Raw genomic sequence first — 110,547 nt, 5'->3', positions numbered from 1 at the left:
TTGCAGGGCTTTCTTTACGGAACGGAGGAAGTGCACAAGCTGCACTCCTTCGTCAGCGGGCTGCCGTGGTACTGGGTGCTTCTCATTCCGATCGGCGGCGGTCTGGTCGTCGGCCTGATCCTCGACCGGTTCACCCCGGACGGGCGGGTCCGCTCCGTCGCGGACGTGATCGAGGGTGCGGCGCTGCGCGAGGGCCGGGTCGAGGGCAAGGCGGGCATCGCCTCGGCGCTGGCCTCGCTCATCACGCTCAGCTCGGGCGGGTCGTCGGGGCGGGAAGGGCCGGTGGTCCACCTCGCCGCCGTGATGTCGACATGGGTGCTGAAGCGGATCCGCGCGGATGGCGTCACGGGCCGCGACCTGCTGGGCTGCGCTGTCGCCGCCGCCGTCTCGGCCAGCTTCAACGCGCCGATCGCAGGGGCGCTCTTCGCGCTCGAGGTGGTCCTGCGCCACTTCGCCATCCATGCCTTCGCCCCCATCGTCATCGCCTCGGTCTCGGGCGCGCTGATCAGCCGGCTGAGTTTCGGCGACGTGACCGAGTTCGACCTGCCGGTGACGACCATGCTGCAGTTCTACCAGGAGCTTCCGGCCTTCCTGCTGCTCGGCGCGGTCTGCGGGGTGGTCGCGGGGCTGGTAATGCTGGCGATCTTCGCGGCAGAGGATTTCGCGGCCGCCGTTCAGGCCCGCACCGGGCTGCCGCGCTGGCTGCGGCCGACCGTGTCGGGCGCGATCCTCGGTCTGATGGCGATTCCGTTCCCGCATATCATCGGTGTCGGCTACGAGACGACGGCGCTGGCGCTCAGCGGTCAGCTGCTGCTGTGGCAGGCGATCGTATTCGCGATGCTCAAGACCATCGCGGTCGCCGTCACGGTCGGGGGCCGGATGGGGGGCGGGGTCTTTTCGCCCTCGCTGATGATCGGTGCGCTGACGGGACTGGCGTTCGGCCAGATCGCGACGGGCTTCTTTCCGACGGTCTCGGGCACGCCGGGGCTCTATGCGCTGGCGGGCATGGGCGGCGTCGCGGCGGCGGTGCTGGGCGCGCCGATCTCGACCACGCTGATCGTGTTCGAACTGACCGGCGACTGGGCGACCGGTCTGGCGGTGATGGTCACGGTGTCCATTTCGACCGCCATCGGGACGCGGCTGGTGGACCGGTCGTTCTTCCTGACCCAGCTGGAACGGCGCAACATCCACCTCGCCGCGGGCCCGCAGGCCTATCTGCTGGCGACGTTCCGGGTGACGAACGTGATGCGTGGCACCAGCAGCGAACGCGCCGCGCCGCCGGACCGGTGCTGGGACCTTGTGGAAAAGGGCCTCTACCTCGACGGCGGCGCGACGCTGGAAACGGCGATGCCGCTGTTCGACCGGACCGGAGAGCCCTTCCTGCCCGTGGTCGCCCTGCAGGGCGCGGACAAGCCGCCGGAACTGCTGGGCGCGCTCTATCATGTCGACGCGCTCAAGGTGTTTTCCGGGGCGCTGGCGGCGACGGCGGCCGAAGAACACAGCTGATCCGCCCCGGACCGATGCGCGGAAGGCACGATTGCCCCCGCCCGGCGGTCGGCGGAGTCCCGCACGATTGGCGGGATTCGAAGAAATCATTTACCTTTGACCGCAAAACATAATGCCCTTGGGCAATAAAGATGAGGTGGTCAGTGAAAGCTTCGGCAGTCCGAGCGGAAGATGAGGCGCGTCCGGCGATTGCGGCGTCCTGCATGGGCGTTGACGTGCCCGAAAGCCCCTTCGTTCACGGCGACCGGGTGCAGCGGATCAATGCGGGCCGCTACGAGGAACAGGAAATCATCGGTGCCCTGCGCGTCGTCCGGGCCGGTGACACGGTTCTGGAAATGGGCGCGGGCCTTGGCATCGTCGGCGGCATCATCGCCAAGAACCTGCGCCCCGCGCGGGTCCTGTCGTTCGAGGCGAACCCCGCGCTGATCCCGCATATCCGCGCGCTTTACCGCATGAACCACATCGACAGCCGCATCAGCGTCCGCAACGAGGTCCTGATGGCCGAGCCGGGACATCCTGAAACGGTCAGCTTCCATATCGCGAAGTCCTATCTCGGATCCTCGCTGACCCCGCGGCGCAATCGTCAGACGGTCGAGGTCGAGGTGCCCGCGACGGACTTCAACCGGCTGGTCGCGAAGGAAAGCCCGGATGTCCTGGTGATGGATATCGAGGGCGGAGAGCTGGACATCCTGCGCCACGGCGACCTTTTCACGTTCCGCGCCATCGTTTTGGAATTCCATCCCGGCGTTTACGGGGTCGAGGCGATGCGCGAGGCCAAGACGATCATCCGCGACGCCGGATTCGAACGGATCGCGCCCTGTTCAAACCGGGTCGTCTGGGCCTGCGAGCGACCGCGCGGGGCATGAACATGACCGACACCCCGGAAACCCCCGAGGATCCGCACGACCCGGCGGGCAAGCCGCAGTCCGGCGGGGGCTGGTCCGAAGCGCTGATCGACCTCAAGGGGGCCGTCGTGGTGCCCCCGGTCGAAAGCGCCTTCGTCCAGGCGGCCGGTGTCCTGCATTCCGATGGCCGCTATTGCGGCGAGGGGGCACTGTGGCGCAAGTGGCGGCCCCTGACGACCGAACCGGCGATGCCAAAGGGGAAGGTCGATACGCTTGAGGGCAAGTGGATCTGGGGCGGGGTGCTGTGGCAGCATTTCGGACACTTCCTTGCCGAAAGCACCACGCGGCTCTGGGCGCTGGATCTGGTCAGGGATGCCGATGGCGTCCTGTTCATTCCCAAGCGGCCCAAGGTGGGCGAACAGGTCTCGGGATTCCAGTCGGCGTTCTTCGACCTGATGGGCTCCAACCTGCCGCTGCGGGTCGTGACCGATCCCGTGCGTGTCGATCATCTGGTCGTGCCGGGGCAGGGGTTCGGACTGGGCGAGATCATTCGCGGCACCGACGCCTATCGCGGCGCGATCCACCGCAGCTTCGGCAAGGGCGTGACCGCCGAGGGGCCGGAGAAGCTCTATATCTCGCGATCCGAGCTTGGTGTGGGTCGTGGCGGACTGATCGGCGAGACGCGGCTGGAACAGTATCTTGTCGCCGAGGGCTATGAGATCTTCCATCCGCAGAAGCATTCGATGGAGGTGCAGGTCGCCCGCTACAAGGCCGCGAAATACGTGATCGGCGCCGAAGGGTCTGCGCTGCACATGTTCGCGATGGTGGCCCGACCCGAGCAGCAGACAGCGGTGGTGCTGCGGCGCAGGTCAACGGCTTCGAATTTCATCGAACAGCACATGGCCAGTTTCGGCGGGCGCGAGCCGCTGGCGGTTCAGGCGCTGCGGCGGATCTGGATGCCCGAGGGCACCACGGCCAAGCGCATGGGGCTGGGCGAGCTGGATTTTCCCAAGGTCGAACTCATGCTGGCCGCCGAGGGTTTCGTCAGCGGCAAGGCGGGCTGGTCCGACATGGAAGATGCCGAGGTGATTGCCCTGATGGGCAAGCGTGTCGGGAACATGCAGGCGGTCGACACCCGCCGCAAGCGGCGCCGGCGAGAGGCGCGGGCCTCAGCCGCCGAGTGAGGCGGCGATCCGCGCGGCGATGACCGGGGCCAGAGTGACTCCCGGATGGCCGACGGCGAGGTGCAGGTTCGGCACGCCCGCGACCGGACCGGCGAGCATGTTGGTGTCATTGCGCGGAATCGGGCGGGACGCGATCCCGGCGCTGGCGATGCGCCAGTTGCGCAGGCCGGGAAACAGCCGCTGCGCCGTGGCGCGTTGCTTTTCGGCCAGCGCGTCGCGGTCGGTCTTTTCGGTCTGCGACACGGAGGCGGCGACGAGGAAATGGCCGTCGCGCCGGTCCTTGCGGATCTCCAGGTCCGGGCCGGACATGGCCAGCGCCGGGGCGGGGCCATCCGCCGTCAGGGTGATGAGCGCCGAGGGCGACAGCATGACATCGGGCCGCTCGATCCCCTCGGGCAGCAGGCCGGTGCTGGTGCCGCCCGCCGCGATCACCACGTGATCGGCGGGAATCGTCGTATCGGTCAGCCAGACACCCGCCGCGCGGTCGTCCTTCATCCAGATGCCCAGCACGGAATGCCCGAAGGCCAGCAGAGCGCCATGATCCGAGGCATCCTTGGCCAGTCTCTCGGCCGCCAGCGCCGGGCGCAGGAAGATGTCCGACGCCGAATAGGCTGCGACCGGTGGCGGAGAGGCAAGATGCGGAGCAATGCGCGCAATCGTCTCGGGCCCGGCCAGCACCACATCGGCGCCGAGCGCCTTGCGTTCCGCCACCAGCGCCTCGGTCTCGGCCGGATCGGCGCGCCAGACCATCGCACCGTCCCCTGCGGCGAAGAGCTTGCGATCCATCTGTTCGTTCAGCACGTCATAGGCGCGGCGGCCCTCGGCGCGGACGGCGAAGGCCTCGGGCGAGGGCGGGCGGTAGCCTGCAAGCTGGGTCATCCAGCCGAACGACCGGCCCGACACGCCGCGCCCCGGCGACATCGCGGCGTCGATCAGCGTGACGTCATGTCCGGCCCGCGCCAGCTGGCGCGCGACCATGGCGCCGACGATCCCGGCGCCGACGATGGCGATGCGTTGACCCATGGGTGATGTGTTGCCTCAGACCCGTTCGACCGTGACGGTGTCGCTGGAATAGAAGGCGAGGTGGTCCTTGATCTCGGCCACCTGATCCATCGGATCCTCATAGCTCCAGGCCGCGTTCTTCAGCTCGGTGCTCTTGGTGAAGATCGAGTAATAGGTCGCGTCGCCCTTCTTGGGGCAATGGGTGGTGTGGTCGGTCTTGTCGAGGAAGGCCATCGCGATGTCGCCGCGCGGGAAGTAGATGACGAAGGGGCGGTCCCCCTCGGTCAGTTCCAGCGCGTTGCGGCTTTCGGCAAGGACGGCACCTCCGGCACGGACGGTCCATGTGCCGGGGGCCTTTCGGATCGTGATGTCGGTCATGCGGTCTCTCCCATCGGGTCGTATCGGGGTCGGATGACCCCAACAGGTAACAGTGTCATGTCAGGATGGCCGATCCCGCGCGGAATGTGTCGTCGGGGATGCGGCGTGCCGGGTCAGATCGGCTCGGTCGCGCGATGCAACCATATTGCGGCCGCGCCGTCCAGACGTGGCGCGATCTTGTCCCGACATGCGGAATGGTAGGCGTTGATCCAGTCGACCTCGGGCCGGGTCAGCAGGGTGCGGTCGATCAGCGAGGTGTCGATCGGCACCCATGTGATCGTCTCGAAATGCAGCATGTCCCGCGGGTCCGCGCCCTCCAGCGCCGGGGCGGGCTGCACGACGATCAGGTTCTCGATCCGGATGCCGAACGCGCCCTCGCGATAATAACCCGGTTCGTTCGACAGGATCATGCCGGGCTGAAGCGGCACGTCGGAGATACGGGACAGACGCTGCGGCCCCTCGTGGACGCAGAGGTAGGTGCCGACGCCGTGCCCTGTGCCGTGGTCGTAGTCGAGCCCCGCCTCCCAGAGCGGACGGCGGGCGAAGGCGTCGAGGTGCATCCCCGCCAGCCCGCGCGGAAAGCGCAGGCGGGACACGGCGATCATGCCCTGTAACACGCGGGTGAAGCAGGCTTTTTCCTCAGACCCGGCGGTGCCGACCACCAGCGTGCGGGTGATGTCGGTGGTGCCGTCGAAATACTGCCCGCCGCTGTCGAGGACGATCAGGTCGCCCTCTTCGAAGCCGCGGTTGCTGTCGGTGCTGACCCGGTAATGCGGCAGCGCGCCATGGGGACCGGAGCCGCAGATCGTGTCGAAGGAGATGTCGAGCAGCGAGTTCGTTTCCGCCCGGAAGCCTTCCAGCGCGGTGACGAGGTCAATCTCGGTCATCCCGCCCTTGTCGGCGGCGTCGAACCACGCCAGCAGGCGGCACATGGCGGCGGCGTCGCGCAGGTGCGCCTCGCGCGTGCCCTGGATCTCGGCCTCGGATTTCGCGGCCTTCGGCAGGATGCAGGGATCCTGCCCCTCGGCGATGTCGATATTCGCGGCCTCGAGCTGCATCCGGACCCAGACCGGGCAGGACACCGGGTCGATCCGCACCGGACCGCTCAGCGCGGACAGGCGGGCAGCGAAATGCGCGGGATCGTGCAGGGCGACGCCGCTGCCCAGATGGGCGCGCAGGTCGTCCGTTACCTTGGCGGGGGCGGTGAACAGCTCCACCGCGCCGTCGGCGTGTAGGATCGCGAAGGCATGCGGCACCGGGTTGCGCGGGATGTCGGAGCCGCGCACGTTCAGCAGCCACGCGATGCTGTCGGCCAGCGTGATGACGGCGGCCTTGTGCCCGGCATTCGCAAGCCCCTCGGCCAGCCGTTTGCGTTTGTCGGCATGCGCTTCGCCCGCGAACTGGAGGGGGTAGGGCTTGATCTCGCCCGCAGGCGGGGAGGGCTGATCCTCCCACACCCGGTCGACGAGGTTTTCCAGCGGTTTCAGCCGGATGCCGCTGCCGGTCAGCGCGCGGGTCAGCGTGTCGATCTCGCCCGTCGCGTGCAGCCACGGATCGTAGGCGACCGTGCCACCCTTCAGATGCGCCTTGAGCCAGTCGGCGGGGCGCGTCTCGGGCCAGTGCACCGGGGTGTAGACCTCGGGCGCGACCTGGTCCTTGACCTGCACCCGGTAGCGCCCGTCGATGAACACGCCCGCGACATCCGCCAGCGCGATGCAGAACCCGGCGGAGCCCGTGAAGCCCGTCAGCCACGCCAGCCGCGCATCGTGCTCGGCCACGTATTCACCCTGATGCGCATCGGCGCGGGGGACGATGAATCCGTCGACGCGGGCGTCCTTCATGGCCCCGCGCAGGGCGGCAAGGCGGGCCGGGCCGGTCTCGGGCGAGGTCGGGGTGTCGAAGGTCTGGAACAAGATGGCGTGCTCGCTGAGGGGAGGGCGTTTCCGGCAGAATAGGGATTTTGGTCCGGGTTGCCAGACGTCGCGGTCATTTGGCCGGGAGAGGCGGGGGGCGGTGCCTGAGGCTCTCGCGGCGGCGGCAGCCGGACTGCGCGAGGCGTTCGCCTAACCCGGCCTGCCCAGGAATTCGAGCGTCGCGTCCAGATGCGCCTGCCACAGCGGATGTCCCAGCAGGGGCATGTGGTTCGCGGTGTCGAAGGTGATCAGTTCCGCGTCCGGGATGCCGGCGGCCAGCTTGCGCGCCTCGGACACCGGGTGAATGCGGTCGCGCCGGGCGTGCAGGATCAGCGTGGGGCAGGCGATGCGGGGCAGCAGGTGCAGGACCGAACTGGTGTGCTGCAGGTGTCGCAGGGCCATTTCCGCCTCGGGATCGACGGCTTCGCGCATCACGCGGGCCAGTCCCTCGACGGCCTCGATCGGTCCCTCGGGCAGGTAGGCGAGCAGGAAGGTGCTGCCGAAGGCGCCCTCGGGATTGCGCCAGCCTTCCGTGACAAGCTGCATCATCGCCGCGCTGCCCGCGTCGCCCGTCAGGGCGCGCCGTTCCCAGCCCTCGGCATATCCGCCGACGATCAGCATCCGGCTGACCCGTTCGGGGTAGCGCGCGGCGAAGTGGATCGCTGTCAGCGCCGCGCCGGAGCGGGCGAGCAGCGCGAACCGCTCAAGCCCCGCCGCGTCCGCCGCCGCTTTCAGCTCGTCGGCCTGCAGGTCGTAGTCGAGCTGCGGCATCCCGCGCCCCGACTGACCGGTGCCGGACGGGTCGTATCGCAGCAGGGTGTTCTGCGCGCCGATCGCCTCGAACAGGGCGCGTTCGGTGGGCAGGGTCCAGTCCGCCTCGAGATCCGTGGCGATGTAGCTGGCGATCACCACCGGTGGCCCCGACCCGCTGAGCGACCATGCGACCTCGCGTCCGTTCGGGGTGGTGGTGTAGCGGATGCGGGGTGGCGGCGAAGCGGCGGGGGCGGGCGCGGCGGAGGGGGCTGCGCCCTCGACGGTGACGGTGACGGCGAGTTTCAGTCCGCGCCGGCTGACCGTCTGAATGACCGCCTGACGCTTGCCATCGTCGCCGACCGCCTTTCGGGCCGAGGCGATACGGGCCGAAATCGCGCTTTCCGATACGATGCGTCCCTGCCAGACGCGGCCGACGATCTCGTCACGGGTCAGCAGCCGGTCGGGGGTCTCGACCAGCAGCTGCAGCAGGTCGAAGACCTGCGGCTCCACCGCGACCGGCACGTCGTCGCGGAAGAGAACGTGGCGGTCCGTGTCGAGCACGCAGGAGGCGAAGCGGTATCGCATGCAGCGATTTGGCCCCGAAGCTGGCCGCCGGGCAAGGGTTTAGCGGTGCCCAGCGAAATCTCGGGGAATTCTAAGGAAAGTCTCGGGGGTTCCTGCAAGCGGGCGGCGCGAGCGGCGGGCAGGGTGGTGTCAGCAACGAGGAGACACGATCATGATGCCCCATTTCGATACCCGACTGATGCAGCACCGCGGCCCCTTCGTGGACCTGCCCGATGACAGTGAACGCGCCGCGCACAGGATGCGGCGGGAACTCCGGCGGCAGGAACTTGAGCACATGCTGTTCCGCGTGCAGCAGGTCTGGCGCGCGCTTCGCCGGATCGGGCGCGGGCGCGTCAGCCAGTAGGGCGGCCGGGCCGGTCGTCCGGCCCGGATCACTGCCTCAGCTGGCCTTCCTGATCCCCATGAACCGGGCCCGCGCGCGCGGGTCGCTGTCGAACAGGGCGGCCAGTTGCTCGGTCATCGCACCGGCCAGCTGGTCGACATCGGTGATCGTCACCGCGCGGTCATAGTAGCGGGTCACGTCGTGGCCGATGCCGATGGCCAGCAGTTCCACCAGCCTGCGCTTTTCGACCATCGCGATCACGTCGCGCAGGTGCTTCTCGAGGTAGTTCGCGGGGTTCACCGACAGGGTCGAATCGTCCACGGGCGCGCCGTCCGAGATCACCATGAGGATCTTGCGCTGCTCACGTCGCATCAGCATCCGGCGGTGCGCCCATTCCAGTGCCTCGCCGTCGATGTTTTCCTTGAGCAGGCCCTCTTTCATCATCAGCCCGAGGTTCGGGCGCACCCGGCGCCACGGCGCGTCGGCGCCTTTGTAGATGATGTGGCGCAGGTCGTTCAGGCGGCCGGGCTGCTGCGGGCGGCCATCGGCCAGCCACTTCTCGCGGCTCTGCCCGCCTTTCCACGCGCGGGTGGTGAAGCCGAGGATCTCAACCTTCACGTTGCAGCGTTCCAGCGTCCGGGCCAGCACATCGGCGCAGATCGCGGCGATCGAGATCGGACGCCCGCGCATCGAGCCGGAGTTGTCGAGCAGCAGCGTCACCACGGTGTCGCGGAACTCAGTGTCCTTCTCGACCTTGAAAGACAGCGGCGTCGTCGGGCTGGCCACGACACGGGCCAGCCGCCCGGCGTCGAGGATGCCTTCCTCGCGGTCGAATTCCCACGACCGGTTCTGCTGGGCCTGCAGGCGGCGCTGCAGCTTGTTGGCCAGACGCGACACCGCGCCCTTCAGCGGTTCGAGCTGCTGGTCGAGATAGGCGCGCAGGCGTTCCAGTTCGACCGGATCGGCGAGATCCTCGGCATTCACCTCTTCGTCGTTGTCGGCGGTGTAGACGAGGTAGTTCGGATCGGCCTCGGACGCGGCGGGCGGGGGCGGGGGCTCCAGCGGAGCCTCGCCCTCGGGCATCTCGGCCTCTTCGCCCATCTCCTCGTCGGCCATCTCGTCCATGCTGACGGTGGCCTCGGACGGATCCTGCTGTTCGTCCTGGCTCTGTTCCGGGCTCGCCTCGGCGTCGTCGTCCTGCTGGTCGTCGGAGCCGGTGGAATCGGGCTGTTCCTCTTCCTCCTCGCCTTCGATCGCCTCGTCGGGATCGTCCTCGTCGGTGCCGTCCGGGTCGTCGCCCAGCTGGTCGCCATAGCCGAGGTCGTCGATCACCTGCCGCGCGAAGCGGGCGAATGCGGTCTGGTCGGACAACTTCTCGGACAGGTCTTCGAGCGTCGTGCCCGCCCGGTCCTCGATGAACCCGCGCCACAGTTCCATGACGTTCTGCGCACCCGCAGGCATGTCGCGGCCGGTCGCCAGATGGCGGACCAGATAGCCCGCGGCGACCGAAAGCGGCGCATCGGCGGGCTGGGTGATGCCTTCGTAGCCGAGGCGGCGCGCCTCGGCGCCAATCTTGGCGTCGATGTTCTTGGCGGTGCCGGGCATGTCGCGGGCGCCCATGGCCTCGCAACGCGCCGTCTCCATCGCCTCGTAGAGCTCGCGCGCCAGTGCGCCGGGGGGCGAGTATTTCGCGTGGGTGGCGGCGTCGTGGTAGCGGTGGTGCAGCGCCAGCGCATCGGCGGTGCCACGGGCCAGCAGGACCTCGTCCTTGGTCATCCGGCGGCTGACCTGCGGCAGGCGCACGCTGTCGGCGGTCTTGCCCGAGGGATCGACCGTATAGGTGACGTTCAGCTCGGGATCGTGCGCCATGACCTTGGTGGCCTCGGCGAGCGCCTTCTTGAACGGATCTGCTGGGTTGTCGGACGGTTTGTTCATGGCTTTTGTAGACCACTTCGCCTCGTTCCCGGCAAGAGGCGTTTGACGGCTCCAGGGCTGGCCGAGGCCGCTCATTCCGGGGTGCGGGCGTCGTAACTGCTGCGCGCGGCGGCGATGCGTTCGCGGTTGTCCACGGCCCATGCGGCAAGGTTCGACACCGGGACCAACAGGCAGTGCCCCATCTCGGTCAGCGCGTATTCGACCGAGGGCGGGCGCGTCGGTGTCACGGTGCGCGAGATCAGGCCGTCGCGTTCGAGGTTGCGCAGGGTGGAGGTCAGCATCTTCTGCGAGATGTTGCCGATCCCGCGCTTCAGCTCGTTGAACCGCATCGGGCCGTTGCCGAGGTAGGACACGATCAGCACCGTCCATTTGTCCCCGATCCGGGACAGCATGTCCGACACCGCCTCGCAACTGCCCTCGGGGCCGTGGAACTTGTTCATCTCGTCTTTCATGCGGGCGATGTCTCTGCCGTTTTGCGCAGCCTCTGTGCAGCCGTGCACCGGGTTTTGGGGTGGTTTCATCAAGGTGCCTCCTTGCGACTCTTTCAAGTCTCCATTGTATATAAGGGCACCAAGAGAAACCTACTACCCACCGGAGAGTGAAATGACCTCGAAACCCCGTATCGCCGTGATCCTCGGCACCGCCCGCCCCACCCGCTGGGGCCACAAGCCGGCCGAGTGGATCCGCGACCGCATCGCCGCAGACGGCCGGATGGAGGTCGAGATCCTCGATCTCGCCGACTACGATCTGCCCTTCTTCGCCGAGCCCGCGTCGAACCGCTGGATGCCCTCGAAGGACCCCAAGGCCCTGAAATGGCAGGCCGATCTGGACAAGTTCGACGGCTATGTCTTCGTCGTGGCCGAATACAACCACTCGATTTCCGGCGTGCTGAAGAACGGTCTGGACCAGGCGTTCAATGAATGGGGCCGCAAGCCTGCCGCGATGGTCGGCTATGGCGGCGTCGGCGCGGCCCGTGCGGTCGAGCATCTGCGCGCCATCGCCATCGAACTGCGGATGGCCAACGTGGCCAACGCCGTGCACATCGCCGGCGGCGAGCTGATGAAGGTCCACCCGATGGGCGGCGGCACAGCCGAGCTGACGGACATCGAACCGGCAATCGGTGCATCGGCTGATGCGATGATCGAAGAGCTGTTCTGGTGGTCCAACGTGCTGAAGGGCGCGCGGGCCGAAGAGGCCGCCAAGGCCGCCTGATCTAAAGCAGCAACGCCTCGCAGGCCGCGACTTCGCGGCTGGCGAGGGAACCGGCGATGCGCGCCTCCCTCGGGTGCGCATCGTTGCGTGAGCGGGTCAATAGCTGGGCCTGCGCCATCTTCGCCTCGATCTGGTGGGCCAGCACCTCGCGCCCGCGGTCGGGGTCAAGGACGGCATCCAGAAGGGCGATCATCCGCAACCGTTGCGCCTGCGTGTGTTCCGAGGCGGGCGGGTCGGTGATCCACTGATGCTCCATCATCGCCGAAAGCCGCCCGGTGCAGGCGGCGAAGGTGAGGACCGGATCGTCGGAGGTGGAAGGCATTGCCGCCGCGCCGGTGGACACCAGCGCCAGGGCCGTTGCGGCAAGATGAGTTTTCATTCTGCCCATAAATTATACGTTAGCGCCGAAAATACGTCTGTAAAGCGCGCAGTTTGAAAACTTTTACAATATGTAGCGGAACAGGCTCAGCCCGCCGCAACGCGGCGCGTGGCTGTCGTCAGTCCGAATAAGCTCTCAGTCGCCCGGCAGACCGGCGAGGTCACAGGACAGCCGCGCCAGCAGATCGACGTGGATGTCCAGCGCGTCGATGAACGGGTAGCCGGGATCGTGCTGCCCGTCGAAGGCGAGGTTCAGGTCGGTTCCGGCAAGGATCACCGCCTTTGCACCCTGCACCTCGACCATCTCGCGCCCGGCCTCGAACAGGGTCGCCCGTTGCGCATCGGTGCAGGTGCCCGACACCGCGATGTCCTGATAAAGCCTGCCAAGCGCGTCCAGATCGCCAGCGGGCGCCACCGCCTCGACCCGTCGCAATTGCCCGAAAAGCCGAGTCCGCATCAGGTTCGCGGTGCCGAGCAGCCCGACGCGGCTCAGCCCCTGCGCCGCGAAATGATCGTCCATCGGCGCGATGGCGCTGACGAGGGGCAGGGGAGAGATCGCGGCCAGCTCGTTGAAACAGAAATGCGCGCCGAGCGAGGTCAGTGCTGCACAGTCGCAGCCCGCGTCCTTCAGCCGGGCGACATGGCGCGCGAAACTTTCCGCCTGCGCCTCGGGCCGCCAGTTCAGGTTGTTGGCGATCAGCTCGTCGATATCCGCATGCACCAGCGTCATATGCAACTGGCCGCCCAAGGCTTTCGCCCGGGCGGCCAGTCGCTGGTAATAGACGAGGCTGGCCGCGACACCGATGCCGCCGATCAGCCCCAGATGCATGTCAGCTCGCCATCGAGGCGGCGCTCTCCGGCAGTTCCTCGTCAAAGCAGCGCTGGTAGAACTCGGCCACGGTCTGGCGCTCGAGCTCGTCGCACTTGTTCAGGAACGTCAGGCGGAAGGCGTAGCCGATCGAGCGGAAGATCTCCGCGTTCTGGGCCCAGGTGATCACGGTCCGGGGCGACATGACGGTCGACAGGTCGCCGTTCATGAAGGCGGTCCGGGTCAGGTCCGCGACGGTGACCATCTGCTTGACGGTCTTGCGGCCCTTCTCGTTGTTGTAATGCGGCGCCTTGCTGAGGACGATCGAGGTTTCCGCGTCGATCGACAGGTAGTTCAGCGTCGCGACGAGGGACCAGCGGTCCATCTGCGCCTGGTTGATCTGCTGCACGCCGTGGTAGAGACCGGTCGTGTCGCCAAGGCCCACGGTGTTCGAGGTGGCGAACAGGCGGAAATACTTGTTCGGCGTCAGGACCTGGTTCTGGTCGAGCAGCGTCAGCTTGCCGTCATGTTCCAGCACGCGCTGAATCACGAACATCACGTCCGCGCGGCCGGCGTCGTATTCGTCGAACACGATGGCGACGGGGTTGCGCAGCGCCCAGGGCAGGATGCCTTCGTGGAACTCCGTGACCTGCTTGCCGTCCTTCAGCTTGATCGCGTCTTTGCCGATCAGGTCGATCCGGGAAATGTGGCTGTCGAGGTTGACGCGGACGCAGGGCCAGTTCAGGCGGGCGGCGACCTGTTCGATGTGCGTCGACTTGCCCGTGCCGTGGTAGCCCTGGATCATGACTCGGCGGTTGTGGCTGAAGCCCGCGAGGATCGCCATCGTCGTGTCGGGGTCGAATTTGTAGGTGCTGTCGATCTCGGGAACACGGTCCACGCGGTCCTCGAAACCCTTCACGATCATATCCGTGTCGATGCCGAACACCTCGCGGACCGAGATTTCTTCTGTCGGTTTCGCGTTGATATCGTTCGATCCGTCCGCCATGGTCGGGGTGTCCTCTTATCCGGCCCTATATTGCACGGCCCGTCGTGCCCCATATCGCGGACGGACACAAGAGGAAGGGCGCATTGCCACAGATGGCTGGCGTCTCAGGGGCAGGGAGTGAGTGTCGAAGTGGCGACCCGAGAAGATATCGAGGCGTGGATCGCGCGCGCGGCGCTTGGTGATCGCGATGCGTTCCAGCGTCTTTATGGAGCGACTTCGGCGAAACTATTCGGCATATGCCTGCGTGTCTTGTCCACAAGGTCCGAAGCTGAAGAGGCGCTTCAGGAGGTCTTCCTGAAAGTCTGGAACAATGCGGATCGCTACAAGGCGGGCGGGACGTCTCCGATGACCTGGCTGATCACGATCGCGCGGAACCATGCGATCGACCGGTTGCGTGCGCGCCGGGCACAGGGGGAAAGCCTCGACGCGGCGGAGATTGTCGCGGACGGCGGACCCGGTCCCGAAGCGCAGGCGATTGCCGCCGACGAGCGGGGGAGGATAGTGGCCTGTCTCGGCGAACTTGAGCCGGACAAGTCGGAAGCGGTGCGGCTCGCCTACTTGCAGGGCGAGACCTATGCCGATCTTGCGGAACGCTTCGGCGTGCCGTTGAACACGATGCGGACCTGGCTGCGCCGGTCCCTGCTGAAACTTAGGGAGTGCCTGACGCGATGAGCGCAGATGGCGACATGGACGACGACGACCGCGTGCTGGCGGCCGAATATGTGCTGGGCCTCCTCAGTGCGGCCGAACAGCGCGCGTTCGAGGCGCGTCTCACGTCTGAACCTGCGCTGCGCGACGAGGTCGCCGCAAGGTCCGAGGATTTCGCGGCGATGACCACCGGCATCGAACCGGTGGAACCGCCGCGTCGGGTCTGGGATGGGATCAACGCCCGTCTTTTCTCGGAAGAACCGCGGGTCGGCCTGCTGGAACGGCTGGGCATCGGCCGGATCCTGGCCGGGGCCGCGCTGGCCACCGTGCTGGTCTTCGGGGCGATGCAGCTGGGCGTGCTGATGCCGGAAACCGCGCCCGAGTTCCGGGCCGAGCTGTCGGGCGAGGACGCGCTGCGGTTCCGGGCCGATTACGACGCGGACACCGGCAGCCTCGTGCTGACCCGTCTCGGCGGGACGGCGGCAGCTGGCCGGTCCTATGAATTCTGGCTGATCGCGGGCGGCAACGCGCCGGTGTCGGTCATGGTCTGGCCGCGTGACGCCGAGAGCGAGGAAATCATGCTCCCCGCCCCGATCGCCGCGGCCCTGCCGGGCGGAACGCTGGCGATTTCGGACGAACCCGAAGGCGGTTCGCCGACAGGCGCGCCCACGGGCGCCGTGCTGGCCGCGGCCGAGGTTCAGCCGATCTGATCCGGGTCTCCGGATCCAGCAGGTGAAACTATTGGCCGGGGCTCCCGTATCTTCTGGTGCCGGTAAGCGAAAGCTGGCTCCGACCGGTGGTGCGTCGCTTGAGCGTTTGTCTCCGCGTGCGGCGCGCGATCCTGGCTGGGCGTCGACCCCCCCACGGGCGACCGCTCGCCGGCGCGGTGTCGTCTTCCTTCGGCGGCACCGCGCCTCACACCATTGTGCATCCGTCGGGATTGCCCGGCGTCGCCGACCGGTCCCAGACTTACATGAAAGGAGGCCACGCCATGAACCGCCGCCGTTTCACCACTGCGATTACCCTGGGCAGCATCGCCGCCGGATTGATCCGCCCTCGCGCCGCGCAGGCTTGGGAGGTCGAACGCAGCGCCGCCGAGTGGAAGGCCATGCTCAGCGACCTGCAATACCGTGTCATGCGGCAGGAGGGGACCGAGCGCGCCTATACTTCCCCGCTCAACGACGAAGAACGGCAGGGCACCTTTCTGTGCCGCGGTTGCGACCTGCCGCTCTATTCCAGCGCGCACAAATACGACAGCGGCACCGGCTGGCCGAGTTTCTGGCAGGCGTTGCCGCAGGCCGTCGGAACCAAGCGCGATCTCAAGCTGGTGGTGCCCCGCACCGAATGCCACTGCCGCCGCTGCGGCAGCCATCTGGGCCACATCTTCAACGACGGCCCGCAACCCACGGGCAAACGGCACTGCATCAACGGCGTATCTCTGAAATTCGCCGCCGCCTGAGCGGGCAGGCGCGCGGGCAGGGGCGGCCCGCGCTTGACCCCACGCCATTGCGCCACACCCTCCTGCGGGACACGAAACCAAAGGAGGCGCAAATGTCCAAGCGCAAAGGATCCGCCGTATGGCAGGGTGATCTCAAGACCGGCAAGGGCCGCATCTCGGCTCAGTCCGGCATCCTCGAGGACGCCCAGTACGGCTTCAACACCCGGTTCGAGGACGGCCCCGGCACCAACCCCGAAGAGCTGATCGGCGCGGCCCACGCCGGCTGCTTCTCGATGGCGCTGTCGAATATCATGGGCGAGGACGGCGTCGTCCCCGACGAGATCGCGACCACCGCCACCGTCACGCTGGAACAGAAGGACGGCGGCTTTGCCATCACCAAGGTGCACCTGGACGTCACCGCCAAGGTGCCGGGCATGAGCGACGCGGATTTCCAGACCGCCGCCGGCAAGGCCAAGGAAGGCTGCCCGGTCTCCAAGCTGCTGAACGCCGAGATCACGATGGACGCCAAGCTGGGCTGATCGCTTGGCGGATTGTCGCAGCCTGTCGCCACGGCGGCAGGCTGCGCTAGACTACCCCTCGACACCAATGCGAGGCGGCGATGGACACGTTTCTTGGCCTTGATGCCATAACACTGGCCCGGATCCAGTTCGGGTTCACCGTCGCGTTCCACTTTATCTTCCCGGCCTTTTCCATCGGCCTAGCCTCCTACCTCGCCGTTCTGAACGCCATGTGGCTGATCAAACGCGACGAGATCTGGCTCCGGCTCTTCAACTACTGGATCAAGATCTTCGCCATCACCTTCGCCATGGGGGTCGTCTCGGGGATCGTCATGTCCTACCAGTTCGGCACCAACTGGTCGGTCTTCTCGGATCGCGCCGGGCCGGTGATCGGGCCGCTCATGGCCTACGAGGTGCTGACGGCCTTCTTCCTCGAGGCCGGGTTCCTCGGCATCATGCTCTTCGGCCGGGAAAAGGTCGGTGACGGTCTGCACATGATGGCGACCGCCTTCGTCGCGGTCGGGACCGCGATCTCGGCCACATGGATCATCTCGGTCAACTCGTGGATGCACACGCCGCAGGGCCATGTGATCGGCGAGAACGGCCAGTTCCTGCCCGAGGACTGGCTGGCCATCATCTTCACCCCGTCCTTTCCCTATCGCCTCGCCCATGCCCTGACCGGGGCCTACCTGACGACCGCGCTGGTGGTCGGCGGGGTGGCGGCATGGCACCTGCTGACCGGGCGCAACGACAACCGCGCGGTGCGGCGGATGTTCTCGATGGCGATGTGGATGGCGGCGCTGGTCGCGCCCCTGCAGATCTTCATCGGCGACATGCACGGGCTGAACACGCTGGAACATCAGCCCGCCAAGGTCATGGCGATGGAGGGCCATTTCGAGAGCCACCCCGAAGGCGCGCCGCTGATCCTGTTCGGCCTGCCCGATCAGGCGGCGGGCTTGGTGCGCTATTCGGTCGAGATTCCAAAGCTCTCCTCGCTGATCCTGAAGCATGACCTGAATGCCCCGCTCGACGGGCTCGACACCATCGCGCCCGAGGATCAGCCGCCGGTGGCGGTCGTGTTCTGGTCGTTCCGCGTGATGGTGGCGCTCGGCTTCGCGATGCTGGGTCTCGGCCTGTGGTCGCTCTGGCTCCGCTGGCGCGGGCGGCTCTATACCGCGCCGTGGTTCCTGCGCGCGGCGGTGCTGATGGGGCCGTCGGGTTTCGTCGCCGTCACGGCGGGCTGGATCACGACCGAGGTCGGCCGCCAGCCCTGGACGATCTACGGGCTGATGCGCACGGCGGACAGCGCCTCGCCGCTTGACGCCCCCGCCGTCGGCGCGTCCCTGATCGTTTTCATCTGCGTCTATTTCGCGGTCTTCGGGGCAGGGGTGATGTACCTCCTGCGCCTGATGGGCCACGCGCCCGAACCGGGTGAGCCCGAAGGGCCGGACACCGAGGGTCCGATCCGGACAGCCGGCCGACAGGCCGCCGCGCAGGAGGACAAGGTATGAGCCTCGCCGTTTCCTTCGACCTGACCGTGGCCTGGGCGCTGCTGCTGGCGCTTGCGGTCTGGATTTACGTGGTTCTCGACGGGTTCGACCTCGGGATCGGCATCCTTTACCCGGCGTTCCCGGAGCGGCGCTCGCGCGACCTGATGATGAACGCGGTCGCGCCGGTCTGGGACGGCAACGAGACTTGGCTGGTTCTCGGCGGCGGGGGGCTGATGGCGGCCTTTCCGCTGGCCTATGCGATCATCCTGCCCGCGCTCTATCCGCCGATCGTGGTGATGCTGCTGGCGCTCGTCTTCCGGGGCGTCGCGTTCGAATTCCGCTGGCGGGCGCAGACGCCGGGCGGGCTGCGGCTCTGGGACACCGCGTTCTTCGGCGGCTCGCTCATCGCCGCGCTGGCGCAGGGGATAACGCTCGGCGCGCTCTTGCAGGGGATCGAAGTCGAAGGCCGCGCCTATGCGGGCGGATGGTGGGACTGGCTGACGCCGTTCTCGGTTCTTTGCGGGGCGGCGGTTGCGGTCGGCTACGCCTTCCTTGGCGCCTGCTGGCTGGTGCTGAAGCTGGAGGGCGAGGACCAGACGCCCTTCCGCCGCCTCGCGCGGCTGCTCGGGCTGGTGACGGTGGGCTTCGTCGTGGCCGTCTCGCTGGCGACGCCCTTCCTCGACGGCGACTATTACCTGCGCTGGTTCACGTGGCCCTCGATGGCCCTGGCCGCGCCGGTGCCGGTCGCGGTGGCGGTGATCGTCCTGCTGCTGGCCCGGTCGCTGACCCGGCACGAACAGGACTGGCTGCCCTTCGTCCTCGGCCTCGCGCTGTTCGGCCTGTGCTTCCTTGGCCTCGGCCTGTCGATGTGGCCGCACGTGGTGCCGCCCTCGGTCACGATCTGGGATGCCGCCGCGCCGGAAAAGAGCCAGGTCTTCATGGGAATCGGGGCGCTCGTGCTGTTGCCCGTGATCCTGGGCTACACCGCCTACGCCTACTGGGTGTTCCGCGGCAAGCTCGACCCGGACAAGGGCTACCACTGATGTGGTGGCGCCGGGCGCTGTGGTTCGCCGGGCTGTGGCTGGCCGGGGTCGGGGTCATCGGCGCCGTGGCATGGGGTATCCGCTCGGTCCTGCTCTGACCGTCCCCTGCTTCTTCTGGTTCCAAATACTTTCGGGGGGAGTCGGGCCGCAGGCCCGGCGGGGGGCAGACAGCCCCCCTTCGCCGGGTGGGGCCGGGAGGGCGCTTAGGTGAGGGCGATAAGAGGGGCAGACCTCTGAGGGTGCGGGACTCCGCAGATGCTTTGCATCCGCTCTGTCCGGCCGCGCAGATGCTGCGCATCCGCGCTACTTAAAGTTCCGGCTGTCCTTGATCTGGTCCCACGCCCAGACAACCTGCTGCAACTGCTCCTCCTGGGACCGGTCGCCGCCGTTCATGTCGGGATGCAGCACCTTGATCAGCGCCTTGTAGGCCTTGCGCACCTCGGCCTTGGTCCAGTGGTCCTTTGCGTCGAGGATCTCGATCGCCTGCCGCTCCTTCGGCGGCAGACGGCGCCCGCCACCGTTCGACTTGCCGGGATTGCGCGTCGCGTTCGCGCCCAGCACCTGGTGCGGGTCCTCGATCCCCAGACGGGCCCAGGCCCGCGCCTCGGGATCGCCCATGGGCTTGGTCTGGCGGTCCCAGACCCGGTCCTTGGACATCTGCGCGTTCATCTCGGCCTCGGTGGTGCCGTCGAAGAAGTTCCACTTCAGGTTGTACTCGCGCACATGGTCCCGGCAGAACCAGTAGAAGTCGTCCAGCACGTCCGGCGCCTTGGGCGCGCGGTACTGGCCCGCCTCCTCGCAGCCCTCGTGTTCACACACCCGGGTCGAGGTGTCGGATGCCCCCGTCATCCCCCGGCGGCCACGGGTAGTGCGCTTCTTTGCGGAGGAGACGGACATATCGAATCCGAACGGATCAGCTTTTGGCATCATGCATCCTTTCCGAGTCAGGCCGTGCAGTCTAAGCTGTCCCCCAGAGGTTTGAAGGGGTTGACAGTAAAAAAATGTCAAAGACGGCAGAGATCCGCACGCGCCTGCAGCAGGCATTCGATCCGGCAGAGCTGGAGGTCATCGACGAGAGCGAGAAACATATCGGACACGCGGGATATCAGGAAGGGGGCGAAAGTCACTACCGCGTGCGCATGCGCGCGGGTGCACTGGCTGGAAAGAGCCGGATCGCGCGGCACAGGGCCGTTCACACGGCGCTCGGGCCCGATCTGATCGAACGGATCCACGCACTCGCACTCGATCTGGACGGGTAGGGCGCTCAGCGCTCCGCGGCGGTGCGGCCGTCAGTGGCCGGGGCCGCCTCGGCTGCGGTGCCGCCAGCGATCCGGCCGCCCAGCAGGGTGGCCGCCCGGCGGCGCAGCGCATCGGCCAGGCCCGGGTCGACGGTTGCCCCGTCCTGCGGCGTTTCGTCCTCGGGCGGGGTCGCGGGCGGTTCGGCCTGCGCCGGTTTCCTGGACACGGCGTCTTCGGGTGCGGCCAGAAGGCGGGGCTGGAACGGGGCGGGATCGGCGGCGCGGGCGCGGCGGAAGACCAGCACGTTGCGATAGGTCGTCGTCACGCCGGTCAGGCCCTGCCGTTCTTCCGAGGGCAGGGTTTCCGCGCGCTGGTATTCCCAGCCGTCCAGCGCCATGCGGTTCATCAGGTCCTCGATGGCATGGGCAAAGCGGTCCTCGGTGCCCCTGATACCCTTGCCCTTGAGGCCGCGCGTCGGCGCGGGCACCACCCTGTACTCGTAACTTGCCGGCATACGGCTCGGTCCCTCGCAATTCGGTGCGGCGCTCAGACGGTCGCGCGGCGTTGCGTTGCAGCCTCGGGGATTCCCCCGGCCGAGACAAGCGCGCGCCCGCGATGCCCTTGATTTCTCGCGAATCTGTTACGTCGCTGCATCCGTCGTGAACGGATCCGCGGGATAGCCGACGCCTGCCAGATACAGCCCCTCGGGCGGCGAGACCGGCCCGCAGGCCGCACGGTCCCGCGCCTCCAGCGCCGTCCTGACATCCTCCGGCGACCACGCCCCGGCGCCGACCCGTTCCAGCGTGCCGACGATGGACCGGACCTGATTGTGCAGGAACGATCGGGCGCGCAGACGGAAGCGCAGCTCAGGTCCGGAGACCCCATCCAGAGCCTCGATCGTGATCTCGTCCAGTGTCTTGACCGGGCTGGCGGCCTGACAGATCGAGCTGCGGAAGGTGGTGAAATCGTGGTTCCCGACCAAGTAGGCCGCCGCGGCGCGCATCGGCGCAGGGTCCAGCCGCTGTTTCACCTGCCAGACCAGCCCGGCGTCATGTGTCGCGGGCGCCCTCCGCATCAGCAGGCGGAACAGGTAGCGCCGCTCCACTGCAGAAAACCGCGCGTGCCAGTCGTCATCGACCCGCGCGGCGGCGACAATGGCGACGGGCAGGGGCTTCAGATGATAGTTCAGCGCCTCGGACAGGCGGAACGGATCCCAGTCCCGCGTCATGTCGCACTGCGCCACCTGTCCGGTCGCATGGACCCCCGCATCGGTCCGTCCGGCCGCGGCGATGGTGTGCGGCCCCGGCTCCAGTTTCGCCAGCGCGTCCTCGATGGCGCCCTGCACCGAAGGCTGGTCAGCCTGACGCTGCCAGCCCGCGAAGGGCCTGCCGTGATATTCGACTTTCAGCGCGTAGCGGGGCATGCGCCCGGATAGCCCGGCGTCCCCCGGACTGGCAAGTGGGGCCGCGCGCCGCTATCTAGGGCGAAAGGGATGCAGGCAGGGAAGACCGGGCAAGTGGTGATCGGAACATTGGCCGACGGGGTGACGCGCCGGGTGGAGGCGGTCGGGGACGGGATCTCCGGCATGTTCTTCGAACCGGTGGTGCGTCTCGGGGTCACGGGACTGGCCCGCGCGGGCAAGACGGTGTTCATCACCTCGCTGGTCGCAAACCTGATGGACCGCGCCCGAATGACCCAGCTGGTCGCGCAGTCCGAGGGGCGGATCGTCACCGCCTATTTGCAACCTCAGCCCGACGACACCGTCCCGCGTTTCGACTACGAAACGCACCTCGCCGCGCTGACCTCGCCCGAGCCGCACTGGCCGGACAGCACCCGCACGGTCAGCGAGCTGCGGCTGTCCATGAAGATCCGCCCCGGCGGCCTGCTCGGCGGCTTTTCCGGCCCGCGCACGGTGCATATCGACATCGTGGACTACCCCGGCGAATGGCTGCTGGACCTGTCGCTGCTCGACCGCGCCTATGCCGAATGGTCGGTCGAGGTGCTGGAACAGGCTCGCACCCGGCCGCAAGGCGCGGCGTTCATCGCCGCCGTCGAAGAGGCGCGCGACATCCGCGACTGGTCCGAACCGCAGGCCAAGGCGCTGGCCGAGGCCTATCGCGCCTACCTCGTTGCCGCCCGAGACGCGGGCCACATGGACATCACGCCCGGCCGGTTCCTGCTGCCTGGCGAGATGGAGGGATCGCCCGCGCTGACCTTCGCACCGCTGCCGCCCGAGGACGCACCGCACCGCAAGGGTCTCTGGCGCGAGATGGAGCGGCGGTTCGAGGCCTACAAGGACCGCGTCGTGCAGCCCTTCTTCCGCGACCATTTCAGCCGGATCGACCGGCAGGTGGTGCTGGTCGATGCGCTCGGCGCGATCCACGGCGGCCCGCAAAAGGTCGAGGAACTGCGCTGCGCCATGGCGGGGATCCTCGGCGCCTTCCGTCCGGGGCGGAACGCCTTTCTCAGCCGCCTCCTGATGGGCAAGCGGGTGGAGAAGATCCTCTTCGCCGCCACCAAGGCCGACCACCTGCACCACACCCAGCACGCCCGTCTGACCGCGATCATGGAGGCGCTGCTGCGCGACGCTCGCGACCGCGCGGCCTTTGCCGGGGCCGAGACGGCGGCCATGTCGATCGCCGCCCTGCGTGCCACGGTGGAGGAGACGGTCAGCCACAACGGCCAGAGCCTCGACGCCGTGCGCGGGCGGCTTCTGTCCACGGGCAAGCAGGCCGCGCTCTATCCCGGTGATCTGCCCGCCGATCCGGCCCGACTCCTGACCCCGGCGCGCACCGGCGCGGACAGCTGGCTGGACGCGGATTACAACATCATGGCCTTCGCCCCCGCGCCACTCAGGCTGAAGCCGGGCGAGGGCCCGCCGCATATCCGGCTGGACCGTGCCGCGCAGTTCCTGATCGGGGACCGGTTGTGAACGCCGCCGTCACCCTGCGCCCGGCGCGGGCGCTCGACGCGGGGGCGGTCGGCGGGATCCTGTCGTCCTTCATCGACGACACCGACTGGATGCCGCGCATCCACACGCGTGCCGAGGACATCGGCTTTGCGGGGATCATGATCGACAAGGGCTGGACGACCGTGGCGATCTCGGGCGGACGTGTCGCGGGCTTCATCACCCGGCGCGGCACTGAGGTTCTGGCGCTCTACCTTGCCCCCTGGGCGCAAAGGCAGGGGATCGGCGCGCGGCTGCTCGCCGCCGCCAAGTCTGAGGCGGACCGCCTGACGCTTTGGTGCTTCGAGGCCAACGAGACGGCACGCGCCTTCTACGGCGCGCAGGGCTTTCGCGAGGCCGGTCGCAGCGACGGGACGCGCAATGACGAGGGGCTGCCGGACATCCGGTTCACTTGGCACGGAGATGCAGATGGCTGACGAGGACAGACGCCGCGGCCCGGTCCTGATCGACCTCGAAGGGGCGGAACCGGGGGCCAGCCCCGCCGACGCCCCGCCGGTGCCCGACAGCCCGCATCCGCAGGCCGAGGGGCGCGCGATGCAGATGGCCGCGCAACTGGCGGCGCGCCGCCCGTCGACGCTGGCCCGCTGGTTCTGGCGGCTGGCGGGCGCGCTGGTGACGACGCTGGTTTCGATCGCGGCCTGGAGCTTCGTGACCAACCTGATCGCCTCGACCCCGTTGCTCGGCTATTTCGTGGCGGCGCTGATCGTGGCCTTCCTGTTCGTGGTCCTGCTGATCGCGGTCAAGGAGATCGCCGCCTTCTCGCGCCTCGCCCGGATCGACCGCCTGCACCTGGAGGCCGACGAGGCGCTGGCCGACGAGGACCTCAAGCGCGCCCGCGCCCTGACGCAGCGGCTGGCCGCGCTCTATGCCGGACGGGCCGAGATCGCCTGGGGGCTCGAACGGTTCAGGGAACGCGAGGCCGAGCTCTTCGACGCCTCCGCCGTCATCGGTCTGGCCGAGGCCGAGATGCTGGCCCCGCTCGACGCCATGGCCCTGCGCGAGGTCGAGGCGGCGGCGCGGCAGGTGGCGACGGTGACGGCCATCGTGCCGCTGGCCTTCGCGGACGTGGCGACGGCGCTGACGTCGAACCTGCGGATGATCCGCCGCATCGCCGAGATCTACGGCGGCCGCTCCGGCACGCTCGGATCGTGGCGGCTGACGCGGGCGGTGATGACGCATCTGGTCGCCACCGGCGCGGTCGCCGTCGGCGACGACACGCTGGGCTCCGTCCTCGGCGGCACGATGCTCGCCCGCCTGTCGCGCCGCTTCGGCGAGGGCGTAGTGAACGGCACCCTCACGGCTCGTGTCGGGGTGGCTGCGATGGAAGTCTGCCGCCCGCTGCCCTTCTCCGAGGGTCGCCGCCCCTCGGTCGCGGGCGCCGTCCGCCGCGCGCTGACCGGGCTCTTCTCGACAGGCAGCAAACCCGAGGGGGACGCGTCATGACATGGCTCACCCGCCGCGTGGAACGGATGCTGCTCAAGGCCGGGGCCGAGGGCAAACTGCAGGGCCTCCGCGGCGAGGGCAAGCCGCTGCCCGACCGCCCGGAGGAATCGATGGTCGACGCCGGCACTGCCGCCGGCATGCGCATCATGGCCGAGGCCGGCGCGCTGCCCGAGGAATTCGCGATCAAGAAACAGCTCGACGCCGCCCGCGCCGCCTATGCCGCGCTTCCGGACAATGCCCCCGAGCGCCAGCAGGCCATGTCCCGCATCGCCGCCCTCGAAATGCGCTACAACATCGCCCGCGAATCCCGCCAGCGCTTCATGCGCGACTGACCGCCCCCGCTCGCCCCGCCGCACGGCGTCTCGCGCAGCTTCCTCTGCTTCTTCTGGTCAAAAATACTTTCGGGGGGTCCGGGGGGGCAGACAGCCCCCCGGCCTCTCCACTGGCGCCACCGGTCAAGTCCGGTGACGCGGGGGACAGACAGCCCCCCGGCCTCTCCACTGGCGCCACCGGTCAAGTCCGGTGACGCGGGGGACAACACAGCCCCCCGGCCTCTCCACTGGCACCACCGGTCAAGTCCGGTGACGCGGGGGACAGACCGCACCCGGCCTCTCCACCTGTCTCGGACCAACACCCTCTGGACCCCACCCGGCCACGGGCCTATAAGCCGCCCCATGGTCCGGAACGCGGCATATTCCCAGCGAATTACCCGCCCGGCGCCCTGACGTCCGCCGTCGGGACGCCGGGACAAGGCGCATGGGTCGCCCGCGCCGCTTTCCCCTCGACATTTTCAGACGACAAGGACCCGGACATGTCCGCCGAGACGCCCGACTACAAAGACACGCTCAACCTGCCGAAGACCGATTTCCCGATGCGCGCCGGCCTGCCCAAGCGCGAACCCGAGTGGCTGGCCCGCTGGGAACGGATCGGCGTCTATGACCGCCTGCGCGCACAGGAGGGCCGTCCGCCCTTCGTGCTGCACGACGGTCCGCCCTATGCCAACGGCCATCTGCACATCGGCCACGCGCTGAACAAGATCCTCAAGGACTTCATCGTCCGCTCGCGCCAGATGTCGGGCTACGACAGCCGCTACGTCCCCGGCTGGGACTGCCACGGCCTGCCGATCGAATGGAAGATCGAGGAACAGTACCGCGCCAAGGGGCTCGACAAGGACGCGGTCCCGGTCGTCGATTTCCGCCAGGAATGCCGCAAGTTCGCCGAGGGCTGGATCGACATCCAGCGCGAGGAGTTCAAGCGCCTCGGCGTGACCGGCAACTGGGCCGATCCCTACCTGACGATGGATTTCCACGCCGAGCGGGTGATCGCCGAGGAGTTCATGAAATTCCTCTTGAACGGGACGCTCTATCAGGGCTCCAAGCCGGTGATGTGGTCGCCTGTCGAGGAAACCGCGCTGGCCGAGGCCGAGGTGGAGTATCACGACAAGGAAAGCCCCACCGTCTGGGTCAAGTTCCGCGTCGCCGAATTCGATCGCGCCGATACGGTCGTCGCCGGCGAAGACGGGACCGAGGATGCGCTGGCGGCCATCGGCGCGGCGGATGCCGAGCTGTCCGACGATCTGCGGGACGCGTTCGTGGTCATCTGGACCACCACGCCCTGGACCATGCCGTCGAACAAGGCCGTGGTCTATGGCGACGCGATCTCCTACGGCCTCTACGAGGTCACCGGCACGCCCGACGAATGCTGGGCCAGCGTCGGCGACCGCTTCATCCTTGCCGACAACCTCGCCGCGAACGTGATGTCGCGTGCCCGTCTGGACGAAGGCATGTACCGCCGCGTCCGCGATGTCCGCGCGTCGCACCTCGCGGGCATGAAGCTGGCGCATCCGCTGGCCGGGGCCGAAGGGGCGAACGGCGAATGGGAAGACCTGCGCGACTTCCGCGCCGCCGATTTCGTCACCGATGACGAGGGCACGGGCTTCGTTCACTGCGCCCCCTCGCACGGGATGGAGGAATACGAACTCTATCGCGATCTCGGCATGCTCGACCAGGTCATCACCTACAACGTGATGGACGACGGCAGCTTCCGCGCCGACCTGCCGTTCTTCGGCGGCAAGCGCATCCTGCGGGCCAAGGCCAAGAACGGAAGCTGGGAAGGCGACGCCAACGCCGCCGTGATCGCCAAGCTGATCGAGGTCGGCGGCCTGCTGGCGCGCGGCAAGATCAAGCATTCCTACCCGCATTCCTGGCGCTCCAAGGCGCCGGTGATCTACCGCAACACGCCGCAGTGGTTCGCCTCGGTCGACCGTCCCGTGGGCGACGGGCAGGACACCTATGGCAAGACGATCCGCGAACGCGCCCTGACCTCGATCGACAAGCTGGTCGAATGGACCCCGCGCACCGGCCGCAACCGGCTCTACTCGATGATCGAGGCGCGGCCTGACTGGGTGCTCTCGCGCCAGCGGGCCTGGGGCGTGCCGCTGACCTGCTTCGTGAAAAAGGGCGCGCTGCCGACCGATCCGGACTTCCTGCTGCGCGACCCGGCCGTCAACGCCCGCATCGCCGAGGCGTTCGAGGCCGAGGGCGCCGACTGCTGGTACGAAGACGGCGCCAAGGCGCGCTTCCTCGGCGCCGATCACGATGCGGCGGCCTATGATCAGGTCTTTGACGTGCTCGACGTGTGGTTCGACAGCGGCTCCACCCACGCCTTCGTTCTGCGCGACCGTGCGGACGGGGCGCCGGACGGGATCGCGGATGTCTACCTGGAAGGCACCGACCAGCACCGGGGGTGGTTCCATTCCTCGATGCTGCAGGCCTGCGGCACCAAGGGCCGCGCGCCCTACAAGGCGGTCGTCACGCACGGGTTCACGCTGGACGAGAAGGGCAACAAGATGTCCAAATCGCTCGGCAACACCATCGTGCCCGAGGCCGTCGTCAAGGAATACGGCGCGGATATCCTGCGGCTCTGGGTCGCCCAGACCGACTTTACCGCCGACCAGCGGATCGGTCCGGAAATCCTGAAAGGCGTGGCCGACAGCTACCGCCGCCTGCGCAACACGATGCGCTACATGCTCGGCTCGCTCGGGGACTTCCGCGAGGAGGACCGCGTCGCGCCCGCCGACATGCCGGAACTGGAACGCTGGGTGCTGCACCGGCTGGCCGAACTCGATGCCACGGTCCGCAAGGGCTACGAAAGCTACGACTTCCAGGGCACGTTCCAGGCGATCTTCAACTTTGCCACGATCGACCTGTCGGCGTTCTACTTCGACATCCGCAAGGACGCGCTCTACTGCGACGGCGACACGCCGCGTGCGAAGGCTGCCCGGACGGTGCTGGACCTGCTGTTCCACCGGCTGACGACCTGGCTGGCCCCGATCCTCGTCTTCACGATGGAAGAGGTCTGGCTGGAGCGCTTCCCCGGCGAGGACAGCTCGGTCCACCTGACCGACATCCCCGAAACCCCCGCCGACTGGCGCGACGATGCGCTGGCGGCGAAATGGGCGCGGGTCCGCGCAGCACGGCGCGCAGTCACGGCGGCGCTGGAGATCCAGCGGACGGAAAAGGTCATCGGCGCCTCGCTCGAGGCCGCGCCGGTGGTGCATGTGGAGGATCCCGACTCGCACGCCGCGCTGAAATCGGTGGCGTTCGAGGACATCTGCATCACCTCCGACCTGACGCTGACCGCCGATCCCGCGCCGTCCGAGGCCTTCCGCCTGCCCGAAGTGCCGGGCATCGGCGTGGTCTTCGAAAAGGCCGAGGGCGAGAAGTGCCAGCGCTGCTGGAAGATCCTGCCCGATGTCGGCACCCATGCGCATCCGGGCGTCTGCGGCCGGTGCGACGAGGCGCTCGGTGACACGGCCGCCGGATGACGAGATCGCCGCGGTCCTGACCGCGCTTGCGACCGAGAGGGGCAGGGGGAAAACCTTCTGCCCCTCCGACGCCGCCCGTCGCCTCGCCGCCGACTGGCGCCCCCTGATGCCCGAGGTCCGCCGCGTGGCCGCGACGCTCGACAGCCTTCAGGCCACCCGCTCCGGCATCCTCGTCGACCCCGTCACCGCAAAAGGCCCCATCCGCCTCGGCCTGCTCTGACCCGGCAACCGCTCGCCGCACCCAGCGGAGCGTCTCGCAGGTCCCCTGCTTCTTCTGGTTCCAAATACTTCGGGGGAGTCGCGGCCACAGGCCGCGGCGGGGGCAGAGCCCCCACTTCCGGCACACCCCACCCAACCGGCGATGCAGCCGACACCCGTCACCGGCCGCCCTTCTGCCGGGCTACGTCCTCGGACACCATCGCCTTGTAGAGCCGCCGGATCTCGGCGGTCACCGGCCGCGCGCCGGTCCCGATCGCCTTGCCGTCGATCGAGGCGACGGGCGTCTGCGCGCCGAAGGTCCCGGTCAGGAATGCCTCGTCCGCCGAATAGGCCTCGTAGAGCGAGAAGTTCTTCTCGAAGACCGGAATTCCGTTGTCCCGGCAAAGCCTTATCACGTTCGCCCGGGTCACGCCGTTCATGCAGTAGTCCCCGGTCGAGGTCCAGACCGCGCCCTTCCGCACAATGAAGAAGTTGCAGGCATTGGTGGTGTTCACGAAGCCATTTGGATCCAGCATCAGCCCCTCGTCCGCGCCCGCCGCCTCGGCCTGCAGGCAGGCGATGACGCAGTTCAGCTTGGAATGGCTGTTGAACTTGGCGTCCTGGCTGTGCGGCAACCCGCGGACCTGCGGCACGGCGGCCAGACGGATGCCTTTCGACTGAAGGGTGTCGACGGGTTTCGAATGCTCCATGATAATCACCAGCGTCGGACCCGAGCGGCTGAGCTGTGGATGCTGGAACGGCTTGGCCTTCACGCCCCGCGTCAGCATCAGGCGGCAGTGAACGTCGTCGGTCATCCCGTTCGCCTCGGCTGTCATTCTCAGCGCCTCGCGGATGCCCGCACGGTCCATCCCGACGTCGAGGCTGACGGCATGGCAGCTGTCGAAGAACCGATCCATATGGGCGTCGAAGAAGGCCCATTCCCCGTCATAGAGGCGCATCCCCTCCCACATGCCGTCGCCCAGCAGGAAGCCGCTGTCGTAGACGGAGACCACCGCTTCGTCCCGGTGCTTCAGTTCGCCGTTGACGTAGATGAGGATGTCGCGGTTGCGGGCGTCCTCCTCGGCCTCGTGGGTGGTGGTGTGGTCGGTCATCCGGGTGGTCCTTGCTGTGGTTCCGCTCAGGCTGGCAGGGCCTGCGCGGATGTCAACGTCGGGGGCGCTGCCCCCGTCGCCTGCGGCGACTCCCCCGGAGTTTTTCGGGCCAGATGAACCTGGATCGTCGGCGCTTGCCTGGGCCTCGGGCTAGGGGCACTCTGGCGGGCATGAACGTGGTCATTGTCGAAACGCCGGTCGGACCGCTTGCCCTGCGCGAGGAGGGCGGGGCGATCACGCGCGTGTCGTGGCGGCTGGAGCCGGCGCAGGGCGGGTCGGCGGTGCTGGACGAGGCGGTGGCGCAGATCGGGGCCTATTTCGCCGGGGCACGTCAACGGTTCGATCTGCCGCTGGAGGTGCGGGGTGGTGATCTGCAGAAGGCGGTCTGCGCCGAGATGCTGGCGATTCCCTTCGGTGAGACGACCACTTACGGCGCCATTGCCAAACGGCTCGGCGCGCCCGCACAGGCGATCGGGCAGGCCTGCGGCGGCAATCCGATCCCCGTCATCATCCCCTGTCACCGGGTGTTGGGGGCCAGCGGGCTGGGCGGCTTCTCGGGCGAGGGCGGGGTCGAGACCAAGGTGGCGCTGTTGCGCCACGAGGGGGCGGCGGGGCTGCTGATCTAGAGTCCGGGGAAATGCCGCGCGCGGGCTGCGGCACGGTCGAGCCGGGCTTCGCGCAGCAGGCCTTCTTCCCGCAGGGCGGCGAGAAGGTCGGGTCTGGCGGTGGCGACGGCGTCGAAGAAGGCGCGGAGGCCTGCCTCGCCTTCGGCGGCCTCGATGGTGGCCAGCATGTCGTGGGTCGTCATGCCGCCGTCCGCGCTTGGGCGGGGCGGTTTCAGCTCCGACCGGTAGGAGCCCTTTTCGAGCCGGAAGCGATAGTGCGCCAGCCAGTCCTCGGCATCCGTGGCGTGCATATGTGCCAGCGCGATGTCCGTCAGCTCTGCGTGGCCGGGGTTCTGTTCGCCGTCGCGGATCACGTTGTGAATGCGGAACTCCGCCCCGGCGAGGCTGGTGCGGACGAAAATCTTGCCCGCGACATGGCTGAGGAACCCGCCGTCGAGGCCGCGGGCGTAGTCGGGATAGAGGCTTTCGGTTTGCGCGCGGCGCGTCGGGCGGTCCGTCGACATCGCCTTGAACGCCCAGTCGGGCGGCTGCGCGCCGCCGGGGACGGGGGCCAGCGCCTCGACCGGCCGGACACGGGCGACGTTGACCCAATCGGGGAGGGCGGAGAGGCTGTCGTCAATTGTGCGCTCCGTCGCGGGCAGCAGGAATTCGTCGACGTCGATGTGCAGCAGCCAGTCGACCTCGGCCGGGCGGGCCAGCACGCGGGTTGCGTTAACCGTCTGCCGCACCTGATGACGGACAGGACGACGGCCGCCGGTGCGGTCCCAGTAGCCCGCGCCGGTCTGTGTCACGCGCACCTTGGGATGGACCTTGAGCACCGTCTGCGTGTCCGGGTCAGGCGCATCGAGGTGCACGTAGATCCGCTGCGCGCCCAGGTCGAGGTGCCATGCCACGAAATCGAGCACGGCGTCGCGCGGCGCCTTGACCGTGGTGACGATGCCCCAGCTGTCCGGCACGTCAGAGCCCGTCCGGCGGCGTCGCGCCGAATTCCGCCAGCACCGCCGCGTCGAGGTCGAGATCGGTCGAGATCAGCATATCGTTCCGCCGCAGTGCGTCGAGCAGGCGCGGGGTCGCGGTGCAGACCTCGTCATAGAACTGCCGCAGGCCGTCTTCGCCTTCCTCGGCCTGAAGGTAATCCAGAACGTCGGACAGGACGAACCCGGTGCGGTCGCGTTTGCGGTAGGATCCCTGCCGCATCCGGTAGTCGAGATGGGCGCGGAAGGCCTCGTAGGTCGGGGCATGGGCATGGCCGAGGACCGTGCCTTCGACCTGCGCGCGGTTGGAGGCGGCCTCGGATCCGATGTTCAGGCTGTGGATGCCGAACCGTGCCTCCGGCGCGCCGGGGCGGGCGAAGGATTTGCCTTCCAGATGGCTGACATAGCCGCCGCGCAGGTGTTCGCCGAAAGTCGGGTAGATCTCGGGCAGGACGTGCTTGGACTTGCCGCCCATCCGGGCCGTTGTCTTGAAATAAGCCGGGGCGTCCGCGTCGGTGGGGGCCAGCAGTTCTACCGGCTGCACGGTGATCTGCGCGATGTCGTCGGGGGCGGCGGCCAGCATGTCCGCCACCGGTCGGTCGGGCAGCAGGAACTCGTCCACGTCGATATGCGCCAGCCAATGCAGGTCGCTGGTGCGATAGGCGTGGGTGGCATTGGCCGCCTGCCGGACCTGATGCGCCTTGGGACGGCGGCCGAGCGCCTGCCAGTGGGCCTCGTCGCAGGGGATCGCCCGGATGCGGGGATGGCGCGACAGCCAGTCGGCCTGCGTCTGCTTCGCATCGTCGAGATAGAGCGTGACCTGCGCCGCCCCGAGCTGGAGGTGCCAGGCGGCGAAACGTGCGATCCGGTCGAGCGGTGCGCGGACGGTGGTCACGGTGCCCCAGCGGATCCGGGCGGGATCGCGTTCCAGACGGGTCGGATCTATCGGGGCCGGGTTTGCCCTTGGGCGGTTGTGTCGGGTGAAAAGTTTGCTTGAATCAGTGGGTTCACTGTCGTCCTTCAGCGTGGGGTGCCGGATGTCCTCCGGTTTTTCGGCCTCGCGGGCCTCGCGCATCAGGCGCAGCCTGCGAAAGACGTTGCGGCCGTCGGCGTTCAGGGCGTCGAGCAGGTGATGCGCCAGCGGTGCGACGACGCTATCGCTTTCGGCGTCCTGCCAGATGCGGCCGAGCATGTTCACATCCAGCCCGCCGCCCGCGATGGAGTAGGCGTCCATCTTGAGCGGCAGTGCCCCGCGCGCCTTGCGATCCATGTCCCACGCCTGATCGGGGGCAGTACCGGAATAGACGCGTTCGCTTTCGTAGAGCTTCATCGTGTTGAAAAGTATGGACAAAGCTGTGCCGACCCGGCGCTGCATCTCGGTCGCGCCGTGGTCGCCGAAGGTGGTGATCGAGGAAACGAGCCAGCGGATGTCGAGCCGGTCGATCAGGAACGTCGCATGGTCCCGCCAAAGGGCGATGAACAGCGGCGCGACCTCGGGCGGCTGGTCACGGCGGCGGAGGTTCGCAATCAGCAGCGCATTGAGGTAGCACAGGGCGGGCTCGCCCTTGAATTCCGCATGTAGTTCCCGGCACTTGCGCCCGAAGCTTGAGGTCGACTTGCGGACCGTCCTAGGCATCGGGCCGACCAGTTCCTCGCGCATCGGGGACAGGTCCGTGTCGGGTGAGGGAAAGCGCTCATCATCCTGGAAAACAAAGGGATCGCGCCGGCCTTCCATCTGCCGGATCACGGCATCGAAGCCGCCTGCGTAGGTCAGCCGCTCCATGTGCCTCGCCTCGTCCCTCATGGGCGAAGGATGAAGGCGCGATCCGGTCCGCGCAAGGCCGCTCGGCGGAGGCCGGTCAAGTTGCCCGGTCGGTGGCGCTTTGGTGCAACTTGGGCGCGTAACCGGCTGAGAGAACGGCCAGCGTCGGGGCCGGGGTCAGGACGGTCACCTGCTCCGGCATACGGGTGAGCGGCGCACCGTAACCCTCTGGCGTATAGGGAAACGCCCGGCCGTTGAGCAGGAGATGCGGGGTGTCCTCGATGAGCGCAAAGGCGCCGTCCGGCAGGGTGTCGGACAGGGCCGTGGCGCGGACCTGCCGCCGGTCCCGCGTGACGCGGGCGGTGTGCAGGGCGCGGTCCATTTCGGGGGCCGAGGGGCGGTGCCCGGTCGCGCGGGTCCAGGCGGTCTGAAAGGCGGTGTAGTCAGGGCGGCGGCAGAGGGCGCAGGGGCGGTGCCCGGCGGCGAGGGCCACGGCTTCATCGAGGAAGAACAGCTCGGTCCAGCGGCCGGGCGTCATAGGCACACGGCGCCAGTCCTTGTAGTGTAACGCGCAGATAATCCACGCCTTATGCCGCCAGCGCGCTGTGCCGAGCTGGCGGTTTTCATCATGCAGGACGCCGCGGTTGCCGGTGAAGGTGCCACGGGCCGGGATGGCGACGATCTCTTGCGTGGGCAGGACGCGGTTCTGCAGGGGCACGGCGCGTCCTTTCCGGGATCAGACCATCATTTCCTTGGTGGCCGTCAGCGTCAGCTCGGGGTGATCGCGTTCCACCCGGTCAATGTCCCATTGCAGGCGGGTCAGGTAGACCATGTCGCCGTCGTGGTCGGTCGCCATGTGCTGCTTGTTCCGGTCTGCAAACTTTTCAACGGCTTGCCGCTCGCCCTTGACCCAACGGGCCGAGGTGAACTGCGAGGGTTCGAAACGGACCGGCAGCCCGTATTCCAGCTCGATCCGGCTGCCCAGAACCTCGAACTGGAGCGCACCGACGACGCCGACGATGAAGCCCGAGCCGATCATCGGCTTGAACACCTTCGCCGCGCCTTCCTCGGCGAACTGCATCAGCGCTTTCTCGAGGTGCTTGGCCTTGAGCGGATCCCCCGCCCGGACACCCTGCAGCAGTTCGGGGGCGAAGGAGGGAATCCCTGTAACCTTAAGGGCTTCGCCCTCGGTCAGCGTGTCGCCGATGCGCAGTTGCCCGTGGTTCGGAATCCCGATGATGTCGCCCGCCCAGGCCTCCTCGGCCAGTTCGCGGTCGGAGGCGAGGAAGAGGACGGGGGCCGAGATCGTCATTGGCTTCTTGGAGCGGACATGGGTCAGCTTCATCCCGCGCTCGAAATGCCCCGAGGCGAGGCGGACAAAGGCGACGCGGTCCCGGTGCTTGGGATCCATGTTGGCCTGAACCTTGAAGACAAAGCCCGAGACGGCTGTTTCGTCTGGGGAAATCTGGCGTGGCTCCGCGCTCTGGATCTGCGGTTCGGGGCCATAGGTGCCGATCCCGTCCATCAGTTCCTTGACGCCGAACGAGTTGATCGCCGACCCGAACCAGATCGGGGTCATGTGACCCTCCAGTACCGACTGCGGGTCGAGCGCGGGCAACAGTTCGCGCGCCATCTCGACCTCTTCGCGCAGCTTTTCCAGCAGTTGCGGGGGCACGTGCTTGTCCAGAAGCGGATCGTCGAGCCCATTGATTTCAATGGATTGCCCGACCTTGTTGCGGTCCTTGCGGTCCATCAGCTCCAGCCGGTCGCGCAGCATGTCGTAGCAGCCGATGAAATCCTGCCCGGTCCCGATCGGCCAGGAGGCCGGGGTCACGTCGATGGCGAGGTTTTCCTGGATCTCGTCGATGATATCGAATGTCTCGCGGCTTTCCCGGTCCATCTTGTTGCAGAAGGTCAGGATAGGAAGATCGCGCAAGCGGCAGACTTCGAAGAGTTTTCTGGTCTGGCTCTCGACCCCCTTGGCGCCGTCGATGACCATGACGGCGGCGTCCACGGCGGTCAGCGTGCGATAGGTGTCCTCGGAAAAGTCCGAGTGTCCGGGCGTGTCGACAAGATTGAAGCGGAAGTTCTTGAAATCGAACGACATTGCCGAGGCCGAGACCGAGATCCCTCGGTCCTTTTCCATCTGCATGAAGTCCGAACGCGTGCGCCGCGCCTCGCCCTTTGCGCGGACCTGTCCGGCCATCTGGATCGCGCCCCCGAACAGCAGGAACTTTTCGGTCAGCGTGGTCTTGCCGGCGTCCGGATGCGAGATGATCGCGAACGTGCGGCGGCGCGCGATCTCGGGCGGCAGGGTCGGGCGGTTGGTGGCGGTGTCGAGCATGGGCGCGATATAGCAGTCCCCCGGAAATCGGCAAGGCGGGACGTCGGTTTCACCGGGGCATGGCGTGAGTTCGGAACAGGGGCGGCCCGTGCATGGTTGAGCCCGAGAGGTTTGAGAGGACACACCATGGCCAAGTCACACGGACCGTCAATCAAGGACGACGAGCTGTACGAGGACCTTCGGGACGAAGGCTATTCCAAGGAGAAGGCCGCGCGCATCGCGAATGCGAAGGCCAACCCGGATATGCACCCGTCGAAGAAGGGCGGCAAGGCGCCGCCCTACGAGCAGTGGACGAAGGACGAACTCTACGACCGGGCGAAAGAACTGGAGATCGAGGGGCGGTCCGACATGACCAAGGACGAATTGATCGCGGCGCTGCGCGATTAACGCTCCGACGCCGCCCTCAGCAACCGTGCCGCGTCCGGGCGGTCGAGCAGCGATTTCTGCACCTCGAAGTCGAAATGCGCGCGTTCGCGGTGGCCGGGCAGTGCGGCGGCGAGGCGCGCGTCCAGTTCCGGGGGCAGAGCGGGACGGGTGCGGGTGTCGACCAGCAGCGTCTCGGCGGCGATGCCTTCGGCATAGATGATCTGGTGGCTGTCGAAGAGCAGCTGGAAATACTCGACGAAGCCGCCTTCGTGCTGGGTGATCGTGTCGCCGTTCAGGAGGTGACGGGCGCGGACGAGCACTTCGTGGCGGCCGGCGCCGAGCGTGTCCTCGCGCTGGTAGATGAACAGGCGGTGGTCCGGGCTGACCAGCAGGTCGTGTTCGTTGTTCAGCGTCCCGGCGCTGATCTGGATCGGGGCGAACTCCCCGACGGCGCGGACGGTGGAATGGCCGATCCAGCGGACCTGCTGCACGCCGTCGTCGCGGGTCAGGACACGGTCGCCGACCTCGAGGTCCTCGATCGGGACCTGCATGCCGGAGGCCATCGTGATCCGGGTGCCACGCGTGAACGACACGCAGGCGACCTCGGCGAATCGGCGGAGCTGGTTCTCGGTGTCGATCCCGACCAGGCGGTAGTCGGTCCGGCGCTTGAGCGAGGCGAAGGGCAGGGCGAAGATCTCGGCCACGTGGCCGGTGCTGTCGACTTCGACCATCACAAGAACCTCGGCGGTTTCGCCGTTGTCGCCCATGAAGGTCAGGCAACTGTCGAGGTGGATCACCGCGCCGGTCGTGCCGACCTCGGTTCCCGGTCCGATGCGGATGGTGCCGTCATCCTCGGTTTCCAGTGCGATCCGCACCGGTTCGCGGGCGTTGCACCAGTAGATGTCGTCGTGGACGAGTTCGGCCGCGAAGGACAGTTCGTCCCCCATGTTGACGCCGTGTTCGACGATGATGTCGGACGCCCGGAAAACCGGGACGGACGCGGCGGGTCTGGGGGTGGCGTGGGTCATTCTGGGCCTGCTCAAATTTCCATCTGTCTCACCCTCGGATGGGGCGTTACTGTCCACCCTGGATGTGAATTGCGGCGAGAGGCAGGCGAGTTTTCGATAACTTCCGGCCAATGTCGCGAGGGAAACCGCCAAAAATTCAAGGAAATCCGGGAGGAACGGTAAATGGATCTTGGGATAAAAGGCAAGACGGCGCTGGTGTGCGCCTCGTCCAAGGGGCTGGGCAAGGGCTGCGCCATGGCGCTGGCGGCCGAGGGCGTGAACCTCGTCATCAACGCGCGCGGGGCTGACGCGCTCGAGGCGACGGCGGGCGCGATCCGGCAGGCGCACGGGGTCGAGGTGACGGCGGTGGCCGCCGACATCACCACCGAAGACGGCCGCGCCAAGGTGCTGGAGGCCTGCGGCCAGATCGACATCCTAGTCAACAACGCGGGCGGCCCGCCGCCGGGCTTCTGGCCGGACTGGGAGCGTGAGGATTTCATCAAGGCGCTCGATTCGAACATGCTCACCCCGATCGCGCTGATCAAGGCGCTGGTGCCCGGCATGATCGACCGGGGCTGGGGCCGGGTGGTCAACATCACCTCGGCCTCGGTGAAGTCCCCGATCGGGCAGCTCGGGCTGTCGAACTCGGCCCGCGCCGGTCTCACCGGCTACGTGGCAGGCACCGCGCGGCAGGTCTGCGGCAAGGGCGTCATCATGAACAACCTGCTGCCGGGCAGCCATGACACCGACCGGATCAAGTCGCTGACCCAGGCGACGATGAAGCGCGAGGGCATTTCCGAGGAGGAAGCCATCGCCAAGCGCAATGCCGCGAACCCGACCGGCCATATCGGCACGGCCGAGGATTTCGGCGCGGTCTGTGCCTTCATGTGTTCGGACTACGTGAACTTCATGGTGGGCCAGAACATCCTGCTGGATGGCGGGGCGTTCAACTCCACGATGGGATGAGCGTGGGCTATTCGCTCAAGGACCAGCTCTTCAACCCGGTCAAGGTCGCGGGCCTTGGCCGGGCACTTGCGTCCGCGTGGAGCGGGTTCGACGCGGCGGCGTTCGAGGACCGTGTCTGCGCCCGGTTCCCGGAGCTGGAGCTCAAGGCCCGCATCGCGTGGATCGCCGAGGTGCTGGACGAGATGCTGCCCGGTGATTTCGATCGCGCGGCGGGGATCATCGAAACGGCGCTTCCGCCGCCCTTGGACCCGAGCCTGCGGGATGACGACTTCGGCCAGTTCATCCATGCGCCCTATGGCGATTTCGCGGTCCGGCGCGGGCTGGAGGATCACCGGGACCGCGCGCTCGACCTGATCGTGGCGGTGACGCAGCGGTTCTCAATGGAATACGCGATCCGGCACTTCCTGAACCGCTGGCCGGATGAGACCTATGCGCGGATCGAGGGCTGGGCCGGGCATCCCCATTACCACGTCCGCAGGCTGGCGAGCGAGGGGACGCGGCCCAAGCTTCCATGGGGGATCGGGATCGTCACGCCGGTGGAACGGGCGCTGCCGGTGCTCGACCGGCTGCATGGGGACCCGACGCGGTTTGTCACGCGTTCGGTCGCCAACCATCTGAACGACATCACGAAACTGGCGCCGGACCTGGCTCTCGACCGGCTTCAGGCCTGGCAGGGGGCTGACCAGCAGCACGCGAAGGAGCTGGACTGGATGACCGGCCACGCGCTGCGCGGGATGGTCAAGGCGGGCGACGCGCGGGCGCTCGGGATGCTTGGCTTCGACCCGGAAGCGTCGGTGGAGGTGATGCTCAAGATCGCGACGCCCGAGGTCGCCATCGGCGAAGCGCTGGAATTCAGCGTGACCCTGAGCGCGCCACGGGCGCTGCCGGTGCTGGTGGACTGGGTGCTCGACTTCCCCGAGGGGACGGGGCGGCGCGGCGGCAAGGTATTCAAGCTGAAGCAGGCCAGGCTGTCCGCCGGCCATCCTCTGGTGATGACCAAGCGGCACGTGATGAAGGGCGATGCGACGACCTTCCGCCTGACGCCGGGCGTGCATCGCCTGTCCGTTCAGGTGAACGGCACGATCCGGGCCAGCGGCGAATTCGCCCTGCGCTGACACGCGCGGTTGCCTCCGTTGCGGGGCGCGGGTAAGCCTGCCGCCGAACCCGACCGTTTTCGTCGGGAGCGAGAGGCAACGTGACCGGGCAGATCCCAAGGCTGGAAATCCGCGACCTCGTGCGCCGCTTCGGCGGGCGGGCGGTGGTGGATCACGTCTCGCTCCGGGTGATGCCGGGGCAGGTGACCTGCCTGCTGGGGCCCTCCGGCTGCGGCAAATCCACGACGCTCAGGATGATCGCCGGGGTCGAGATGCAGGACGAGGGCGCGATCTGGGTGGATGGCGAACTGGTCTGCGACACCGTCTTCCGCGTCCCGCCCGAGCGGCGGCAGATCGGGCTGATGTTCCAGGACTTCGCGCTGTTCCCGCACCTGTCGGTGGCCGACAACGTGGCCTTCGGGCTGTCGGGCGACAAGGCGGCCAAACGGGCGCGCGTGGCCGAGATGCTCGAACGGGTGGATCTGGGCCGCTACATCGACGCTTGGCCGCACCAGCTGTCGGGTGGCGAACAGCAGCGCGTTGCGCTGGCCCGCGCGCTGGCGCCGAAGCCGCGGATCATGCTGATGGACGAGCCGTTCTCCGGCCTCGACAACCGCCTGCGCGACGGCATCCGCGACGCGACGCTCGACCTGCTGAAAGAGGAGGGGACCGCCGTCCTGCTGGTCACGCACGAGCCGGAAGAGGCGATGCGCATGGCCGACGACATCGCACTGATGCGCGGCGGGCGGATCGTGCAGCAGGGCGCGCCCTACAACATCTACAATGCCCCGGTCGACCTGCAGGCCGTGGCGTTCTTCAGCGACATCAACGTCATACGCGGCACGGTGCGCGGCGCGCTGACGGACACGCCCTTCGGCCAGTTCCTCGCCCCCGGCGTGCCCGACGGGGCCGAGGTCGATATCGTGATCCGTCCTCAGCATCTCAAGATCGACTTTGACCGCGACGGCCGCGGCCCGCTGCCGACCGCCTCGGACGGCACGCCCGCCCGCGGCATCGTCCAGCGCGCGCGCTTCATGGGCAACGAAAGCCTCGTCGAATTCCGCATGGACCACGACGGCTCGCTGATCCGCGCAACGGTCCCCAATGTCTTCCTGCCGCGCCCCGGCAAACCGCTCTGGCTGACAATGCGCCGCGACCGCTGTTTCGTCTTCCCCGTCCCGCGCTGACCCGCCAGCCGCTCGCCGCACCTTGCGGAGCGTCTCGCAGGTTCCCCTGCTTCATCTTGCCAAAAATATGCCGGGGGTCCGGGGGCAGAGCCCCCGGCCTCTCCGCAATGCTCAGCCGCCGAGCATCTCGTCCACGACCCGCCCCGAGACCGAGTTCTTCAGCCCCGAGAACGTCCCCTCGTCGAGGATCTCCTTCGCCGTGTCGATCAGCGCCCGGTGCGTCACCCTCGCCAGTGCCGAGCCGAGCGATATCCGCGCCACGCCCGCCCGCGCAAAATCCTCGCGGGTGTAGCTGGCCAGCACCCCGGTCGCCAGCGCGTTGACCGGGCAGTCCACGGCGGCGCAGACGGTTTCCAGATCCTCGAAGCTGCCCGGCGCCGGGATATAGACGCAATCCGCCCCCGCCGCCTCGAACGCCCGGATCCGCGCGATCGCCTCGGTCAGGTCGTAACTTCCCTGCAGCACGCCGTCCGCGCGGGCCACCAACACGAAGTCGCGCGGCAGGGTGCGGGCGGCCGCAACGGCGGCGCGGATGCGCTCGACGGCGAGGTCGCGGTCGTAGGCGCCGGAGCCGGGCAGGGCGGTGTCCTCGATCGAGATGCCGGCCAGCCCCGCCTCGGCGGCGAGGCGGACGGTTTCGGCGCAGGTGTCCGGGTCATCGCCCCAGCCGTTCTCGAAGTCGCCCGAAACGGGCAGGGGCGTCGCCGCCACGATCTCGGCGGCATGCGCCAGCGCCTGGTCGCGGGTCACGCCGCCGTCGGGCTTGCCGAAGGTGAAGGCATGGGCGGCCGAAGACGTCGCCAGCGCCTGCGCCCCGAGGGCCGCCAGAACCTTGGCCGAGCCGAGGTCCCAGGCATTGGCCAGAACGAAGGGATTGCCGCGCTGGTGCAGGGCGCGGAAGGCGGGGCCGGGATCGTGCATGGCGGTGCTCCTTGTCTGGGCGTCGGGGGCAGGGTGGCCGCGACGCCGGAACTCGGCAAGCGAAAACCGCTTCCGTCCCGGACCGGCGGGCCGTAGCGTCGCGTCATGGAAAAGTTGCCCGACCGGATCGCCCTGATCGCCGACATTCATGGAAACGCCGACGCCCTGCAGGCGGTTCTGGCCGACATGGCTGGCCGGGGCATCGGTGCGGTGCTGAACCTCGGCGATCACTTCTCGGGCCCGCTGGACGCGGCCGGCACATGGACGCAGCTTTCGGGGGCCGGATTCCACGCGCTGCGCGGCAACCATGACCGCTACCTGATCGAACAGGCGCCCGAGGCGATGTGGCCCTCGGACCGGATCGCCCATCAGGCGCTGCCGGAGGCGGCCCTCGACTGGATCCGCGCGCTGCCCGCAAGCCTTTCATTCGACGGAGTTTATGCCTGTCACGCCACGCCGCAGGACGACAACACCTACTGGTCGCACCGCGCGACCGAGGCGGGCGGCGTCACCCTGCGCGACCGGGCGGAGATCGAGCGCTTTGCCGAGGGCATCGACGCGGGGCTGATCCTCTGCGCGCACACCCATCTGCCGGTAGCGCTGCATCTCGGCGGCGGGCGGATGCTGGTCAACCCCGGCTCGGTCGGCTGTCCCGGTTACGACGACGTCGCACCCTATCCGCATGTGGTGGAGACCGGCACGCCCGACGCGTCCTACGCCGTGCTGGCCCGCGACGGCCCCCGCTGGCGCGTCACCTTCCGGCAGGTGCCCTATGACACCGCGCGGATGGTCGCCGCCGCGCGGGACAATGGCCGCGAGGCATGGGCGCGGGCGGTCGGCACGGGGTGGATCAGCGAACTCTAGCCGTCGCGGTCGTGCAGGACGGCGCGGATCGTCTTCGGCAGCTTCGACCGGATCAGGTCATAGGAGACGAACAGCCGGTCCCGCATGAAGCCTTCGTCCGAACCCCACGGGATCAGCACCCACGACCGGTGAAAGTAGGGCGCCTTCTGCGCGTCCCCGTTCTCGATCAGCATGGCGGCGAACTCCGGATCGGCGGTCTTGACCGCGACGCCCTGGTCCATCGAGCCGATACAGGCGAACATCTTGCCGCCGACCTTCCACGCATCATGCCCTCCGCCCCATGGATCGGAGACCTCGGCCCCCGGCAGGGGTTCACAGACGGAACGGACGAACGCGCGGCTCACGGGAGGATGGTGGGGCGGGACGGTATGCAAATCAAGGCTTGGCAGATGCAGGTAGGGGGAGTATGCCTTCGCCCCATGAAGACCCGCCGCATCATCATTTGCTGCATTATCGCCTGCTGACATCGTCACGCGGGCCGCTTCTTCGTTTCCACAGATGGATCAGAAAAGGCCCGCGGGGGAACCCGTGTGTAAGGACGCCTTGCTATGACCGAGATACGCCTGACGAATTCGATGACGCGGAAGAAGGAGGTCTTTCGCCCGATCGACCCGTCGAACGTGCGGATGTATGTCTGCGGGCCCACCGTCTATGACCGGGCCCATCTGGGCAACGCGCGGCCGGTGGTGGTCTTTGACGTCCTGAACCGGCTGCTGCGCCATGTTTACGGTGAGAAGGCGGTGACTTATGTCCGGAACTTCACCGACGTGGACGACAAGATCAACGCCACCGCGCAGGCCCGCAAGGCCGCGGGCGCGGCGGGATCGCTGGAGGACCTGATCCGCGAGCGGACCGAGGAGACGATCGGCTGGTATCACGCCGACATGGACGCGCTCGGCACCCTGCGCCCGGATGCGGAACCGCGGGCGACCGAGTTCATCCGCCCGATGGTCGAGATGATCGGCGGCCTGATCGAGAGCGGCCATGCCTACGAGGCCGAAGGGCACGTCCTCTTCGCCGTCGAGAGCTACGAGGACTACGGTCGCCTGTCCGGCCGCTCCGTGGACGACATGATCGCCGGTGCCCGCGTCGAGGTCGCGCCCTATAAGCGCAACCCGATGGACTTCGTGCTGTGGAAGCCGTCCTCCGACGACCTGCCGGGCTGGGACAGCCCCTGGGGGCGGGGGCGTCCGGGCTGGCACATCGAATGCTCGGCCATGAGCCACGAGTTGCTGGGCGATCACTTCGACATCCACGGCGGCGGCAACGATCTGATGTTCCCGCACCACGAGAACGAGATCGCGCAGAGCTGCTGCGCCCATCCCGGCGCGGGCTTCGCCAACGTCTGGCTGCACAACGAGATGCTGCAGGTCGAAGGCAAGAAGATGTCCAAGTCGCTGGGCAACTTCTTCACGGTGCGCGACCTGCTGGACCAGGGCGTGCCGGGCGAGGTGATCCGGTTCGTGTTCCTCGGGACGCATTACCGGAAGCCGATGGACTGGACGGCACGCCGCAAAGAGGAGGCCCATCAGCACCTTTTGGCTTGGCGACGCCTTCGCCGGTCGCAACTCACAAAGCCCCTGACCGAACAGGAGCGAATGGACCACTTGGACCCAGCGGTGCTTGCAGCGGTGGCAGATGACCTCAACACGTCCGATGCGTTGAAACGCCTCCATGAATTGGCTGCAGAGGCCAGGAAAAGTGGAGTCGATAGCGTTCAGATGAAGACGTTCGTCGCCAATGTGGAGTTCCTTGGTTTCGGTGAACTGACGTTGAAAGACCATAGCATCAGGAAATCGCTGGAGCGCGCATTCACGGAGGTCGATTTGAAGAGCCTTTCTGCCGCACTGGAAGAGGCGCGCGAGGCCGCGATGGCGTCGAAGGATTTCAGCCGGGTCGACGCGTTGAAGGCCGGGCTTGTCGCGGCGGGAGTCGAGGTCCGGATGTCGAAGGAAGGCGTCGAACTTATCCCCGGCCCGGATTTCGACGCCGCGAAGCTGGAGGGGCTGGCAAGATGACTTTCACACAAGGCAATCCCAAACCTGTCCTGCCGCCGCTCCGAACTGACAACGCGAGCCGCGCGGTGCATGCCCGTGGGGATGCGCAGCCAACGACTGAACCGCGCGCTTTATGGCGCCGTGGCAGCGACCACGCCAATGGTTCGCGCGCGGGCGACAAAGCGCATACCCGCCGGGACGGGCATGCGCTGCGCGGCGGCTTCGCCTTGATTCCGCGCGGGGCGCGCGTGTGGGGAGACCTCTCATGACCAAAGACCGCCTCTACCTCTACGACACCACCCTCCGTGACGGACAGCAGACGCAGGGCGTACAGTTCTCCACCCCCGAGAAAATCCGCATCGCCGAGGCACTGGACCGGCTCGGCGTCGACTATATCGAGGGCGGCTGGCCGGGCGCGAACCCGACCGACAGCGCCTTCTTCGACGCGGCCCCGGCGACGCGGGCCAGGATGACCGCCTTCGGCATGACCAAGCGCGCGGGCCGGTCGGTCGAGAATGACGACGTCCTCGCCGCCGTGATGAACGCGGGCACCGGGACCGTCTGCCTCGTCGGCAAGACCCACGATTTCCACGTCACCACCGCGCTCGGCATCACGCTGGACGAAAACGTGGACACCATCCGCGATTCCATCGCCCACCTCGTGGCGCACGGCCGCGAGGCGCTGTTCGACGCCGAGCATTTCTTCGATGGCTGGAAGGCCAACCGCGCCTATGCGCTGGAGTGCATCCGGGCGGCGCACGAGGCCGGTGCCCGGTGGATCGTGCTCTGCGACACCAATGGCGGCACGCTGCCGGCCGAGATCGGGCGCATCGTGTCCGAGGTCATCGCCGAAGGCATCCCCGGCGACCGTCTGGGCATCCACACCCACAACGACACGGCCAACGCGGTGGCGGGCAGCCTCGCGGCGGTGGATGCGGGGGCGCGCCAGATCCAGGGCACGCTGAACGGGCTGGGCGAGCGCTGCGGCAACGCCAATCTCGTCACGCTGATCCCGACGCTGATGCTCAAGGAGCCCTACCGCAGCCGCTACGACATCGGGGTCACGCCGGAGGCGCTGCGATCCCTCACCGCCGTCTCGCGCCAGCTCGACGACATCCTGAACCGCGTGCCGACCCGGCAGGCGCCCTATGTCGGCGCCTCGGCCTTCGCGCACAAGGCGGGGCTGCACGCGAGCGCGATCCTCAAGGCGCCGGAGACCTACGAACACATCGACCCGGCCCTCGTCGGCAACGAACGCGTCATCCCGATGTCGAACCAGGCCGGCCAGTCGAACCTGCGCCGCCGCCTCAGCGAGGCCGGGATCGAGGTCGGCGCCAAGGACCCGGCCCTCGGCCGCCTGCTGAGCGAGGTGAAGGAGCGCGAGGACCGCGGCTACACCTACGACAGCGCACAGGCCAGCTTCGAACTGCTGGCGCGCGAGGAACTGGGCGACATGCCCCGCTTCTTCGAGGTGGAACGCTACCGCGTCACGGTCGAGCGCCGCCGGAACGCCGCCGGCAAGCGGGTCAGCCTGTCCGAGGCGGTGGTGGTGATCGAGGTCGACGGCGAACGCCGCATGTCGGTCAGCGAAAGTGTGGACGATACCGGCTCCGACCGCGGTCCCGTCAACGCGCTGTCCAAGGCGCTCGCCAAGGATCTGGGCCCGCTGCAGGAGATGATCGCCGACATGCACCTCGTCGACTTCAAGGTGCGGATCACGCAGGGCGGCACCGAGGCCGTCACGCGGGTCATCATCGACAGCGAGGACGCGGCGGGCCGCCGCTGGTCCACGGTCGGCGTCTCGCCCAACATAGTCGACGCCAGCTTCGAGGCCCTGACCGACGCGATCCGCTGGAAGCTGCTGCGCGAAACGAAAGCCGCCGCGACCCCTGAGAAGCAGACCGAACCCACCTGACCGCGCGCCGCACCTTGCGGAGCGTCTCGCAGGTCCCCTGCTTCTTCTGGTCAAAAATACTTCGGGGGTCCGGGGGCAGAGCCCCCGGCCTCCACGCCGGACCGACGCCCCGGTCAGGCGACCTTCAGTGCCTCCTCGGGCGGATGATACGCATACCCCAGATCCCGCGCGACCGCCTCGTAGGTCACCATCCCGCCCAGAACGTTCAACCCGGCGCGCAGATGCGGATCGCGGGTCAGCGCCACCGACAACCCGTGATCGGCCAGCGCCAGCGCGTGGGGCAGGGTGGCGTTGTTAAGCGCATAGGTCGAGGTCCGCGCCACGCCGCCCGGCATGTTGGCGACGCAGTAGTGGACCACGCCCTCGACCACGTAGGTCGGATCGGAATGGGTCGTCGGGCGCGAGGTCTCGAAGCAACCGCCCTGGTCGATGGCCACGTCCACCACCACCGCGCCGTCGGCCATGCCCCTGAGCATGTCGCGCGTCACCAGCTTGGGGGCCGCCGCGCCGGGGATCAGCACCGCGCCGATGACGAGGTCCGCCGCCGCCACTTCGGCCTTCAGCAGCGCGCGGGCGGAATGCAGCGTGCGCACCCGCCCATTGAAGTGCGTGTCGATCCGCTCCAGCACATCCGCCGAACGGTCGAGCACCGTGACCTCGGCCCCGAGCCCCACGGCCATCTGCGCCGCGTTGAAGCCGACCACGCCGCCGCCGATCACCACCACGCGGCCCGGCGCGACGCCCGGCACACCGCCGAGCAAAGTGCCGCGCCCGCCATGTGCCTTCTCCAGCGCGGTCGCGCCCGCCTGGATCGACATCCGTCCGGCGACCTGGCTCATCGGTTTCAGCAGCGGCAGGCCGCCGCCGGGACCGGTCACCGTTTCATAGGCCACGCAGGCCGCGCCGGAATTGACAAGGTCGCGGGTCTGCTCCGGGTCGGCAGCGAGGTGGAGGTAGGTATAGAGGATCTGGCCGGGCCGCAGCATTGCCCGTTCGTTCGCCTGCGGCTCCTTCACCTTCACCACCATTTCGGACCGGGCAAAGACCTCGGCCGCATCCGCCGCGATCTGTGCGCCCGCCGCGATATAGGCGGTGTCCGGTGCGCCGATGCCCGCGCCCGCGCCGGTCTCGATCAGGACAGCGTGGCCATGCGCGACCAGTTCCGCCGCGCTTTCAGGCGTCAGGCCGACGCGGTATTCGTGGGTCTTGATTTCCTTGGGGCAACCGATCTGCATGGGGTCTCCTCCGATACGTTGTAACGCAATGAAATCATCGGCCTGATCGAAAAGCCGTGCAAGTTGGTCGGCCTGATGTCCTTTCGGGGAAGAAATTTGCGCAGAGTCGCTCAAGTGTCGAAGATTCTTCCTCCCGGCCTTTCGCAGGTGCAGCAGGGTTGCGGAATCGGCCGGGACGGGCGAGGGCTGTCGCCGGAGACACATATGATCGTCAAACTGCTCATCTCTCTCGCCCTGCTGGTGATCGTGCCCGGCATCATCGCGCTCGGGCTGATCCTGTCGCAGTCGCCGGATGACCGGGCCGCCACGGGCGGGCTGGACTTCTCGCGCATCACTGGCGGCGGGGCCGCGCCACTGGCCACAATGCCCGTCACCATGCGCGACGGAACGGCGCTGTCGGTCAGGCATCTGCCGGGGCCAGCGGGCGCGCCGTTGCTGGTTCTGGTGCATGGCTCTGGCTGGCATGGCGGACAGTTCGACGCGCTTGCCCGCGCGCTGGAGGGGCAGGCGCAGATTGTCGTGCCGGACCTGCGCGGCCATGGCGCCGATCCGGTGCGCCGGGGGGATGTCGACTATATCGGCCAGTTCGAGGACGATCTCGCCGACCTGATCGCCGCCGTCCATCGCGACGGGCGACAAGTGGTCCTGGCCGGGCATTCCTCGGGCGGTGGGCTGGTGGTGCGTTTCGCGGGTGGCGCCTATGGCGGGATGATCGACGGCGCGGTGCTGATGGCGCCGTTCCTGAAATACAACGCGCCTGTGACCCGGCCCAATTCCGGGGGCTGGGCGCGGCCCCTGACACGGCGGATCATCGGGCTGACCATGCTGAACGCGGTCGGCATCCGAGTGCTGAACCATCTGACGGCGATCCAGTTCAACATGCCGCAGGCCGTTCTGGACGGCCCGCAGGGGCATCTTGCGACGACCGCCTATTCCTACCGGCTGAACACCTCCTACGCCCCGCGCGGCGACTACCTGAAGGACGTGGCCGCCCTGCCGCCGTTCCTGCTGATCGCGGGGACCGGGGACGAGGCTTTCGTCGCCGAAGGGTATGAGCCGCTGATGTCCGGCGTGACGGACAAAGGGCGGTACGAACTGATCGAAGCGGCGGGGCACCTCGACGTGGTGCCGCGGCCCGAGACGGCAGAGCTGATAGGCGGGTTTCTGAATGGCTTCCGTTGAGTTTGACACCAACCTGACCTCCTGCGCGCAGATCGTGGAGCGCGCCGACCCGCACCGGTTCCGTGCGGCGATGGTGGCGCCGGTCGAGGCGCGGGTGAAGCTTTTCCCGCTCTACGCCTTCAACGTGGAAGTCGCCCGCGCCCCGTGGGTCACAAAGGAGGCGATGATCGCCGAGATGCGCCTGCAATGGTGGCGCGATGCGCTGGAGGAGATCGCGTCAGGCGGCCAGGTCCGGCGGCACGAGGTCGTGACGCCGCTGTCGCGCGCCCTGGAGGCCGAGGGCGCGCGGCTGCTCGACGGGTTGATCGAGGCGCGGCGGACCGATCTGGAACACGCGCCATTCGGCGAGGCGTCGGAGCTCTGGTCCTATCTCGACGCCACCTCCGGGCTGCTGATGCAGGTCGCGGCGCGGATGCTTGGCGCGCAGGGCGGCGGCGAGGCGGCGGCGCGCAAGGCGGGCACGGCGCTTGGCCTTGCGAACTGGTTCCGGGCGATCCCGGCGCTGGAAGAGGCGGGCCGCCATCCGCTGCCCGACGGGCGGCCCGAGGCGGTGGCGGCGCTGGCGACACAGGCGCTCGGGATGCTGGCCGAGACGCGGCGTCAGCGCGCGGCGATTCCGGCGGCGGCCATGTTGCCGCTTGCGGGGGCGGTGGCGGTGCTGAAACAGGCGGCGCGCCGTCCAGGAGACGTGGCCGCGGGATTGCTGGAGCCGGGGGCCTTCCGGGACCGCGCCGCGATGGCGTGGCAGGCGGCGACCGGACGCTGGTGAGGCGGTCAGGCCGGGACTTCGTCCTTGGGCCGCAGCATCAGCCAGATCAGCGCACCACCGGCCAGCACGAGGAACGGCGCCATGGCGAGGTTCACGGCCGTCCAGCCCTCGACCGGGTTGCCGCCGGAACAGTTCATCAGCCCGCCCGAGGCGAAGGACGCCAGCGTCACGCCGCCGAAGACGATCAGGTCGTTCAGCCCCTGCACGCGCCCGCGTTCATCCGCGGTGTGCGATCCGGCCAGCATCGTGGTCGCGCCGATGAAGCCGAAGTTCCAGCCGATGCCCAGCAGGACCAGCGCGACAAAGAAGTTTTCCAGCGCCACGCCGGAGAGTGCGACGGCGCCCGCGGCGGCGAGGATCGCCAGGCCGGCGGCCATGATCCGTTCGGTGCCGAAGCGGGCGATCAGGTGGCCGGTGAAGAAGCTCGGCACGAACATCGCCAGCACGTGGCTCGACACGACGTCGGCGGCGTTGGCCTTGTCATAGCCGCAGCCGACCACCGCCAGCGGCGTCGAGGTCATGACGAGGTTCATCAGCGCGTAGGAGACCATGGCGCAGATCACCGCCACCGCGATACGCGGGGTGGCCAGCAGTTCGCGCCGGGTCCGGCCGCGCGGGGCGTCCGGCGCGGGGGCGGGCGGTTTCGGGATGTCGAGGACGAGGAACAGCAGCGATCCGACCACGTTCAGCGTGATGACGGCCAGGTAGGTCCCCATGAAGGGCACCACCATCGCGTCCGCCGTCACCTTGACCAGCTGCGGCCCGATGATCGCCGAGGCGAGGCCGCCCGCCATGACGTAGGAGATCGCCTTGGGCCGGAATTCGTCCGAGGCGGTGTCGGCGGCGGCGAAGCGGTAGAAGCCGTGCGCCGACATGTAGACGCCGGTCAGCAGGCTGCCGAGCAGGAAGATCGGGAAGGATGCGGTATAGAGCCCGTAAGCCCCGACCAGCCCCCCAAGCGTACCGCCGAGCGTGCCCAGCCAGAACCCGGCGCGGCGGCCGTATTTCTGCATCACCGCCGACATCGGAGTGGCCATCAGCATGGAGCCCATGACGATCATCGAGATCGGCATGGTGGCGAAACAGATGTTCGAGGCGAGCGACTGGCCCGCCAGACCGCCGATGGTAAAGATCATCGGCATCTGGGATCCGAGGATCGCCTGGGCCAGAACCAGCACGGTCACGTTGCGCCTCGCGCGGGAATCTTGGCTCATATGGAGGATCCTGCATGTCTTCGGCCAAGCGGTAGTCCCGGCGCGTGGCCGGTGCAAGTGACGAAGCGTCGCCCGGACAGTGCGGTGGCGCACAGTCGCGCAGGCGGTCAGGGGGCGGCGCGGTCGATGACGTTGGCGAACGAGCCCGAGACGTGCCCCTTGCGCAGGCCCATCGGTGGCAGCGCGGCGCCGGTGGCGTCGTGGGCGGCGTAGAGCGGATCGCCCTCGGCGCGCAGGGTGGTGGCCGCATGATGCTCATGCGCCGTCAGGTGGCCGCCGAAGGGCCCGCCCAGATCGGTCAGGTGCCGGTAGCCGAGGTGCAGGCGCGGCGTGGCGAATGAAACGTCGAGGTCCAGCAGGTCCGCCATCCGGTGCGTCGCGCCCGTCGCGTCGGTGAGCGACCGGCCAAGGGCCATGTAGCCACCGCCCTCGCCATGGACCGGCACGCTTTCGGCGGCGCGGTGCAGGCTCTTCACGAAGATCCCGTTTTCGGCCATCCGCCCCGCGTGATCCTGGACCGGTCCGCCAGGCAGGTAGATGAACCCGGCATCGGGCACCTTTTCGTTGGCCAGAGGCGAGAAATGGACGATCTCGGCCCCGGCGCGCCGCCAGTCGGCGAGGATATGCGGATAGGTCTGGACGAAGGCGGCGTCGCGGGCCACCGCGATGCGCTGCGCGGGCGGTGTCAGCCGGGTGTCCGACCTGCGCGTCGCATGCGGCGCGGCAAGGGCCAGCAGTCCGTCGATATCCGTGCCCTCGGCCACCCATTCTGCCGCGCGGTTCAGGACCGCCTCCAGATCCGCGCGCTCATCCGCCTGCAGCGGGCCGGTTCGTCGCGGCATGGCGATCCCGGAATGCCGGGGCAGGGCGCCCAGCACGGTCAGTCCGGCCGCTTTCAGCGCGCCGCGCAGCATCGCCTCGTGCGGGGGGGACCCAACGTTGTTGAGGATCACGCCCTCTATTCGAACGTTGGGATCGTGCTTTGCAAATCCGGTGCAAAGCGGCGCGACCGACTGCGCCATCCGGCCGGCATCGACGATCAGAACCACCGGCAGGCGCAGCATCCGCGCCAGGTCCGCCACCGCGCCGCGCCCGTCCGGCGCGCCGTCGAACAGCCCGGCGGCCCCCTCGATCAGCAGCAGTTCCGGGCCGGAGGCCAGCTCGCGGATCCGCTCGGGCGACATCGCCCATGCGTCGAGGTTGTGGCAGATGCGCCCGCAGGCGACCTCGTGCAGACGCGGGTCGACGTGATCGGGACCGGACTTCGCGCCGCGGATGTCGTGACCGGTCAGCGTCAGGTGCCGCAGCAGCGCCAGTGTCACGGTCGACAGGCCGGCCCCCGATGCGGGCGCGGCGAATATCAGTGCTGTCATGATGCCTCGGCCGGCCGTCCGCGTCCCAGCGGATCGAGGTCGCGCGGCGCCTCGCCCCGTGCCAGCGCCTGCCAGTCCAGCACCTGCCGCATCAGGACCGAGCGTCCGACGCAGAGGATTGCCGGCGGTTCCAACTCGGCGGCGGCGATGTCCGCCGCCATCCGGCCCAGCGTGGTTTCCAGCACCCGTTCGTCCGGGGTGGTGGCCGCGCAGACAACCGCGCAGGGTTCGTCCGCCGGGCGACCTGCCGCCAGCAGGTCCGCCGCGATCCGTTCCACGTGTTTCATGCCCATGTAGATCACGATCACCTGCGACCCGTCCGAGATCGCGCGCCAGTTCAGCGAGCTTGGCGTCGCGCCGGTCTGGTCATGCCCGGTGACGAAGGTCACCGACTGGTTCACGTCGCGGTGCGTGACCGGGATGCCGGCATAGGCCAGCCCGCCGATCCCCGCGCTGATGCCGGGGATAATGCGCACGTAGACGCCATGCTGGATCAGGGTCTGCGCCTCTTCCCCGCCGCGTCCGAAAACGAAGGGATCGCCGCCCTTCAGCCGCAGCACACGCTTGCCCGCGCGGGCGAGGTCCACGAGCCGGAGAGAGATGTCGCGCTGCTTGGCCGAAGGTTTGCCGCCGCGCTTGCCGGCGTAGATATGTTCGGCCTGCGGCGCCCAGTCGAGGATCGTCTTCTGCACGAGCGCGTCGTAGACCACCACGTCGGCCTGCCGCAGCCCGTTGAGGGCGTGCAGGGTCAGCAGGCCCGGATCGCCGGGCCCCGCACCGCAGAGCCAGACCCATCCGGGTTCGAGCACCGGCCAGCCGCCGGGCGGAGTGGGAAGTGATTCGGTCATGTCGCACTATATGCGCACGACGGGCCGCGTGCGAAAGGGGTGGGACCGGATCGGCCGGATCCGGCCCCTCGGACAAGGGAAACGGCCGGGCATGGGCCCGGCCGTTCCTTTCCTTGACTTGCGCGATCCTCAGGCGGCCTGCGCGCTGGTGGTGTGGCCGAGGGCCTGACCGAACAGGCCGCGCGGGTCATACCGGCGGCGCATCTCGGCAAGGCGCAGTTCGGCGGGGCGGGAATGGATTTCCTTGCGCCGCGCGGGCACGTCGATGTCGCCGTAGCCCACGTAGACCCCCGCCTTGAGCGGTTGCAGGCTGTCCATGCCGGACCGCAGCCAGCCGATCTGCCGCGCGTCCTGCTCCTCGTCCTGCCAGACAGTGTAGATCGCCCCGAAGATGCTTCCGATCCGCGAGAAGGCGGCTTCGCCCGGTACCGCGGCGGCGGGGGAACTGGGCGAGAGGACCGCGAAGCTCTTGGCCGATGGCGCCTTCTGCATGGTGGCCACGATCCCGGCGAGGACATCCGCGACCGGCGCGTCCGACCAGAGAGAGTCCACGGCAAAGCGGTGCCCCTTGGGCGTGCCCGCGCCCGTCATGTCGTAGAGACCGGCGATCGAGGTCGGCATCTCGGGCACTTCGATGAATGCGCCCGCCGGGGCGCCCCGGCCGAATTCGGACAGGATCGCCCGCGATTCCGCCTCGCTCGACCCGAAGGCCGTGGCGATGACGGCGATGGCGACCATCGGCCCGACCGGCGAGACCTCGGTCGACACCTTGAGCGACAGTTCGAGGTTCGCGGGCGCCCGGCGGATCGCCTGCCGGACCCAGCCGGAAACCGCCCCGTGGTGATCCGCGCCATAGACGCGCACCGCCGACATGATCGCGGGCTTCGCTTTCTTCACCCGCAGGCGGTAGCTGGTCACGATCCCGAAGAACCCCGGCCCCGCGCCGCGGGCGGCCCAGAACAGGTCCGGTTCCTCGGTCGCGCTGACCCGGCGCAGGACGCCGTCGGGGGTCACGATGTCGACCGACTCGATCAGGAAGCACGCGATGCCCCATTCGCCCGAGTTCCAGCCGACGCCGCCGCCCAGAAGGTAGCCGCCGATGGCGACGCTGGCGCAATGGCCCACCGGAAAGGCAAGGCCGCGCGCCGTCAGTTCGGCGTTCAGCCGGGCGTTGGTGACGGTCGGGCCCGCTTCGCAGACCATCGCCTCGGCGTCGATGCGCAGGTGGTTCAGCGCCTCGAGGTCGATGACCACGGTCGCCTGTGTCGAGATGCCGGTGAAGTGGTGGCCGCTGCTGCGCGGCGACACGCTGAAGCCGTTGGCGGCGGCAAAGCGGACGGCGGTCTGCACGTCGGCCACGTTGGCGGCGCGGACGATATAGCGCGCCCGGACGCCGGGTTTGCGGCCGTTCCAGATCAGGTCGTCGGCGGCAGCGCCGAAGCCGGGTTCGAACGCCGTCACAAGCTGTCCCTTCAAACGGGTTCTGAGAGTATCTTCGTTCATAATTGTCTCCATCATAAGCGTGGGTATCGCCATGCGCCGCCAATAGGTCGGCGCCGAAGCGATTGGTTTCAAAAGGTTTTGCGGGGGTTCTGCGCCGGTTCTGATCGTCCGGGCCGCGTCGCTGCCGCTGAGGGGCTGATACGCCCGGCGGATCGACAAGGCTTGCTAAGAAAACCTTATCCGAATGCTAAAGGATGCTAATTAATATTAAGAAATTGCTAAATGACGAGGTGCCCCTGCGTCACGTTCAGTCGGCCATTTCCATCAGCGACAGCCCGCACAGGATGTTCAGCCGGAACCGGCCCCGGCCCGACTTCTCGATCCGCAGGCAGGCGCCACGTTCCTCCAGCCGCTTGCGCAGCAGGATCAGGCGGGCGTCGAGGTTTTCGGCATGGGCGGGCAGACGCAGCGAGGCGTCGAGGCGCAGTTCGCGGGTCGTGAACTCCGTCCGGCCGGTGTCCGCATGTTCCCGCACCAGCCGCCACAGGATTGCGCCCGCGACACCCTTGATCAGGTAGTCGTTGTCGAGGAACACGCTCTGGTCATGCGGATGGAAACGCAGCGCGACGGAGCCTTCGGCGGGACGCGCCTCGGGCTCGACCGGTTCCTCGTCGTCCGCATCGTCGCGCAGGAACTGCGCGATCCGCGCGCCGAGGTGCATCGCGATCACGGCCAGCGCATCCTCCACCTCGTGGTCGAACCGCATGACCTGTTCGGTTTCGGCAAAGAGCACGCCCAGCAGACGCGAGCCCGAGCGGAGCGGCAGCGCGATCTGGCTGCCGGGGTTCGGCAGGCCGGGAAATGGGATGACCTGAATGCTGCGGCCGATCAGCCCCGCCTGCCGCGCGGTTTCGCTGATCGTCGCGCCATAGCGGTAATCGCTGGTCATGTGGCAGATGCGGATCGGGACGCCTTCGCTGGCGGCGACCCCGATCACGCCCTCGCCGAAGGCCACCTCGGACCCGATGCCGGACCGGCGATACCCGCGCGAGGCGACGGTGAACAGCCGGTCCTCGTCGTCCTCCGTCATCAGGATCATCGAATGGGCGATACCGAACTGCGTCTCGAGGCAGGCCGTGCCGGTTTCGAGCAGGTCGTCCAGATCGGCGGCGGCCTCCAGCGCGGTGCAGGCCAGCCGCACGGCGGCCAGCAGGCCGTTCGCCGCCGCGCAGGGCTCCATCGCCGGGCCCGGCACCGGTTCGATGCTGCGCACGCGGAAGATGTCGGCGCCGAGCAGGCGGAACACGCTTTCCATCCCGTGATGCGAGGCAATCCCGGCCAGCTTGGCCTTCATCGTCTCGAACACCGGCCCACCGGTGCGGGTTTCCAGATAGTCGAGTTCGATGCGGTGCTGGGCGAAGTTCGCCGGATCGGCGACCTGCACGGTGGCCATCCGCGTTCTCAGCAGGTTCTCGCGGGTCTTGTTGAAGAACTGGTAGGACAGCGCGACGTGGTCGGGATCGAGGTAGTGCACCTGGCTGATCATCGAGACGTTGGGCAGGCCGTCCTCGTCGCAGGTGGCCAGGACCGAGGCATAGACCCCTTCGAGCGAACGGCGCAGCATGTCGAGGGTCGGGGTCACGGCAACAGCTCCGCCCCCGCGCCGGGGCCGGGGGTCTGGGTAAAGACGCGTTCCGGCGTGACCTCCATCGCGATCAGGTCGTCGGGATCGACCAGCAGCCACCCCTCGGCCAGTTCGCGTGTAAAGCCGATGCTGCCCAGCCCCTCGCAGAACAGCTGCGACTGGCGCTCCATCTCGGGCAGGTCATCGGGCCGGACGGGCAGGATGTCGGCGGTGCCGGCCTTGATCTGGAACGACTGGTGATGCTGTTGCGAGCCGGTGAAGGTGACGGCGATCCGGCTGCCGTGCCTCAGCGCCTCGAGCACAGGGCGGTTGGCCCCGGCGCTCAGCACCATGCGCAGCCGGTCGGGGGCGAGGGCGCGGCAGGAAATGCCTGTGCCGCTGGTCGGGCGGCCCTCTGCGGTGCGGGCGGCAAAGAGGATCGCGGCGCCGGACTGGGCCAACGTCAGAAGGTCGGGCGTCAGGCTCAGGCCCGATCCGGCCCCCGCGCGATGGCGGTGCCATGCCCTGATTTCGTCCTGCGGTGTGGTGAACGGGTCCGTCTGGCTCATGCTGGGGTGTGGCGGTGACAGAAGCTGACGTGAAGTCTCTAGGATTTCGCCCGAGTCGCGCCAAGCGAATTGTGCAGTGCTGTCGCCCGCCGGGCCGGTTCGCGGCGAGGGAGCGGAAAAGTCTGGCGCCGGAGGATGCGGCGGCTATCCTCGGCCCGATGAAACGGAGAGCCCGAAATGCACTGCGCCCCGGCGCAGGGCCCGCCACGCCCGCCGCTCGGTCCGAATGCCGGACGCGGGGGGCCATTCCCGCCGCAGGGACCGCCGCGCGGTGACGGGACGCTTGATCGAGAGCATGGAGGACGTGCGGGAAGGCGCCGACTGGCTGGCCGCGCGGGATACGGGCATGGCGCGGGCGCTGGAGCGCTGCGGCCTGCCGCCGCTGCGGCGCAGGCCGGACGGTTTCGTGGCGCTGATGCAGGCGATCGTGGGGCAGCAGGTCTCGGTCGCCTCGGCCGCCGCGATCTGGGCGCGGGTGGAGGGGGCGGGCCTGACCGCGCCGGAGGCGGTGCTGGCGGCGGGCGAGGAAGGGCTGCGGGGCGTCGGCCTGTCGCGGCCCAAGATCCGCTATGCGCTGGGGATCGCCGGGACGGGGGTCGATTTCGACGCGCTGCGCGACATGCCGGACGCCGCGGCCATCGCGACGCTGGTTGCGCTGCCGGGGATCGGGCCGTGGACGGCGGAGATCTATGCCCTTGCGGCGCTGGGCCGGGCGGATGTCTTTCCGGCGGGCGATCTGGCCTTGCAGGAGGGCGCGCGGATCCTCTACGGCTTGTCGGACCGGCCGGACGCGGGTGCGATCCGGGACATGGCCGGCCGCTGGAGCCCGTGGCGGGCGGTGGCGGCGCGGATGCTCTGGGCCTTTTACGCGGCCGAGAAGAAACGGGAGGGGACCCTATGACACGAGTTCTGAACGCGGGCCGGAAGGAGCCGCTGTCGGGGGACACGCGATCCATCGTCGTCTTCCTGCACGGATATGGCGCGAACGGCGCGGACCTGCTGGGGATTGCCGACGTGCTGGGCGAACACATGCCCGACACCCTGTTCGTCGCGCCGGACGCGCCGGAAAGCGTGCCGGGTGCGCCCTTCGGCTATCAGTGGTTTCCGATCCCGTGGATGGACGGGTCGTCCGAGGAAGAGGCCGAGGCGGGGCGCGAGGCGGCGGTGGCCGACATCAACGCCTTTCTCGACGCGCTGATGGTGGACGAGGACGTGCTGCCGGAACAGGTGGTCCTGTTCGGCTTCAGCCAGGGCACGATGATGTCGCTGCATGTCGCGCCGCGCCGTGAAGACCCTGTGGCGGGCGTGGTCGCCTTTTCCGGGCGGCTGCTGAATCCCGAGGCGCTGGCCGACGAGGTGGTCAGTCGGATGCCGGTGCTGCTGGTGCATGGCGACGCGGACGAGGTGGTGCCGGTGCAGTCGCTGCCCGCCGCCGCCGAGGCGCTGCAGGCCGCCGGGTTCAAGGAAGTCTACGCCCATATCATGAAGGGCACCGGCCACGGCATTGCACCGGACGGGCTGTCCGTTGCGCTCGCCTTCATGCGGGACAAGCTCGGCCTCTGAGCCGGGCTTCTCCGGTCGCTCCGACAGCTTACAGCAGGAAACAGGCCGTACCGGGCAGCCGCAGGATCGCCTCGCAGGCGGCGACGCGGTCGCGGGTGAAATGGCCGGGCCCGTCCAGCAGGTTCAGCGTGCCGACGATCTGGCCCCGCGCACGGACCGGCATGTTCAGCACCGAGTGGCATCCGAGGCTGCGGATCAACTCCCAGTCCGGGAAGACCTCGGCGATCTCGTCGATGGAATTGCGCACGAAGCTTTCGCCCCGCTGGATCCCCGCCAGCCAGTCGTTCGGCTCGATCGGTTTCTCGCCCGAGGCGGGGTAGGCGTCGGGCATGTTGGTCCAGGCGCGCGAGGCGACGGCGCGGGGCCGGTCCAGAACCATGACCGTGAAGAGCCGCGTGCCGAGCGCTTCGTCCACCAGCGTTCCGAGCGCGTCGAACCCCGCCTGCCGGTCGGGGGCGGCCCCGAGTGAGGTGATGAACTTGGCAAGGGCCGCGCCGGACATGATCCACTCCTTCTGTCCCGCACATGCTTGCGCGCGGCGCGCCGGATCGCAACCGCACGCATATGCACAACGCGTGCTTGCGCTTTACCCCCTTGAACCGCTGTGGAAGGCTGCGCCCGATCCACGAGACAGGGAGGTCAGGTCATGATCATCATCAGCGGCACGATGGAAGTTGCCCCCGGAAACGAAGAACAGGCCAAGAAGAATTTCGCCTTGGCGCAGGAGGCCACGAAGTCCGAGCGCGGCTGCATCGACTACCGCTTCTGGCAGAGCGTCGACCAGCCGCATGTCTTCCGCGTCTACGAGGAGTGGGAGGACAAGGACTGCCTCAAGGAACACGGCGCGCATCCGAACATGACCGCGCACCGCGAGCGGATGGCGCCGCTCGGCGTGACGAACCGCAAGCTGAAGATGATCGAGCCGGACAGGATCCGCGATCTGGGCTGACGGGTCGCTATGCCCCGGCGGCGGGGCGGATCGGTCAGGGCGGGATGAGGGGGCTGTCTGCCCCCTCTTGCGGGCTTGGCCCGCAATTCACCCCCGAAAGTATTTGGAACCAGAAGAAGCAGGGGACCTGCGCGATATGCGGCCCGGTCGGTGTAGGCGGGTCGTGTCTATTCGTCGGGGAACCAGAGGCGTGGCTCGGCGATTTCGACCGAGTTCATGGCGGGGTCGCGGAAATAGATCGAGCGGGCGCCGTTCGGCCAGTGAAAATCCGCTTCGATCGCGATGCCTGCCGCCGTCAGCCGTTCCCACCACGCTTGAACACCGAGCGCGTCTGCCGCAAGGCAGAGGTGTCCGGGCCCCTCGGCGCCGTGCGGCGGCACGGGCATGTCGGGATTCGAAGGGCCTTCGCGCGTGCGGGCCGGGTTGAAGATCAGCACGACAGTATGGCCTGCGCGGAAGAAGACGTGGCGGTCGGAGACGCGGGCGATCTTTTCCAGCCCGAGCGTTCCGCCGTAGAAGGCTTCGGCCGCATCGAGGTCAGGGGCGTAGAGCGCCGCTTCGAGGACGCCGGGGAACGGTGGCGCGGGGGGCAGGATGTCGTCGGTCATAAGGGAAACGTAGAGCGCCGCGGGGCGACGCCTAGTCCTGCGACCGGCCGGGATTGTCGTAGTGGAAGGGCGGCGTGAACGGCGTCGGGTAGTTCTCGTATTCGATCGTCGGGGGCGCGTCGGGCGGAAAGGCGGGGTCGACCGGTTTGCGCGGGCGGGATTCCTCGGCCCAGCCGGTCTTGTAATTGGTGTAGAAGGTCGAGAACCAGTGCAGGCGGGATATGCGCCAGACGCCGTCGGCCCCCTTGGCATATTGCATCTCGTAGGGGCCCTCGGCCCAGTGAGAGCCCTCGCCGTATTGTCCGAACATGACGAAGGCGCGCCAGCGGCCCTTGGCCGTCTGCCCGTCCTCGGCCACGGTCACCACGCCCTGCAGCTGCAGGTGGTTCAGCAGGCGGCCGTGCGGCAGGCCGTCCTTGCCCTGTCCGATCTTGTCGCGGAAGAGCTGCCTGATCCGCGCCTTGCCGCGAAACACGCCGAAGCCGCCGATCTCGGCCTCGCCATCCTCGGTGAAGAGCGCGACCATCTCGTCCCAGAGCGCCTTGTCGAGGTAGTAGCCGTAGATGCGTTGCAGGCGCTTGATGGTGTCGGTGTCCTCGAGCCGCGCGATGCGCGCCTCGAGCGTGGCGATGCGGGCTTCCAGTGCTTCGGTCCTGTCGGTCATGCGAGATCCTCCCGCGAACGAGCGATGCACGCCGGGTCGTGCCCGGCAAGCGCCGGGCCGCAGGTGACAGGTATTTGCGTCCGGAGGTGGCTATTTCTTGGAGAGCGGCACGCCGCCCTTGGCCCAGTCATGCCGTTCGACATCCGTCAGGATCACCGAGATCGAGTCGGGGTTGGAGCCGAGGGCCTCCATCGTGGCCTCGGTCAGTTTCTGGATCAGCTTCTCTTTCATCTCGGGCGTGCGGCCCGACAGCATGGAAACCTGGATCAGCGGCATGGGGTGTCTCCTGTGATGCCCCGCGGAGGGGGACTGTGCAGGGATCACGTTAGGCGGCGGCAGAGGCCGTGTCATCGGGGGACGGCGCGCTATCTGCATATGCGTCATCTGCCCGTTACGCTGGCACCGTAAGTGGTTTGCGTGATCGCGTATATCGTGGGACTTGCCCTTGGGAAGACCCGATATATAGTGAACTTAATGGCAGGGGCGGGACGTCCCGCCCCGAAGCCCCGGCAGGGCTGATCGGGCGGGAGAGCGTGCACGATGGACGGTGACTTCAGGACGGAATTCGTAAGGGACCCGGCGGCGCTGAAAAAGCACCCCGCGCTGGTCCTGAACGCGGATTTCAGACCGCTTTCCTACTATCCTCTCAGTCTCTGGCCTTGGCAGGAGGCGATCAAGGCGGCCTGGCTCAACCGGGTGGACATCGTGGCGGAATACGACGCCTGGGTCCGAAGCCCGAGTACCGAGATCAGGATCCCCTCGGTGGTCGTCCTGAAAGATTACGTCAAACCCCAGAAGCGCGTGGCCTTCACGCGCTTCAATCTTTTTCTGAGGGACGAATTCCGCTGCCAGTACTGTGGATCGGTGGGGGATCTGACCTTCGACCACGTCGTGCCGCGCGCCAGCGGCGGGATCACCTCCTGGGAAAACGTCGTGGCGGCTTGCGCGCCCTGCAACCTGCGCAAGGGGTCGAAGTCGCTCCGCCGCGCGGGGATGAGCCTGCGGCGCGCGCCACGCCAGCCGGGGGCGGAGGAGCTGCGCAACATGGGGCGCAAGTTTCCCCCGAACTACCTGCACGACAGCTGGATGGACTTCCTCTACTGGGACGCCGAGCTGGAGGCCTGAGGCTTCAGGGATCTGGTGCGTCGGGCAGGGTGACCTGCCAGATGCCGTCCGAGGGCGTGGACGGCAGGGGCATGTCCTCCGGCGCTGCGCCGCGCATGGCCGACCAGATCACCGGGTAGAGCAGGTCGTTCCGCTTGAGCGCCGTCGCGACATTGTGGTCCCGCGCGCCGATGGCGAAGCGGTGGACATTCGGCAGATCGGGAAACAACCGCATGTGCTGCAGATCGCGCGGGTCATGCGGGAACAGGGCGTAGTAGTCGCATCCGGTCACGAAGGCACCGTCGAGCGAGCGGACGCGCCAGTCGGTGATGGGGTCGGTATAGGCCCGCCAGCGCCGTTCGAACGGGACGATGTCCGGGTGCATCGCGTATTGCGGGGCGAAGGCGATGCAGCGACCGGCCCCCAGCGGGCCCGAGGCGAGGATGGCGAGGAAGCCGCCCATGCTGAGGCCAAGCGTCACGACCTGACGGCCTTCGCGCAGCGGGGCGGTGGCGCGGGTGATCGCCTGCATGTCGATGCCGTTGCCCCAGCTCCGGTGCTTGTCGAAGACGAAGGCCTGAGGGCCGAGACCGGGGCCGAGCTTTCGGAATTCCTCGCTCTGCTGGTCGATGCCGCCGATGTCGAGGCCGACACCGATGAAGGTGATGATGGCCGTATCGCCCGGCCCGTCGAGGCAGGTCACGCGCAGGGTGTCATCCTCGTGCAGAATGTCGAAATCACCGGCGGCGCCCCTGGCCTTCCACACGGTGGAGCGTGTGGGCGTGCTGTGCCGGGCGGCGAGTTCGGTGAACCATTGCGGGTCGGTGGCATAGCCCTGACGGATCAGCAGGTCGAGAAGCTGTGGGTGGGCCGTGAAGGTGCGGAACAGCAGCGCGCCCGTCTCGGGTGAGATCCAGAGTGTAGGCGTTGGTTCGGTCGGCCGCGTGGCGGCGCGCCGTGGCAGGGCGAGCCTCCGGGCGATGGTGTCAGCGGTGTCGTCCGGGGCGGTTGTCAGGTCCTCGATCCGGACCGGCAGGATTACGCCCTGCAGCAGGCCGGACTGGCCGATCCCGTCGATCAGCTGCTGGACCAGGTCGATGGTCTGACCGTCGATGTCGCCTGACTCGCCCGAGAGCACCAGCAGGTCGCGGGGATCGCGAAGGGCGACGATGATGTCGAGGCGGATGTCCCGTTCGCGCGCCGCCAGCGCGATCTCGGGCAGGCGGAACAGGTCGTCGGGACATTGCGTGGCGGCGACACCCTGACCGAGCACCGATAGCGCGGGGACGTCCGTGCCGTGAAACGTCACGCCCTCGACGCTTTGCGCGACGAAGGTGGCGAGCGTTTCATGCCCGGAGCCGGGAAGTCCCGCGACGATGAGATGACGGTTCACTGTGCTGCCTCTGTCCGGAGGACGCCCCGGTTTCGGTAAGTCTGGGCCAGTCTGGCGGGCCGATCAAGGGAAGGCGGCCGGCAGGTGCCGGAAGATAGGCAAAGAAAAAGGGCGCCCCGTCGGGACGCCCGAATGTCACGCCGTGGCGATGTGCTCAGGCGTCTTTCTGTGCCTGCGGCTGCGGCGCGGTGCGCGGCGCAGCCGCAGGTTTGTTGCCGGAAAGCGGATCGTCCTGGCGTTGGACCGAGCCCTCGAAATGGGCGCCGGATTCGATCGCGATGGTCTTGTGGATGATGTCGCCCTCGACCCGCGCGGTGGAGGTCAGGCGGACCTTGAGGCCACGGACGCGGCCCACGATGCGGCCGTTGATGACCACGTCATCGGCGGTCACTTCGCCCTTGACGGTCGCGCCTTCGCCGATGGTCAGCAGGTGCGCGCGGATGTCGCCCTCTATCGTGCCCTCGATCTGGATGTCGCCGGTCGTCTTGACGTTGCCGGTGATGTGCAGGTCGGACGACAGCACCGATGCCGGCGGCTTGGCCTTGGGGGCCGAGGCGCGGAAATCGCTGCCGGGCGCCGGGGAGGCAGGCTTGGACGCAGTGTCGGCAGGTGCCGCCGGGGCCGGAGTTTCGTTGCCCTTGGGACCGGGCTCGTTGATCTTGCTTTTAGAAAACATCTGTAGCGGCCTTGATATAGATCATCGGGTTCACGGGCTGACCGCCAACGCGCACTTCGTAATGCACATGGGGGCCGGTCACCCGTCCTGAAGCTCCCATATCACCGATACGTTCGCCGCGCGATACCCTTTGGCCCACCTTCACGTTAACGCGAGACATGTGGGCGTAGCGGGTTTCGATCCCGAACTCGTGCCGGATCTTGACCAGGCGGCCGTATCCCGACTGCCAGCCGGCATGAACGACCACACCGTCGCCGGTGGCGTAGAGCGGGGTGCCCACGGGCCCGGCGAAATCGACGCCCTCGTGCATCCGGCGGCCGCCGGTCTTGGGGTCGCGGCGATAGCCGTAGCCGGAGGTGAAGCGGTAGGAGCTTTTCACCGGCAGGGCGAAAGGGGCCTTCTGCGCGGCGATGCGGTAGATGTTCAGCCGGTCCATCTCGTTCAGCAGGCGGTTGGCGCGGCTGGCGTCGGGCGAGGGCATCTCGCCCATGGTGGACAGGGAAATCGGGGTCAGCGGGCCGCCCTGGCCGGAATAGCCGCGGCGGACCTGTGCGATCAGGCTGTCGGTGTTCAGGCCCGCGGCGCGGAACATCTTGTCCAGCGGTGCGACCGATACGGTCATCGCCTCTTCGAGCTGACGGAAGATCGCGTCGTTCTGGTCGCGGACCAGCGCCAGTTCGGCGGCCATGGCATCGGCTTGCAGCAGCGCGTCCTTGGCGTCGGCGACGACCTTGTCGCGTTCGCCGGCCGTGTCTGCCAGTGCGGTCGTCAGGAAATCGACGGTGCTGTCGCTGATCGCGGTGCCGCCGTTGCCGACCGTGCCGCCGTTCTCGGCCATGGCGACCTTGAGGCCGTCCAGTTCCTTGCGGGCGGTGTCGCGGTCGTTCATCGTGCGGCGCAGGGTCGATTGGATCACGCCGATCCCGGTCTCGAGCTCGCGCCGGCGGGTTTCCGAGGCCAGCAGTTCGGACTGCATGTCGGAAATCCGGGACAGGGCCGAGTTGAACCGCCCCTGCGCCTCCAGCGCCTCGTCGGCGCGGGTGTCGCGTTCGGCGGCCAGCGCATTCAGCCGTTCCTGGTAGACCTGCTGGTCACGCCGGGCCTGTTCGCGGAAATTGCCGGACCCGATCGAGTCCATCAGCAGGATCGCCGTGGCGATGATGGACCAGCCGACGACGGCGGAAACACCGGCGATTGCGGCAACCTGCATTCCGGGCTTGAGCCGGATGAAGCGGGTTTCGGATTCGGATTTCAGGAAAAGTCGGCGTTCCGGGAAGTGTCGTTCCAGAAATGCATTCATGCGCATCGAGAGTGAATTTGTCACAAGGACGTGCCCCTATTGCCCCTTCGTTCGACCCGCCGAATTCCCCAACCCGCGCGGTCAAAACGGTGTTACCGGGGGGTAGGGTATGGATCAACCCTTTTGGCCGGGTGGTGGTGGCAAGTCGCCTATAAGGGGAGCGAGTGGCAAGAATCCGCCGATTCCCGCCGGTTACGCTTCGCCTCTCGCGTGGCGGAAGGTGCCCGAAACACGGTTTCAGCGGTCCGCGAGGGGCCAGTAGAAGTCGGGCGGCAGGCCGGCTTCGGCGCGCTTTTCCTCGTTGAACGGGGGCTTGAGGGCGCCGTGGAAATAGTGCCGCACCAGCTCGTGGAACAAGGGCTGGGGGTCCTTTTCGTGGCGACCGCACAGATAGTGGAACCATTTCGATCCGTAGGCCACGTGACCAACCTCTTCGGCATATATTGTGCGGAGCGCAGTGACCGCATGGTCGATGCCGGCCTTTTCGAAGATCTCGATCATGCCGGGGGTCACGTCGAGGCCGCGCGCCTCCAGCACCATCGGCGCCACGGCGAGCCGGCCGAAGATGTCGGTGGCCGTGTCCTCGGCCGCGCGCCACATGCCGGCATGGGCGGGCAATGCGCCGTAGTGGGATCCGAGCGCTTCAAGGCAGTCGCATACAAGGTTGAAATGCTTGGATTCCTCGTCCGCTGCCTTGACCCAGTCGTCGTAGAAGCCGATCGGCATGGGCACGTCGGTGAAGCGGGCGACGATGTCCCAGTGGAGGTCCACGGCGTTCAGTTCGATATGGGCCACGGCATGCAGGATGGCGATCCGCCCGGCCTCGGATCCCGGCCTGCGGCGGGGGACGTCGCGGGGGGCGAGCAGCTCGGGCCGGTCGGGGCGCGAGGGTTTCAGCGGCGGGTTGGCGGTGCCGATCGGGATGGGCTGACCGGCCTCGCGCGATGCGCGCCATGCGGCGGCGTGTGCATGCGACAGGGCAGTCTTGGCACGCCCGTTGGCGGTGGTCAGAACCTCGGTCGCCATCTGGGCGAGGGACTTGGCATTGCTCATTGCAGGTTTTTCCCGACGTCGCGTTCAGATCGGTTTTACGTCGGTCCCGCGCCGGTGCAAATGTCGGTGCCCATCATTTCATCGCTGATTGCGCCTTTCCCAAGGGTCAATCGCCGTGTCAGGCCGAGCGCGGTCAGAAAAGCGGCGTCATGGCTGACCACCAGCAATGCGCCGGGGTAGTCGGCCAGCGCCTGTTCCAGGACCTCGACCGCCTCGATGTCGAGGTGGTTCGTCGGCTCATCCAGGATCAGCAGGTCGGGCGGCTCCGTGCCGCCGAGCGCGGCGGCCAGTCCCGCCCGCAGGCGTTCGCCGCCGCTGAGCGTGCCGATCCGGCGCAGCGCCTCGGTGTTGCGGAAGGCGAAGCGGGCGAGCGTTGCGCGGGCGTCGTTCTCGCTCAGCGCCGCATGCGCGGCGCGCAGGGCGTCGAGGACCGTGTCCTCGGGGTCGAGCGTGGCGAGATGCTGGTCGAGCAGGGCGATCCGCGCGGGACGGTCGATATGGCCAGTGGCTGGGGTAAGGGTGCCGCGGATCAGCGACAGGAGCGTCGACTTGCCCGCGCCGTTATCGCCGGACAGGGCAACGCGTTCGCCCGCGTTCAGGGTCAGGTCGACGGGGCCCAGGGCGAAGTACCCGCGTGCGAAGGTGACGGCCGTCAGGGTCAGGCAGCGTCCGTGCGTCCGCGCGTCGGGCGTCGCCATCCGCAGGGCCCGGTCCGGCGCGATGCGTTCCGCGGCGGCCTGCCGCGCGGCATCGGCCTGCGCTTCGAGGCGCGCGCCAAGGTGCCGTCCCCGGCCCGAGGTGCCCTCGGCCCGTTCCTTCCGCGCGTCCAGCAGGATCTTGGGCATATCGCCCCGCGCCCGCGTCGCGCGGCCACGCGCATCGCGTTTCTCCTGCTTCTCGCGCTGCTGCTGCACGGCGCGACGGGTGCGGGCGAGCTCGTGCTCGGCCCGGTCACGCTCCGCCGCCTCACGCTCGCTCCGGGCCGCGCGGATGGCGGCGAAGTCTGACCATCCGCCGCCATGCAGGTGCCATCCGGTCGGGGTGAGTTCGAGGATGCGGTCCATCCGCTCCAGCAGCGCGCGGTCGTGGCTGGCCACCACCGCACCGCCGGGCCATGTGTCCAGCGTCTCGGCGATCAGCGCGCGGCCCGGCGCGTCGAGGTTGTTGGTGGGTTCGTCCATCAGGATCAGGTCGGGCGCCTGCCAGATCAGCCGCGCCAGCGCCGCGCGGATGCGCTGACCGCCGGAAAGCGTGCCGACGGGGCGGTCCAGTGCCTCGGGCGGCAGACCGGTGCGCTGGCTGAGCGCGTCGAGACGCGCGGGCAGGGACCAGTCGGCCTGGTCGAAGTCGTCCGGGGTGGCGTCGCCGGACTCGATCCGGGCGAGCGTGGCCTGCATGGCGGCGGTGCCGAGGAGGTCGGACAGCGTCGCATCGGTCGACAGGCCGTCCTGTTCCATCAATGCGGCGATGCCGGTGCGGACGATCTCTCCGCCGGGCGGGGGGATGTCACCGTTCAGCAGGCGCAGCAGCGTGGACTTGCCCGTGCCGTTCGCACCGACGATGCCGGTGCGGTCGTGGCCGAAGGTCAGCGTGATGTCGGCGGCGAGGGCGCGGCCGTCAGGAGATGTGAGGGTGAGGGAGCGAAGCGTGATGAAGGCGGACATGCGAAACCTGAACCGGGGAAGCCATGAGGGCGAGCGGGTTCAGGTTCATGTCCATTGTCACGTGCCTTTCGCGTCGGATGTGGCGCGATGTAGGGGCGCGCGCCGGATGGCGCAAGCCCGTGGGCTGTAAGCCCCGCCTTGCGGGCGGGGCCGGTGCCGGTTCAGAGTGCCTTGACCTTTTCGAGGACCTCGTCGACGTGGCCGTCGACCTTCACCTTGGGCCAGGCCTCGGCGATCGTGCCGTCGGGGCCGATCAGGAAGGTCGCGCGGGTGATGCCCATGAAGGTCTTGCCGTACATGTTCTTCTCGCCCCAGACGCCGTAGCGTTCGCAGACGTCGCCGTCCTTGTCAGACGCCAGGACAACCGACAGCGCGTGCTTGTCGCGGAACTTGTCATGGCTTTCGACGCTGTCCTTGGACACGCCGATGATGGTCGCGCCCTCGGCGGCGAAGGCGTCACCGGCGGCGGTGAAATCCTTGCTTTCCAGCGTGCATCCGGGCGTGTCGTCCTTGGGATAGAAATACAGGACCACCGGCTTGCCCGCGAAATCGCTGAGCGAAATTTCGCCGCCTCCGTCACGCGGAAGGGTGAATTCCGGTGCCTTTTCCCCTTTGTCGGGCATTTCTGCGCCTCTCCTCTGCCTGATTTGTGAGTTTTATTTTAGGGCCTCTGCCCCGAGAATAAAGGGTGCCGGAAGGGATAACACACGGCTGAAAAGAAGATCGGGCAGACAACAAGGGTCGGGCGGACACGCGTGACTGAGGACAGGACCACACCGGACGGCCCCGAGACGACGGGCCGTGACCGGGCCGCGCGGCGTCGGCGGCCCGGCATCAGGCATGTTCTGTGGCTGGTGGTCTCGAGCGTCTTCGTGGTGATCTTCGTGTCGGGCGCGCTGGTCGCCGGGATGATGATGAGCGGCGAGCCCCTTGTCGCGCCCGGCTGGATGCGCGAGCGGATCAAGGCACGGCTGGACACCTCGCTCAGCGGGCTGGACGTGGAATTCGGTGAAATCGCGCTGATCCTTGGCGAGAACGGAACACCACGGCTCAGGCTGGGCGATCTGCGGGTGAGCCGCGAGGGCAGTGCGGCGCGGCTGACACTGTCGGACATCGAGGGGACGGTCGCACTCGGGCCGCTGCTGGAAGGCCGGGTCCAGCCGGATTCGATCTACCTGACGGGCGCGCAGATGCGGCTCAGGCGGGATGCGGAAGGCGGCTTCGACCTGGCCCTGAGCGAAACCGGGGCCGGCGGCGCGACGCGTCAGGCGACCGGCGATGACATGGGCGCGCTGGCCGATCAGATCGAGCTGCTGCTCGACACGCCGGGTCTGCGCGAGCTGAAGCGGATCGAGGCGACGGCGCTGACGCTGCGCTACGAGGACGCGCGGTCAGGGCGGGCGTGGACCGTCGACGGCGGGCGCGTGGTGATGACGCGCCGCGGCGAGGATCTGGAACTGCGCGGGGACTTCGCCTTGCTCGGCGGTCGGGCGTGGGCGTCGACGCTGACGGTCAGCTACGCCAGCCGGATCGGCGACAAGGCGGCGCGGTTCGGGATGAACTTCGAGGACATGGCGGCCGAGGATCTGGCAACGCAGAGCGCGGCGCTGGCCTGGCTCGGGGCGCTGGACGCGCCGGTGTCGGGCGCGATGCGGGTCGAGACGGACCGCGAGGGACGGCTGGGGCCGATGAGCGTGACGCTGCAGAGCCGGGACGGGGCGCTTCAGCCCAGTCCGGGCACGCGGCCGATCCCGTTCAACGAGGCGCGGAGCTATTTCACATTTGACCCGGCGCGGCAGGCGCTGACCTTCGACGAGTTCTGGTTCGACAGCCGCTACCTGACCGTCCGGGCCGAGGGCGGCGTGCGGCTGATCGGGACCGAGGGCGGACGGCCCGCCGAGATGGTGGGCCAGATGCGCGTCAGCGAGTTCACGGCGCGGTCAGAAGAGATGCTGCCGGAGCCGCTGAGGTTCGACGACGTGCGGGCCGACATGCGGCTGGTGCTGGAGCCGTTCCGCCTGACGGTCGGGCAGCTGAGCCTTGGACACGCGGGCGAGCGGATCGCGATCTCGGGAGAGGTGCGCGCCTCGGACGAGGGCTGGGACGTGACCGCCGAGGCGCGGCGCGACCGGGTCACGCCCGAGGTCCTGCTGGCGCTCTGGCCGCAGACCTTCGGGCAGAAGACCAAGGCGTGGATGGAACAGAACGTCTTTGCGGGCGCGCTGTCCAACGTGCAGGCGGCGCTGCGGCTGACGCCGGGGGGCAGGCCGGACGTATTCCTGGGCTTCGACTTCGACGGTGTCGAGATGACGCTGCTCAAGGGCATGCCGCATGGCAAGGAGATGCGGGGCCATGCCAGCCTGCTGCGCAACCGCTTCGTGGCGGTGGTCGAGGACGGCCATGTCGTCGCGCCACAGGGCGGGAAGGTCTCGCTCAAGGGCACGGAATTCGTGGTGCTGGACAACCGGATCAAGCCCGCGCCGGCCGAGTTGAAGGTCGAGACCGAGGGCACGATCACCGCGACGCTGTCGCTGCTGGATCAGCCGCCGTTGCAGATGATGCAGAAGGCCGGGCGTCCGGTGACGATGGCAGACGGGCGGATGCGGTTGACGGCGCGGTCGAATTTCATCCTGAAGAAGGGGCAGAAGCCGACGGATTTCCCGATCGCCGTCACCGGGGTGCTGAGTGATCTGCGCAGTGACCTGCTGGTGCCGGGGCGCACCATCGCGGCCAGCCGGATGGACCTATCGCTGAAGGACGACATGCTGGCGATCGCCGGGCAGGGGCGGATCGGGGCTGTGCCATTCGACGGACGCTACGAGGCCGGGATCGGCGCGCGATCCGACGGCACCGGGCGCTGGCAGGGCAAGGTGGAACTGTCAGAGCGTTTCGTCGACGAGTTTCGTATCGGCCTGCCGCCGGGGGCACTGTCGGGGCAGGGCAGCGCCGAGCTGACCGTCGATCTGAAAAAGGGCGAGGCGCCGCGGTTCCGGTTGGACTCGGACCTGTCTGGCGTCGGTCTGGCGCTGGCCGATGTGAAATGGTCCAAGCCGCGATCCTCGGCCGGGCGGCTGTCGGTGTCGGGTGCGCTCGCCTCGCCGCCGCGGATCGAGAGCGTGGCGGTCGAGGTGCCGGGGCTTGTCGCCAAGGGGCGGGTCGAGATGACGCCCCAGGGCACGCTGGCGGCGGCCCGGTTCGACCGGGTGCGGATCGGCGACTGGCTGGATGCGCCGGTGGTGATGCGCGGACGCGGCGCGGGGAGAAGCCCAGCGATCGAGATCGCGGGCGGTCGGGTCGACATGCGGCGGCTGGATTTCGGCAGCGGCGGGTCGGGCAAAGGCACGCCGATGACCCTGGCGCTGGATCAGCTGCAGATTTCGGACACGATCGCGCTGATGGATTTCCGGGGGCAGTTCGACACCACTGGCGGGATGAGCGGGCGCTTTTCCGGCAAGGTCAACGGCCTGGCCGAGATCGCGGGCGCGGTGGTGCCGCAGGGCAAACGCAGCGCGGTGCGGATCACCGCGCAGGACGCGGGCCGGGTGCTGGCCGCGATGAAGCTGCTGAAGGCCGGTCGCGAGGGGGCGATGGACCTGACGCTGACCCCTGTGGGCGGCGAAGGGACCTATGACGGGGTGCTGCGCGTCAACGGGCTGCGGATCACCGAGGCACCCGCGATGGCGGAACTGCTGAGCGCGATTTCCGTCGTGGGCCTGCTGGAGCAGCTGTCGGGCAAGGGGATCGTCTTCAACGACATCGACGCGCGGTTCAGGCTGACCCCGCGCCAGCTGATCGTCGCGGAATCGAGCGCGGTCGGTGCGTCGCTGGGGATCTCGATGGACGGGGTCTATGATTTCGCGCGCGGGCTGATGGACATGCAGGGGGTGGTGTCGCCGATCTACGTGGTCAACGGGATCGGGTCGCTGTTCACGCGCAAGGGCGAGGGGCTGTTCGGCTTCAGCTACACGGTGCGCGGGGCCGCCGCCGATCCGTCGGTGTCGGTGAACCCGCTGTCCGTGTTGACACCCGGCATGTTCCGCGACATTTTCCGCCGCCCGCCCCCGCAGCTGAGCCAGGCCCCCAGCCAGTGAAACTCGACGATTTCGACTTTGACCTGCCCGAGCGGCTGATCGCCACCCGGCCCGCACGGCCGCGGTCGTCGGCGCGGCTGCTGGTGGCCGAAGGGGACCGGATCACAGACGCGGTGGTGCGCGACCTGACCGACTGGCTGCGGCCCGGCGACAGGTTGGTGCTGAACGACACCAAGGTGATCCCGGCGCGGCTGTTCGGGGAGCGTCTGCGGGCCGGCGAGGCGGGCGAGACGGCGGCGCGGATCGAGGTCACTCTGACCGAACCACGCGCGGACGGATGCTGGGCGGCGCTGCTGAAGCCGCTGCGCAAGGTGCGTGACGGGGAGGAGATCAGGTTCTCGCCGCGCCTCACGGCGCGTCTCGAGGCGCGCGATGGCGGGCAGGGGGTGCTGCGGTTCAACTGCGAAGGCGCGGATTTCGACGCGGCACTGGCCGAGGCGGGGCAGATGCCGCTGCCGCCCTACATCGCCGCGAAACGGCCTGCGGATGCGCAGGACCGTGAGGATTACCAGACGGTCTGGGCCAGACATGCGGGCGCGGTCGCCGCGCCGACGGCATCGCTGCATTTCGACGATGAGTTGCTGGCGCGGGTGCGGGCGGCGGGGGTGGAGATGACCCACGTGACGCTGCACGTCGGCGCGGGGACGTTCCTGCCGGTGAAGGTGGAGGACGTGACCACCCACCGGATGCACGCCGAATGGGGCGAGGTGACCGAGGCCGCCGCCGCCGCGATCGCGGCCACGAAGGCGGCGGGCGGACGGGTGATCCCCGTGGGCACCACCGCCCTGCGGCTGATCGAGAGCGCGGCGGCGGGCGGGGCCATCGCGCCATGGCGCGGCGATACGGATATCTTCATCTATCCGGGATATGAGTTCCGCGTGACGGATGCGCTGATGACGAATTTCCACCTGCCGAAGAGCACGCTGTTGATGCTCGTCTCGGCCCTGATGGGGCGGGACAGGATGCTGCGGGTCTATGACCATGCGGTGCGCGAGGGCTATCGGTTCTTTTCCTACGGGGATGCGTCGCTGCTCGTGCCCTGAGGCGGTGCGTTTGGTCAGTGGGGATTTCGCCCGCGGGGCGCGGGCGAAGCCTCCGGCGGGAGTTTATCCGGCCAGATGAAGCCGGGGATCGCGCGGGGTCAGGGCGGGTTCGCACCCTGCGGTGGTTGCACCGGCGCGGCCTGCGTGGCAGCAGGGGCAAAAGCGGCATGTCGTGTCGCGAAACGGGCCGACAGGTGCGCAAGGGGCGCGCGAGGCTGAGGGTCAGGAAAGGAGCGACGCGATGCTGCAGGTTCTCGGGTCCGCATGGGCGCTGCTGCTGGGACTGATGCTGCTGATGCTGGGCAACGGCATCCAGGGCACCCTGCTGGGTATCCGTGGGCAGATCGAGGGATTCTCGACGCTCGAGATGTCGATCGTGATGTCGGCCTATTTCCTCGGGTTCCTCGGCGGGTCGCGGCTGGCGCCCGAGATGATCCGCAGGGTCGGGCATGTTAGGGTCTTTGCCGCGCTCGGGTCGTTCATCTCGGCGGTGCTGATCCTCTATCCCGCCTTCGCGAACCCATGGGCCTGGACGCTGGGGCGCGTGGTGATCGGGTTCTGTTTCTCGGGCGTCTACGTGACCGCCGAAAGCTGGCTGAACAACGCCGCCACGAACGAGAACCGGGGCAAGGCGCTGTCGCTCTACATGATCGTGCAGATGATCGGGATCATCGCGGCGCAGGGCCTGCTGGTGCTGGGCGATCCGTCGGGGTTCATCCTGTTCATCATCCCCTCGGTGCTGGTCTCGATCTCGTTCGCGCCGATCCTGCTGTCGGTGTCGCCGACGCCCGCCTTCGACACGACCAAGCCGATGTCGCTGAGGGCGCTCTACGGCGTGTCGCCGCTGTCCTGCGTGGGGGTGTTCCTGCTGGGCGGCGCGTTCTCGGCCCAGTTCGGCATGGCCGCGGTCTATGGCGCGGCGGCGGGGCTGAGCGTGGCGCAGATCTCGCTGTTCATCGCGATGTTCTACGTGGGCGCGACGGTGGCGCAGTATCCGCTGGGGTGGCTGTCGGACCGGATGGACCGGCGGGTGCTGATCATGATCGTGTCGGCCGTCGGCGGGTTCGGAGCTGTGCTGGGGGCCGTGCTGGGCGGCTACTATGTCATGCTGCTGGTGGCGGCGGTGATCGTGGGGGGCATGTCGAACCCGCTCTATTCGCTGCTGATCTCCTATGCCAACGACTTCCTCGACAGCGAGAACATGGCGGCGGCTTCGGGCGGGATGATCTTCATGAACGGACTGGGGGCGATTTCCGGGCCGCTGATCGCAGGCTGGCTGATCGAGGCGTTCGGACCGCCGGGCTTCTGGATCTTCGTCGGCGTGCTGCTGATCGCACTGGCCGCCTATGCCGCATGGCGGATGACACGGCGCCCGTCGCGCAGCGTGGAGGAGCAGGGGGCACATACCACCGTCCTTATGCAGGCGAGCCCCGTGGCGGTCGAGGCGGCGCAGGAATGGGCCGCGGAACAGACCGAAGAGGCGGCACAGGACGACAATCAGCAGAAATCTGCCTGAATTATTCGTATGTTAGCGCCCAAGGTACGGATTTCCTCCGTGGATCGAATGTGAAAATCGTGTAACGCTCCGGAAAACAGACGCCTGTGCGGAGGAGTGGCACGATGGTGAATCCCGAGGAAATCCTAGCCTACTGGCTGGACGAGGTCGGCCCCAAGGGGTGGTATCAGCCCTGGGACGGTCTCGACGATGAAATCCGTGAGAAATTCGGCCCGGCCTGGCAGGCTGCGGTGGATGGCTCATACGGCCTTTGGCTGACCTATCCGTCAGGTGCGCTGGCCTACATCATCCTGATGGACCAGTTCCCGCGCAACATGTTCCGGGGCGAGGGCAAGGCCTTTGCGACCGACCGGTTCGCGCTGGCGGCCGCGAAGATCGCGATCGAGAACAAGTGGGACCTCAAGATCGACGCGCCGGCGCGGCAGTTCTTCTACCTGCCGCTGATGCATTCCGAGAACCTGTCGGATCAGGACCGCTGCGTGCGGCTGATGAAGGAGCGGATGCCGGAGTCGTCCGACAACCTGTTCCACGCCAAGGCGCACCGCGAGGTGATCCGCAAGTTCGGCCGGTTCCCCTATCGGAACGAGGCGCTGAACCGGTCCACCACGGCGCTGGAAGGCGCCTATCTGGAGCAGGGCGGATACGGTCACACGGTCCGCGCGCTGCAGGCGGCAGAGTAAGGCGCGGGGCGCGTTGCGCCCCGGATGCCGCGACAGCAGATTTCCCTTGGAGATTCGGCAGGACCCCGCGACATTGCGTTGCGGGGTCTTTCGCTTTATTGATGGCCTCCGAAAAGTAGTTTAACGTCAAACTATCTTGCGAGCGGAGGGGCCGATGGCTGCGAAATCCTACGACATGATCGTGATCGGGGCGGGCCCCGGCGGCTATGTGGCGGCGATCCGTGCCGCGCAGCTCGGGCTGAAGACCTGCGTGGTCGAACGCGAGCATCTGGGCGGCATCTGCCTGAACTGGGGCTGCATCCCGACCAAGGCGCTGCTGCGCTCGGCCGAGGTGTTCCACTTCATGGAGCGGGCCAAGGATTATGGTCTGTCTGCGGAAAAGATCGGTTTCGATCTTGAGGCCGTCGTGGGCCGGTCGCGCGGCGTGGCCAAGCAGATGGAAGGCGGGGTCAAGCACCTGCTGAAGAAGAACAAGGTCGATGTCGTGATGGGCGCGGCGACGCTGCCCGCCAAGGGCAAGGTCAGCGTCAAGACCGACGCCGGGACCGAGGATCTGACGGCCAAGCACATCGTGCTGGCCACCGGCGCGCGCGCGCGGGAACTGCCGGGGCTGGAGGCGGATGGCGATCTGGTCTGGACCTATCGCCATGCACTCAAGCCGGTGCGGATGCCGAAGAAGCTGCTGGTCATCGGGTCGGGCGCGATCGGGATCGAATTCGCAAGCTTCTTCAACACGCTGGGGGCCGACACGACGGTGGTCGAGGTTATGGACCGCGTGCTACCCGTCGAGGACGAGGAAATCAGCGCCTTCGCCAAGAAGCAGTTCGTCAAGCAGGGCATGACGATCATGGAAAAGGCGATGGTCAAGCAGCTGGACCGCGCGAAGGGCAAGGTCACGGCGCATATCGAGACCGGCGGCAAGGTCGAGAAGCTGGAGTTCGACACCGTGATCAGCGCCGTCGGGATCGTCGGCAATGTCGAGGGGCTGGGGCTGGAGGAACTGGGCGTCAAGGTGGACCGGACCCATGTGGTGACGGACGAATTCTGCCGCACCGGGGTCGAGGGGCTCTATGCCATCGGCGACATCGCGGGCGCGCCGTGGCTTGCGCACAAGGCGAGCCACGAAGGTGTCATGGTTGCCGAACTGATCGCGGGCGGGCATCCGCATCCGGTCAAGCCGTCCAGCATCGCGGGCTGCACCTATTGCCATCCGCAGGTCGCCAGCGTCGGGCTGACCGAGGCGAAGGCCAAGGAGCAGGGCTACAAGGTCAAGGTCGGGCGCTTCCCGTTCATCGGGAACGGCAAGGCCGTCGCCCTCGGCGAGCCGGAGGGGATGGTGAAGACCGTCTTCGACGAGAAGACGGGCGAGTTGCTGGGCGCGCATATGGTGGGCGCCGAGGTGACCGAGCTGATCCAGGGCTATGTCGTCGGGCGGCAGCTTGAGACGACCGAAGAGGACCTGATGAACACCGTCTTCCCGCATCCGACGCTGAGCGAGATGATGCACGAATCGGTGCTGGCGGCCTACGGGCGGGCCATCCACATCTGATCGGGAGATACTGCAGCGAAAAGGGGCCGATTGCGGCCCCTTTGGTCGTCGCGGTGGTCCGGGGTCAGGCCTTGACGACCTCGCCCCCGGCGCGGGCCCAGTGGGCGAGGCCGCCGATGTTGTGAACGTCGGAGTATCCAAGCTGGCGCATGATGCCGAGCGCGGAGCCGGCACGGCCCCCTGACGCGCAGTAAAGGCAGATTCTCGCATCCGGCTTCAGCCGCGCATCGTAATCGGGATGCCGCGGATCGGCGCGGAACTGAAGCATCATCAGCGGGATGTGGATGGCGCCCCTTGCCATGCCCGAGGCGCGGACTTCGCCGAGTTCGCGGATGTCGACGAGGATCACCTCGTCGCCCGCGGCGATGGCGTCGGCGGCGGACAGTGCGGGGGCGGACGGGGTGCGGTTGAGGAACTGGAACATGAAGGACTCCGGTCGGGAGATGCTGCGTTGCCGTGCATATAGCATTCAGTTATTTGAATGTGAAGGCTTCATGTAATCAGTTCTGCAAATGTTCTCATTTTCCTGTTGGAACGCCCCCGCGCTTCAACTATTTCTTAACCACTCATTGCCGGGGGTGTCATGGCCGAGCTGAAGCACATCGAGGTTCGCGGGGCGCGCGAGCACAACCTCAAGAACATCGACGTCGACATCCCCCGCGATCAGCTGGTGGTGATCACCGGCCTGTCGGGGTCGGGGAAATCGTCGCTGGCGTTCGACACGATCTATGCCGAGGGGCAGCGCCGCTATGTGGAATCGCTGTCTGCCTATGCGCGCCAGTTCCTCGACATGATGGAAAAGCCCGACGTCGACCATATCAGCGGCCTGTCCCCGGCGATTTCCATCGAGCAGAAGACGACGTCCAAGAACCCGCGTTCGACCGTCGGGACGGTGACGGAGATCTATGACTACCTGCGTCTGCTCTTTGCCCGCGCGGGGACGCCCTATTCCCCCGCCACCGGACTGCCGATCGAGGCGCAGCAGGTGCAGGACATGGTCGATCGCGTGATGGCGATGGAAGAGGGGACCCGCGCCTATCTGCTGGCGCCGATCATCCGCGACCGCAAGGGCGAGTATCGCAAGGAATTCGCGGAGCTGCGCAAGCAGGGCTTCCAGCGGGTCAAGGTCGACGGCGCGTTCTACGAGCTGGACGATGCGCCCACGCTGGACAAGAAGTTCCGCCATGACATCGACGTGGTTGTCGACCGGATCGTCGTGCGCGCGGGGACCGAGACCCGGCTGGCGGATTCGTTCCGCACCGCGCTCGATCTGGCCGACGGGATCGCGGTGCTGGAAACCGCGCCGAAAGAGGGCGAGGGCGAGCCGGAGCGGATCACCTTCTCCGAGAATTTCGCCTGTCCGGTCAGTGGCTTCACCATCCCCGAGATCGAGCCGCGGCTGTTCTCGTTCAACGCGCCCTTCGGCGCCTGCCCCGTCTGCGACGGGCTGGGGGTGGAGCTGTTCTTTGACGAACGTCTGGTTGTGCCCGACGCGCAGCTCAAGATCGCGGACGGGGCGCTGGCGCCGTGGCGGAAGGGCAAGTCGCCCTATTTCCTGCAGACGATCGAGGCGCTGGCCAAACATTACGGGTTCGACAGGAACGCGCGATGGAAGGACCTGCCCGAGAAGGTGCAGCAGGTGTTCCTCTATGGTTCGGGCGAGGAGGAGATCCTGTTCCGCTACGACGAGGGCGGGCGCGTCTACCAGGTGACGCGGACCTTCGAGGGCGTGATCCCGAACATGGAGCGCCGCTATCGCGAGACGGATTCGTCCTGGGTGCGCGAGGAGTTCGAGCGGTTCCAGAATAACCGGCCCTGCGGCGCCTGTGGCGGCTACCGACTGCGCGAAGAGGCGCTGGCGGTCAAGATCGGCGGGCTGCACGTGGGGCAGGTGGTCGAGATGTCGATCCGCAAGGCGCTCGACTGGGTCGAGGGCGCGCCGGAAAGCCTGTCCAAGCAGAAGAACGAAATCGCGCGGGCGATCCTGAAGGAAATCCGCGAGCGGCTCGGCTTCCTGAACAACGTGGGGCTGGAGTACCTGACGCTGTCGCGGAATTCGGGCACGCTGAGCGGCGGCGAAAGCCAGCGCATCCGGTTGGCGAGCCAGATCGGGTCCGGCCTGACGGGCGTGCTCTATGTGCTGGACGAACCCTCGATCGGGCTGCACCAGCGGGACAACGGGCGGCTGCTGACCACGCTGAAGAACCTGCGCGACCAGGGCAACACCGTGATCGTGGTCGAGCATGACGAAGAGGCGATCCGCGAGGCCGATTACGTCTTTGACATCGGGCCGGGGGCCGGGGTGCACGGCGGGCAGGTCGTGGCCAAGGGCACGCCGGGCGAAATCGCGGCGGATCCCGCCAGCCTGACGGGGCAGTACCTGTCCGGCGCGCGTGAGATCGCGGTGCCGGCCGAGCGGCGCAAGGGGAACAAGAAGAAGATCACCGTGGTCAAGGCGGTCGGGAACAACCTGAAGGACGTGACGGCCGACTTCCCACTGGGAAAATTCGTTTGCGTGACGGGGGTTAGTGGCGGCGGTAAATCCACGCTGACCATCGAGACGCTGTTCAAGACGGCCTCCATGCGGCTGAACGGTGCGCGGCAGACGCCCGCGCCCTGCGAGACGATCAAGGGGCTGGAGCATCTGGACAAGGTCATCGACATCGACCAGCGGCCCATCGGGCGGACTCCGCGTTCGAATCCGGCCACTTACACCGGGGCCTTCACCCCGATCCGAGATTGGTTCGCGGGCCTGCCAGAGGCCAAGGCGCGGGGCTACAAGCCCGGCCGGTTCAGCTTCAACGTCAAGGGCGGGCGCTGCGAGGCGTGCCAGGGCGACGGGGTCATCAAGATCGAGATGCACTTCCTGCCCGACGTCTACGTGACCTGCGAGACCTGCAAGGGCGCGCGGTACAACCGCGAGACGCTGGAGATCAAGTTCAAGAACAAGAGCATAGCCGACGTTCTTGATATGACGGTCGAAGATGCGCAGGAGTTCTTTACCGCGGTGCCGAGCATCCGCGAAAAGATGGACGCGCTGATGCGGGTCGGTCTGGGCTACATCAAGGTGGGCCAGCAGGCGACGACGCTTTCGGGCGGCGAGGCGCAGCGGGTGAAGCTGTCGAAGGAACTGGCGAAACGGTCCACCGGGCGGACGCTCTATATCCTCGACGAGCCCACGACGGGTCTGCATTTCGAGGACGTGCGCAAACTGCTCGAAGTGCTGCACGAACTGGTGGATCAGGGAAACTCGGTCGTGGTGATCGAGCACAATCTCGACGTCATCAAGACGGCGGATCATCTGATCGACATCGGGCCCGAGGGCGGGAACGGCGGTGGGACCATCGTCGCCACCGGCACGCCCGAGGAAGTGGCCGAGGTCGAAGCCTCGCACACCGGACGATTCCTCAAGGAAATGCTCAGACCCCGGCGGGCGGCCGCCGAGTGACGTCTGAGGGGCGTTGAACCCCGTCCGCCCGTTCCGCGTTGAGGGGAAAGACCTTAACGGAGGACATCATGGTCGGACGAATGGTGAAACGCTTCGCACTTGGAATGTTGATCGGGATCGCCGCTCGGCAGGTATCACGCGCCATGGCCAGAGGTATGGGCAAGAGCGCACGACGGTCGCGCCACGATACCGTGCGTGATGCGGGGCCGGGACAGATGCGGAACCCGCCGCGTCGGTGGGATCGTGTCGACGAGGAGGTCGATCAGAGCTTCCCCGCGAGTGACCCGCCGGGGAACTACTGAACAGATGCGGCGAGGACGGGCCTCAGAACCGGACGGACATGTGGTCGTTTACGCGGTCGATGACCTTCCGGCTTTGCAGGTCCGCGCGGAAGATTTCGTTGCCCAGCCGGAAATAGGTCCAGCCGTCGCGCGGTGCGGGCAGGCCGTGGCGGTCACGGTTGAACAGGATGGACACGTTTTCGGGGAGCGTTTCGCCGGGGGCATAGGTGGCGATAGCGGGCACGGGGATGTCGCGCGGGCCGTAGGCTGACACGTAGGCCGGTCCGGTCCGCACCGGCGCGGTGACGAAGCGGGCGCTCGAGATCTCGCGCGGCCGGGACGTGTCGGCGGGCGCCGAAGCCGTTGTCTGAGTCCGGGAAAACCCGCCCGGTCCGTTGAACAGGCTGGTGCTGCCCACATTGCGGCTGTCGGCGCTTACGCAGCGGGCGTTGCCGGCGTTTATCAGGCATTGCGCCTGCGCCACGGCTGGCAGGGTCATGGCCGCGGCAACGGCCGATATGCGAATAATGGTCAGCATTTTTCTTACTTTAGTCGTCAGATTTGCGGGCGAAAGCGGTTATCCGCCCAGAATGGCGGTTGCCAGACCGATCAGCGACAAAACCTCGTTGGTCTGGCGGTCCACGCGGATCACGTAGTCCCCGGAGCGGTAGTAGGTGCCGTAGGGATCGAGCGCGTAGCGGCCCGGATCACGAATCAGAACGAGGTCGTTGTAGTCGATGATCCGGTCACCGGCCCGGTAGCGGTGGTGATGGCGATCCTCATCGCGGTCGCGGCGCGAGTCGTGTTTCTTGGCCTGACCGGGCGGGACACAGGCGGGCGACTTCTTGGCCAGGCCCGGCGGGCAGAAGCGGTTGGCTTCCTGGTAGCTGCGCTCGACCTGATGGCGTTTGCCGTGTCCCTTGCCGTGCCCCTTGTCCTTGGCGGCGACGGCGCCGGGCACCATCATCAGGGCGATTGCGGTAGCTGCGATAACACGTTGCATTGCGTTTCTCCTGTCTGGCCTGTGACGGCAGAGTTGCAGGAGAAACGGCCCCGACCGTGCGCGGGTTCCCTCTGCCCATCGATCTTCGGTGGGCTTTCGCCGATCACTTCTTGAGCGGGCAGGTGCTGAAACCGAACAGGGAATAGATCGGGCAGGTCCCGACAAGGCCTGTCACAAGCGGGATGATACCGATCAGGTAGACCCAGCGAAGCGATGCTTCGGTGTTCAGGAAAAAGCCCGCGATCAGGGCAAGGCCGACGACGATGCGCAGGATACGGTCGAGGCCACCGACATTTTTGGAAAACATGGAAAATCCCCGGTGAATTGTTACACCGGGGATCATACATTCTGCTTTCGTAATGTTAAGATGCGTTTTCGGCGCAGCTTATCCCCGTCCGCGCTTTTCGAACCGGGGCAACATGGCGCTGAAGTCGCGGCCCGCGCCGTCCTCCTTCTCGACGAACTGTTCGTAGAGCGCGGCGGCGGCCTGACCCATGGGCGTGTCGGCATCCACGGCGGCGGCGGCCAGTTGCGACAGGCGCAGGTCCTTGAGCATCAGGTCGGCGGCGAAACCGGGCTTGTATCCGTTGTCGGCGGGCGATTGCGGCCCGACTCCGGGGGCGGGGCAATAGGCGTTCATCGTCCAGGAATAGCCCGAGGAGGTCGAGACGACGTCGAACATCGCCTGACGGTCGAGGCCCAGCTTGTCGGCCAGCGCGAAGGCCTCGCAGGTGGCGATCATGGTGACGCCGAGGATCATGTTGTTGCAGATCTTGGCCGCCTGTCCGTTGCCCGAGGGGCCGCAATGCACGGCCTTCTGGCCCATGATGTCGAACAGCGGTTTCGCCTTGGCGAAGGCGTCGTCGCTGCCCCCGACCATGAAGGTCAGCGTGCCCGCGACCGCCCCGCCGGTGCCGCCCGAGACGGGGGCGTCGAGGGCGAGAAGCCCGGCCTTGTCAGCCTGTTCCGCGACGGCCCGCGCGCTTTCCACGTCGACCGTGGAGCAGTCGAGGAAGACGGCGCCCGCATCCATCGCCGGCAGGATCTCGTCCGCCACGGCACGCAGGATCTTGCCGTTCGGCAGCATGGTGATGACGACCTCGCGCCCCGCTGCGGCCTCTGCCGCGGTGCCCGCGCGGGTGACGCCGTCGACGCTGACGTCTGCGGTGTCGAAGCCGGTCACCTCGTGACCCGCCTTGGCAAGGTTGGCGGCCATGGGTGCGCCCATGTTGCCGAGGCCGATAAATCCGATCTTCATGGTGGGTCCTCCCTCAGAATGTCAACTCGTCATCCCCGAGCGGGGCGAGCATGCGCGCGACATCGGCGTCGGGGACGCTGGTCAGCGCGTGTTTCCAGCGCGGGTTGCGGTCGCGGTCGATGATCTGGGCGCGGATGCCTTCCAGGAAATCGCCGTGCTCCATCGCGCGGTAGACATAACGGTATTCCTGGCTCAGTGCTTCGCGCATGCCCCCGGCCTCCTTGCGCAGGTTGGCCAGCATCCGGAGCGTGCAGGCCATCGCGAGCGGCGAATTGCGCAGCAGGGCCTTGCGGACGCCCTTGGCGAACTCGTCCCATTCCGCATCGCTGGAAACGGCGATGGAGGGCAGGTCGCCCGAGGTGAAGAGGCGGTCGATCACCTCCTGATGCTCGGCGAGGGCCGCGGCAGGGGCGGTGACGGCAGCGCGCTCGACGGCGGCGATGTCGCCGGTCCGTTCCATCTCGGCGGTCAGGGCGGGCCATTCGCCTTCGGGCAGGTAGTGGTCGGCAAAACCCGCGCGGATCGCATCGCCCGCGCCCATCCTGGCGGCTGTCAGGCCGAGGTATTCGCCCAGCCGTCCCGGCGCGCGGGCCAGCATCAGCGAACCGCCGACGTCCGGCACCAGCCCGATGCCGCATTCCGGCATGGCGATCTGGCTGCTGTCGCCGACGACCCGGTGCGAGGCGTGGCACCCGACCCCGACGCCGCCGCCCATGACATAGCCCTGCATCAGGGTGACGATGGGCTTGGGATATTCGGCCATCTTGAGATTCAGCCGGTATTCGTCGCGCCAGAAGGTCCGGCCATAGTCGAAATCCCCGGCGCGGCCGCGATTATAGAGTTCCTCGATATCCCCGCCGGAGCAGAAGGCCCGGTCGCCCGCCGCGTCGATCACGACCAGCGCGACGGAGTCGTTCCCGGCCCAGTCGTCCAGCGCGGCCTCGATGGCGTTGGCCATGTCGTAGGTCAGCGCGTTCAGCGCCTTGGGACGGTTGAGCGTTATGCGGCCCGCGCGGCCCGCGATGCGGATCAGGATGTCGTCGGTCATCGGGCGGCCAGCATGTGGCGGGCGGTGATCAGGCGCATGATCTCGTTCGTCCCTTCAAGGATTTCGTGTACCCGCAGGTCGCGGACCAGCTTCTCGATCCCGTAGTCGGACAGATAGCCGTAGCCGCCGTGCAGTTGCAGGCACTGGTTGGTGATGCGGCTGCCCGCTTCGGTGACGAACTTCTTGGCCATGGCGCAGAACTTGGTGGCGTCCGGGGCCTTCTGGTCCAGCTTCCACGCTGCCTGCCGCAGGAAGGTGCGGGCGGCCTGCAACTCGATCTCCATATCGGCGAGGCGGAACTGCAGCGCCTGGAACTGGTCGATCGGCTGGCCGAAGGCCTTGCGCTCGCCCATGTAGGCCAGCGTCGCGTCCAGCGCGGCCTGCGCGGCGCCGAGCGAACAGGCCGAGATGTTCAGCCGCCCGCCGTCGAGGCCCATCATGGCGTAGGTAAAGCCCTTGCCCTCTTCGCCGACGAGGTTGGTGGCGGGGACCTCGCAATTGTCGAACTGGACCTGCCGGGTCGGCTGACTGCGCCAGCCCATCTTGTCCTCCAGCCCGCCGAAGGACAGGCCGTCCGCGCCGTCCTCGACATAGAGCGTCGAGACGCCCTTGGGCCCCGCATCGCCGGTGCGGCACATCACGACATAGGCGTCGGAATAGCCGCCGCCCGAGATGAAGGCCTTGGTGCCGTTCAGCCGGTAGCCTTCGTTCGTCCGCTCGGCGCGGGTCTTGAGCGCGGCGGCGTCGGAGCCGGAGCCGGGTTCGGTCAGGCAGTAGCTCAGCACGGTGTCCATCGAGATCGCGCCGGGCAGGACGCGGTCGCGCAGGCTGGCGTCCGCGAAGGCGTCGATCATCCGCGCGCACATGTTGTGGATAGACAGGAACGCCGCGACCGAAGGACAGGCCATCGACAGCGCCTCGAACACCAGCGTGGCGTCCAGCCGGGACAGGCCCGCGCCGCCGTTCTCCTCGCTGACGTAGAGCCCGCCGAAGCCAAGCTCACCGACCTTGGGCCAGAGGGCCTTGGGGATCGTGCCCTCGGCCTCCCACTTGCGGGCGTGGGGGGCGATCTCGGCCTGCCCGAAGGCATGGGCCATGTCGAAAATCGCCTGTTGTTCCTCGGATAATGCGAAGTCCAACCTTTCCTCCCTCTTTGCTCCCCCGGCATCCTAGTCTTGCAGAATGCGGGCTGAAAGGCGAAAGGGCACAAAAGGGTTTTGCGTTTTTGCGGGCGTCGGGCCCGCAGGATCAGACTTCTTCGGCCATTAGTGCAGCGATGCTTCGGGCATCGAGGCCCAGAATGTGAAGCGCTTCGGTTTCGGAGGCGACGACCCTGTGGACAAGTCCGGGGATGCCCTGCCAGCTCTTGAGGATCTGGTGCGACAGGCGCTGTGCGGGTTCCGTGGGCGCGATGTAGACGTTCACGGTCTCGGCGGCCTGCGGCACGAACATCTCGGTCTTCTGCGCGTGCAGCCGGAACAGGGCAACGTAGTCCGGTTCGAACCCGGTCACGGCGCTCAGGTCGATCAGCTGGGCGAGGCCGGGGCGGAACAACGGATCCTGCGCAAAGCGGCCGAGTGCCTCGAAACTTTCGGCGACGCGGGCATGTCCTTCGAAGCGGACGTAGACAAGGCCGCGGCGCGGCAGGATGCGGTAGGTGACGGGCATGTGGTCTCGGGATTGATCCGGCGGGCGGCCAGTGTCGTCAGCTTTCGGGCATAACGTCAAGTATTCATGCGGAAATGCTGTCGGCACGCGCGCGCATGACCCCACTTCTCAGCCTGCGTGCGGCGTTGTATCATCTGCTCAGCGCATCGCCGTCGGTCCTGTAGCCGCCGGCCGGCGTGTCGGATCCCCAGAATTGAAAAACACATCCGCTGTGGAGTGTCTGGCCTGTGGTGCCTGCTGTTTCGGCAAGCACGACCGGTATATCGCTCTGTTCCCCGAAGACCTGACCCGTGGCCTGCCCGAAAACGCGCTGAACCGTATCGACGGGCGCACTTACATGCGCATGGAGAACGGCCATTGCGCGCAGTTGACGCTGACGGAGTCGGGTGCGCTGGCCTGCGCCGTCTACGAGGCGCGACCGACCGCCTGCCGCGCGTTCCGGGCGGGCAGTTTCGAATGTGGACGCTCGCGGGCGCACCGGCTGGTCGAGGCCGATGCGATGCGCCAGCGCGAGCCGGTGCCCGTTCGGTTGCCGCCGGTGCAGGTCCCTGCCGCCGAAATCGCGGTCACCGGGCTGAGGCGTGGCGGCCTGTCGGACCCCGGCGCCGCGCATTGAGTGGATGTTCTCGCGGTTCGGGCCGTCAGATCAGTTTACCCAGCGATCGGTCGGCTCGAGCTGCCAGAACTGCCCGCTGAAGTTGGCGCAGCGGGTCAGGTGGGGCATGTTGTCCTCGGGCCCGCCGTTGAAGATGTCGAGGCACTGGTCCGGGCCACGGAACTGCGTGGACAGGCGGACATAGCCGTCGCCCGCCGGCGTGATGCGCCAGAGCTGGCCCGTGAAATTCGCACAGGGCGTCAGGTGTGGCTGGTTGTTGCGCGGCCCGCCGTTGTAGATGTCCAGGCACATATTGGCGCCGCGGAACATCGTGGTCAGCCGCCACATCCCGCCGTCGGCGGGTGTCAGCCGCCAGTACTGGCCGGAAAAGTCGCCCCAGAGCGACAGGCGGGTGTCGTTGTTCCGGTTGCCGCCGTTGATCACGTCGAGCGGCATGTCGGGGCCCTTGAACTGGGTGTTGAGCCGATAATAGCGGTTCGTGTCGATATTCTGCGCCAGTAGCGGCTGAGCCGTGACGAGCAGGCATCCGAGGATCAGGTTTTTCAGGAAACGCATCAAGGAAATCTCCGGTTCACAATGGTGTGCGGAGCTTATCCTTACTGCGGCTACAAGGGTTTGGAAGCCGTAAGAGCAGCGACGGTGCCGTAATTCGACGGTGTCTTATTTTCCGGGCAGGGCGCGGAGGGCGCGATGGCGCGCCCTCCGATTTTGGCTCAGTCCATCGCCTTGAAGTGGAACTCGCCACCTTCCTTCAGGCCCGAGGGCCAGCGGGCGGTGATGGTCTTGGTCCGGGTGTAGAACTTGAAGGCATCCGGCCCGTGCTGGTTCAGGTCGCCGAACACGGATTTCTTCCAGCCGCCGAAGGTGTGGTAGGCCAGCGGCACCGGGATCGGGACGTTTACGCCGACCATGCCGATGTTGATCCGGTTGGCGAAATCGCGGGCGGTGTCGCCGTCACGGGTGAAGATCGCGGTGCCGTTGCCGTACTCGTGGTCCATCGCCAGCTTCAGCGCCTCTTCGTAGCTGCCCGCGCGGACGGTGGACAGGACCGGGCCGAAGATCTCGGTCTTGTAGATGTCCATGTCCGGCGTGACGTTGTCGAAGAGGTGCGCGCCGACGAAGAAGCCGTCCTCGTAGCCCTGAAGTTTGAAGTCACGCCCGTCGACCACCAGTTTCGCACCCTGGTCCACGCCCGTCTGGACGAGGCGCAGGATGTTTTCCTTGGCGGCCTTGGTGACGACAGGGCCGTAATCCACATCGTTGCCGGCGGTGTAGGGGCCGACCTTCAGCTTCTCGATGCGGGGGACCAGCTTTTCGATCAGACGGTCGGCGGTTTCGTCACCCACCGGGACGGCGACCGAGATCGCCATGCAGCGTTCGCCCGCCGCGCCATAGCCCGCGCCGACCAGCGCATCGGCTGCCTGGTCCATGTCGGCGTCCGGCATGATGATCATGTGGTTCTTGGCGCCGCCGAAGCACTGCACGCGCTTGCCGTTCGAACAGCCGCGGCCATAGATGTATTCCGCGATCGGGGTGGAGCCGACAAAGCCGATCGACTGGATCACCGGGTGGTCGAGGATGGCATCCACCGCTTCCTTGTCGCCGTTCACGACCTGCAGGATGCCCTTGGGCAGACCCGCCTCTTCCAGCAGTTCCGCCAGCATCAGCGGGACGGAGGGGTCGCGTTCGGACGGCTTCAGGATGAAGGCGTTGCCGCAGGCGATGGCCGGGGCGAACATCCACATCGGGATCATGGCGGGGAAGTTGAACGGCGTGATTCCCGCCGTGACGCCAAGGGGTTGGCGCATGGAGTACATGTCGATGCCGGGCCCGGCGCTGTCGGTGTACTCGCCCTTCAGCATCTGCGGCGCGCCGATGCAGTATTCGACGACCTCAAGCCCGCGCTGCACGTCGCCGGCGGCGTCGGGCAGGGTCTTGCCATGCTCGCGGCTCAGCGCCTCGGCCAGCTTGTCCATGTCGCGGTTCAAAAGGTCCACGAACTTCATCAGGACCCGCGCGCGGCGCTGCGGGTTGGTCGCTGCCCAGTCGGGCTGGGCGGCGGCGGCGATCTGGACCGCCTTGTCGACTTCGGCCGCGGATGCCAGCGGCACCTTGGCCTGAACCTCGCCCGTTGCGGGGTTCATGACGTCGGCGAAACGGCCGGACGTGCCCTTGGTGTGGGAACCGTTCAGGTAGTGGGTCAGTTCATTCATGGGGACCTCCCTTTCTCGCGCGGGATGCTAGGCTTGCATTTTGCAGGGTGAAAGGGGAAATCCTTCAAACATGCTTTGCGAGAATGCAGGGTGGCCTGATGAACTGGGACGATCTGAAAATGTTCCTCGCCGTGGTGCGGGAGGAAAGCCTCTCGGGCGCCGGGAAGCGGCTGAGGGTCGATCCGGCTACTGCAGGACGCCGCATCGGACGGCTCGAGGAAGAGATCGGCCAGACGCTTTTCGCGAAATCTCCGCAGGGCTATGCGCCGACCGAGGCCGGGCAACGCCTGATCCGCCACGCCGAAGTGGCCGAGCAGGCGATTCTGGCGGCCGAGGAGGAACTGCGCGGCCAGTCGGGCAAGCTGTCCGGACAGATCAGGCTGGGCGCGCCGGACGGGGTGGCGAACTTCCTGCTGCCACAGGTCTGCGCCGCGATCGTCGAGGACAACCCGGATCTGGAGGTGCAGATCGTCGCCTTGCCACGCCTGTTCAACCTGACGCGGCGAGAGGCGGACATGGCGATCACCGTCTCGGCCCCGACGGCGGGTCGGCTGACGGTGCAGAAGATCAGCGACTACCACCTGCATCTTGCCGCGTCGCGGGACTATTTGCACCGGCAGGACGCGATCCGCGAACCGCAGGATCTGAGCGGACACAGGATGATCGGCTACATCCCCGATATGATCTTCGACAAGGAGCTCGACTATCTGGCCGAGCTCGGGGTCGAACGGGTGTCGTTGGCGTCGAATTCGGTCATGGTGCAGTTCAGCTGGATCCGGCAGGGCGGGGGGCTTGGCATCGTCCACGATTTCGCACTGCCGTCGGCGCCGGGCGTCGAGAAGGTGCTGGGCGACGCGATCGCGCTGACCCGGTCGTTCTACCTCGTGCGCCATGCGGACGACACGCGGCTGGAGCGGATGAACCGCTTTACCGCGCTGCTGACCGACGGGATCCGGCGTGAAATCGCGCGGCTCGAAGCTCTGACTTGACAGATTGTCGCAGGTGGCAGAGCCTCGGAGACCCGGAAAGGAGGAGTCCGGGACCCCATAGGGAGACACCACCATGCTCGTTCAGCAGATTCTGAGATCCAAGGGCAGCGAGACCGTGATCACCACGCGGCCCGATACCACCATTACGGATGTCGCGCGGCTCTTGTCGGAGCACAGGATCGGGGGCGTGGTGGTGTCTTCCGACGGGCGGAAGGCCGATGGCATCCTGTCCGAACGCGATATCGTCCGCGCCCTTGCGGCGCGGGGGCCGTCGTGCATGACGGAACCGGCCAAGGCGCTGATGACGCCCGATCCGGTCTGCTGCGGGCGCGACGACACCGCCGACCAGGTTCTGGGAAAGATGACCGAAGGCCGGTTCCGCCACATGCCGGTGACGGATGACGGAGTTCTGGTGGGCATCGTGACCATCGGCGACGTGGTCAAGGCCAAGCTCAGCGAGCTGAGCCACGAGAAGACCGCGCTGGAAGACATGATCATGGGTCGCTGACATCGCGGTTGTGAAACCCCGCTGCTGCCCTTGCATTCCCCAGCGTAATATTGTTGCGTGCGCCGCAAACCTCACGACGCGGAGACGGTAATGCGCATCGGCCTTTATCCCGGCACCTTCGACCCCATTACACTGGGACATATCGACATCATTCGCCGGGCGACCGCCCTGGTCGACAGGCTGGTTATCGGCGTCGCCATCAACCGCGACAAGGGACCGCTGTTCTCGCTCGAGGAACGGGTCGAGATGCTTGAAGCGGAATGCGTGAAGCTGGCCAAGGAGACCGGCATCGAGATCGTCGTGCATCCCTTCGAGAACCTGCTGATCAACTGCGCCCGCGATGTGGGTGCGGGCGTGATCGTGCGCGGCCTGCGCGCGGTGTCGGATTTCGAATACGAGTTCCAGATGGTCGGCATGAACCGCGTTCTGGATTCCAGCGTCGAGACGGTGTTCCTGATGGCCGAGGCCAAGCACCAGTCCATCGCCTCCAAGCTGGTCAAGGAAATCGCCCGGCTCGACGGCGATGTCTCGGCCTTCGTGACGCCCGCCGTCAACGAACGTCTGCTGGCCAAGCTGGGCAAGACCTGAGGCGCGGCCTCACTTCATCGACTGGCTGGCGCGGCGGATGAACGCCGCGCATTCCTCGGGGCGGGTCACTGGGATCATGTGCCCGCCGTCGATCATCTCAAGCCCCATCTGCGGATAGCGCGACACGAACGTTGTGCCGTGCAGTTCCGGGTCGAGGATCCGGTCCTGCGCGCCGTAGAGGATGCGGATCGGCAGCGTCAGCTTGTGATACTGCCGCTGCATCGCCGGCATGTCGTCATTGGCCGTCACGAAATCGCGGCTGGTCTCGATGAAATGGGCCGGACGCAGGGACAGCAGTCCACCGCCCTCGACCAGATAGCTGTCCGGCACCTCTTCGGGGCCGAAGATCAGTTCCTGCACCGGTTCCGGCCTGCGGATCATCGTGGGCACGGCAAAGGTCCAGCCGGTGAACCGGCGCAGCCAGTCCCACGGGATGTTGAGCGCGTCGAAGGCTTCGGAAAAGCTGTCGACCGGCAGGGTGAACGGGGCCAGCAGCGCCAGACCGCGCACCGGCTGCCGCCCGCGCAGCCCGATGCCGAGCGCGATGGCACCGCCGAGCGAATGGCCGACGATCAGCGGGCGTTCGATGCCGAGCGCCTTGATGGCCTCTTCGATCAGTTCCGCATGGGCGGTGATGCTGGTCGCGGTGCCCGCGCGGCGTTCGGAATAGCCCGCGCCGGGGCGGTCGATCAGGGTCACGCGGTGATCGCGCGCCAGATCCTCGGCCAGCCCGGTGTCGAAATTCCCCATCTGACCGCCGAGGCCGTGGATCATGACGATGTCCGGGCCCTTGCCGGTGGTCAGGTAGTGCAGGCGACCGGAGGAGATCTCGACGAAGCTGCCGCGTGGCGGCACGACCTTTTCGACCTCGCGCTTCTTGAGCCAGGTGTAGATCACCAGGCCCAGCAGGATCAGGCCCACGACAATGACGATGCTCGCCATTATCAACACGCCGGCCGGCAGGTTCGCCATTTCTCTCTACCTCGCTCAGATCGGGCCTATTCCGGCCCATTATCGGTGCAGTCTAGCGCCAGAATGCCAGCCATTCCACGAAATCCGCAAATTTCTTGGCCAGAAACAGTGTGTTGGACCAGCCGAACACAATAGCATCCAGACCCAGAAAGAGCGCGATCAGAAGCCCGAGTGCGATGGCGAGTTGATTGGTCATTGGCCGTCCGGCTGGATTGCATGTCGGCTATGCCTCAGCCCGGTCCGCGGATCAAGCCACCGCGCAGAGATGGTGCGGGGCTTGGCGTGCAGGCGCAACATCCGGCAGAGAACCGGCTGACGTGCATGTGATGCCATGCTGGCGTGGCGGGAATTGATCGCCGGGGCGGTCGGTGCAAATCCAATGTCATGAGACACGCCATACCCATCACCCGCCGTCACCTGCTGGTCACCAGCGCCGCCTTCGCCAGCCTCGGGGCGCCCCTGCGCGCGCAGGAGGACCGCTGGCGCGCGGTGGCCGAGGCCGCCGAGGGCTTTTCGCAGCTGCACGCCATCGCGGTGGCGCAGGACGGGGAGACGGTGCTGGAATCCGCGCCGCGCGGGCCGGGGCTGGACCGCCCCGCAAACGTGAAATCGGTGTCCAAGAGCATCGTGGCCCTGCTTCTCGGCGTGGCGATCGACAAGGGCGCGCTGCCGGGCGTGACGGCGACGCTGGGCGATGTGGCCCCCCGGCTGATCCCGCGTGGCGCCGACGACCGGGTGGCGGCGCTGACGATGGAGGACCTCGTCACCATGCGGGCCGGGCTGGAGCGGACGTCGGGCCCGAACTATGGCGGTTGGGTTGCCAGCGGCAATTGGGTTGCAGATGCCCTGTCGCGGGATTTCGAGGCCGAGCCGGGCGGGCGCATGCTCTATTCCACCGGCTCGTTCCACGTGCTGGGCGCCGCGCTGTCCGAGGCGACGGGCGAAAGCCTGCTGTCGCTGGCGCGGTCGTGGCTGGGCCGTCCGCTGGGGATCGACATCCCGCCGTGGACCCGCGATCCGCAGGGTCGCTACATGGGCGGCAACGAAATGGCGCTCAGCCCCCGCGCGATGCTGCGCATCGGCGAGATGGTGCGGCAGGGCGGCGAATGGAACGGGACGCGGGTGGTCAGCCAGGCGTGGCTCGACACCTCGGCCGAGCCGCGCGCGCGGTCGCCGTGGTCGGGGCTGGGCTATGGCTATGGCTGGTTCCTGGGCGGGCAGGGGCGCGGTCGCTACCTGCTGGCGCGGGGCTATGGCGGGCAGGTGATCTGCGTGATGCCCGAGGCGGGCGTAACGCTGGCGATCACCTCGGATCCGCTGCAGCCTGCCCGGTCGGACGGCTATTTCGGCGCGCTGCAGGACCTGATCGAAGGGCCCGTCAGCGAAGCCGCCGCCTGAACGCGAAACGCCCCGGCACAGGGCTGGGGCGCTTCACGATCGCTGCACATGCGGATCGGTCAGTTCAGGCGGCCCATGGCGGCGGCCACGTCGGCCATCCGGCATGAGAAGCCCCATTCGTTGTCATACCACGCCAGCACGCGGACCAGCCGCTTGCCGATGACCTTGGTCTGGTCGGGGGCGAAGATCGACGATTCCTCGGTATGGGAGAAGTCGATGGAGACCTTGGGTTCCGGATCGTAGCCCATGACGGCGGACATCGGGCCCGCGACGGCCTCGCGCACGACTTCGTTCACGTCGGCCTCGGTCACGTCATTGCCGGCGAGGAAGGTTAGGTCCACCGCCGAGACGTTGGGTGTCGGCACGCGGATGGCCGAGCCATCCAGCTTGCCCTTCAGCTCCGGCAGCACCTCGCCGAGCGCCTTCGCCGCGCCGGTCGAGGTCGGGATCATCGACATCGCCGCCGCGCGGGCGCGGTAGAGGTCCTTGTGCCGCCGGTCCAGCGTCGGCTGGTCGCCGGTATAGGCGTGGATCGTGGTCATGATGCCCGATTCGATGCCGATGGCGTCGTTCAGCACCTTGGCCAGCGGGGCGAGGCAGTTGGTGGTGCAGGACCCGTTCGAGATCATCGTGTCCCCGGCCTGCAGGTCGCGGTGGTTCACGCCAAAGACGATGGTCTTCTGCACGTTCTTGGCCGGGGCCGAGATCAGCACCTTCTTGGCGCCGCGCTCAAGGTGCACCTTGGCCTTGTCGCCGTCGTTGAAATTGCCCGTGCATTCGAGGACGACGTCGACCCCGGACCAGTCCAGCTCGTTGGGATCATAGGTGGAAAACACCTCCATCGGGCCGCGGCCGATGTCCATGGTGTTGCCGTCGGTCGTGATCTTGCCGCCGAACCGGCCGTGCACGCTGTCGTAGCGCAGGAGGTGGGCCGAGGTCTCGATCGGGCCGGTGGCGTTCAGCTTGACGACCTGAACGTCGTTGCGGGCGCTTTCGGCGATATGGGCCAGCGTGCAGCGGCCGATGCGTCCGAACCCGTTGATGCCGATGGTGACGGTCATGTTGGCTCTCCTGTCAGGGAATTCGGGGGCGGTATAGGCCGAAAAGGTCACGGAAATAAAGCGCGAAAGCCGATGTTTTCCAGTGTGTTAGCGATAACCTTGGATCAATCGGCGATGGTGGCGCTAACCGTTCGCGCAGGCTGCGCTATGTGGTGGGGCATGGTGGAACGGGATCACAGAGCGACAGGGGGCACGGCGGCGGATTTGGCCGTGCTGGTCGGGCGCATCCTGATCGCCACGCTGTTTCTGGGGGGCGCGGTGCAGAAGGCGACCGATCCCGCGCCGGTCGAGGGGTTGCTGGCGGGCTTTGGCTGGCCGGTCTGGCTGGTCTGGCCCGCGCTGGTGTTCAACGCGCTGACGGGGGTGGCCCTGATCGCCGGGGTCTTTGTCCGGCCGGTGGCCGCCGCGCTGGCGGTGTATTGCGGCGTGACCTCGGCCTTCCACTTCCTGCCGGACGATCCCTGGCAGATGACGATTTTCGTCAAGAACTGGGCCATCGCGGGCGGCTGTCTGGTTCTCGCCGCCCACGGGGCCGGTCGGTTCCGGCTGGGCTAGAGGACGCGGTTCTTCAACGCGTCCGCGCCGCCTGTCTTCCACGCGGCGAGGTTGCCCGTGATGATCGGCGCGCCCTGTATCGCATAGCTGTCCGAGAACCCGCCGATATGCGGGGTGATGATCGCCCGCTCCATGTCCCAGAGCGGATTGTCGGCGGGCAGCGGCTCCTTGGCGAAGACGTCGAGCCCCGCGCCGCCGATGATGCCGTCGCGCAGGGCGTCGGCCAGCGCATCCTCGTCGATCACCGGGCCCCGCCCGAGCGAGATCAGGTAGCCGTCGGGGCCAAGCGCCTTGAGCACCTTGGCATCCACGCTGCCCCGGCTTTTCTCGGTCAAGGGCGCTAGGATGCACAGGAAATCCGCATCCGCCGCCGCCTGTTCCAGTTCGTCGTACCGGTAGATGCGGGAGAGGCCCGCCATCTCGGTCCGCCCGTCCGACACGCCGGTGATGTTCATCCCGAAGGGCTGGGCGCGGTCCACCAGCGCTTCGGCGATCGCGCCGAGTCCGAAGATGCAGAGCGTCTTTCCCGTCAGGATCGGCACCGGCCACCGGGTCCATGCGTGATCCTTCTGGTGCGCCAGCGTCTCGCGGAAGCGGCGGGGCAGGGTCAGCATCATCAGGATGGCGTATTCCGACATCTGCGGCCCGTGCGCACCGGCCAGCGAGGTCAGCGCGACGCCTTCGGGCAGTGTCAGCTTCTGGATATGGTCGGTGCCTGCGGACAGCGCCTGAATCCATTTGAGCCGGGGCATCGCCGCGAGGACCTCGTCGGTCAGGCCGGCGCCCATGGTGATCAGGATCTCGGTATCCGCCCCGAGCGCCTTGGCCTCGTCGCCCTTGCGGGCGGTCGCGATCTCAAGTTCGGGGTTCAGTGCCTTGATTTCGCGGGCGAAATCTTCGGCGTTCGGGGCAAAGAGCAGTATCTGCGCCATGTGGGGTCCTTCCGTTCGCGGTCGGGCCCCACCTTAGGCGGGTCAGCGGGGGCGTCCAGACGCCCCGCGCCGGTCAGAGCAGCGATTTCGCCTTTTCGGCCACCGCTTCGGCAGTGATGCCGAAATGTTCGTACAGAACCTCGGCCGGGGCGGAGGCGCCGAAGCCGGTCATGCCGACGAAGCCCGCCTTGTTCTCGCGCCCGCGCTCGCCGCAGAGCCAGCGGTCCCAGCCCATGTCGACACCGGCCTCGACCGCCACGCGGACGGGGCCTGCGGGCAGCACGCGCTTGCGGGTCGCCTCGTCCTGCGCCGCGAAGAGTTCCCAGCACGGCATGGACACGACGCGGGTGCCGATCCCCTCGGCCTGCAGCAGGTCGCGCGCCTTGAGCGCGATCTCGACCTCGGAGCCGGTGGCGATCAGGATCGCCTGCCGCTTGCCCTCGGCTTCGGCCAGGATGTAGCCACCTTGCGCCACCATGTTGCGCGCCTTGTTGTCCTTGCGGACGGTCGGCACGTTCTGGCGCGTCAGCGACAGCACGGACGGCGTGTCGGTCTGGGTCAGTGCGATTTCCCACGCTTCGGCGGTCTCGACCACGTCCGCGGGGCGGAAGACCAGCATGTTCGGCGTCGCGCGCAGCATGGCCAGATGTTCGACCGGCTGGTGCGTCGGGCCGTCTTCGCCCAGACCGATGGAATCGTGGGTCATCACGTAGACCACCGGCTGCTTCATCAGCGCCGAGAGCCGCATCGCGGGGCGGGCGTAGTCGGTGAAACACATGAAGGTGCCCGAGTAGGGCCGGATCCCGCCGTGCAGCGCCATCCCGTTCATCGCCGAGGCCATGCCGTGTTCGCGGATGCCCCAGTGGACGAACCGGCCTTCGCGGTTGTCGACGTCAAAGACGCCCATGTCGGCGGTCTTGGTGTTGTTCGACCCGGTCAGGTCGGCGGACCCGCCGACGGTTTCCGGCATCACCGGGTTCACCACCTCCAGCACCATTTCCGAGGCGCGGCGGGTGGCGACCTTGGGCTCGGTCTCGACCGCCTGCTTCTTCAGCGCGCGGATGACCGAGGCCAGTTTCTTGGGTGCTTCACCGGCAAAGACGCGGTTGATCTCGGCCTGCTTGCGGTCGGACAGGGCGGCAAAGCCCTCTTCCCATGCGAAACGGTCCTTGGCGCCGCGGCGGCCGGCCTCTTCCCATGCGGACTTGATGTCTGCGGGGATTTCGAAGGCGGGGGCGGTCCAGCCATAGACCTGCCGCGCGGCCTCGATCTGCTTGGCGTCGGTCAGCGCGCCATGGCCCTTGGAGGTGTCCTGCGCGGCGTGGCCGATGGCGATGTGGGTCTTGCAGGCGATCATCGAGGGCGCCTTGGTCGCCTTGGCGGCGCGGATCGCCTCGTCGATGGCCTCGGGGTCGTGGCCGTCGATTTCCTGCACGTGCCAGCCCGACGCCTTGAAGCGCGCGACCTGATCGGTGCGGTCGGCCAGATCGACCTTGCCGTCGATGGTGATGTTATTGTTGTCCCAGAACACGATCAGGTGCCCCAGCTCATGCCGCCCTGCCAGGCCGATGGCCTCCTGGCTGACGCCCTCCATCAGGCAGCCGTCGCCGGCGATGACGTAGGTGTGGTGGTTCATCACCTTCTTGCCGAAGCGGGCGCGCAGCATCTCCTCGGCCATGGCGAAGCCGACCGAGTTGGCGATGCCCTGACCCAGCGGGCCGGTCGTCGTCTCGATCCCCTGGGCGAGGAAATTCTCGGGGTGGCCCGCCGTCCGTGCGCCGAGCTGGCGGAAGTTGCGGATTTCCTCGATCGGGAACTGTTCGTAGCCGGTGAGGTAAAGCAGGGAGTAGAGCAGCATGGAACCGTGGCCGGCGGACAGGATGAACCTGTCGCGGTCGATCCAGTTCGGCGCGGCTGCGTCGAACTTCATGTGCTTGGTGAACAGCACGGTCGCCACGTCGGCCATCCCCATGGGCATCCCGGAATGCCCGGAATTCGCGGCGGCGACTGCATCCAGTGTCAGAACGCGGATCGCGGTGGCCATGTTCCAGTGTTCGGGGTGGGCATTTCGCAGGGCAGCGATGTCCATCGGGGACTCCTCTCGGCAACGGGGCTGACCGCGCATTTACCAGCCGGGACGTGAATAGCAAGGGCGGGGAAGGGCGGAAGGCTGCTTTCGGCCGGCTCGCCTTCCGGTTGGGATTGGCGAAGTCATTGGTTAGACTGCGGAACGGTGTTCCGGGCACGGCGATTCGGTCGCAGCGCCCCGGATGGGGAACCAAGGAAGGGGTCGATCCATGAATGACAGCGAGGCACGTTTCGACGCCTTGCAGGGCCGCATCGCCGCCGCCATCGAGCGGATCGGCACCGCGGTCGAGGCGATCGACGCGCGGGCGGCGGCCGAACCGGTTGTCGAGCCTGCAGAGATCGAGGCGCTGAAACAGGCGCTTGAGGATGAGAAACTCACCAGTGCGCAGCTGCAGGAGCGGCTGAACACGCTCGCCGCCCGGCAGGAAAAGGCGAGGGCGGAACTGGAACGCGCGCTGGCCGACCAGCGCGGCGCGATGATGCAGCTGGATCAGGATCTGCAGCGTCTGCGGATTTCCAACGATCAGCTGCGCGACAGCAACGAGGCGCTGCGCGAAGCGAACCGCGCCGGCGTGCGTGAGCCGCACCTGATCAACAAGTCGATGCTGGCCGAACTGGAAGCCCTGCGCGCCAGCCGCGCCGTCGACCGGAGCGAGGCCGAGGCCATCGTCGCGGCCCTCACGCCGCTGGTCGTCAGCTCCACAGCCGCGGGAGAAGCCTGATGCCCGAGATCGAGATCACCATCGGCGGCCGCCAGTTCGAAGTCGCCTGCGCCGAGGGCGAAGAGCATTACCTGCTGTCCGCCGCCCGGATGCTGGATGCCGAGGCGACGGTCCTGACGGAACAGATCGGCCGCATCCCGGAACCGCGCATGCTGCTCATGGCCGGGCTGATGCTGGCCGACCGCACGGCGGGGGTCGAGGACAAGCTGCGCGAACTGGACGATGAACTGGGGCGGCTGCGGGCCGAGATGGAAAAGCTCCGCGCCAGCAAGCAGGAACCCAGAAAGGTCGAGGTGCCGGTCATCCCGACGCATATGAACGAGACCCTGGGCGATCTGGCCGCGCAGATCGAGGCCATGGCAGAGATGCTTGAGGACAAGGCGCGGGCGGGCTGATCGTCTGACCGCTGCTGGAAAAACGAGAAACGGGGCGCGGTTGCGCCCCGTTTTTCATGTCGGAAGCCGGAAGGATCAGGCGTTGGCCGCGCGGATCTTCTCGGCTGCGTCCTTGGAGTAGGTGATGCCGTTCGTCTCGAACAGCTGGTCCAGCTCGCCGGAGAGCGTCATCTCGGTGATGATGTCGCAGCCGCCGACGAATTCGCCCTTCACGTAGAGCTGGGGGATGGTCGGCCAGTCGGAATAATCCTTGATCCCCTGACGGATGTCCTGATCGGCAAGGACGTTCACGTCGGTGAACTCCACGCCCATGTAGTTCAGCACACCGGCCACGCGGCTGGAGAACCCGCACTGCGGCATTTCCTTGGTGCCCTTCATGAAAAGCACCACGTCGTTGGCCTTGACGGTTTCGTCGATCGAAGTCTTGACGTCGGTCATTCGTTCAGTCCTTTCCTCGGCGCATCCCGCGCCTTTCAGAATTCTGTCGGGGCTCAGGGCGCCCGTGTCGTCAGGGCCAGTGCGTGCAGTTCGCCGTTGGAGCCGTCCATCTTGCCCTTGAGCGCGGCATAGACCGCGCGCTGTTGCTGGACCCGGTTCATGCCGCGAAAGCTTTCGTCCTCGACCATCGCCGAGAAGTGCCGTCCGTCGTCGCCCTGAACCTCGATCTTCGCGTTCGGAAAGCTCGAACGGATCATTTCCTCGATGTCGTGCGCCATCAATGACATGCTCGGGTCCCCTTGGTTACTTCACGATAGATGTAATTCGCCCCGGACGGTCGCGCAAGCCGGGGGTCAGTCGAAGACCTTGCCGAAGGTGCCGCGATAGATCGCCTGAAGCTCTTCGAGCGGGGCCGAACTGCCGCCGAAGCTGACCGTGCTGCCGCCGAACTTGCCGACGCTGGCGATCGGAACGCCCGCCTTGCCGGCGGCGACCATCAGCGCCTCGGCCTGATCGAAGCCGCAGGCGATCAGGTAGCGCGCCTGATCCTCGCCGAACAGCTGCGCGGTGTCGGCGGTGTCGATGCTGACCCCGGTGCCCGCCGCTTCGGCCATTTCGAACGCGGCCAGCGCGAGGCCGCCGTCGCTGAGGTCGGTGCAGGCGCGGATGAAGGCGTGGTTGGCGCGGATGAAATCGCCGTTCCGCTTCTCGGCGGCAAGGTCCACAGGCGGCGCGTCGCCCTCGACGCGGTTATAGACCTCGGCCAGCAGGGCGGACTGGCCCAGATGGCCCTTCGTCTCGCCGACCAGCAGGGCGACATGGCCCTCGCGGGCGGTGCCGAGGATGGCGTTTCCGCTGTCCGCGATCAGGCCGACGGCGCAGATCGTGGGGGTCGGCAGGATCGCCTGACCGTCGGTTTCGTTGTAGAGCGACACGTTGCCCGAGACGATGGGCATGTCGAGCGCCTTTACCGCCTCGCCGATGCCCCGGATCGCGCCGACGAACTGACCCATGATCGCCGGTTTCTCGGGGTTGCCGAAGTTCAGGTTGTCGGTCGTCGCCAGCGGCAGCGCCCCGACGGCGGTCAGGTTGCGATAGGTCTCCGCCACCGCCTGCTTGCCGCCCTCGACCGGGTTGGCCTTGACGTAGCGCGGGGTCACGTCGGAGGTGAAGGCCAGCGCCTTCTTCGTTCCGTGGACCCGCACGATGCCCGCACCCGCGCCGGGGGTGCGCATCGTGTCGGCCATGACCATCGTGTCGTATTGTTCGTACACCCACTGCTTGGCGCAGTAGTTGGGCGAGCCGATGAGCGCCTTGAGCCCGTCGATCGGATCGACGCCGGGCACGTCGGCCAGCGGCGCGGCCTCGGGCGTGGGTTCGTGCGGACGGTCGTATTCCGGCGCGTTGCCGGAGAGCGCGCGCAGCGGCAGGTCGGCGCGGATCTCACCGCCGTGCATGATGAGGAAGCGGTCTTCGGGGATCGTCTCGCCCACGATGGCGAAGTCGAGGTCCCACTTGTCGAACACTGCCCGCGCCTCGGCCTCCTTTTCGGGCCGCAGCACCATGAGCATCCGCTCCTGGCTTTCGCTGAGCATCATCTCGTAGGCGGTCATGTTCTTTTCGCGGCAGGGCACGTTGTCGAGGTCGAGGCGGATGCCGAGCTCGCCCTTGTCGCCCATCTCGACGGCGGAGCAGGTCAGACCCGCCGCGCCCATGTCCTGGATCGAGATCACGGCGCCGGTCTGCATCAGCTCCAGGCAGGCCTCCATCAGCCGTTTCTCGGTGAAGGGGTCGCCGACCTGCACGGTCGGGCGCTTTTCCTCGATCGTCTCGTCGAACTCGGCCGAGGCCATGGTCGCCCCGCCGACGCCATCGCGCCCGGTCTTGGCGCCGAGGTAGACCACCGGCATGCCGACGCCGGAGGCGGCGGAGTAGAATATCTTGTCGGCATCGGCGAGGCCCGCCGCGAAGGCGTTGACCAGGCAGTTGCCGTTATAGGCCGGGTCGAACCGCACTTCGCCGCCGACCGTCGGAACGCCGAAGGCATTGCCGTAGCCGCCGATCCCTTCGACCACGCCGTGCACCAGCTGGCGGGTCTTTGGATGGTCGGGCGAGCCGAAAGACAGCGAGTTCATCGCGGCAATCGGACGGGCGCCCATGGTAAAGACGTCCCGCAGGATGCCGCCCACGCCAGTCGCGGCGCCCTGGTAGGGTTCGATGTAGGAGGGGTGGTTGTGGCTCTCCATCTTGAAGACCACGGCCTGTCCGTCACCGATGTCGACCACACCCGCGTTCTCGCCGGGGCCGCAGATGACCTGCGGACCGGTGGTCGGCAGGGTGCGGAGCCATTTCTTGGAGGACTTGTAGGAACAGTGCTCGTTCCACATCGCGGAGAAGATGCCGAGCTCGGTGAAAGTCGGGTCGCGATTCAGGATGCGCAGGATCTCGGCGTATTCGTCGGGTTTGATCCCGTGTGCCTCGATCAGGTCTGGCGTGATCTCTGGATCCTGCATGGTCTTCCCCCGGGCTGGCTGTCGCGAGGGCTTTACGACAACGGACCCCGCGAGGGAAGGGGGGCGGACAAAGCGCAACGGGCCGGAGCGTGTGCTCCGGCCCGGACTAGCGCCTGAGAGGCGACCTGTATCAGTTATCGACCGACTTCTCTGCGCCGGGCTCGACACCCACGGTCATGGCGGCTTGCTCGATGAACTGCTCCTTGTTCATGGCCAGCTCGATCTCGTCGCCTTCGATGTTGCCTGCGCCGAGGCTCAGCAGCATTTCCTGCGCGTTCACGCCGAGAGCTTCGTTGATCTCGACCTTGGCGGTCGCGGACCCTGCGCCATCGACATAGACTTCGCTGATGGTGCCGGCGTCGTTGCCGTCATTCAGCTTGACCATTTTGCCGACCCACGGGTTGGCGGCGTCCATCGTCTGACCTGCCAGAACGGCATTCATCGAGTCGGCCGTTTCAAAGACCTGCGTCTCGAAGGTCGTGGGCATCGGGTCCTGGTCACCCGACTGAACGGCGTCGTTCTCGGCCGTCTGACTGCCGGCGCTCGGAGCGGATGCGCCTGTGTCCGGCGCGGGGTTGGTGTCCGGTGCATTCTGCGCGGCGATCGGCGTCGCGAGAAGGGCTGCGGTGGACACGGTGGCGAGGAACTTGGTGAAGGTCATTGTAATCTTCCTTTCTTTCCGGCGCCGCGCTTGCGGCTTCGGATGGACAATGCCTGTGACGCCCGGTTTGTTCCGGTTTGGGCGTCACACATTTGTCAGAAAGAAATCTGATCCGCGTCGGTGGTTTGCACGTAGCGCGCGCTACGCGGGGAGACCGTAGCCATCGCCCGAAAACAAAAAAAAGGCCGGGGCGAACCCGGCCTAGTCCAACAGGGAGGTATGAAGATGATGAGCCGTTAGGCGACATCACCGTCACTGGCCGAAATAAGCGCCGATCTGGAATCGATCAAGGAACTTTTCGCCGCAGTTGCAACATGCCCGTCATGCATTGCGCGCATGTCACTACTTTACGGCGAATCCGTTCCGTCCGGATCCCGTTCCTTCACCCGGCGTCTGTGCGCGATGACTTCTTCCTGCACGAAGTCGCGGAATGCGGCGATCCGCTTTGAGTGCCGCAGTTCCTCGGGGAAGGCGAGGAAGACCGGAACCTCGACCGATTCGACGTCCGGCAGGACGCGTTCCAGCTGCGGGAAATCCTCGATCAGGTAGTCCGGGAGCACGCCGATCCCGAGGTTCGAGATCACGCCCTGCAGCACGCCGAAGTAGTTGTTCACCGTCAGCGTCGACCGGACGTCGTGCTGCAGCAGCCGTGCGACCAGCCCGGCCCCGGCCGCAACCTGCGCGGCGTTCGGGTTCTGGCAGATCAGCCGGTGCGCGCCGATCTCCTCGACCTGTTCGGGCTTGCCATTGGCGGCCAGATATTCCGGGCTGGCATAGCAGCGCATCCGGACCGACATCAGGCGGCGGCGGATGAGGTCGGCCTGGCTCGGCTCCTTCATCCTTATCGCGACATCGGCCTCGCGCATCGGCAGGTCCAGAACCCGTTCCTCAAGCATCAGGTCGATCTTGAGGTCCGGGTAGCGTTCGTAGAGCTTGAAAAGCCGCGGCGCGAGCCAGAGGGAGCCGAACCCGATCGTCGTCGTGACGCGCAACTCGCCGAACACCTCTTCCTCGCTGTCGCGGATCCGGGCGGTGGCGGTGTCCAGCCGCTTGGCCATCGCGCGGGTGGCGTCGAACAGCAGTTCCCCCTGTTCGGTGAGAATCAGTCCCCGTGCGTGACGGTGGAACAGGGTCGTGTTCAGCGATTCCTCGAGCGAACGGATCTGCCGCGACACCGCCGATTGCGACAGGTGCAGCGCATCGCCCGCATGGGTCAGGCTGCCGGCATCAGCGACAGCGTGAAATATTCTGAGTTTGTCCCAATCCATATCCGCAACTTTCGGGAACAGTCATGCACGGCGTGCAACATAGTTATGCCCTGTAACCAAATAAGACCCGCCGGTGTAAAGGACGGATTTCTTTTTCCTGCATAGGTCATGACTTGTGACCTAGTTCTGCGCTATGTTGAGGCAGGACGACTGAGGAGGACCGCCCATGACAGCCCCCCGTATCTCTCTCGACGATCGTTTCGATCTGGAAAAGTCACCCATCCTGCTGAATGGCACACAGGCGCTGGTGCGGCTGATGCTGACCCAGAAGGAGCGGGATCGTCGGGCCGGGCTGAACACGGCGGGTTACGTGACGGGCTACCGGGGTTCGCCCCTGGGCGCCGTCGACATGCAGATGAACCGCGCCGCCAAGTGGCTGACGGCGGCGGACGTCAAGTTCCACGAAGGGCTGAACGAGGACCTCGCCGCCACCGCGTTGTGGGGCAGCCAGCAGGCGGAACTGAGGGGCGAGGGCAAGTTCGACGGCGTCTTCGGCCTCTGGTACGGCAAGGGGCCGGGCGTCGACCGGTCGGGCGACGTGTTCCGGCACGCCAACATGGCGGGCACGTCGAAGAACGGCGGTGTTCTGGTCGCAATGGGTGACGACCACACCGGCGAAAGCTCCACCGTGCTGCACCAGTCCGAATGGGCGCTGGTCGATGCCTATATGCCCATCGTCAGCCCGGCCGGTGTGCAGGAGATCATCGACTACGGCATCTACGGCTATGCCCTGTCGCGATTCTCGGGCCTCTGGGTCGGTCTGAAGACGATGAAGGACACCGTCGAGGCGACATCGGTCATCGACGGCGATCCGCAGCGGATGCAGCTTGTCCGGCCCGAGTTTCACATGCCGCAGGGCGGGCTGAACATCCGCCTGCTGGACAGTCCGCACGATCAGGAAACGCGGATGATCGACTACAAGCGCTTCGCGGCCGAGGCGTTCAGCCATGCCAACAGGATCGACAAGCGGGGCTGGGGCAAGCCCGGGGCCAAGATCGGTTTCGTCTCGGCGGGCAAGAACTGGCTGGACCTGATGCACGCGATGAGCCTGCTCGGCATCGACGAGGCCGAGGCGGAACGGCTGGGCATCACCACCTACAAGGTCGGACAGGTGTTCCCGCTGGACATGCAGGGCTTCCACGACTGGGCCGAGGGGCTGGACCTGATCGTCGTGGTCGAGGAAAAGCGCAAGCTGATCGAGATCCAGATCAAGGAGGCGCTGTTCGACGACAACCGCTACCGCGTCTACGGATGGTACAAGGGCGGGGCAGGCGGGTTGCACCGCGAAGAGCTGTTCCCGACGCGCGGGGCGCTCGACCCAGTCTGGATCGCGGAAAAGCTGGGCGGCATCCTGATCGAGGAGGGCCGCGACACCGACCGCATCAAGGCGGGCCTGTCCGCGCTGAACGAGGCGCGGCGCAACGACAATGTCGAGGAAATCGCGACGCGGCTGCCCTATTACTGCTCGGGCTGCCCGCACAATACCTCGACCAAGGTGCCTGAGGGCTCGCGCGCCTATGCGGGGATCGGCTGTCACTACATGGTGCAGTGGATGGACCGGAACACGCTCGGCTTCACGCACATGGGGGCCGAGGGCGCGAACTGGATCGGCGAGTCGCCGTTCTCCAAGCGCGAGCATGTGTTCCAGAACCTCGGCGACGGCACCTACAACCATTCGGGCGTCCAGGCGATCCGGGCCGCGTTGGCGTCGGATGCGAACATCACCTACAAGATCCTCTTCAACGACGCGGTCGCGATGACCGGCGGGCAAAAGAACGAGGGCGGGCTGACCCCCGACCGGATCGCGCGCGAACTGGCGGCCATGGGGGTCGGCAAGATCGCGGTCGTCTTTGACCAGAAGGAAGAGCCCCGGCGCGAGGATTTCCCGAAATCCGTCGGCTGGCATGAGCGGGCCGAGATGGACGCGGTGCAGAAGGAGATGCGCGAGGTCGAGGGCGTCAGCGCGATCATCTACGTCCAGACCTGCGCCGCCGAAAAGCGCCGCCGCCGCAAGCGGGGCCAGTTCCCGGATCCGGACAAGCGGGTGTTCATCAACACCGCCGTCTGCGAGGGCTGCGGCGATTGCGGGGTGCAGTCGAACTGCGTCTCCATCGTGCCGGTCGAGACGGAACTGGGCCGGAAACGGGCCATCGACCAGTCGAGCTGCAACAAGGATTTCTCTTGCCTGAAAGGGTTTTGCCCGTCCTTCGTCACGCTGGAGGGCGCGCAGGTCAAACGTGATGTGACCGCCGCCGTGACGCTCGACCTGCCGGACATGCCGGAGCCCGAGCTGCCGCGCATCGACGGGACCTGGAACACCGTGATCACCGGCGTCGGCGGCACCGGGGTCGTGACCATCGGCGCGGTGCTGGCGCAGGCCGCGCAGATCGACGGCAAGGGCGCGGGCATGATGGAAATGGCGGGCCTCGCCCAGAAGGGCGGCGCGGTCCACATCCACGTCCGGCTGGCCGAAAGCCCCGAGGACATCAACGCGATCCGCGTCGCCACCGGCGAGGCCGACGCGCTGATCGGCGGCGACCTCGTCGTCAGCGCAGGGTCAAAGACGCTGGGCCTGACCCGCACGGGCCGCACCGGCGCGGTGGTGAACAGCCACGAGATCATCACCGGCGACTTCACCCGCAACACCGAATTCTCGTTGCCATCCGACCGTTTGGCGCTGCAACTTCAGGCTCGCATGGGCGAGAAGGTCGACCTCTTCGACGCGTCGGAACTGGCGCGGGTGACGATGGGCGACAGCATCTTCTCCAACATCATGATCTTCGGCGCGGCGTGGCAGCGGGGGCTTGTCCCGCTGTCGAAGCAGTCGATCATGCAGGCCATCGAGCTGAACGGCGCGGCGGTGGACAAGAACCAGCGTGCGTTCGAGATCGGTCGCTGGGCGGTGCTGCACCCGCGCGAGGCGGCGGGCATGTCCGAGACCAAGGTCGTCGACAAGCCCAAGAGCCTCGATGAAAAGATCGCCTTCCGCGTCGATCACCTGAAGGCCTACCAGAACAAGCGCCTGTCGAAGCGCTATCTCAAGCTGGTCGACAGCGTCACCGACCCGCGCCTGAAGGAGGCGGTGACCAAGGGCTATCACAAGCTGCTGACCTACAAGGACGAATACGAGGTCGGCCGCCTGCATCGCGAGACGCGAGCGCGGGCGCAGGCGGAGTTCGGCGGTGATTTCAAGATCACCTACCACCTCGCCCCGCCGGTGATCGAGAGGACCGGCAGCGACGGGCGCCCGGTGAAACGTCAGTTCGGCGCATGGATGGGCGGGGCGATGTCGCTCATGTCCCGGTTCAAGTTCCTGCGCGGCACGGCCTTCGACCCGTTCGGGCGCAGCGACGAGCGCAAGATGGAACGCGCGCTGATCGCGCAGTACGAGGCCGACATGGCCGAGGTCCTGCCCCATGTGTCCGACATGACGCTGGAAACCGCGATTTCGCTGGCGGAACTGCCGCTGTCGATCCGGGGCTTCGGCCCGGTGAAACAGGCCAATGCCGAACGCGCCGCCAAGACGCGCGAGGCGCTGCTGGCGACATTCCGTGCGGGCGGGCCGCAACAGGCACAGGCGGCGGAGTAAATCGTCACGCTCCTGTCATCTTTACTGGATCGTATGACCTGACGGCGGTAATCACCGCCTCAGGCACCGCCCGCGCAGGCAATACGATGAGCGCCACGACACAGCACAGCACTCCGCGCCATATCGCGCGCGAACTTTCCTACTCCCACTCCGGCGCGACGAAGCTCTCGCGCGCCTTCATCCGCACGCTGGAGAACGTCACCGGACGCCCCGGCCTCATCCGCCGCGCCGCCGGTTACGAGAATGAAGTCGCGGCGGGCCGCGATTTCTGGTCGGTGATGATGGAACGCTACGGGCTGGAGCTGGAAATCACCGCAGGCTCGCTCGACAACATCCCGCGGACCGGGCCGCTGGTGATGATCGCGAACCACCCCTACGGCATCCTCGACGGGCTGATGATGGGGCATATCCTGCAGGAGGCGCGCGGCGATTTCCGCATCCTCGCCAACCACGTCTTCCGCAAGTCCGAGGATCTGAACCGGATCATCCTGCCGATCAACTTCGACGAGACGAAAGAGGCGCTGGCGACGAATATCGAGACCCGCAAGACCGCGCTGAGCTATCTCGCGCAGGGCGGGGCGATCGGCGTCTTTCCCGGCGGCACGGTGTCGACCGCGCTCAAGCCGTTCTCGCAACCGATGGATCCCGGCTGGCGCAGTTTCACCGCGCGGATGATCGCCAAGTCCGGCGCGCAGGTGGTCCCGATCTATTTCGAGGGCCGCAATTCGCGCCTGTTCCAGCTGGCCAGCCACGTGCACTACACCCTGCGCCTCGGCCTGCTGCTCAAGGAATTCCGCTCGCGCGTCGGCACCCCGGTCCGCTGCGCCATCGGCACGCCGATTCCCGCCGACCAGATCGCGGCGCGGGTCCGCGATTCCAAGGCGTTGATGGATTACCTGCGGCGCGAAACCTACAGCCTGTCGACCGAACCGCTCAAATCGCTGGATTACGGCTTCGAATTCGAAGAAAAGCACCGCACGCCCCCGATGTGAGGGGCGGTCGCGAGGGCAGGCAGATGGCAGTTGGTATCTTCGACAGCGGGCTGGGCGGGCTGACGGTGCTCGACGCGGTGGCGAAGCGGCTGCCGGATGTGCCGCTGGTCTATTTCGGCGACAACGCGAATGCGCCCTACGGCGTGCGGGATGCCGATGACATCTACGACCTGACGACGAAAGCCTGCGCCCGGATGTTCGAGGCCGGCTGCGATCTGGTCATCCTCGCCTGCAACACCGCAAGCGCCGCCGCGCTGCGCCGGATGCAGGAAAACTGGGTGCCGACCGACAAGCGGGTGCTGGGTGTCTTTGTCCCGTTGATCGAGGCGCTGACCGAACGCCAGTGGGGCGACAACTCCCCCCCGCGCGAGGTCGCGGTAAAGCATGTCGCGCTGTTCGCCACCCCTGCCACCGTCGCCAGCCGGGCCTTCCAGCGCGAACTGGCCTTCCGCGCCATCGGCGTGGATGTCGAGGCGCAGGCCTGCGGCGGCGTGGTGGACGCGATCGAGGAGGGGGACATGATCCTGGCCGAGGCACTGGTTCGGTCGCATGTCGACGCGCTGAAGCGCAAGATGCCCAAGCCCGAGGCCGCGATCCTCGGCTGCACGCATTACCCGCTGATGGACGAGGTGTTTCAGGACGCGCTCGGGGCGGATGTCGCGGTCTACAGCCAGGCGAACCTCGTCGCCGCCTCGCTGGAGGATTACCTCAAGCGGCGGCCCGAGATGATCGGGCCGGGGACCGAGTCGATGTTCCTGACCACCGGCGACCCGATGAAAGTGTCGAACCGGGCCACGCAGTTCCTGCGGCGAAAGATCACCTTCGCGGCGGCGTGAATTGAGTAAAATCAATGTATCTCTTACATACCCTGCTAGTCTGAGGCGGTAAGGGATACCGGGGGCCGGCATGAAGGGTTTGAAGAAGAAGCGTCGCATACAGATCATCGCGCTGGCCGCGGTGGCGCTGATCATCTCCACCGGCCTGATCGGCTATGCGATGCGTGACGGGATCAACTTCTTCCGCTCGCCCTCGCAGGTGCTGGCTGAACCGCCCTCCGAACACGAGACCTTCCGCATCGGCGGGCTGGTCGAGGCAGGTTCGCTCGTGCGCGGGCAGGGTGAGACCGTAAGCTTCAACGTGACCGATGGCGGCGGCGTGGTGCCGGTGACCTACCGGGGCGTGCTGCCGGACCTCTTTGCCGAGGGGCAAGGCATGGTCGGCACCGGGCGCTACGTGAACGGCACCTTCGAAGCCTCTGAAATCCTTGCCAAGCATGACGAAAGCTACATGCCGAAAGAGGTGGTGGACGCGCTGAAGGAACAGGGCGTCTACAAGGAACCGGGCGCAGAGGACAGCTGACGTTAACCATCTTTGACCAGCCTTTCCGCATCAGGTGGAGGGCTGGCCGTGGCGTTGAGCATTCAGGACATTGCCGAAGAGATCGTGGGTCGCGAAGGCGGCTACGTGAACGATCCCGACGATCCGGGCGGGGCGACGAACCACGGGGTCACGATCCATACCATGCGGCGGCTGGGGCTGGACCTGACCGGGGACGGGCGGGTCGATTCCGCTGACGTCCGTGCGCTGGACCGGGCCGGGGCGGTGGAGATCTTTCTGGATCATTACTTCCGCAGGCCGGGGATCGACCGTTTGCCGGAGTGCCTGCAGGCGTCGGTCTTCGACATGCAGGTCAACGCAGGGGCGCACGCGGTCCGCATTCTCCAGCGTGTGCTGCGGGACATGGGCCAAGCGGTCGCCGTGGATGGGGTGATCGGGCAGCAGACGGTAGCCGCGGCGCGCGCGGCGGAGGGGCAGGCGGGCAGGCGACTCGCGGACATCTACGGGATCGCGCGGCGGAATTATTACTTCCGCCTCGCCGACCGCCGCCCGGCCAGCCGGAAATACGCCCGAACGCGAGCAGGTCGCAAAGGGGGCTGGATCCGGCGGGCGGAAGAGTTCATCGCGCCGCGCTATCACATGAGCCCGACCGATTTCCGCGAAAGGACAGCCGGATGGGACTGATCGAGGGCACGCTCAACACGGTGTTCGGCGGTGGCCGCAACGTGGTCCGCGAGACGGTCGAAGTGTTCCGCGAGAATGCCGAAGCGGGCGCGCAGCGCGCCGCCGAGAGCCACGGCGCGGCGCTGGAGCAGTTCGCGGCAGAGTTCCGGCCGGCGCGCAGCCGGTTCGACATCCTGATCGACGGGCTGAACCGACTGCCGCGCCCGCTGCTGGCCTTCGGGACGATCGGGCTGATGATCTCGGCCATGACGGAACCCGCGTGGTTCGCCGAACGGATGCAGGGGCTGGCACTGGTGCCTGAGCCGTTATGGTGGCTGATGGGGGCCATCGTCAGCTTCTACTTCGGCGCGCGGCACCAGTTGAAGGGGCAGGAGTTCCAGCGGGAGATCGCGGCAACTGTCGCGCGGTTGCCGGCCACAGGTCCAGACACCGCAAAAGCCGAGACGGACACCGACCTGAATCCCGCGCTCGAGGACTGGCGCGAGGGGCGACCCTGAGCGCGGGGGCCGCGACAATGTGATCGCGCGGCGCGGGGGATTCCGTTTGGACGTATCGCGGCCAGTGCATATAAGCAGGCCATGCTCGCTGAACTCGGTCATTTCACCCTGATCCTCGCCTTCGCCTGCGCGCTCGTGCAGGCCACGGTTCCCCTTTACGGTGCCGCACGGCGCAATGCCGGGCTGATGGCCATGGGCGAACCGGCGGCGAACGCGCAGTTCCTGCTGGTCGGGTTCGCCTTCGCGGCGCTGACCTATGCCTTTGTCACCTCGGACTTTTCCCTGTCGCTGGTGACGAACAACAGTCATTCGCTGAAACCGATGCTCTACAAGGTGACGGGTGTCTGGGGGAACCACGAAGGCTCCATGCTGCTGTGGTCGCTGATCCTCGCGCTGTTCGGGGCTGCGGTGTCGTGGTTCGGGGCCGACCTGCCCGCGACGCTCAAGGCGCGGGTGCTGGGGGTGCAGGGCATGATCGCCTCGGCCTTCCTCGCCTTCCTGATCTTCACATCGAACCCGTTCCTGCGGCTGGCCGTACCGCCGATGGACGGACACGACCTGAACCCGCTGCTGCAGGACCCCGGCCTCGCCTTCCATCCGCCGTTCCTCTACCTCGGTTATGTCGGGCTCTCGATGTCCTTCTCCTTCGCCGTCGCGGCGCTGATCGAGGGGCGTGTGGACGCCGCATGGGGTCGCTGGGTGCGGCCTTGGACGCTGGCCGCTTGGGTCTTCCTGACCATCGGCATCGCGCTCGGATCGTGGTGGGCATATTACGAGCTTGGCTGGGGCGGCTTCTGGTTCTGGGACCCGGTGGAAAACGCCAGCTTCATGCCCTGGCTCATCGCCGCCGCACTGCTGCACTCGGCCATCGTTGTCGAGAAACGCGAAAGCCTGAAAGCCTGGACCATCCTGCTAGCGATCATCGCCTTCGGCTTTTCGCT

General features: G+C 67.3%; 112 protein-coding genes (2 of these 112 cut by a window edge). 55 read left to right on the top strand and 57 right to left on the bottom strand.

Annotated elements, in window-relative coordinates:
* From ATO6_RS16290 to ATO6_RS16280, 3 genes are all read left to right on the top strand, one after another.
* On the top strand, positions 1-1,506 hold the 3' portion of the coding sequence (locus ATO6_RS16290) for a chloride channel protein (protein WP_254919187.1). It extends 150 nt beyond the left edge of the window; the window shows 1,506 of its 1,656 coding nt (coding positions 151-1,656); its start codon lies beyond the left edge, outside the window; its stop codon occupies positions 1,504-1,506.
* Between the two features lie 203 nt (positions 1,507-1,709).
* Positions 1,710-2,372: an FkbM family methyltransferase gene (locus tag ATO6_RS16285; protein WP_254919183.1), complete on the top strand. Its 663-nt coding sequence runs from the start codon at positions 1,710-1,712 to the stop codon at positions 2,370-2,372.
* Positions 2,373-2,374: 2 nt separating this feature from the next.
* Positions 2,375-3,535 carry a DUF563 domain-containing protein gene (locus ATO6_RS16280; protein ID WP_176440972.1) on the top strand — a complete coding sequence of 387 codons (1,161 nt, stop codon included), beginning with the start codon at positions 2,375-2,377 and terminating at the stop codon, positions 3,533-3,535.
* On the opposite strand, the gene ATO6_RS16275 is transcribed toward ATO6_RS16280, so the two are convergent.
* From ATO6_RS16275 to ATO6_RS16260, 4 genes are all read right to left on the bottom strand, one after another.
* On the bottom strand, positions 3,521-4,558 hold the full coding sequence (locus tag ATO6_RS16275; RefSeq protein WP_088625077.1) for an FAD-binding oxidoreductase: 1,038 nt from the start codon (positions 4,556-4,558) through the stop codon (positions 3,521-3,523). The genes ATO6_RS16280 and ATO6_RS16275 overlap by 15 nt on opposite strands.
* Positions 4,559-4,573: 15 nt before the next feature.
* Positions 4,574-4,915: a DUF427 domain-containing protein gene (locus tag ATO6_RS16270; RefSeq protein WP_088625076.1), complete on the bottom strand. Its 342-nt coding sequence runs from the start codon at positions 4,913-4,915 to the stop codon at positions 4,574-4,576.
* A gap of 113 nt (positions 4,916-5,028) precedes the next feature.
* Complete coding sequence (locus ATO6_RS16265) at positions 5,029-6,828, bottom strand: aminopeptidase P family protein (protein WP_088625075.1); 1,800 nt, start codon at positions 6,826-6,828, stop codon at positions 5,029-5,031.
* Positions 6,829-6,978: 150 nt separating this feature from the next.
* Positions 6,979-8,166 carry an alpha/beta fold hydrolase gene (locus ATO6_RS16260; RefSeq protein ID WP_088625074.1) on the bottom strand — a complete coding sequence of 396 codons (1,188 nt, stop codon included), beginning with the start codon at positions 8,164-8,166 and terminating at the stop codon, positions 6,979-6,981.
* Between the two features lie 151 nt (positions 8,167-8,317).
* Between ATO6_RS16260 and ATO6_RS16255 the strand changes: the two genes are divergently transcribed.
* Positions 8,318-8,509: a hypothetical protein gene (locus ATO6_RS16255; RefSeq protein WP_088625073.1), complete on the top strand. Its 192-nt coding sequence runs from the start codon at positions 8,318-8,320 to the stop codon at positions 8,507-8,509.
* Between the two features lie 36 nt (positions 8,510-8,545).
* On the opposite strand, the gene cobT is transcribed toward ATO6_RS16255, so the two are convergent.
* Together cobT and ATO6_RS16245 are read right to left on the bottom strand one after the other, a co-directional pair.
* Positions 8,546-10,423 (bottom strand): cobaltochelatase subunit CobT, encoded by a 1,878-nt coding sequence (gene cobT / locus ATO6_RS16250; protein ID WP_088625072.1) that lies wholly within the window; start codon positions 10,421-10,423, stop codon positions 8,546-8,548.
* Positions 10,424-10,494: 71 nt separating this feature from the next.
* Positions 10,495-10,944: a helix-turn-helix domain-containing protein gene (locus tag ATO6_RS16245; RefSeq protein WP_254919182.1), complete on the bottom strand. Its 450-nt coding sequence runs from the start codon at positions 10,942-10,944 to the stop codon at positions 10,495-10,497.
* Positions 10,945-11,026: 82 nt separating this feature from the next.
* Between ATO6_RS16245 and ATO6_RS16240 the strand changes: the two genes are divergently transcribed.
* Complete coding sequence (locus ATO6_RS16240; RefSeq protein WP_088625070.1) at positions 11,027-11,635, top strand: NADPH-dependent FMN reductase; 609 nt, start codon at positions 11,027-11,029, stop codon at positions 11,633-11,635.
* A 1-nt stretch (position 11,636) separates the two neighbouring features.
* On the opposite strand, the gene ATO6_RS16235 is transcribed toward ATO6_RS16240, so the two are convergent.
* From ATO6_RS16235 to cobS, 3 genes are all read right to left on the bottom strand, one after another.
* Entirely contained in the window at positions 11,637-12,014 is a 378-nt protein-coding gene (locus ATO6_RS16235; protein ID WP_088625069.1) for a hypothetical protein, read from the bottom strand.
* A gap of 135 nt (positions 12,015-12,149) precedes the next feature.
* Positions 12,150-12,842: an aspartate/glutamate racemase family protein gene (locus tag ATO6_RS16230; RefSeq protein WP_088625068.1), complete on the bottom strand. Its 693-nt coding sequence runs from the start codon at positions 12,840-12,842 to the stop codon at positions 12,150-12,152.
* Position 12,843: 1 nt separating this feature from the next.
* Complete coding sequence (gene cobS, locus ATO6_RS16225; protein WP_088625067.1) at positions 12,844-13,827, bottom strand: cobaltochelatase subunit CobS; 984 nt, start codon at positions 13,825-13,827, stop codon at positions 12,844-12,846.
* Between the two features lie 129 nt (positions 13,828-13,956).
* On the opposite strand from cobS, the gene ATO6_RS16220 reads away from it, so the two are divergent.
* The 7 genes from ATO6_RS16220 (at position 13,957) to ATO6_RS16190 (ending at position 19,062) form a co-directional block, all read left to right on the top strand.
* A complete protein-coding gene (locus ATO6_RS16220) occupies positions 13,957-14,499 on the top strand; it encodes a sigma-70 family RNA polymerase sigma factor (RefSeq protein ID WP_088625066.1) in 543 nt (180 codons plus the stop codon).
* Between the two features lie 14 nt (positions 14,500-14,513).
* Positions 14,514-15,185: an anti-sigma factor gene (locus ATO6_RS16215; RefSeq protein WP_217899019.1), complete on the top strand. Its 672-nt coding sequence runs from the start codon at positions 14,514-14,516 to the stop codon at positions 15,183-15,185.
* Positions 15,186-15,466: 281 nt separating this feature from the next.
* The gene (gene msrB / locus ATO6_RS16210) at positions 15,467-15,934 is read left to right on the top strand and encodes a peptide-methionine (R)-S-oxide reductase MsrB (protein WP_088625064.1); all 468 of its coding nucleotides are present in this window, start codon (positions 15,467-15,469) and stop codon (positions 15,932-15,934) included.
* 92 nt (positions 15,935-16,026) lie between these two features.
* Positions 16,027-16,452, top strand: a complete 426-nt coding sequence (locus ATO6_RS16205; protein WP_088625063.1) for an OsmC family protein — start codon at positions 16,027-16,029, stop codon at positions 16,450-16,452.
* An 80-nt stretch (positions 16,453-16,532) separates the two neighbouring features.
* Positions 16,533-17,942, top strand: coding sequence for a cytochrome ubiquinol oxidase subunit I (locus ATO6_RS16200; protein ID WP_088625062.1), 1,410 nt, complete (start codon positions 16,533-16,535; stop codon positions 17,940-17,942).
* On the top strand, positions 17,939-18,964 hold the full coding sequence (gene cydB / locus ATO6_RS16195) for a cytochrome d ubiquinol oxidase subunit II (protein WP_088625061.1): 1,026 nt from the start codon (positions 17,939-17,941) through the stop codon (positions 18,962-18,964). The genes ATO6_RS16200 and cydB overlap by 4 nt, the downstream gene beginning before the upstream one ends.
* Complete coding sequence (locus ATO6_RS16190) at positions 18,964-19,062, top strand: DUF2474 domain-containing protein (protein ID WP_088625060.1); 99 nt, start codon at positions 18,964-18,966, stop codon at positions 19,060-19,062. The genes cydB and ATO6_RS16190 overlap by 1 nt, the downstream gene beginning before the upstream one ends.
* 205 nt (positions 19,063-19,267) lie before the next feature.
* Here the strand turns inward: ATO6_RS16190 and ATO6_RS16185 are convergent, their stop codons facing one another.
* Positions 19,268-19,891: a J domain-containing protein gene (locus ATO6_RS16185; protein ID WP_088625196.1), complete on the bottom strand. Its 624-nt coding sequence runs from the start codon at positions 19,889-19,891 to the stop codon at positions 19,268-19,270.
* Between the two features lie 74 nt (positions 19,892-19,965).
* On the opposite strand from ATO6_RS16185, the gene ATO6_RS16180 reads away from it, so the two are divergent.
* Positions 19,966-20,223 carry a BolA family transcriptional regulator gene (locus tag ATO6_RS16180; protein ID WP_088625059.1) on the top strand — a complete coding sequence of 86 codons (258 nt, stop codon included), beginning with the start codon at positions 19,966-19,968 and terminating at the stop codon, positions 20,221-20,223.
* 5 nt (positions 20,224-20,228) lie between these two features.
* On the opposite strand, the gene ATO6_RS16175 is transcribed toward ATO6_RS16180, so the two are convergent.
* Positions 20,229-20,717 (bottom strand): DUF4177 domain-containing protein, encoded by a 489-nt coding sequence (locus tag ATO6_RS16175; protein WP_088625058.1) that lies wholly within the window; start codon positions 20,715-20,717, stop codon positions 20,229-20,231.
* A 126-nt stretch (positions 20,718-20,843) separates the two neighbouring features.
* Entirely contained in the window at positions 20,844-21,626 is a 783-nt protein-coding gene (truA, locus tag ATO6_RS16170; protein WP_088625057.1) for a tRNA pseudouridine(38-40) synthase TruA, read from the bottom strand.
* 93 nt (positions 21,627-21,719) lie between these two features.
* Here truA and ATO6_RS16165 point away from each other — a divergent pair, with 93 nt between their 5' ends.
* From ATO6_RS16165 to ATO6_RS16140, 6 genes are all read left to right on the top strand, one after another.
* Complete coding sequence (locus ATO6_RS16165) at positions 21,720-23,135, top strand: YcjX family protein (protein WP_088625056.1); 1,416 nt, start codon at positions 21,720-21,722, stop codon at positions 23,133-23,135.
* Entirely contained in the window at positions 23,132-23,587 is a 456-nt protein-coding gene (locus ATO6_RS16160) for a GNAT family N-acetyltransferase (RefSeq protein WP_254919181.1), read from the top strand. The genes ATO6_RS16165 and ATO6_RS16160 overlap by 4 nt, the downstream gene beginning before the upstream one ends.
* Positions 23,580-24,614: a YcjF family protein gene (locus ATO6_RS16155; protein WP_088625055.1), complete on the top strand. Its 1,035-nt coding sequence runs from the start codon at positions 23,580-23,582 to the stop codon at positions 24,612-24,614. Before ATO6_RS16160 ends, ATO6_RS16155 begins: the two co-directional genes overlap by 8 nt.
* Positions 24,611-24,946: a DnaJ family domain-containing protein gene (locus ATO6_RS16150; protein WP_088625054.1), complete on the top strand. Its 336-nt coding sequence runs from the start codon at positions 24,611-24,613 to the stop codon at positions 24,944-24,946. Before ATO6_RS16155 ends, ATO6_RS16150 begins: the two co-directional genes overlap by 4 nt.
* 479 nt (positions 24,947-25,425) lie before the next feature.
* Positions 25,426-28,440 (top strand): isoleucine--tRNA ligase, encoded by a 3,015-nt coding sequence (gene ileS / locus ATO6_RS16145; protein ID WP_088625053.1) that lies wholly within the window; start codon positions 25,426-25,428, stop codon positions 28,438-28,440.
* Positions 28,421-28,660: a DUF3253 domain-containing protein gene (locus ATO6_RS16140; protein WP_254919180.1), complete on the top strand. Its 240-nt coding sequence runs from the start codon at positions 28,421-28,423 to the stop codon at positions 28,658-28,660. The genes ileS and ATO6_RS16140 overlap by 20 nt, the downstream gene beginning before the upstream one ends.
* Positions 28,661-28,817: 157 nt before the next feature.
* Here the strand turns inward: ATO6_RS16140 and ATO6_RS16135 are convergent, their stop codons facing one another.
* Complete coding sequence (locus tag ATO6_RS16135) at positions 28,818-29,750, bottom strand: aminotransferase class IV (RefSeq protein WP_088625051.1); 933 nt, start codon at positions 29,748-29,750, stop codon at positions 28,818-28,820.
* 170 nt (positions 29,751-29,920) lie between these two features.
* Between ATO6_RS16135 and ATO6_RS16130 the strand changes: the two genes are divergently transcribed.
* The gene (locus ATO6_RS16130) at positions 29,921-30,376 is read left to right on the top strand and encodes a methylated-DNA--[protein]-cysteine S-methyltransferase (protein ID WP_088625050.1); all 456 of its coding nucleotides are present in this window, start codon (positions 29,921-29,923) and stop codon (positions 30,374-30,376) included.
* Here ATO6_RS16130 and ATO6_RS16125 read toward each other — a convergent pair.
* The 4 genes from ATO6_RS16125 to ATO6_RS16110 form a co-directional block, all read right to left on the bottom strand.
* Positions 30,373-31,332 (bottom strand): glycosyltransferase family 2 protein, encoded by a 960-nt coding sequence (locus ATO6_RS16125; protein ID WP_088625049.1) that lies wholly within the window; start codon positions 31,330-31,332, stop codon positions 30,373-30,375. The two genes, ATO6_RS16130 and ATO6_RS16125, sit on opposite strands and share 4 nt — an antisense overlap.
* 1 nt (position 31,333) lies before the next feature.
* A complete protein-coding gene (locus ATO6_RS16120; RefSeq protein WP_254919179.1) occupies positions 31,334-33,133 on the bottom strand; it encodes a glycosyltransferase family 2 protein in 1,800 nt (599 codons plus the stop codon).
* 76 nt (positions 33,134-33,209) lie between these two features.
* Entirely contained in the window at positions 33,210-33,830 is a 621-nt protein-coding gene (locus ATO6_RS16115) for a hypothetical protein (protein ID WP_088625047.1), read from the bottom strand.
* Positions 33,831-33,848: 18 nt separating this feature from the next.
* Positions 33,849-35,456, bottom strand: a complete 1,608-nt coding sequence (locus ATO6_RS16110) for a peptide chain release factor 3 (RefSeq protein ID WP_088625046.1) — start codon at positions 35,454-35,456, stop codon at positions 33,849-33,851.
* Positions 35,457-35,582: 126 nt separating this feature from the next.
* Between ATO6_RS16110 and ATO6_RS16105 the strand changes: the two genes are divergently transcribed.
* Positions 35,583-35,843 carry a Rho termination factor N-terminal domain-containing protein gene (locus ATO6_RS16105; protein WP_088625045.1) on the top strand — a complete coding sequence of 87 codons (261 nt, stop codon included), beginning with the start codon at positions 35,583-35,585 and terminating at the stop codon, positions 35,841-35,843.
* Here the strand turns inward: ATO6_RS16105 and ATO6_RS16100 are convergent.
* Positions 35,840-36,850: a Hint domain-containing protein gene (locus ATO6_RS16100; RefSeq protein WP_088625044.1), complete on the bottom strand. Its 1,011-nt coding sequence runs from the start codon at positions 36,848-36,850 to the stop codon at positions 35,840-35,842. The two genes, ATO6_RS16105 and ATO6_RS16100, sit on opposite strands and share 4 nt — an antisense overlap.
* Positions 36,851-37,012: 162 nt before the next feature.
* Between ATO6_RS16100 and ATO6_RS16095 the strand changes: the two genes are divergently transcribed.
* The 3 genes from ATO6_RS16095 to ATO6_RS16085 all read left to right on the top strand — a co-directional run bounded on the left by ATO6_RS16095 (position 37,013) and on the right by ATO6_RS16085 (position 40,076).
* Complete coding sequence (locus ATO6_RS16095; protein WP_088625043.1) at positions 37,013-37,795, top strand: SDR family oxidoreductase; 783 nt, start codon at positions 37,013-37,015, stop codon at positions 37,793-37,795.
* Complete coding sequence (locus tag ATO6_RS16090) at positions 37,792-38,910, top strand: hypothetical protein (protein WP_088625042.1); 1,119 nt, start codon at positions 37,792-37,794, stop codon at positions 38,908-38,910. Before ATO6_RS16095 ends, ATO6_RS16090 begins: the two co-directional genes overlap by 4 nt.
* 80 nt (positions 38,911-38,990) lie before the next feature.
* Positions 38,991-40,076: an ABC transporter ATP-binding protein gene (locus ATO6_RS16085; protein WP_088625041.1), complete on the top strand. Its 1,086-nt coding sequence runs from the start codon at positions 38,991-38,993 to the stop codon at positions 40,074-40,076.
* Between the two features lie 111 nt (positions 40,077-40,187).
* On the opposite strand, the gene ATO6_RS16080 is transcribed toward ATO6_RS16085, so the two are convergent.
* The gene (locus tag ATO6_RS16080; protein WP_088625040.1) at positions 40,188-40,997 is read right to left on the bottom strand and encodes an oxaloacetate decarboxylase; all 810 of its coding nucleotides are present in this window, start codon (positions 40,995-40,997) and stop codon (positions 40,188-40,190) included.
* A 105-nt stretch (positions 40,998-41,102) separates the two neighbouring features.
* Between ATO6_RS16080 and ATO6_RS16075 the strand changes: the two genes are divergently transcribed.
* A complete protein-coding gene (locus ATO6_RS16075) occupies positions 41,103-41,861 on the top strand; it encodes a metallophosphoesterase (RefSeq protein WP_088625039.1) in 759 nt (252 codons plus the stop codon).
* On the opposite strand, the gene ATO6_RS16070 is transcribed toward ATO6_RS16075, so the two are convergent.
* Positions 41,858-42,205 (bottom strand): MmcQ/YjbR family DNA-binding protein, encoded by a 348-nt coding sequence (locus ATO6_RS16070; RefSeq protein ID WP_088625038.1) that lies wholly within the window; start codon positions 42,203-42,205, stop codon positions 41,858-41,860. The genes ATO6_RS16075 and ATO6_RS16070 overlap by 4 nt on opposite strands.
* Before the next feature lie 204 nt (positions 42,206-42,409).
* Here ATO6_RS16070 and cysS point away from each other — a divergent pair, with 204 nt between their 5' ends.
* A complete protein-coding gene (gene cysS, locus ATO6_RS16065) occupies positions 42,410-43,879 on the top strand; it encodes a cysteine--tRNA ligase (RefSeq protein WP_088625037.1) in 1,470 nt (489 codons plus the stop codon).
* Positions 43,880-44,123: 244 nt separating this feature from the next.
* The gene (cimA, locus tag ATO6_RS16060) at positions 44,124-45,773 is read left to right on the top strand and encodes a citramalate synthase (RefSeq protein ID WP_088625036.1); all 1,650 of its coding nucleotides are present in this window, start codon (positions 44,124-44,126) and stop codon (positions 45,771-45,773) included.
* Positions 45,774-45,886: 113 nt separating this feature from the next.
* On the opposite strand, the gene ald is transcribed toward cimA, so the two are convergent.
* The gene (gene ald / locus ATO6_RS16055; RefSeq protein ID WP_088625035.1) at positions 45,887-47,008 is read right to left on the bottom strand and encodes an alanine dehydrogenase; all 1,122 of its coding nucleotides are present in this window, start codon (positions 47,006-47,008) and stop codon (positions 45,887-45,889) included.
* Between the two features lie 204 nt (positions 47,009-47,212).
* Here ald and ATO6_RS16050 point away from each other — a divergent pair, with 204 nt between their 5' ends.
* On the top strand, positions 47,213-48,190 hold the full coding sequence (locus tag ATO6_RS16050) for an alpha/beta hydrolase (protein WP_176440971.1): 978 nt from the start codon (positions 47,213-47,215) through the stop codon (positions 48,188-48,190).
* Positions 48,177-48,959 (top strand): squalene/phytoene synthase family protein, encoded by a 783-nt coding sequence (locus ATO6_RS16045; RefSeq protein ID WP_088625033.1) that lies wholly within the window; start codon positions 48,177-48,179, stop codon positions 48,957-48,959. The genes ATO6_RS16050 and ATO6_RS16045 overlap by 14 nt, the downstream gene beginning before the upstream one ends.
* 5 nt (positions 48,960-48,964) lie before the next feature.
* Here ATO6_RS16045 and ATO6_RS16040 read toward each other — a convergent pair whose 3' ends face one another.
* The 6 genes from ATO6_RS16040 to ATO6_RS16015 all read right to left on the bottom strand — a co-directional run bounded on the left by ATO6_RS16040 (position 48,965) and on the right by ATO6_RS16015 (position 56,030).
* Entirely contained in the window at positions 48,965-50,173 is a 1,209-nt protein-coding gene (locus ATO6_RS16040) for an MFS transporter (protein ID WP_088625032.1), read from the bottom strand.
* Between the two features lie 107 nt (positions 50,174-50,280).
* A complete protein-coding gene (locus tag ATO6_RS16035) occupies positions 50,281-51,546 on the bottom strand; it encodes a cobyrinate a,c-diamide synthase (protein ID WP_088625031.1) in 1,266 nt (421 codons plus the stop codon).
* Positions 51,543-52,394 (bottom strand): uroporphyrinogen-III C-methyltransferase, encoded by an 852-nt coding sequence (cobA, locus tag ATO6_RS16030; protein ID WP_088625030.1) that lies wholly within the window; start codon positions 52,392-52,394, stop codon positions 51,543-51,545. Before cobA ends, ATO6_RS16035 begins: the two co-directional genes overlap by 4 nt.
* A 129-nt stretch (positions 52,395-52,523) precedes the next feature.
* Positions 52,524-53,897, bottom strand: coding sequence for an FAD-binding oxidoreductase (locus ATO6_RS16025; protein ID WP_176440970.1), 1,374 nt, complete (start codon positions 53,895-53,897; stop codon positions 52,524-52,526).
* A 247-nt stretch (positions 53,898-54,144) separates the two neighbouring features.
* Complete coding sequence (locus tag ATO6_RS16020) at positions 54,145-55,479, bottom strand: GAF domain-containing protein (protein ID WP_217899018.1); 1,335 nt, start codon at positions 55,477-55,479, stop codon at positions 54,145-54,147.
* Entirely contained in the window at positions 55,476-56,030 is a 555-nt protein-coding gene (locus tag ATO6_RS16015; protein WP_088625028.1) for a hypothetical protein, read from the bottom strand. The genes ATO6_RS16020 and ATO6_RS16015 overlap by 4 nt, the downstream gene beginning before the upstream one ends.
* A 271-nt stretch (positions 56,031-56,301) precedes the next feature.
* On the opposite strand from ATO6_RS16015, the gene ATO6_RS16010 reads away from it, so the two are divergent.
* Together ATO6_RS16010 and ATO6_RS16005 are read left to right on the top strand one after the other, a co-directional pair.
* Positions 56,302-56,931: a DNA-3-methyladenine glycosylase gene (locus ATO6_RS16010; protein WP_254919178.1), complete on the top strand. Its 630-nt coding sequence runs from the start codon at positions 56,302-56,304 to the stop codon at positions 56,929-56,931.
* Positions 56,928-57,593 (top strand): alpha/beta hydrolase, encoded by a 666-nt coding sequence (locus ATO6_RS16005; protein ID WP_088625026.1) that lies wholly within the window; start codon positions 56,928-56,930, stop codon positions 57,591-57,593. Before ATO6_RS16010 ends, ATO6_RS16005 begins: the two co-directional genes overlap by 4 nt.
* 28 nt (positions 57,594-57,621) lie before the next feature.
* On the opposite strand, the gene ATO6_RS16000 is transcribed toward ATO6_RS16005, so the two are convergent.
* The gene (locus tag ATO6_RS16000) at positions 57,622-58,095 is read right to left on the bottom strand and encodes a GAF domain-containing protein (protein WP_088625025.1); all 474 of its coding nucleotides are present in this window, start codon (positions 58,093-58,095) and stop codon (positions 57,622-57,624) included.
* Positions 58,096-58,239: 144 nt separating this feature from the next.
* Here ATO6_RS16000 and ATO6_RS15995 point away from each other — a divergent pair, with 144 nt between their 5' ends.
* Positions 58,240-58,542 carry a putative quinol monooxygenase gene (locus tag ATO6_RS15995; RefSeq protein WP_088625024.1) on the top strand — a complete coding sequence of 101 codons (303 nt, stop codon included), beginning with the start codon at positions 58,240-58,242 and terminating at the stop codon, positions 58,540-58,542.
* A gap of 167 nt (positions 58,543-58,709) precedes the next feature.
* Here the strand turns inward: ATO6_RS15995 and ATO6_RS15990 are convergent, their stop codons facing one another.
* The 3 genes from ATO6_RS15990 to ATO6_RS15980 form a co-directional block, all read right to left on the bottom strand.
* A complete protein-coding gene (locus tag ATO6_RS15990; protein WP_088625023.1) occupies positions 58,710-59,150 on the bottom strand; it encodes a VOC family protein in 441 nt (146 codons plus the stop codon).
* 31 nt (positions 59,151-59,181) lie between these two features.
* Positions 59,182-59,814, bottom strand: coding sequence for a nuclear transport factor 2 family protein (locus tag ATO6_RS15985; protein WP_088625022.1), 633 nt, complete (start codon positions 59,812-59,814; stop codon positions 59,182-59,184).
* Between the two features lie 90 nt (positions 59,815-59,904).
* A complete protein-coding gene (locus ATO6_RS15980) occupies positions 59,905-60,165 on the bottom strand; it encodes a tautomerase family protein (RefSeq protein WP_088625021.1) in 261 nt (86 codons plus the stop codon).
* A 189-nt stretch (positions 60,166-60,354) separates the two neighbouring features.
* Here ATO6_RS15980 and ATO6_RS15975 point away from each other — a divergent pair, with 189 nt between their 5' ends.
* Positions 60,355-60,939 (top strand): HNH endonuclease, encoded by a 585-nt coding sequence (locus tag ATO6_RS15975; RefSeq protein ID WP_088625020.1) that lies wholly within the window; start codon positions 60,355-60,357, stop codon positions 60,937-60,939.
* Between the two features lie 4 nt (positions 60,940-60,943).
* On the opposite strand, the gene ATO6_RS15970 is transcribed toward ATO6_RS15975, so the two are convergent.
* The 6 genes from ATO6_RS15970 to bcp form a co-directional block, all read right to left on the bottom strand.
* Positions 60,944-62,311, bottom strand: a complete 1,368-nt coding sequence (locus ATO6_RS15970) for a hypothetical protein (protein WP_088625019.1) — start codon at positions 62,309-62,311, stop codon at positions 60,944-60,946.
* A gap of 154 nt (positions 62,312-62,465) precedes the next feature.
* Complete coding sequence (locus ATO6_RS15965) at positions 62,466-62,987, bottom strand: polymer-forming cytoskeletal protein (RefSeq protein WP_088625018.1); 522 nt, start codon at positions 62,985-62,987, stop codon at positions 62,466-62,468.
* On the bottom strand, positions 62,977-64,311 hold the full coding sequence (locus ATO6_RS15960; RefSeq protein WP_088625017.1) for a M23 family metallopeptidase: 1,335 nt from the start codon (positions 64,309-64,311) through the stop codon (positions 62,977-62,979). The genes ATO6_RS15965 and ATO6_RS15960 overlap by 11 nt, the downstream gene beginning before the upstream one ends.
* 213 nt (positions 64,312-64,524) lie before the next feature.
* Positions 64,525-65,340, bottom strand: coding sequence for a ferritin-like domain-containing protein (locus tag ATO6_RS15955; RefSeq protein WP_088625016.1), 816 nt, complete (start codon positions 65,338-65,340; stop codon positions 64,525-64,527).
* 35 nt (positions 65,341-65,375) lie between these two features.
* On the bottom strand, positions 65,376-67,004 hold the full coding sequence (locus tag ATO6_RS15950) for an ABC-F family ATP-binding cassette domain-containing protein (RefSeq protein WP_088625015.1): 1,629 nt from the start codon (positions 67,002-67,004) through the stop codon (positions 65,376-65,378).
* 161 nt (positions 67,005-67,165) lie between these two features.
* Positions 67,166-67,627, bottom strand: coding sequence for a thioredoxin-dependent thiol peroxidase (gene bcp / locus ATO6_RS15945; protein ID WP_088625014.1), 462 nt, complete (start codon positions 67,625-67,627; stop codon positions 67,166-67,168).
* Between the two features lie 132 nt (positions 67,628-67,759).
* On the opposite strand from bcp, the gene ATO6_RS15940 reads away from it, so the two are divergent.
* The 5 genes from ATO6_RS15940 (at position 67,760) to lpdA (ending at position 75,883) form a co-directional block, all read left to right on the top strand.
* Positions 67,760-71,095, top strand: coding sequence for an AsmA-like C-terminal region-containing protein (locus tag ATO6_RS15940; protein ID WP_088625013.1), 3,336 nt, complete (start codon positions 67,760-67,762; stop codon positions 71,093-71,095).
* The gene (queA, locus tag ATO6_RS15935; protein WP_088625012.1) at positions 71,092-72,138 is read left to right on the top strand and encodes a tRNA preQ1(34) S-adenosylmethionine ribosyltransferase-isomerase QueA; all 1,047 of its coding nucleotides are present in this window, start codon (positions 71,092-71,094) and stop codon (positions 72,136-72,138) included. The genes ATO6_RS15940 and queA overlap by 4 nt, the downstream gene beginning before the upstream one ends.
* A gap of 241 nt (positions 72,139-72,379) precedes the next feature.
* Positions 72,380-73,654, top strand: a complete 1,275-nt coding sequence (locus ATO6_RS15930) for an MFS transporter (RefSeq protein ID WP_088625011.1) — start codon at positions 72,380-72,382, stop codon at positions 73,652-73,654.
* 104 nt (positions 73,655-73,758) lie between these two features.
* Positions 73,759-74,334 carry a DUF924 family protein gene (locus ATO6_RS15925; RefSeq protein ID WP_088625010.1) on the top strand — a complete coding sequence of 192 codons (576 nt, stop codon included), beginning with the start codon at positions 73,759-73,761 and terminating at the stop codon, positions 74,332-74,334.
* 154 nt (positions 74,335-74,488) lie between these two features.
* A complete protein-coding gene (gene lpdA / locus ATO6_RS15920) occupies positions 74,489-75,883 on the top strand; it encodes a dihydrolipoyl dehydrogenase (protein ID WP_088625009.1) in 1,395 nt (464 codons plus the stop codon).
* Positions 75,884-75,947: 64 nt separating this feature from the next.
* Here the strand turns inward: lpdA and ATO6_RS15915 are convergent, their stop codons facing one another.
* Positions 75,948-76,307, bottom strand: coding sequence for a rhodanese-like domain-containing protein (locus ATO6_RS15915; protein ID WP_088625008.1), 360 nt, complete (start codon positions 76,305-76,307; stop codon positions 75,948-75,950).
* Positions 76,308-76,466: 159 nt separating this feature from the next.
* Between ATO6_RS15915 and uvrA the strand changes: the two genes are divergently transcribed.
* Both uvrA and ATO6_RS15905 read left to right on the top strand, forming a co-directional pair.
* Positions 76,467-79,331, top strand: a complete 2,865-nt coding sequence (gene uvrA / locus ATO6_RS15910; protein WP_088625007.1) for an excinuclease ABC subunit UvrA — start codon at positions 76,467-76,469, stop codon at positions 79,329-79,331.
* 68 nt (positions 79,332-79,399) lie between these two features.
* Positions 79,400-79,633 carry a hypothetical protein gene (locus ATO6_RS15905; protein WP_141102023.1) on the top strand — a complete coding sequence of 78 codons (234 nt, stop codon included), beginning with the start codon at positions 79,400-79,402 and terminating at the stop codon, positions 79,631-79,633.
* Between the two features lie 22 nt (positions 79,634-79,655).
* On the opposite strand, the gene ATO6_RS15900 is transcribed toward ATO6_RS15905, so the two are convergent.
* From ATO6_RS15900 to ATO6_RS15870, 7 genes are all read right to left on the bottom strand, one after another.
* Positions 79,656-80,150 (bottom strand): hypothetical protein, encoded by a 495-nt coding sequence (locus ATO6_RS15900; RefSeq protein WP_088625006.1) that lies wholly within the window; start codon positions 80,148-80,150, stop codon positions 79,656-79,658.
* 39 nt (positions 80,151-80,189) lie between these two features.
* Positions 80,190-80,615, bottom strand: a complete 426-nt coding sequence (locus ATO6_RS25485; RefSeq protein WP_254919177.1) for an excinuclease ABC subunit A — start codon at positions 80,613-80,615, stop codon at positions 80,190-80,192.
* A gap of 103 nt (positions 80,616-80,718) precedes the next feature.
* Positions 80,719-80,922, bottom strand: coding sequence for a DUF2892 domain-containing protein (locus tag ATO6_RS15890; RefSeq protein ID WP_088625005.1), 204 nt, complete (start codon positions 80,920-80,922; stop codon positions 80,719-80,721).
* A gap of 78 nt (positions 80,923-81,000) precedes the next feature.
* Positions 81,001-81,873 carry a 3-hydroxyisobutyrate dehydrogenase gene (gene mmsB, locus ATO6_RS15885; RefSeq protein ID WP_088625004.1) on the bottom strand — a complete coding sequence of 291 codons (873 nt, stop codon included), beginning with the start codon at positions 81,871-81,873 and terminating at the stop codon, positions 81,001-81,003.
* 13 nt (positions 81,874-81,886) lie between these two features.
* Positions 81,887-82,921: an enoyl-CoA hydratase/isomerase family protein gene (locus ATO6_RS15880; RefSeq protein ID WP_088625003.1), complete on the bottom strand. Its 1,035-nt coding sequence runs from the start codon at positions 82,919-82,921 to the stop codon at positions 81,887-81,889.
* Complete coding sequence (locus tag ATO6_RS15875) at positions 82,918-84,060, bottom strand: acyl-CoA dehydrogenase family protein (protein ID WP_088625002.1); 1,143 nt, start codon at positions 84,058-84,060, stop codon at positions 82,918-82,920. The genes ATO6_RS15880 and ATO6_RS15875 overlap by 4 nt, the downstream gene beginning before the upstream one ends.
* 109 nt (positions 84,061-84,169) lie before the next feature.
* Entirely contained in the window at positions 84,170-84,589 is a 420-nt protein-coding gene (locus ATO6_RS15870; protein WP_088625001.1) for a hypothetical protein, read from the bottom strand.
* A 193-nt stretch (positions 84,590-84,782) separates the two neighbouring features.
* Between ATO6_RS15870 and ATO6_RS15865 the strand changes: the two genes are divergently transcribed.
* On the top strand, positions 84,783-85,205 hold the full coding sequence (locus tag ATO6_RS15865) for a YkgJ family cysteine cluster protein (protein WP_176440968.1): 423 nt from the start codon (positions 84,783-84,785) through the stop codon (positions 85,203-85,205).
* Positions 85,206-85,235: 30 nt separating this feature from the next.
* Here ATO6_RS15865 and ATO6_RS15860 read toward each other — a convergent pair whose 3' ends face one another.
* Complete coding sequence (locus ATO6_RS15860) at positions 85,236-85,760, bottom strand: RICIN domain-containing protein (protein ID WP_088624999.1); 525 nt, start codon at positions 85,758-85,760, stop codon at positions 85,236-85,238.
* A 158-nt stretch (positions 85,761-85,918) separates the two neighbouring features.
* Positions 85,919-87,418 (bottom strand): CoA-acylating methylmalonate-semialdehyde dehydrogenase, encoded by a 1,500-nt coding sequence (locus ATO6_RS15855; RefSeq protein WP_088624998.1) that lies wholly within the window; start codon positions 87,416-87,418, stop codon positions 85,919-85,921.
* Positions 87,419-87,516: 98 nt separating this feature from the next.
* Between ATO6_RS15855 and ATO6_RS15850 the strand changes: the two genes are divergently transcribed.
* From ATO6_RS15850 to coaD, 3 genes are all read left to right on the top strand, one after another.
* On the top strand, positions 87,517-88,407 hold the full coding sequence (locus tag ATO6_RS15850; RefSeq protein WP_088625191.1) for a LysR family transcriptional regulator: 891 nt from the start codon (positions 87,517-87,519) through the stop codon (positions 88,405-88,407).
* 73 nt (positions 88,408-88,480) lie between these two features.
* Positions 88,481-88,915: a CBS domain-containing protein gene (locus ATO6_RS15845; protein ID WP_088624997.1), complete on the top strand. Its 435-nt coding sequence runs from the start codon at positions 88,481-88,483 to the stop codon at positions 88,913-88,915.
* Positions 88,916-89,005: 90 nt separating this feature from the next.
* The gene (gene coaD, locus ATO6_RS15840) at positions 89,006-89,503 is read left to right on the top strand and encodes a pantetheine-phosphate adenylyltransferase (RefSeq protein ID WP_088624996.1); all 498 of its coding nucleotides are present in this window, start codon (positions 89,006-89,008) and stop codon (positions 89,501-89,503) included.
* A 9-nt stretch (positions 89,504-89,512) separates the two neighbouring features.
* Here the strand turns inward: coaD and ATO6_RS15835 are convergent, their stop codons facing one another.
* Positions 89,513-90,445 carry an alpha/beta fold hydrolase gene (locus tag ATO6_RS15835; RefSeq protein ID WP_088625190.1) on the bottom strand — a complete coding sequence of 311 codons (933 nt, stop codon included), beginning with the start codon at positions 90,443-90,445 and terminating at the stop codon, positions 89,513-89,515.
* Between the two features lie 82 nt (positions 90,446-90,527).
* A complete protein-coding gene (locus ATO6_RS25125) occupies positions 90,528-90,671 on the bottom strand; it encodes a hypothetical protein (RefSeq protein ID WP_176440967.1) in 144 nt (47 codons plus the stop codon).
* 188 nt (positions 90,672-90,859) lie between these two features.
* On the opposite strand from ATO6_RS25125, the gene ATO6_RS15830 reads away from it, so the two are divergent.
* Positions 90,860-91,873, top strand: coding sequence for a serine hydrolase (locus ATO6_RS15830; protein ID WP_088624995.1), 1,014 nt, complete (start codon positions 90,860-90,862; stop codon positions 91,871-91,873).
* Positions 91,874-91,932: 59 nt separating this feature from the next.
* On the opposite strand, the gene gap is transcribed toward ATO6_RS15830, so the two are convergent.
* A complete protein-coding gene (gene gap, locus ATO6_RS15825; protein ID WP_088624994.1) occupies positions 91,933-92,934 on the bottom strand; it encodes a type I glyceraldehyde-3-phosphate dehydrogenase in 1,002 nt (333 codons plus the stop codon).
* Between the two features lie 147 nt (positions 92,935-93,081).
* Here gap and ATO6_RS15820 point away from each other — a divergent pair, with 147 nt between their 5' ends.
* Complete coding sequence (locus ATO6_RS15820) at positions 93,082-93,489, top strand: DoxX family protein (protein ID WP_254919176.1); 408 nt, start codon at positions 93,082-93,084, stop codon at positions 93,487-93,489.
* Here ATO6_RS15820 and ATO6_RS15815 read toward each other — a convergent pair.
* Both ATO6_RS15815 and tkt read right to left on the bottom strand, forming a co-directional pair.
* Positions 93,486-94,421 (bottom strand): D-2-hydroxyacid dehydrogenase, encoded by a 936-nt coding sequence (locus ATO6_RS15815; protein WP_088624993.1) that lies wholly within the window; start codon positions 94,419-94,421, stop codon positions 93,486-93,488. The genes ATO6_RS15820 and ATO6_RS15815 overlap by 4 nt on opposite strands.
* Positions 94,422-94,494: 73 nt before the next feature.
* Positions 94,495-96,510, bottom strand: a complete 2,016-nt coding sequence (gene tkt / locus ATO6_RS15810) for a transketolase (RefSeq protein ID WP_088624992.1) — start codon at positions 96,508-96,510, stop codon at positions 94,495-94,497.
* Positions 96,511-96,718: 208 nt separating this feature from the next.
* On the opposite strand from tkt, the gene ATO6_RS15805 reads away from it, so the two are divergent.
* Positions 96,719-97,231 carry a hypothetical protein gene (locus ATO6_RS15805; RefSeq protein WP_088624991.1) on the top strand — a complete coding sequence of 171 codons (513 nt, stop codon included), beginning with the start codon at positions 96,719-96,721 and terminating at the stop codon, positions 97,229-97,231.
* Complete coding sequence (locus tag ATO6_RS15800) at positions 97,231-97,626, top strand: cell division protein ZapA (RefSeq protein WP_088624990.1); 396 nt, start codon at positions 97,231-97,233, stop codon at positions 97,624-97,626. Before ATO6_RS15805 ends, ATO6_RS15800 begins: the two co-directional genes overlap by 1 nt.
* Positions 97,627-97,701: 75 nt before the next feature.
* Here the strand turns inward: ATO6_RS15800 and grxD are convergent, their stop codons facing one another.
* The 5 genes from grxD to ATO6_RS15775 form a co-directional block, all read right to left on the bottom strand.
* Positions 97,702-98,064 carry a Grx4 family monothiol glutaredoxin gene (gene grxD, locus ATO6_RS15795; RefSeq protein ID WP_088624989.1) on the bottom strand — a complete coding sequence of 121 codons (363 nt, stop codon included), beginning with the start codon at positions 98,062-98,064 and terminating at the stop codon, positions 97,702-97,704.
* A gap of 53 nt (positions 98,065-98,117) precedes the next feature.
* A complete protein-coding gene (locus ATO6_RS15790) occupies positions 98,118-98,351 on the bottom strand; it encodes a BolA/IbaG family iron-sulfur metabolism protein (protein WP_088624988.1) in 234 nt (77 codons plus the stop codon).
* Between the two features lie 66 nt (positions 98,352-98,417).
* Positions 98,418-100,577 (bottom strand): phosphoribosylformylglycinamidine synthase subunit PurL, encoded by a 2,160-nt coding sequence (gene purL, locus ATO6_RS15785; protein ID WP_088624987.1) that lies wholly within the window; start codon positions 100,575-100,577, stop codon positions 98,418-98,420.
* Between the two features lie 130 nt (positions 100,578-100,707).
* A complete protein-coding gene (locus ATO6_RS15780; RefSeq protein WP_088624986.1) occupies positions 100,708-101,238 on the bottom strand; it encodes a hypothetical protein in 531 nt (176 codons plus the stop codon).
* 347 nt (positions 101,239-101,585) lie between these two features.
* Entirely contained in the window at positions 101,586-102,506 is a 921-nt protein-coding gene (locus ATO6_RS15775) for a LysR family transcriptional regulator (protein WP_088624985.1), read from the bottom strand.
* Between the two features lie 166 nt (positions 102,507-102,672).
* Here ATO6_RS15775 and ATO6_RS15770 point away from each other — a divergent pair, with 166 nt between their 5' ends.
* The 7 genes from ATO6_RS15770 to ATO6_RS15740 all read left to right on the top strand — a co-directional run.
* A complete protein-coding gene (locus ATO6_RS15770) occupies positions 102,673-106,095 on the top strand; it encodes an indolepyruvate ferredoxin oxidoreductase family protein (protein WP_088624984.1) in 3,423 nt (1,140 codons plus the stop codon).
* Between the two features lie 86 nt (positions 106,096-106,181).
* Complete coding sequence (locus ATO6_RS15765; protein WP_088624983.1) at positions 106,182-107,087, top strand: lysophospholipid acyltransferase family protein; 906 nt, start codon at positions 106,182-106,184, stop codon at positions 107,085-107,087.
* A gap of 23 nt (positions 107,088-107,110) precedes the next feature.
* Complete coding sequence (murI, locus tag ATO6_RS15760; protein WP_088624982.1) at positions 107,111-107,923, top strand: glutamate racemase; 813 nt, start codon at positions 107,111-107,113, stop codon at positions 107,921-107,923.
* 70 nt (positions 107,924-107,993) lie between these two features.
* A complete protein-coding gene (ccmE, locus tag ATO6_RS15755; protein WP_088624981.1) occupies positions 107,994-108,446 on the top strand; it encodes a cytochrome c maturation protein CcmE in 453 nt (150 codons plus the stop codon).
* A gap of 54 nt (positions 108,447-108,500) precedes the next feature.
* Positions 108,501-109,109: a holin-associated N-acetylmuramidase gene (locus tag ATO6_RS15750; protein ID WP_254919186.1), complete on the top strand. Its 609-nt coding sequence runs from the start codon at positions 108,501-108,503 to the stop codon at positions 109,107-109,109.
* Positions 109,100-109,606, top strand: a complete 507-nt coding sequence (locus tag ATO6_RS15745) for a holin family protein (protein ID WP_088624980.1) — start codon at positions 109,100-109,102, stop codon at positions 109,604-109,606. Before ATO6_RS15750 ends, ATO6_RS15745 begins: the two co-directional genes overlap by 10 nt.
* Before the next feature lie 81 nt (positions 109,607-109,687).
* Positions 109,688-110,547, top strand: partial view of a heme lyase CcmF/NrfE family subunit gene (locus ATO6_RS15740; RefSeq protein ID WP_088624979.1) — the start only. The gene runs 1,111 nt beyond the window's last position; only the first 860 of its 1,971 coding nucleotides appear in the window; its start codon is at positions 109,688-109,690; its stop codon lies off the right edge, out of view.

The sequence above is a fragment of the Oceanicola sp. 22II-s10i genome (genome assembly GCF_002210105.1).
Taxonomy (GTDB): Bacteria; Pseudomonadota; Alphaproteobacteria; order Rhodobacterales; family Rhodobacteraceae; genus Pseudooceanicola.
Note: the sequence above shows the minus strand (reverse complement) of the source record. Positions and strands in the feature narration are given on the sequence as shown.

What these genes read in the sequence shown, in the direction of transcription:
- ATO6_RS16285 (WP_254919183.1), top strand. Translation starts at nt 1,710, where the DNA reads ATGGGCGTTGACGTGCCCGAAAGCCCCTTCGTTCACGGCGACCGGGTG.
- ATO6_RS16280 (WP_176440972.1), top strand. Translation starts at nt 2,375, where the DNA reads ATGACCGACACCCCGGAAACCCCCGAGGATCCGCACGACCCGGCGGGC.
- ATO6_RS16275 (WP_088625077.1), bottom strand. Translation starts at nt 4,558, where the DNA reads ATGGGTCAACGCATCGCCATCGTCGGCGCCGGGATCGTCGGCGCCATG.
- ATO6_RS16270 (WP_088625076.1), bottom strand. Translation starts at nt 4,915, where the DNA reads ATGACCGACATCACGATCCGAAAGGCCCCCGGCACATGGACCGTCCGT.
- ATO6_RS16260 (WP_088625074.1), bottom strand. Translation starts at nt 8,166, where the DNA reads ATGCGATACCGCTTCGCCTCCTGCGTGCTCGACACGGACCGCCACGTT.
- ATO6_RS16255 (WP_088625073.1), top strand. Translation starts at nt 8,318, where the DNA reads ATGATGCCCCATTTCGATACCCGACTGATGCAGCACCGCGGCCCCTTC.
- cobT (WP_088625072.1), bottom strand. Translation starts at nt 10,423, where the DNA reads ATGAACAAACCGTCCGACAACCCAGCAGATCCGTTCAAGAAGGCGCTC.
- ATO6_RS16245 (WP_254919182.1), bottom strand. Translation starts at nt 10,944, where the DNA reads ATGAAACCACCCCAAAACCCGGTGCACGGCTGCACAGAGGCTGCGCAA.
- ATO6_RS16240 (WP_088625070.1), top strand. Translation starts at nt 11,027, where the DNA reads ATGACCTCGAAACCCCGTATCGCCGTGATCCTCGGCACCGCCCGCCCC.
- ATO6_RS16235 (WP_088625069.1), bottom strand. Translation starts at nt 12,014, where the DNA reads ATGAAAACTCATCTTGCCGCAACGGCCCTGGCGCTGGTGTCCACCGGC.
- ATO6_RS16230 (WP_088625068.1), bottom strand. Translation starts at nt 12,842, where the DNA reads ATGCATCTGGGGCTGATCGGCGGCATCGGTGTCGCGGCCAGCCTCGTC.
- cobS (WP_088625067.1), bottom strand. Translation starts at nt 13,827, where the DNA reads ATGGCGGACGGATCGAACGATATCAACGCGAAACCGACAGAAGAAATC.
- ATO6_RS16215 (WP_217899019.1), top strand. Translation starts at nt 14,514, where the DNA reads ATGGACGACGACGACCGCGTGCTGGCGGCCGAATATGTGCTGGGCCTC.
- msrB (WP_088625064.1), top strand. Translation starts at nt 15,467, where the DNA reads ATGAACCGCCGCCGTTTCACCACTGCGATTACCCTGGGCAGCATCGCC.
- ATO6_RS16205 (WP_088625063.1), top strand. Translation starts at nt 16,027, where the DNA reads ATGTCCAAGCGCAAAGGATCCGCCGTATGGCAGGGTGATCTCAAGACC.
- ATO6_RS16200 (WP_088625062.1), top strand. Translation starts at nt 16,533, where the DNA reads ATGGACACGTTTCTTGGCCTTGATGCCATAACACTGGCCCGGATCCAG.
- cydB (WP_088625061.1), top strand. Translation starts at nt 17,939, where the DNA reads ATGAGCCTCGCCGTTTCCTTCGACCTGACCGTGGCCTGGGCGCTGCTG.
- ATO6_RS16190 (WP_088625060.1), top strand. Translation starts at nt 18,964, where the DNA reads ATGTGGTGGCGCCGGGCGCTGTGGTTCGCCGGGCTGTGGCTGGCCGGG.
- ATO6_RS16185 (WP_088625196.1), bottom strand. Translation starts at nt 19,891, where the DNA reads ATGCCAAAAGCTGATCCGTTCGGATTCGATATGTCCGTCTCCTCCGCA.
- ATO6_RS16180 (WP_088625059.1), top strand. Translation starts at nt 19,966, where the DNA reads ATGTCAAAGACGGCAGAGATCCGCACGCGCCTGCAGCAGGCATTCGAT.
- ATO6_RS16175 (WP_088625058.1), bottom strand. Translation starts at nt 20,717, where the DNA reads ATGCCGGCAAGTTACGAGTACAGGGTGGTGCCCGCGCCGACGCGCGGC.
- truA (WP_088625057.1), bottom strand. Translation starts at nt 21,626, where the DNA reads ATGCCCCGCTACGCGCTGAAAGTCGAATATCACGGCAGGCCCTTCGCG.
- ATO6_RS16155 (WP_088625055.1), top strand. Translation starts at nt 23,580, where the DNA reads ATGGCTGACGAGGACAGACGCCGCGGCCCGGTCCTGATCGACCTCGAA.
- ATO6_RS16150 (WP_088625054.1), top strand. Translation starts at nt 24,611, where the DNA reads ATGACATGGCTCACCCGCCGCGTGGAACGGATGCTGCTCAAGGCCGGG.
- ileS (WP_088625053.1), top strand. Translation starts at nt 25,426, where the DNA reads ATGTCCGCCGAGACGCCCGACTACAAAGACACGCTCAACCTGCCGAAG.
- ATO6_RS16135 (WP_088625051.1), bottom strand. Translation starts at nt 29,750, where the DNA reads ATGACCGACCACACCACCACCCACGAGGCCGAGGAGGACGCCCGCAAC.
- ATO6_RS16130 (WP_088625050.1), top strand. Translation starts at nt 29,921, where the DNA reads ATGAACGTGGTCATTGTCGAAACGCCGGTCGGACCGCTTGCCCTGCGC.
- ATO6_RS16120 (WP_254919179.1), bottom strand. Translation starts at nt 33,133, where the DNA reads ATGGAGCGGCTGACCTACGCAGGCGGCTTCGATGCCGTGATCCGGCAG.
- ATO6_RS16110 (WP_088625046.1), bottom strand. Translation starts at nt 35,456, where the DNA reads ATGCTCGACACCGCCACCAACCGCCCGACCCTGCCGCCCGAGATCGCG.
- ATO6_RS16105 (WP_088625045.1), top strand. Translation starts at nt 35,583, where the DNA reads ATGGCCAAGTCACACGGACCGTCAATCAAGGACGACGAGCTGTACGAG.
- ATO6_RS16100 (WP_088625044.1), bottom strand. Translation starts at nt 36,850, where the DNA reads ATGACCCACGCCACCCCCAGACCCGCCGCGTCCGTCCCGGTTTTCCGG.
- ATO6_RS16095 (WP_088625043.1), top strand. Translation starts at nt 37,013, where the DNA reads ATGGATCTTGGGATAAAAGGCAAGACGGCGCTGGTGTGCGCCTCGTCC.
- ATO6_RS16090 (WP_088625042.1), top strand. Translation starts at nt 37,792, where the DNA reads ATGAGCGTGGGCTATTCGCTCAAGGACCAGCTCTTCAACCCGGTCAAG.
- ATO6_RS16080 (WP_088625040.1), bottom strand. Translation starts at nt 40,997, where the DNA reads ATGCACGATCCCGGCCCCGCCTTCCGCGCCCTGCACCAGCGCGGCAAT.
- ATO6_RS16075 (WP_088625039.1), top strand. Translation starts at nt 41,103, where the DNA reads ATGGAAAAGTTGCCCGACCGGATCGCCCTGATCGCCGACATTCATGGA.
- cysS (WP_088625037.1), top strand. Translation starts at nt 42,410, where the DNA reads ATGACCGAGATACGCCTGACGAATTCGATGACGCGGAAGAAGGAGGTC.
- cimA (WP_088625036.1), top strand. Translation starts at nt 44,124, where the DNA reads ATGACCAAAGACCGCCTCTACCTCTACGACACCACCCTCCGTGACGGA.
- ald (WP_088625035.1), bottom strand. Translation starts at nt 47,008, where the DNA reads ATGCAGATCGGTTGCCCCAAGGAAATCAAGACCCACGAATACCGCGTC.
- ATO6_RS16050 (WP_176440971.1), top strand. Translation starts at nt 47,213, where the DNA reads ATGATCGTCAAACTGCTCATCTCTCTCGCCCTGCTGGTGATCGTGCCC.
- ATO6_RS16045 (WP_088625033.1), top strand. Translation starts at nt 48,177, where the DNA reads ATGGCTTCCGTTGAGTTTGACACCAACCTGACCTCCTGCGCGCAGATC.
- ATO6_RS16040 (WP_088625032.1), bottom strand. Translation starts at nt 50,173, where the DNA reads ATGAGCCAAGATTCCCGCGCGAGGCGCAACGTGACCGTGCTGGTTCTG.
- ATO6_RS16035 (WP_088625031.1), bottom strand. Translation starts at nt 51,546, where the DNA reads ATGACAGCACTGATATTCGCCGCGCCCGCATCGGGGGCCGGCCTGTCG.
- cobA (WP_088625030.1), bottom strand. Translation starts at nt 52,394, where the DNA reads ATGACCGAATCACTTCCCACTCCGCCCGGCGGCTGGCCGGTGCTCGAA.
- ATO6_RS16025 (WP_176440970.1), bottom strand. Translation starts at nt 53,897, where the DNA reads ATGAACGAAGATACTCTCAGAACCCGTTTGAAGGGACAGCTTGTGACG.
- ATO6_RS16015 (WP_088625028.1), bottom strand. Translation starts at nt 56,030, where the DNA reads ATGAGCCAGACGGACCCGTTCACCACACCGCAGGACGAAATCAGGGCA.
- ATO6_RS16005 (WP_088625026.1), top strand. Translation starts at nt 56,928, where the DNA reads ATGACACGAGTTCTGAACGCGGGCCGGAAGGAGCCGCTGTCGGGGGAC.
- ATO6_RS16000 (WP_088625025.1), bottom strand. Translation starts at nt 58,095, where the DNA reads ATGTCCGGCGCGGCCCTTGCCAAGTTCATCACCTCACTCGGGGCCGCC.
- ATO6_RS15995 (WP_088625024.1), top strand. Translation starts at nt 58,240, where the DNA reads ATGATCATCATCAGCGGCACGATGGAAGTTGCCCCCGGAAACGAAGAA.
- ATO6_RS15990 (WP_088625023.1), bottom strand. Translation starts at nt 59,150, where the DNA reads ATGACCGACGACATCCTGCCCCCCGCGCCACCGTTCCCCGGCGTCCTC.
- ATO6_RS15985 (WP_088625022.1), bottom strand. Translation starts at nt 59,814, where the DNA reads ATGACCGACAGGACCGAAGCACTGGAAGCCCGCATCGCCACGCTCGAG.
- ATO6_RS15980 (WP_088625021.1), bottom strand. Translation starts at nt 60,165, where the DNA reads ATGACACGGCCTCTGCCGCCGCCTAACGTGATCCCTGCACAGTCCCCC.
- ATO6_RS15975 (WP_088625020.1), top strand. Translation starts at nt 60,355, where the DNA reads ATGGACGGTGACTTCAGGACGGAATTCGTAAGGGACCCGGCGGCGCTG.
- ATO6_RS15965 (WP_088625018.1), bottom strand. Translation starts at nt 62,987, where the DNA reads ATGTTTTCTAAAAGCAAGATCAACGAGCCCGGTCCCAAGGGCAACGAA.
- ATO6_RS15955 (WP_088625016.1), bottom strand. Translation starts at nt 65,340, where the DNA reads ATGAGCAATGCCAAGTCCCTCGCCCAGATGGCGACCGAGGTTCTGACC.
- ATO6_RS15950 (WP_088625015.1), bottom strand. Translation starts at nt 67,004, where the DNA reads ATGTCCGCCTTCATCACGCTTCGCTCCCTCACCCTCACATCTCCTGAC.
- bcp (WP_088625014.1), bottom strand. Translation starts at nt 67,627, where the DNA reads ATGCCCGACAAAGGGGAAAAGGCACCGGAATTCACCCTTCCGCGTGAC.
- ATO6_RS15930 (WP_088625011.1), top strand. Translation starts at nt 72,380, where the DNA reads ATGCTGCAGGTTCTCGGGTCCGCATGGGCGCTGCTGCTGGGACTGATG.
- ATO6_RS15925 (WP_088625010.1), top strand. Translation starts at nt 73,759, where the DNA reads ATGGTGAATCCCGAGGAAATCCTAGCCTACTGGCTGGACGAGGTCGGC.
- lpdA (WP_088625009.1), top strand. Translation starts at nt 74,489, where the DNA reads ATGGCTGCGAAATCCTACGACATGATCGTGATCGGGGCGGGCCCCGGC.
- ATO6_RS15915 (WP_088625008.1), bottom strand. Translation starts at nt 76,307, where the DNA reads ATGTTCCAGTTCCTCAACCGCACCCCGTCCGCCCCCGCACTGTCCGCC.
- uvrA (WP_088625007.1), top strand. Translation starts at nt 76,467, where the DNA reads ATGGCCGAGCTGAAGCACATCGAGGTTCGCGGGGCGCGCGAGCACAAC.
- ATO6_RS15905 (WP_141102023.1), top strand. Translation starts at nt 79,400, where the DNA reads ATGGTCGGACGAATGGTGAAACGCTTCGCACTTGGAATGTTGATCGGG.
- ATO6_RS15900 (WP_088625006.1), bottom strand. Translation starts at nt 80,150, where the DNA reads ATGCTGACCATTATTCGCATATCGGCCGTTGCCGCGGCCATGACCCTG.
- ATO6_RS25485 (WP_254919177.1), bottom strand. Translation starts at nt 80,615, where the DNA reads ATGCAACGTGTTATCGCAGCTACCGCAATCGCCCTGATGATGGTGCCC.
- ATO6_RS15890 (WP_088625005.1), bottom strand. Translation starts at nt 80,922, where the DNA reads ATGTTTTCCAAAAATGTCGGTGGCCTCGACCGTATCCTGCGCATCGTC.
- mmsB (WP_088625004.1), bottom strand. Translation starts at nt 81,873, where the DNA reads ATGAAGATCGGATTTATCGGCCTCGGCAACATGGGCGCACCCATGGCC.
- ATO6_RS15880 (WP_088625003.1), bottom strand. Translation starts at nt 82,921, where the DNA reads ATGACCGACGACATCCTGATCCGCATCGCGGGCCGCGCGGGCCGCATA.
- ATO6_RS15870 (WP_088625001.1), bottom strand. Translation starts at nt 84,589, where the DNA reads ATGCCCGTCACCTACCGCATCCTGCCGCGCCGCGGCCTTGTCTACGTC.
- ATO6_RS15860 (WP_088624999.1), bottom strand. Translation starts at nt 85,760, where the DNA reads ATGCGTTTCCTGAAAAACCTGATCCTCGGATGCCTGCTCGTCACGGCT.
- ATO6_RS15855 (WP_088624998.1), bottom strand. Translation starts at nt 87,418, where the DNA reads ATGAATGAACTGACCCACTACCTGAACGGTTCCCACACCAAGGGCACG.
- ATO6_RS15850 (WP_088625191.1), top strand. Translation starts at nt 87,517, where the DNA reads ATGAACTGGGACGATCTGAAAATGTTCCTCGCCGTGGTGCGGGAGGAA.
- ATO6_RS15845 (WP_088624997.1), top strand. Translation starts at nt 88,481, where the DNA reads ATGCTCGTTCAGCAGATTCTGAGATCCAAGGGCAGCGAGACCGTGATC.
- coaD (WP_088624996.1), top strand. Translation starts at nt 89,006, where the DNA reads ATGCGCATCGGCCTTTATCCCGGCACCTTCGACCCCATTACACTGGGA.
- ATO6_RS15835 (WP_088625190.1), bottom strand. Translation starts at nt 90,445, where the DNA reads ATGGCGAGCATCGTCATTGTCGTGGGCCTGATCCTGCTGGGCCTGGTG.
- ATO6_RS25125 (WP_176440967.1), bottom strand. Translation starts at nt 90,671, where the DNA reads ATGACCAATCAACTCGCCATCGCACTCGGGCTTCTGATCGCGCTCTTT.
- ATO6_RS15830 (WP_088624995.1), top strand. Translation starts at nt 90,860, where the DNA reads ATGAGACACGCCATACCCATCACCCGCCGTCACCTGCTGGTCACCAGC.
- gap (WP_088624994.1), bottom strand. Translation starts at nt 92,934, where the DNA reads ATGACCGTCACCATCGGCATCAACGGGTTCGGACGCATCGGCCGCTGC.
- ATO6_RS15820 (WP_254919176.1), top strand. Translation starts at nt 93,082, where the DNA reads ATGTGGTGGGGCATGGTGGAACGGGATCACAGAGCGACAGGGGGCACG.
- ATO6_RS15815 (WP_088624993.1), bottom strand. Translation starts at nt 94,421, where the DNA reads ATGGCGCAGATACTGCTCTTTGCCCCGAACGCCGAAGATTTCGCCCGC.
- tkt (WP_088624992.1), bottom strand. Translation starts at nt 96,510, where the DNA reads ATGGACATCGCTGCCCTGCGAAATGCCCACCCCGAACACTGGAACATG.
- ATO6_RS15805 (WP_088624991.1), top strand. Translation starts at nt 96,719, where the DNA reads ATGAATGACAGCGAGGCACGTTTCGACGCCTTGCAGGGCCGCATCGCC.
- ATO6_RS15800 (WP_088624990.1), top strand. Translation starts at nt 97,231, where the DNA reads ATGCCCGAGATCGAGATCACCATCGGCGGCCGCCAGTTCGAAGTCGCC.
- grxD (WP_088624989.1), bottom strand. Translation starts at nt 98,064, where the DNA reads ATGACCGACGTCAAGACTTCGATCGACGAAACCGTCAAGGCCAACGAC.
- ATO6_RS15790 (WP_088624988.1), bottom strand. Translation starts at nt 98,351, where the DNA reads ATGTCATTGATGGCGCACGACATCGAGGAAATGATCCGTTCGAGCTTT.
- purL (WP_088624987.1), bottom strand. Translation starts at nt 100,577, where the DNA reads ATGCAGGATCCAGAGATCACGCCAGACCTGATCGAGGCACACGGGATC.
- ATO6_RS15780 (WP_088624986.1), bottom strand. Translation starts at nt 101,238, where the DNA reads ATGACCTTCACCAAGTTCCTCGCCACCGTGTCCACCGCAGCCCTTCTC.
- ATO6_RS15775 (WP_088624985.1), bottom strand. Translation starts at nt 102,506, where the DNA reads ATGGATTGGGACAAACTCAGAATATTTCACGCTGTCGCTGATGCCGGC.
- ATO6_RS15770 (WP_088624984.1), top strand. Translation starts at nt 102,673, where the DNA reads ATGACAGCCCCCCGTATCTCTCTCGACGATCGTTTCGATCTGGAAAAG.
- ATO6_RS15765 (WP_088624983.1), top strand. Translation starts at nt 106,182, where the DNA reads ATGAGCGCCACGACACAGCACAGCACTCCGCGCCATATCGCGCGCGAA.
- murI (WP_088624982.1), top strand. Translation starts at nt 107,111, where the DNA reads ATGGCAGTTGGTATCTTCGACAGCGGGCTGGGCGGGCTGACGGTGCTC.
- ccmE (WP_088624981.1), top strand. Translation starts at nt 107,994, where the DNA reads ATGAAGGGTTTGAAGAAGAAGCGTCGCATACAGATCATCGCGCTGGCC.
- ATO6_RS15745 (WP_088624980.1), top strand. Translation starts at nt 109,100, where the DNA reads ATGGGACTGATCGAGGGCACGCTCAACACGGTGTTCGGCGGTGGCCGC.